Below are 109,175 nucleotides of genomic sequence, written 5' to 3'. Positions count from 1 at the left end.
CGTGGTCCCATCGTTCAGTTCACCTCGCTCAAACCTCTGGCCCGGCGGCACCGCCGGGCAGCGCCCGACCCGCCCCCCAGGGCGGGCGCTTCTCGCCCACCCTCGGGCCGGGCGCCGCCCTCAGTTCAGTTGTGCGCCCGTCGAGCATACTCCTACTTCCCGATCGCCTTCAGCACCGCTTCGCCGAGGCCCGCGGGGCTCTCGGCGATCACGAAACCGGCCGAGCGCATGGCCTCGATCTTGTCCTCGGCGCCGCCCTTGCCGCCGGCGATGATCGCACCCGCGTGGCCCATGCGGCGGCCCGGAGGGGCCGTGCGGCCGGCGATGAAGCCCGCGATGGGCTTGCCGCGGCCGGCCTTCACCTCGTTGGCGTAGAACTGGGCGGCTTCCTCCTCGGCCGACCCGCCGATCTCGCCGATCATGATGATGCTCTCGGTCTCCGGATCGCCCAGCAGCAGCTCGAGCGCGTCGATATGCTCCATCCCCTTGATCGGGTCGCCGCCGATGCCGATGCAGGTCGACTGACCAAGGCCCGCGGCCGAGGTCTGACCCACCGCCTCGTAGGTCAGCGTGCCGGAGCGGGAGACGACGCCGACCGAGCCGCGCTTGTGGATGTGACCCGGCATGATGCCGATCTTGCAGGCGTCCGGCGTGATGACGCCCGGACAGTTCGGGCCGATCAGTGTGGACTTCGAGCCCTCCAGCGCGCGCTTCACCTTCATCATGTCGAGCACCGGGATGCCTTCGGTGATGCAGACGATCAGCTCCATCTCCGCGTCGATCGCCTCGAGGATCGCGTCGGCGGCGAAGGGCGGGGGCACGTAGATCGCGGTCGCGTTCGCGTCCGTCGCGTGCTTCGCCTCGGCCACCGTGTCGAAGACCGGCAGGCCGATATGATCCGTCCCGCCCTTCCCGGGCGTGACGCCGCCGACCATCTTGGTGCCGTAGGCGATGGCCTGCTCGGAGTGGAAGGTCCCTTGCGAGCCGGTCAGGCCCTGGCAGATCACCTTTGTGTTTTCGTTGACGAGGACGGCCATGTGCGCTCTCCGCTCGGTTGGTGTTCGCTCAGGACGGGTCGGTAAACCCGCCGGGTTGTCTCGGTTCGATCGCCACGATCCCCGCGCCGCGCCAGGAGGTGGCGTAGCGCGTCGTCTCCAGCACGCCGATCAGGTATTCGCCCCGCACGTCGCGCAGGTACCAGGCGGATCCGATGGTGGGCGCATCGACCTCGACCGGTTCCTTGACGATGGCGTTGGAGGTCCGGACCGTGTCGAATGCAAGCAGCGTCGCCGCCTCCTCCGTCAGCCGGTTGGCGGTGACGACGCAGTAGCGGTCGCCGTTCTGGAAGTTGCCGAAATAGGCGATCACGTCGCCGCCGCGCGCGGTGTAGTAGCGCGCGAAGGCATCGGCGTAGGAAAAGTCGAAGCCCGCCCCGGTCATCCGCTCGTGCAGGCTGTCGAAATCGGTGATCCCCGCGACACAGACCTCCCGCGCGGCACTGTCGACGAAAGCGGTCGTGCGCTCGGGCAGAACGACGGCGCCCTCGTCGGCGGTACAGGCGGTGAGAGCGAGCACCCAGCAGGCAGCCAGTGAGAGGCGGGCAGGCATCTTAACGGTCATTGTTTACGGTCCAGGAAAAGCCGGTATTACGAACGCTGCCGGGCGACATCCTGGCAAACACATCCGCCATGCGGTGATCGGCAGCAGTCGGAAAACCCGGATCCTCCAGAACCACATCGACCTGCGTCAGCGTGATGCTCTTCGTGTCGAAGATGCAGGTGACCGTTCCTCGCGTGACACCTCCGTCGTCGAAGGAGAATGCGATGCCCGCATAGGTCGCCAAGGTGACCGACGACGCATCGACGTCGACAAAGCCCGGTGCGTCGTTGGTGAAACCTTCGACGGTCGGATAGCTCTGATCAAGCTTCGCATTCAGCTCAGCAAGGCAGGCTTCATCCATCGCGCTGAAGGCAGGCACGGTGAAGGAGTAGGGCTCGGCGACTGCCGGTGCGGCGAAACATGTAGCCAAGACTGCAGCGCGTGCCAAAGCAAGCGACGTCCGGGGCTCCGCCCGTTCGCGGCTTGAACGTTCCACCGGAACGTTCATCGGCCGTGCCGAACCGCCACGAACCCAGGGCTTTGCCCGTTCAGCCCTCGACCGCTCCACCGGAGCGGTCGCCGATGTCATCGTAGCGGTTTTCACCCCTTGACGGCCTTCACGATCTTCTCGGCCGCGTCGGCGAGGTTGTCGGCGGCGATCACATCGAGGCCGGAGGTCGCGATGATCTCCTTGCCCTTTTCCACGTTGGTGCCTTCGAGCCGGACGACGAGGGGGACCTGCAGGCCGACTTCCTTCACCGCGGCAATCACGCCCTCGGCGATGACGTCGCAGCGCATGATGCCGCCGAAGATGTTGACGAGGATGCCCTTCACGTTGTCGTCGGACGTGATGATCTTGAAGGCTTCCGTCACCTTCTCCTTCGTCGCACCGCCGCCCACGTCGAGGAAGTTGGCGGGCTCCGCTCCGTAGAGCTTGATGATGTCCATGGTCGCCATGGCGAGGCCCGCGCCGTTCACCATGCAGCCGATCTCACCGTCGAGCGCGATGTAGTTGAGGTCGAACTTGGAGGCGGCGAGCTCCTTCGGGTCCTCCTCCGTCTCGTCGCGCAGCGCCATGATGTCGGAGTGGCGGTAGAGCGCGTTGCCGTCGAAGCCCATCTTGCAGTCGAGGCACTTCAGATCGCCCTTGTCGGTGACGATCAGCGGGTTGATCTCGAGCATCTCGAGATCCTTCTCCACGAAAAGCTTGTAGAGCTGGTTGACCAGCTTCACGCACTGCTTGACCTGCGCACCCTCGAGCCCAAGGCCGAAGGCGACCTGGCGGCCGTGGAAACCGGAGAGGCCGGAGGCCGGGTCGACGTCGAAGCTCAGGATCTTCTCGGGCGTGGAGGCGGCGACCTCCTCGATATCCATCCCGCCCTCGGTCGAGCAGACGAAGGAGATGCGGGAGGTCTGGCGATCGACGAGCATGGACAGGTAGAGCTCACGCTCGATGTCGGAGCCGTCCTCGATATAGATGCGGTTGACCTGCTTGCCCGCGGGGCCGGTCTGGTGCGTGACGAGGGTGCGGCCGAGCATCTTCTGCGCTTCCTCGGCGGCTTCCTCCACAGACTTTGCGAGGCGGACACCGCCCTTCTCGCCGGCGGCTTCCTCCTGGAAGTGACCCTTGCCGCGGCCGCCCGCGTGGATCTGCGCCTTGACCACCCAGAGCGGACCGTCGAGCTCGCCGGCGGCGGTCTTCGCTTCCTCCGCCTTCAGGACGACGCGGCCGTCGGAGACGGGGGCGCCATAGGCCTTGAGGAGCTGCTTCGCCTGATACTCGTGGATGTTCATGGGAGCGGTCCTTTCGCGTCGGCGGCGGTGGGCGCCGTGGGTCGGATATGTGTGCCCGAGGCGGCACGGAATGAGCGCGCCGGAACATGGCGCGATTAGCCGCGACCCTATGCCGAGCCCCCTTGTTTTTCAATTGAATTGGTCCGCCGGAGAGACGGATGCGGGGAAATATCGCGGTTTGTGATCACAGTAAAATCGAGTGTGATCACGGATTAACCCATTGGAATGGCGGGGTGCGAATCGTTGGTGGTGTTTTCCGGGATATCGGGGCTGCGCGACGGTCTACGACTAAAGACCGATACCGGCGCTCCCGGATTGGTGAGGGCTGCGGCCGACGTGGAGGGCGCTATGCAGCCCTGCTCGATGAGGGCGGTGCCCGACACTGGGTGGGCGCGTGCGCAGCAGTGCTGCGGTGCGCCGTTCTCGCAAAACGTGCTGCCGTAGTGCCGATTGGTCCGTCGCAAAAGCGCCCTCCCGTGGGGAGGGCCGGGCGCCGCCCGGCGGTGCCGCCGGGCGTGACATTCGTTCGATTTGATACCGCCTCGGACCTGATCCGGGGTCTCTCGCTGCGGAGCGTTTCGTTTCGAGCGGTCCCGGCGCTGCGGCCGGGACGGTGGAGGGGGTGTCATGGTCGGCCTTGACCCGGCCATCTCATGTATTGGGGAGATCCTCGGGTCAGGGCCCGAGGATGACGGCATCGCGGTTAGCTCTTGGCCCCGCGCCTCAGGATCCCCGCGCCTGCCAGCGCCGTCAGCATCAGCAGCATGCCCGGCAGGTCGCCGGTCCGCGGATAGGCGGGTTCGGCGAGGGGAGCGGCCAGGACCTCCTCAACGAAGCCGGTTTCGCCGATGCCCAGCGAGGAGACCACGCGGCCGTAGGGATCGATCACCGCCGACACGCCCGTGTTGGCCGAGCGGGCCACCGGCAGCCCTTGCTCGATGGCGCGGAAGCGGGCTTGGGCGAGGTGCTGCCAAGGTCCCGCACTCGACCCGAACCAGGCGTCGTTCGTCACGTGGGCGATCCATTCGGAGCGTTCGCCGGGCGGACGCACCTGATGCGGAAAGATCGCCTCGTAGCAGATCAGCGGTGTGACCCGTGGCAGGTCGCCGAGCGCCATGGTCATCGGCCCCGGCCCGTGGCTCATCCCGCCGCCGAGGCTCATGATCGAGGACGCCACGCCGCGGATCCCCCAGCGGGCGACCGTGCGCTGGAAGGGCATGAACTCGCCGCCCGGCACGAGGTGGTGCTTGTCGTAGAAATCGAGGATCTCGCCCCCCGGCCCGATCAGCGCGAGGGAGTTGTGCCAGGAGCGCCAGCCGGGCTCCTCCACGATCCGATTGGCGCCGACCAGCGCAGGGCGGCCACCAGTGGCGAAGCTCACGTCCTCCCACGCATAGATCAGGTCGTGGAACTGGACGGCCGGGGTCTCGATGCGCTGGGGCACCGCGGCCTCGGGCCAGAGCACGATGTCGTAGTCGCCGCCGCGGGAGGCGTCGATGAGCCGGTTGTAGAAGACCGGCATCCCCTCGCGCGACCATTTCTCGCGCTGGGTGGCGTTGGGCTGGACGACGCGGACGGTGAAGCCGTCGTCGCGCAGGGCGGTCTCCTCCGGAATGCGGGTCTGGCCGATCATCCAGCCGCCGAGGAACAGCGCCATCGCCACGAGCGTCGGCCATTGGCCGCGCCCCCGCCACGCGGCGAAGCCCCCGATGGCCAGCGTCATCGCGCCCAGCAGATGCGGGCCGATATGGGCGGAAAGCTGGGCGAGCGGCGTCTCCAGCCAGCCATAGGCGACCAGCCCCCAGGGAAAGCCGGTGAGCACGTAGGTCCGTGCGTATTCCGCCAGCGTCAGCGCGCCGATCAGGGCCACCAGCCCCACGGGTCCGCGATTGCCGCCCAACCGGTGCGCCAGTGCGAAGGCAGCACCCCAGAACAGCGCGAGCCCCGCCGAGAGCCCACCGATGGCGAAGGGCATGATCCAGCCGTGGCGGGCGATGTCGACGAGGAATGCCTCCGCGATCCAGTAGAGGCCGCTGAGGAACATGCCGAACGCCACCGCCCAGCCGATCCAGAAGGAGGCGCGCACCCGCTCCGCCCCCGACCAGAGCCACAGGATCGGCGGCAGGGCGAGGAAGAAGATCGGCCAGAACGACACCGGCGCCTGTGCGAGCGTAAGCGTCGCGCCGAGGCCGGCGGCGACCGCGAGGCGCGCACGGCCGCTCAGCGCCGCAAGCCGGGCGGCGGGGCGGGGCAGGGTGGCGGCGATCACTCCGCGGCGGCCTGTTCGGCGACGGCCCCGCCGATGCGCACGCGCAGGCGTTTGATCCGGCGGGCATCGGCGTCGATCACCTCGAACTCGTGCCCGTCGGGGTGACAGATCACCTCCGCCCGCTCCGGCACCCGGCCCGAGAGCATGAAGACGAGGCCGCCCAGCGTGTCTACCTCCTCATCAAGGTCGTCGGCCAGCAGATCGACGCCCGCGGCCTGCTCGAAATCGGGGAGCTCGGCCCGGGCATTGGCGACATAGACGCCGGGCGCCTCGACCCGCCACATGCGGGCCTCCTCGATGTCGTGCTCGTCCTCGATCTCGCCGACGATCTCCTCCAGCAGGTCCTCAATCGTGACGAGGCCGTCGACCCCGCCATACTCGTCGATCACCAGCGCCATGTGGATGCGGGTGTTCTGCATCCGCTGCAGGAGCGCGCCGAGCGGCATGGACGGCGGCACGAAGAGAATGCGGCGGTGGAGGGAGGACAGATCCTCCGTCCCGTCCTCGGCCCCGAAGCCGTAGCGCAGCGCGATGTCCTTGAGATGGAGAAAGCCCAGCGGGTCGTCCAGCGTCTCGTTATAGACGGGCAGGCGCGTGAAGCCGCTCTCGCGGTAGGCGGCCATGATCTCGTCGAGCGGCGCGTCGGCGGGCAGGGCGACGATGTCCGCCCGCGGCACGGCGACGTCGGCGACCCGCAGGTCGCGCATCTTGCGCAGGTTGAGGAGCATCTCGCGCGCCCCGGCCTCGGAGGCCGCTTCCATCGCGCTTTGCTGTGCAGGTTCGGTGTCTGTCTCCGGCGCGGTGCGGCGGAACAGGCGGGTCAGGAACGGCAGACGCCGTTGCGGCTTCGTCCCGGTCGGCGCGCCCTGCGCTGCCGTAGAGGGGCCCTCGGGGCTGTCGGTCATCGTCTCCGTGCTCGATACGCGGCGCTTGGCGGCCGCAGAGCCCTAATATGGGTCCGGTATGCCGATGGAGGCAAGGGCCGCGGTCTCGATCCGTTCCATGAGTGCCGCGTCGGCGTCGGTTTCGTGATCGTAGCCGAGCAGATGGAGCGTCGCGTGGAGGATGAGGTGGATGGCGTGATGCTCCAGCGGCTTCTCCTGCTCGGTCGCCTCGCGGGTCAGCGTGTCGAGGGAGAGGGCAATGTCCCCAAGCGCATCGTCGAAGCCGTCGGGCGGCGGGGGCTTGGCCGGGGCCTCGCCGGGGACGAGGGGCGCGAGGTCGTGGGCGGGCCAGGAGAGCACGTTGGTGGGCTTGGCCTTGCCCCGGAACTCGGCATTGAGGGCGGCGATGCGCGGATCGTCGCAGGCCATGACGACGATCTCGTAGCCCTCGGGAACGCGCGCGGCATCGAGCGCCAACCGCGTCCCGGTCTCCGCCCAGCGGGTGAGGGGATGCGCCTGCCAGCGCTCATCCTCGATGACGATGTCGAGTTGGGTCATGCGCGCGCGCCGAATGTCTTCATCCAGTCGGAACCTCCGGCTGCGATCCGAAGAATCCTGACCTCCTGTGTGTCTTCATCGACTTGAAACACGACGACGGTCGATCCGCGGATCGGGATTGCGCGCAAGCCCGGCGCCAATTCATCGCGCACAGAACCACGATGAGGAGCAAGTGGGAGATCGAGAACGAAGCGTTCTATGTCTCGGAGATAGGCGCGCGCCCGTTCTTGAGCGAGAACGGAGCGGAGATAGAGAGCCAGTTCCTGAAGATCGTCTTCAGCCTGCGGGACGATAACGAGGCGGTAGTTCATTCAGGAAAGTGACGATCGATCGTGCGCTGAACGGCCGCCGAGAAGGCTTTTTCATCCAGCCATTGCTCCCGCGGCGTCTCCAGCCGCCGCCGGATCTCCTCTGCCATGGCGTCGAGGGCGATCTGGCGTTCCTCCTCGGCGCGGATCTGGTCCTCGATCGCAGCGGCGACGGCGGCGGACTGGCTTGCATAGATGCCGTCCTCCACCTGCTTTTTCAGAAAGGCGGCGTGGCGGTCGGTGAAGCTGAGCGTGGTCTTGACGGTCATGGTGGAACACTCCGGTATGACCAAGTCATATCGCCTTCGCCGCAATCCTTTCAAGATCGGACTGGCACGGCTCCCGATGCAGAGCAGCCCCTGTGCTCAGCGCGCGTGGTCTTCCTTAGGCTCCGGTGCCTGGTAATCGGCGTAGACGCTCTCGTCGTAGGGCGACTGGTTCTCCCGAAAGAACTGTCGGATCCGGCTGTGAAGGCTCTGCGGCGGCAGGCCGGCGAGCCCGCGGACGCCGTGCCATATCGCTCCGATCCCAAGCGGGGCAAGCAGGAGACCCATGGCAAACATGTCGCCGTCATCCCACGAGACGGCGACCAGTATGAGGAGCAGGATCAGCATAGGCCCCAGGACGAGAATGCCGAACACCCAGAGCATGATCCGCTCGGTGGGCCTGTCCCAGGGGCTTGGCCGTCGGCTCACGCCGCGGGATCCCGGTCGTAGGCCTCGATGATGCGTTGCACGAGCGGGTGGCGGACCACGTCCTCGGCCTTGAAGCGGGTGAAGCCGATGCCCTTGGTGTCGCGCAGCACGCGCTCGGCCTCCACCAGGCCGCTCGTCACGCCGCGGGGCAGGTCGATCTGGCTCATGTCGCCGGTGATCGCCATGCGGGAGTTCTCGCCCAGCCGGGTCAGGAACATCTTCATCTTCATCTGCATGGTCGTGGCGTTCTGCGCCTCGTCGAGGATGACGAAGGCATTGCTCAGCGTCCGCCCGCGCATGAAGGCGAGCGGCGCGATCTCGATCCGCTTGTCCTCCATCAGCTTCTGCACCTGCTTGCCGGGCAGGAAGTCGTTCAGCGCGTCGTAGAGCGGCTGCATGTAGGGATCGACCTTCTCCTTCATGTCGCCGGGCAGGAAGCCGAGGCGCTCACCCGCCTCCACCGCGGGGCGCGAGAGGATGATCTTGTCGACCTCACCGTCCAAGAAGTACTGCATCGCCGCCGCCACCGCGAGGTAGGTCTTGCCGGTGCCTGCGGGGCCGAGGCCGAAGACGAGTTCGTGCTCCATCAGCTGCGCCACATAGGAGCGCTGGGTCGCGGTGCGCGGCTCGATCACCTTCTTGCGGGTGCGGATCTCCAGCTTGTCGGCGGTGCCGGGGAACATCTCCACCTGATCGCCGAGCTGTGGTTCGGTGCCGGAGCCGGAGCGGCCCAGCCGAATGGCGGCGTCCACGTCGCCGGGCTCCACCGTGCGGCCCTGCTCGAGCCGCTCGTAGAGTGCGGTCAGCGCCTCCGCCGCGCGGGTGATGTCGGCCTCGTCACCGCCGGTGACGGTAAACTCGTTGCCGCGGTGGTGGATCTCCACGCCCAGCAATTGCTCGATCTTCGCGAGGTGGAGGCCGTTGGGGCCGCCCAGCTCTATCAGGAGCATGTTGTCGGGAAAGCTGAGGACCTGTTCGGGGCCGGAGGCGGCGGCGGGGGGCGGGCTGGTCACGGTATCGGTCGCCAAGACAATCCTTCCGAACTCGGGGGGCAGCGGGTCATCTGATGGTGACCATTCGACCGGGGCGGAGCAAGGGGATCGGCGAAATTTCGGGGGGTCGGGTTGAAAGCGCGACATTTGCGGGCATATACCCGTGTATGACGGACAAGACGATATGCCTGGCCACGAACCTCCGCCGCGCGGCCGGTGTGGCGACGGAGCTCTACAACCGCCACCTCGCGCCCTCGGGCCTGAACGTGGCGATGCTCCGGCTGATGGAGGTGGCCGAGACGCATCCGGAGGCCTCGATCACCGAGCTTGCGGGGCGCCTCGGCCTCGACCGCTCGACGCTGGGCCGCAACCTGCGGGTGCTGGAGCGGCAGGGCATGGTGTCCCTCGGCCACGGTCGCGACGACCGCTCGCGCGGGATCGAGCTGACCGAACCGGGTCGGCAGGCGCTGGAGATCGCGCGGCCGCTCTGGGCCAGGGCGCAAAACGACCTCTCCACCCGGCTGGGCGGGGAGGCGGCGGAGCTGATCCGTCTTTTGGAGAGTGTCCGCGGCGACTGAGGCGCGGATTTCATTTGGAGTGATGCGGGTATGTACCCGCAAATCAAGAGGAGAAGACAGATGACCACTGCAAGCTACGACCTGACCGGAAAGACCGCCCTCATCACCGGGGGCTCCACCGGCATCGGCCTCGCCACCGCGCGGCTCCTGACCGCCCGCGGCGCGCGGGTCCTTGTCACCGGGCGCAACCAGGGGCGGCTCGACGCGGCGATGGAGGCCGTTCCGGGGCTGGAGGCCGTCGCCTCCGACGCCGCCGATCCGGGCGACATCGCCACGCTGGCCGGGGATGTGAAGGCGCGCTTCGGCGGGCTCGACATCCTGGTGCTCAATGCCGGGATCACGCCCTTCACGCCGCTGGAGGAGTGGGAGGCCGGTGCTTTCACCGACCTCTACGACATCAACGTGCGCGGCCCGTGGCTGGGCGTGCAGGCGCTGCGGCCGCTGCTGCGCGAGGGGGGCTCCGTAGTGCTCATCAGCTCCGTGGTGGCCACGCGGGCGAGTGGGCCGACCACCGCCTACGGCTCCACAAAGGCGGCGCTGGCCGCGCTCGGCCGCGGCCTGGTGCGGGAACTCGGCGCCCAGGGCGTGCGGATCAACACCGTCTCACCCGGTATGATCGACACCCCGGCCTGGGACAAAACCGGACTGCCGGACGACGTGCTGTCGAACGTGAAGGACGCTGTCGTCGCCTCCATCCCGCTCGCCCGGAAGGGCACGGCGGAGGAGGTGGCGGAGGTGATCGGCTTCCTCGCCAGCCCCGCCGCCGCCTATGTCAGCGGCGCCGACCTGCTGGTCGATGGAGGGGCCGTGGCACCCTGAGGATCCGGTCCAACAGGCGTATTTGGGCAAAGAAGAAAACCTGATGCCCTTCTTCTTTGTTCAAATACGCGAAATCCCGACCTAGCCGTCCGCGCCGCCGAACCGGGCGGGGCGGACCACCTCGCAATCGGTCATCGAGACGATGCCGATATGCGGCTCGACCACCGCGAAGGCCCGGTCGAGCACCTGATCGGCGAGGGCCGCATCCAGCACTACCGTCACGCAGACCAGACCGCCGGCGCGGCTCACCTGCCCCTCCCGCGACCAGCGACCCGACTGCCCGTTGCCGCCGAGCACTGGCAGGATGGTGTAGCCTGGCGCCCCCCCGGCATCGAGCGCATCGGTCAGGCGGCGGGCGAGCGGGGCCTCGATCAGGATCTCGATCCGCTTCGCGGGGTGGGTCTGCATCTCAGCCTCCGATCATCTGCGCGGCCGCGAGGTAGATTGCGAGGCCGACGGTGAGGTTGAAGGGAAAGGTAACGCCCAGCGACATGGTGAGATAGATGCCGGGGTTCGCCTCGGGCATCGCCACGCGCATCGCCGCGGGCACCGCGATGTAGGAGGCCGACGCCGCGAGCGTCGCGAGCACCGCCGTCCCGCCGACGCTCAGCCCCAGCAGGGTCGCCGTGGCGATGCCCAGCGTCGCGCCGATCAGCGGCATCAGCACGCCGAAGGCGACGAGGCCTGCGTTGAGCTGCTTCGCCGCCCCGCGCAGCCCGCGCGCCGCGATCAGCCCCATGTCGAGCAGGAAGAAGCAGAGCACGCCCTGGAACGGTGCCTCGATGAAGGGCGCGATGCGTTCGAACCCCTCGGCCCCCGTGGCCCAGCCGATGAGGAACGCGCCCGTCAGCAGCACGATCGAGCCGTTGAGCGCGACCTCGCGCAGCAGCTCGCCGTCCACCGCCCGGCCCGACCCGGTGCGCGCGGCGATCAGCAGGGCGGAGAAGATGGCGGGCGCCTCCATCACCGCGGCGACGGCGACCATGTAGCCCTCGAACGGAATGCCGGAGCCGTCGAGCAGCGAGGTCATCGCCACGAAGGTCACGATCGAGATCGAGCCGTAATGCGCCGCCACCGCCGCTGCGTCCGTGACGCTGAGCCGGGTCATGGCCTTTAGCAGCGCGAACGCGATGAACGGGATCGCGAAGGACAGCACCGCGCCTGCCAGCAGCGTCAGCCCCAACCGCAGGTCGAGCCCGTTGGCCGCCACGCCCACCCCGCCCTTGAAGCCGATGGCGAGCAGCAGGTAGAGCGAGATCCCCTTCGCCACCGCCTCCGGCACCACGAGGTCCGAGCGGGCCATTGCCGCCGCGAAGCCGAGGGCGAAGAACAGCACCACCGGCGAGGTCAGGTTGGCGGCGGCAAGGGCGAGAAGATCCATGCAGGGCTCCGGTCGGGGTTGCTAGGGGCGGTGCTGTGGCGTTTGGTGACCCGACCCTGTGGGCCCATTCCCTTTGCAAAGCAAGACCCTTCGCCATGCCGACCTTCGATGATCCCGCGTTTCTCGCCCGCGTTGACGCCGCCGAGGAGGCCGCGATGGCCGATCCGGTCGCGCGCGTTCTGCTGACCCATGCGGTCTGTCCCACGGCGTCCGATCGGTGCGGTTGGCAGGGCTGGTTGCTGGAGGCGGCGTGGCGTCGGATCGCGCCGGGCGAGGATCCCTTTAGCCGGCGCGCGCCTGCGATCACCAACCAGATCTGCCCGAATTGCGGGGCGGAGGTGTTCCGGACCTACGTATCGCGAGAGCTGGTGGCGGAGGAGCCGGCGCCCCGGAACTGACTATCCCGTGCGTTCCACCCGGACCGCGCCGTCGTGGAGGAAGCAGGTGCGGGTGAAGAGCGTCAGATCCACCGGATTGGGCAGACGCACGTCGCCGAGCCCCGGCATCCCGTCCCCGGCCAGATCGAAGCGCCGGTCGATCTGGGAGATTGCGACGATCACAGCGCCGCTGGTGCGTGCATAGGCGCTCAGCGCCTCCACCTGCTGGCCGAGCGGCGGATGCCTGCGGTCCTGATCGAGAAGCTGGAGGTAGTCGATGACGGCCAGCGCGGGACCGTCCACCTGCGCCAGCCGCCCGATGACATGGTCGGCGCAGATCGCGTCCGAGGTGTCGAGGATCAGGCGATCCGCCGTCTTCGCGACGGGCCCCAGATCGACGAGGCGGCGGTGCACGTCCGCCTCCGTGTAGTCGAGTGTGAAGAACAGGCCGGCCCATCCCTCGCCAAGGGCCTCGCAGAGCAGTTCGAGCCCCAGCAGCGTCTTGCCGTGGCCCGGACGGGCGCCGAGCAGCACGAGATCGCCGGGGGTCAGCGCATCGAGGATGCGGCGCGCCGGGCGCGCCTCCGCCAGCTTTGTCGAGAGATGGCTCCAGCTACGAAAGCCTTCCTCGGCGGCGAGCCGGTCGAGGGCGGCGTGGAGCGGGATGCCCTCGGTGCGCGACAACAGCTTGGCGCGGCGCTTCAGGCGAAAGACGGGAGCGGACAGTCTCATGGCAACCTCCTCCGGGGCGAGCGGCGGCGCAGTCCCTCCTCATGCGTGGCTCGGCCGGATCGGGTCCGAATGGGATGATGCGCCCCGCATGTCAGATGCTTCCCCGGATGGAGGGGGGCGGCCCGGGCCGGGCACGGTGTCAGGGTAATGCGGCGGGGTGCGGGCGAGCAAGGCTGCCGTTCCGCGGGGGCGGCGGCCGGACGACAGGCGTATTTATCGCAAAGAAGAAGGCAGGCTTTCATCTTTCCCCAAATACGCAAAACCCGACCGAAGGGCCGGGTGGGCGGTTCGCGAAAGGGATGCGAGCCCCCAACCGGGCTGCCGCTCAGGTCTTGCGGAGGCGAATGACCACGTCGACCCTGGCGATCTCGGAACCCGCAGGGGGCTCGGGCAGGCGCTCGAACCGCACGCTGTCGCTGGGCGCGTCGGTGATCCGGCCGTCATCCTCCCAGAAGTAGTGGGGGTGATCGTCCGTGCGCGTGTCAAAATAAGACCGGGTGCCGTCCACCGTGATCTCGGTCATCAGCCCCGCTTCGCAGAAGGCGCGCAGCGTGTTGTAGACCGTGGCGAGCGACACCGACTGATCCGCCCTGTCCGCCGCCTGGTGCAGACTTTCCGCCGTCACGTGCCGGTCGTGCCCGTCGCCCACCAGCAGTTCGGCCAAACAGACCCTCTGCCGTGTCGGGCGCAGCGCCGCCTTGGCGAGCCAGGAGCGCGCGCGATCGGACGAGCCCGCCGACGGGACGGCGACCGGATCGATATGAGGAGGCGTGTGCGTCATCGCTTTCTACTATATGAATTCGGGGCAGAATTGCCAGTGCCGCACCGCCACGACCTCCCGCCACACGAGGACTTGAGACCGATGAGCGCCCCACGCCCGATCGACGCCTATATCCGCGCGGCCCTCGAACAGGGGCGCAGCCATGACGAGATCCGGGCGAGCCTCGCCGCCGCCGACTGGCCGAAGCGGGACGTGGAGGATGCGTTGTCGGCCTGGGCCGATACCGGCACGGTGCCGCCCGTGCCGCGCCCGCAGGCGCAGTTCTCGGTGCTCGATCTCTTTCTCTACCTGCTGCTGCTGGCCGCGCTGGCGGCGAGCGCCTTCTACACGATCGCGCTGGCCTGGGGCGTGGTGGACCTCGCCTTTCCCGATCCCCTGCGCTCGGGCCGCGGTCGGGCGGAGAGCCTGCGTTGGGCTATGGCGATCCTGATCGTCTCCGCGCCCGTCTACGGCGGGCTGGTCCGCTGGGCCGACCGCGACGTTCGGGCGCACCCCTACAAGCGGGGTGCTCCGGTCCGGCGTGGCGCGCTCGGGCTGATGCTGCTGATCGCGGCGGCGGTGTTCCTCGGTGACGCGGCGGTGCTCGTCTACCGCTTCCTCAACGGCGACCTCACGGTGCCCTTCCTGCTGAAAGCGCTGGCCGTGGCCCTCGTCGCGGGCGCGGTCATGGTCGTGGGTCGGCTGGACCTTGCGGAGGCCACCGCGGGTGGCGGGCCGCGCAAGCGTGCGATCCTCGCCTCCGCCGCAGCCGCGATCGTGGCGATGATCGGCGCGAGCCTGCTGCTTACGGAACTGCCGGCGGGCGCGCGGACGGCCCGGCTCGACGCGCAGCGCCTCACCGATCTCGCACAGGGCGCCGAGGCCCTGCGCTGCCCGAACGAGCAGGAGGTGCTGCCCGCCCGCCTCGACCGCACGGCCCTGCTCGACTACTGCCAGGGCCGTACGCTGTCGGCCTCGTTGCCTGAGGACGGCGACCCGGTCAGCGGCCTGCCCTACCGCTACGAGCGGCTCGACGACGCGCGCTTCCGCCTCTGCGCCGATTTCGCCGATCCCGTAGCGCTCGAACGGCGGGCGCGCGCGGGCGGATATCCCCGCACCACCGGGCGCAACTGGCTCTTCGAACCGGAAACCGGCTGTGTCCTCGGGCGGATACGCTGAGATCGGCGGTAAGCTGCCCATTGCAGCCGCGCGCCGCCCGGTGATAGGGGTGCGTGAGAATTATGACCGTCTGAAACAATTCGGAGAGCGCGGGAATGGGTGAGCGGCCGACAAGCATCGACTACGATGGGCTGATGGAATGCGCCCGGGGCGAGATGTTCGGCCCCGGCAACCCCCAGCTTCCCGCGCCGCCGATGCTGATGATGGACCGCATCACGGAGATCAGCGACGACGGCGGGGAGCACGGCAAGGGCCACGTCGTCGCCGAGTTCGACATCAATCCCGACCTCTGGTTCTTCCAGTGCCACTTCCTGGGCGATCCGGTGATGCCGGGCTGCCTCGGCCTCGACGCGCTCTGGCAGCTCACCGGCTTCAACCTCGGCTGGCGCGGCATGCAGGGCCGCGGCCGGGCGCTGGGCGTGGGCGAAGTGAAGTTCACCGGCATGGTGACGCCCAAGACCGAGCTCGTGACCTACCACGTCGAGTTCACCCGCGTCATCGACCGCAAGCTCAAGCTCGGCATGGCGGACGGCTGGATGAAGGCGGATGGCGAGACCATCTACACCACCACGGACATGAAGGTCGGGCTGTTCCAGGACGACTGACGCCACGCGAGCGGGGAGGCAAGTGATGCGCAGAGTAGTCGTGACCGGGCTGGGAGTCGTCTCCTCCATCGGAACGAATGCCGACGAGGTGATGGCGAGCCTGAAGGCCGGCCGCTCCGGCATCTCCCGCGATGAGGAGATGGTCGAGCGGGGCTTCCGCAGCCAGATCAGCGGCCAGATCGACCTCGACCTCGCCGAGCATATCGACAAGCGCACGCTGCGCTTCATGGGGCCAGGGGCGGGCTACGCCTACCTCGCCATGGAGCAGGCCATCGCCGATGCGGGGCTCGAGGAGAGCGACATCGTCAACCCGCGGACGGGCCTCATCGCAGGCTCCGGCGGGCCGTCCACCATGAACCTCTTCGCCGCCCACCAGATCGTACTTGAGAAGGGCTCGCCCAAGCGCATCGGCCCCCTGATGGTGCCGCGGGGGATGAGCTCCACCGTCTCCGCCAACCTCTCCACCGCCTACAAGATCAAGGGGATCAACTACTCGATCACCTCGGCCTGCTCGACCTCGCTGCACTGCATCGGCTCGGCCGTCGAGCAGATCCAGTGGGGCAAGCAGGACGTGATGTTCGCGGGCGGCGGCGAGGAGCTCGACTGGACGCTCTCCTGCCTCTTCGACGCGATGGGCGCGATGAGCTCCAAGTACAACGACGCGCCCGAGACCGCGTCCCGCGCCTTCGACGAGACCCGCGACGGCTTCGTGATCTCCGGCGGCGGCGGCATCGTCGTGCTGGAGGAGCTGGAGCGCGCCAAGGCGCGCGGCGCCAACATCCTGGCCGAGGTCACGGGCTTCGGCGCCACCTCCGACGGGGCCGACATGGTCGCGCCCTCGGGCGAGGGCGGCGAGCGCGCGATGCGCCTGGCGCTGGAGACGCTGCCCGAGGGCCGCACGGTCAGCTACATCAACGCCCACGGCACCTCGACGCCGGTGGGCGACGTTGGCGAGATCGAGGCCGTCCGCCGCGTCTTCGGCGACGGCCAGACCCCGCCCGTCAGCTCCACCAAGTCGATGACAGGCCACTCCCAGGGGGCCGCGGGCGCGCAGGAGGCGATCTACTGCCTCCTGATGATGAAGGACGACTTCATCGCCCCGTCGATCAACGTGGAAACGCTGGATCCGGCGCTGAAGCCCGAGGAGATCGCCACCGAGCGCGTGGACAATGCGGGCCTCGACACGGTGATGACCAACAGCTTCGGCTTCGGCGGCACCAACGGATCGATGCTGCTGAGCAAGTGGCGGGGTTAGGCTATGTCGTCGGCTCGTAGCTTGGCCTACGACGCTCCCGTTCAAGCCGAGCGCTGCTCAGACCGGAACAAGCCGAAGGCGCCGGTCTGATCGCCGAACCGACCCAGCGGGTCGGCGATTTGGCCACCCGCGCAAAACCGCTCGGATCGAGGATGTGCCTGGCCGCCATAAAGCGCGCCGCGGGAGAGGTCCGCCGCCAACCCTCGGTCCGGCGATCGGCCCGGCTCGCGTTGTGTCGGTCGCCAGATAAATTTTCTGCAAGCAAAGAAGATATTGATCGAGCGTGATCTTAAAAATTGCATAGTCGCATTCTTGACTAATTTTATCGTTACAATAGATGGCTGACGTTAATGTGTTGTTGGCTTGGGCGAAATTTCATGGAATTTATTGTTAGAGTTTCTCTAGGGCGCGGCGGTCATCAAGATCTGCTCCTTACGATCCCACAGCTTGATGTCGAGGTTCTTGCGGATACCTACTACTTTGCGCTTGCAATAGAGAAAAGAGGAGTTGCGCTAAATGAGCGGGCGGTGCGCAAAGGAGTCGTCGCCCTTCTGAATTATTGGATTGCAAAGGTATCCTCTTGCGAGGATGGTGAAGTAATTTATCTCCCATTCGATTTCAGCGACCAATATACAGGGTGCTTTCAGGTGACAGGCATGGGGTCAAATTTACGGCTGTCCTATGGTTTCAGTCTGCTCGAGGGGTATCGCGTTAACCCACTTGATCCTGGCGATTACTATAAGAAAGTTCGCGATTTTAAGACTACTTCTGATCGCTATATTGATTTAAGTCATGAAGAGTTTTTGGGTGCGCTTCGTGTTGCCGTCGCAAAGATCGAGGCTGAAGATAGTATCATTCAATGACTTCCGACGAATTACCTAGAGTGGTATTCGCCTTTGGCTCGCAGTCCCCCTCCACACCACCACATTGATCCCGCCCTCCATCCGTGGTCAAACCGAGGCCGGTAAAGGCTTCGAAAGGCTGACGGATGACCCAGTTGATGGCAGGCAGGCGCGGGCTCGTGATGGGGGTCGCCAATGACAAGTCCATTGCCTGGGGGATCGCGCGGACGCTCGCCGCACACGGCGCCGAGATGGCGTTCACCTACCAGGGGGAGGCGTTCGGCAAGCGGGTGCAGCCGTTGGCCGAGAGCCTGGGCTCCTCCATCCTGCTCGACTGCGACGTGACGGACGAGGGCTCGCTCGACGCCGTCTTCGCCCGGTTGCAGGAGGAGTGGGGCGGGCTCGATTTCCTCGTCCACGCCATCGCCTATTCCAACAAGGACGAGCTGACGGGGCGGTTCATCAACACGAGCCGCGCGAACTTCCTGAACTCGCTCGACATCTCGTGCTACTCGCTGATCGAGCTGAGCCGCAGGGCCGCGCCGCTGATGACGGAGGGGGGCTCGATCCTCACGCTCTCCTATCTGGGCGCGCAGCGGGTGACGCCGAACTACAACGTGATGGGCGTGGCGAAGGCGGCGCTGGAATCCACCGTGCGCTACCTCGCCAACGACCTCGGGCCGGACGGGATCCGGGTGAATGCCCTCTCGCCGGGGCCGATGCGGACGCTGGCGGGGGCGGCGATCGGCGGCGCGCGGAAGGTCTATCGAAACACCGAGGCCAATGCGCCGCTGCGTGCCAACGCGACGCTGGACCATGTAGGCGGCGCCGCGCTCTATATGCTGTCGGATCTGGGCGGTTCGACGACCGGGGAGTGCTTGTTCGTCGATGGCGGTTTCCATGTCACGGCGATGGCGCAGCCGGAGAACCTTTGAAGGGGCTTTGCCTCTGCATTCTTACGGACCGCTTCGCTATGCCGAACATCGGGCCGGGCAGAAGGCCCGGCCTGCGCCCGACCTCCCCCACGGGAGGGCGCATTCGCACCCACCCGAGGTCGGGCTTCGGCCTCGCTATGGCGCGCTGGATAGTGCTCAGGTTGAAGGGGCGCTGCTGGCCGCATCGTAACGCCCTGTCCACCCTGAGGAATCCCTGCAACGCCCCGCCGCTTTCGGCTGCGGCGGGTTGACGCAATGCCGCCCCGCATGGCCCATAGACGGGCCGGGCGCGTGGGGTGCGCGGTGCGTATCACGGAACCGTCTCCATGCTGTCTCTCCTCGCCGCCGCCGCGCTCAACGGTGGCATCTGGCGCGCCTTGCGCGGGGGCTGGATCAACCCGGCCCGCCACCTGTCCGAACCGCCGGGGCTGCAGACGCTGGTGCTGGCCCTCCTGTCGATCGCCTTCGCGATGTACCTCTTGGATCCCGTCGGCGGGCTGATGCTGATCGCCGTCGTGGTGATCCACGAATTCGGCCATGTCGCCGCCTACCGCGTGATCGGCCACAACGATGCACGGTTCCGGCTGATCCCGCTTTTCGGCGGGGTCGCGATCTCGGACCAGTTGCCGGCGAGCCAGCTCAAGAGCTTCTTCGTCTCGCTGATGGGGCCGGGGATCTGCATCGCGCCGCTGGTCGCCGCCGTGGCGATGAGCGAGATGCTGGTGGAGAGTGCACCCGTCACCGCCGACTACTTCTATTACTTCGCGATGCTCACCGGGGCGCTCAACTTCTTCAACCTGCTGCCGCTTTGGCCGCTCGATGGCGGGCGGTGTCTCTCCTACATCATGCAGGCGTTCAGCCCGCGCCTCGCACAAGGCGCCGTACTGCTGATGAGTGCGGCGCTCGCCGGTTACGGCCTGATGGTCCAGTCGATGCTCCTGCTCGGCTTCGCGCTGATGAGCGTGCCGAGCGCGATGCAGGCCGGGGTCGTCGCGAGCTATCAGCGGCCGATGACCCGGTGGCAGGCCGTGCTGGCCCTCGCCGCCTGGCTCGCCACCGCAGGAACCCATGCCATGGTCGGCTACTGGATCATTCTGCGGTTTCTGTGACGGGGGTGATGAGGCCGACCGCGGCTCCGCCCGGATCGGCGACGATGGCGCAGCGGCCGACCTGCGCGACGTCCCACGGGTTGCGCAGCACGCGCCCCGCGCCCGCCCGGGTGGCCGCGACGGCGGCATCCACGTCGTCCACCGCAATGTAAGTGGACCAGTGCGCCGGCAGCCCCGCCATTTGTGGTACGCCGGTCATGTCGAAGAGCCCGCAGATCGCCCGGTCGCCCTGCATCGCGATGGTGTAGGTCCCGCCATCGGCCGTTTTCATCTTGTCGAAGGTCCAGCCGCAGAGCGCGCCGAAATAGCGCTCCGCCCCCTCGATGTCGCGGGTGGCAAGCTCGGTCCAGTGGATGGTGCCATGGCGGTCGGACATGGGGGGGGTCTCCTGCAGTCGTGTCTTCCGGCGAGAGACTAGAGCCCGCCCGCGCGCCGGGTCTTGCGCGAAATCAAGGATGTGTCGGCCACAATCGCGCTGTTGAACCGCGCCGCGCGCTCGCGCAGGCTGCGGTTCGAACGAGGGAGCGCGCTCATGCCGATCACCACCTGCATCTTCGACGCCTACGGCACGCTCTTCGACGTCGCCGCCGCCGCGCGGGAGGCTGCCGACGAGCCGGGGCGGGAGAGCTTCGCCGAGCACTGGCCGAAGATCGCGGCGGATTGGCGGGCCAAGCAGCTCGAATACACCTGGCTGCGCGCGGTGGCGGGGCGGCACACGGATTTCTGGCAGGTCACGAAGGACGGGCTCGACTGGGCGCTGGAGGCCTCCGCCCTCGACGATCGGGACCTGCGGGAGCGGCTGCTACAACTCTACTGGGAGCTGTCGGCCTATCCGGAGGTGCCCGAGATGCTCCGCGCTCTCAAAGAGACGGGAAAGGCTACCGCGATCCTCTCCAACGGCACGCCGCAGATGCTGGAGGGCGCGGTGCGCTCGGCGGGTATCGAGGCGGTGCTCGACGACACGCTGAGCGTCGAGAGTGTCGGCATCTTCAAGCCCCATGACAGCGTCTACGACCTCGTCGGCGCCCGCTTCGGCTGCGCGCGCGACGAGGTGCTCTTCGTCTCTTCCAACGGTTGGGACGTGTGCGCAGCGGCCGGTTACGGCTTCCAAACGGCTTGGGTGAACCGCGCGGGCGCGCCGGTCGACCGGCTCTGGGGCGCGCCGGACCGGGTGCTGAGCGACCTCACCACGATCCCGGAGATCGCGGCATGACGCGCTTCACCACCGCCGACGGTCTCTCCATCGCCTATGACGATGCGGGCGAGGGTGCACCGGTGCTCTGCATCCCCGGCCTCACCCGCGACATGCGCGATTTCGAGCCCTTCATGGGCCAGGTCGGCGGCGAGGTCCGGCTGATCCGCATCTCCCTGCGCGGGCGCGGCGCCTCGGACCGCGACCCGAACCCGGCGGAGGGCTACACCGTTCCGGTCGAGGCGGGCGACGTGGTGGCCCTGCTCGACCATCTCGGCCTCGACAAGGTGACGGTCGTGGGCACCTCACGTGGCGGCATCATCGCCATGGTGCTCGCCGCGATGGTCAAGGACCGGCTGGCGGGCGTCCTCCTCAACGATATCGGGCCGGAGATCGCGACGAGCGGGATCGACGCCATCATGACCTATCTCGGCCGCCGCCCCGCGGCGCGAACGCTCGACCAGGCGGCCCAAGGCCTCGCGCGGTTCCACGCAAAGGCCTTCCCGGACGTGACGGTGGACGACTGGCGCATCTGGGCCGCCCGCTGGTTCGAGGAGGGCGAGGACGGCCTCGACCTGCGCTACGACCCCGCTTTGCGTGACGCCGTAGAGGCAGGCGGGGCCGCCCCCGACCTCTGGCCCGTCTTCGCCGCTCTGGAGGGCCTGCCGCTCGCCGCCCTCCGGGGCGAGAACTCCGACCTCCTGACCGCCGAGACCTTCACCAAGATGCAGACCGCCCGCCCCGACATGATCGCGGCCGCGGTGCCGAAGCGCGGCCACGTCCCATTCCTCGACGAGCCCGAGAGCCTCGCCACCTTCCGCGCGCTGATGGAGAAGACCGCATGAGACTTCTTCTTTGCTCAAATACGCAAGGGCGCGCGGGCAGCCACGTGCGCCTCCGGTGGGCATATTTCGAGACAGATGAAGGAGGGGCGCGATGAGCGATCCGGGACGCGTGCGGCAGGCGGCCGAGGTGCTGGAGGGTGTTGTGCGCCGCACGCCCATCCTCTCCTCCCCCTTCCTCGACGACATCGCCGGGCGGCGGGTGCTGGTGAAGGCGGAGTGCCTGCAGCACACCGGCTCCTTCAAGGCGCGCGGCTCGTGGTTCGCGATCTCGCAACTGTCCGAGGCGGAGCGGACGCGGGGCGTCATCGCCTTCTCCTCCGGCAACCACGCGCAGGGTGTCGCCCATGCCGCGCGGGCGGCGGGCATTCCGGCCGTGATCGTCATGCCCTCCGACGCCCCGGCGCTGAAGATCGCGAACACCAAGGCCTTGGGTGCCGAGGTTGTTGAATACGAGCGGGGCAGCGAGGATCGGGACGCGATCGGCGCGCGGCTGGCGGAGGAGCGCGGGCTCACCCTCGTCAAACCCTTCGACAACGCCGACGTGATCGCGGGGCAGGGCACCGTAGGGCTGGAGATAGCGCAGGACGCAGGTGTCGACGATGCCGATGTCCTCGTGTGCTGCGGCGGTGGCGGTCTCACCGCCGGGGTCTCGCTGGGGCTCGACGGCACGGCCCTGCGCGCGCGTCCGGTGGAGCCCGAGGGCTTCGACGACGTGGCCCGCTCCCTCCGCTCCGGCGGGATCGAGCGGAACAACCGCCTGTCCGGTTCGCTCTGCGATGCGATCATCACGCCGTCGCCCGGCAAGCTGACCTTCCCGATCATGCAGGAGCGCTGCGGCCCCGGCCTCGTCGTGACCGAGGAAGAGGCGTTGCGCGCTATGGCCCACGCCTTCCTCCGCCTCAAGGTCGTGCTGGAGCCGGGCGGCGCAGTCAGCCTTGCCGCCGCCCTCTTCCACCCCGAGGAGATCGAGGGCGACACCGTGATCTGCGTCGCCACCGGCGGCAATGTCGACGCCCCGGTCTTCCGCAAGGCGCTCGACACGCTGTGAGGGACGCGGACGTCCTGATCGTCGGCGCGGGCATCGCCGGCCTGTCCGCCGCCGCGGCCCTTGCGCCCGATCACCGCGTCATCGTGCTGGAGCGGGAGTTGCATCCCGGGATGCACGCCACCGGCCGTTCGGCCGCGCTCTTCGTCGAGAACTACGGCAACGCCGCCGTGCGCGAGATGAACCGGCAGAGCCGGGCGGCGCTAACCCCTTATCTCTCCCCCCGCGGCGTGCTGATCGTGGCCGGGCCGGGCGAGGAGGCGGCGCTGGAGGCGCAGCTCACCGGCTCCTCCATGCAGGAGATCGGCATAGATGACGCCGCCCGCCGCTTCCCGATCCTGAACCGGGACCGGGCGGTGCGCGCGGCCTACGAGGCCGACGCCTCCGATATCGATGTGGACCGGCTGATGGGCGACCACCGCAAGGCGCTGCGCGCGGCGGGCGGCGAGATCGTGACGCGGGCCGAGGTGACGGGCCTCGCGCCGGGCTGGACGGTGGAGACCACAGCCGGGATGTTCACTGCGCCGATCGTGGTAAACGCCGCCGGGGCCTGGGCTGATGTACTCGCCCAGATGGCCGGCGTCGCCCCGCTCGGCCTCACCCCCTGCCGCCGCTCCGCCGCGATCCTGCCCGCGCCCGGCGGCCACGACATCGACCGCTGGCCGATGCTGCTGTCGGCCGCCGAGACCTTCTATGCCAAGCCCGAGGCCGGCCGCCTCATGGTCTCCCCCGCCGACGAGGACCCCGTCGAGCCGATGGACGCCTGGCCCGACGACATGGTGCTGGCCGAGGGGCTCGACCGCTACGCGCAGGCGGTGACGGAGCCCGTAACGCGGGTCGAGCGTACCTGGGCGGGCCTCAGAACCTTCACCCCCGACCGCACGCCCCATGTGGGCTGGGGCGCCGATGGCTTCCTCTGGCTCGCGGGGCAGGGGGGCTACGGCGTGCAGACCTCACCCGCGATGGCGGCGCGCGCGGCAGGGCTCATCCGTGATAGGCTCGCCCATAGGTAGAGTCACTTGCGGGAGTTCGACATGTCCTCACTCACGGAGCTTTTGAAGGGTGCGACCGGCGGCCATGGTCTGGCGCAACTCGGCGCGCAGTTCGGCCTCGATGCCGCCCAGACCGAGCGGCTGACCGACCTCATCGCGCCGACGCTGGGCAAGGCGACCGCGATCCGCGCGCAGGGCGGCGCCGACGAGAGCGTGCTGAAGGCCGCCGAGGGCGAGGCGCAGGCCCGCCTCCTCGACGCGCCCGAGGCCGCCGCCCAGCCCGACGCGCGGGCCGAGGGCGAGCGCTTCCTGTCGGAGATCCTCGGCGGCGATGCGCAGCATGCGCTCGCGGCCCGGGCGGCGGAGCAGACCTCGGCACCCCCGGATGCCGTCAGCCAGTTCATGCCCGCGCTTGCCGCCCTGATGCAGGGCGCCATGCAGAAGCAGGTCCCCGATACGGAGATTGCGGCGCAGCGCGACAGCAGCGCGGGTCTGGCGAGCCTGCTCGGAGGTAGCGGAGGCGGCGGGATCCTCGGCGGCGTCATGTCGGCGCTCACCGGTGGAGGCGGCGGCCAGCAAGGCGGCCTCGGCGGGCTGATGTCGATGCTGGATGCCGACAAGGACGGCAACGCCCTCGACGACGTGCTGGAGATGGTGCGGCGGCGGTAGGCGATTGGTGTGCGGGGACGGTGCGGTAGCTCAACGCTGGCGTTTGCGGGAGATGCTCCGGTCAAACCGGAGCATGACGCCCCTTGTCGACCGTCCCGGCCCCAGAGCCGGGACCGCTCCCCACAGCCCCACGTCATCCTCGGGCCCGACCCGAGGATCTTCCGCCGCTGAGCCCAGCAGCAAAAGGTCCCGGATCAGGTCCGGGACGGCACCTCTTGCAACCGCCCCGGCCCCCGAGCCGGGGCGCTCACCTCTGAACCCGCACCCCGCCGCGATACTCTGCGACCACCTCGATCTCACCGACGATGGCGTCGTTGAACGCCTCCAGCTCTTCGGCCGGAACCCAGAGCTCCTTGTGCGCCTGCCCCCCGGCGATCTCCACCGGGTAGCGCGCGGCCATCTCCCCGTGATCTCGAACCGGGTCACGTAGCCGACATCGTTCGGAGCCGGACCCTTCGAGTTCCAGTCCCGCGCGATCTTCTCCGCATAGTCGAAGGTCAGCACAGGGTAGAAGATCGGCTGATCCGGCAGCCGCGGCGGCCAACGCCGCCAGTTGCTCGCCGCGACAAGGTCGAGCTCGGCCTGCCCGGTGGGTCGATAGAGGATCATTTCCTTGGGTTTCCTTTGAAGCTCTGTTCCGCCCGGCGGCATCGCCGGGCCGCGCCCGACCTCCCCCCGGAGGACGCGTTGGCGATGCCATACGCGGGAGACGCGACATCGATGCTTGAAGGCGCGGACATCTCAATCCCGTCCCGCCAGCGCCCTCCAGGTCGGGCGCGGCCCTCATCTCTCCGCAGATCAGCTCACAACATCCCCGGCACCACGAGGTCCGGGGGGCGGTGGCCGTCGGCGAAGGTCTTGATGTTGATGAGGACCTTCTCCCCCATCTCCAGCCGCCCCTCCTCGGTCGCGGAGCCCATGTGGGGCAGCAGGAGCACGTTGGGCAGGTCCTTCAGCCGCGGGTTCACGCTCGTCCCATGCTCGAAGACGTCGAGGCCCGCGCCCGCCAACTCCCCCGCCCGCAGCGCACGCGTCAGCGCGTTCTCGTCGATCACCTCGCCGCGCGACGTGTTCACGACGAAGGCCGTGGGCTTCATCAGCTTCAGTCGCCGCGCGTTGAGCAGGTGAAAGGTCGCGGGCGTATGCGGCACGTTCACGCTCAGCACGTCGATCCGCGCGAGCATCTGGTCGAGGCTCTCCCAGAAGCGCGCGCCCAGCTCCTCCTCCGTCTCCGGGCGCAGGCGGCGGCGGGTGTGGTAGTGGACGCTCATGCCGAAGGCCGTCGCCCGCCGCGCCACCGCACGCCCTGTCTGGCCCATGCCGAGGATGCCGAGGCGCATGCCACCCACCCGGTGGCCCATCAGCGCCATCGGGCTCCAGCCCTGCCAGGCGTCGGACTGCATCAGGGTCACGCCCTCCTTCAGCCGCCGGGTGACGCCCAGGATCAGGGCCATCGCCATGTCTGCCGTGTCCTCGGCCAGCACGCCGGGGGTGTTCGACACGGTGATCCCCCGCGTCCGCGCTGTGGCCACGTCGATATGGTCCACCCCGGCGCCGTAATTCGCGATCAGCCGCAGCCGCTCGCCCGCGCCCGACAGCAAAGCTGCGTCGATCCGGTCGCCCAGCGTCGGGACCAGCACGTCCGTGTCCGCCATCAGCGCGGCGAGATCGCTGCGCGCCAGCGGCACGTCGCTCTCGCTCAGCCGCACGTCGAAGAGCTCGGCAAGCCGTGTCTCCACCGGTTCGGGCAGGCGGCGCGTGACGGCAACGGTGAGCGGGGTTGCGGGCATGGAGGCCCCCTTTCGACGTGATTTCCGGCACATGCCAGCTTAGGATCGCGACGCTCCGACTGGAACCGGAAAACCGAATGCGCCTCACCCGCCGCCTGTTCATGCTCTCCACCCTTGCCGCGCTGCCGGTCGGGGCGCAGGACCGCGGGCAGGTGACGGGCCTGCCGCTGCCGCGCTTCGTTAGCCTCAAGGCGGGTAGCGCGAACGTGCGGCGCGGACCCGGCCTCGCCCATCGGATCGACTGGCGCTTCCTGCACCGCGGGATGCCGCTGCGCGTCGTCGCCGAATACGAGAACTGGCGGCAGGTGCGCGATCACGAAGGCATGGGCGGCTGGGTCCATTTCGCGCTCCTGTCCGGCGTGCGCACGGTGCTGGTGCGCGGCGAAACGGTGGAGCTGAAATCCGACCCTGCCGCCGACGCGCCCGTGGCCGCGATCGCGCAAGGTGGCGCCATCGCGCGGCTCGACCGGTGCGAGGCCGGCTGGTGCCGGATCGAGGCGAGCGGCCATGGCGGCTGGGTGCTCGACCGGGCGCTCTGGGGCACCGACTCCGATCTGGGCGCCTGACGCATCGCCCACGCAACATTGTTGCCACACGATCAACCTGCGGTAGTATTCTCCCCGTCATAATCTTGCGGGACTTCGGGGGGAGAACGCGGATGCAGAAGACGGCAGCCACCGTCGTGGGGCTTTTTTTATTAGGCGTGCCGGGGTTTGCTCAACATTTTAACGATTCGCAGTTGCCGCCGGATCTGTTCGTGAACGATCGGGCGTCATCGTCGAACATGTGGCCGGAATACATCGGTGAGCTGCAGATCGAGGGGAGCCCGGACCGGACTCGTCTTCGTCTCAAGCGCCCGCCGGAGGACGGGATCGGCTCGGTTCTCGGCAATGCGCTGGGCACCGGCACGAGCCTGTTCCTCGACTGGAGCCGGGACGAGGGGATGCAGGCGGGCGTCAGCCTCAGCTTCTGAGGCGACCGGCCAGCGAGTTCGGGTTCGACGCCACGATCTCGACATCCAGCACTCGGCCGATGCTGTCCGGGGCGTCGAGATGGACGGCGTGCAGGTAGGGCGACTTGCCCACCATCTGCCCCGGCTCGCGTCCCGGCTTCTCGATCAGCACCGGCAGGGTGCGGCCGACCTGCGCCTGCTGGAAGTCCCGCTGGTGCTCGGTCAGCAGCGCCTGGAGCCGCGCCAGCCGCTCCGACGCCACGTCGTCGCTCACGAAGTCGCGCCCGGCGGCGGGCGTACCTGGCCGCGGCGAGTACTTGAACGAGAAGGCGGAGGCGTAGCGGACCTCCCGGCACAGCTCCAGCGTCGCCTCGAAATCGGCATCGCTCTCGCCCGGGAACCCGACGATGAAGTCGCCTGACATGGCGATGTCGGGCCGCGCCGCCCGGATCCGCTCGATCAGGCGAAGATACTCCTCTGCCGTGTGCTTGCGGTTCATGCCCTTCAGCACCGCGTCCGAACCCGCCTGCACCGGCAGGTGGAGGTAGGGCATCAGCTTCGCCTCCTCACCATGGGCGGCGATGAGGTCGTCGGTCATGTCGTTGGGATGGCTGGTCGTGTAGCGGATCCGCTCCAGCCCGTCGATCTGCGCGAGCTCCCGCACCAGCCGGGCCAACGACCAGACGCCATCCGGCCCGTCGCCGTGATAGGCGTTCACGTTCTGACCGAGCAGAGTGATCTCCACCACGCCGCGTTCCACCAGATCCCGCGCCTCGGCCAGCAATCGCTCGGCGGGGCGGGACACCTCGGCGCCGCGGGTATAGGGCACCACGCAGAAGGCGCAGAACTTGTCGCAGCCCTCCTGCACGGTGAGGAAAGCGGCGGGCGCGCGCCGCATCTTCGGGCCGCGCGGAAGGTGGTCGAACTTGTCCTCTTCGGGGAAGTCGGTGTCGAGCGCCTTCTCCCCGTTGCGCACCTTCGCCTCCATTGCGGGCAGGCGGTGATAGGCTTGCGGGCCGACGACGAGGTCCACCAGCGGCTGGCGGCGCATGATCTCCTCACCCTCGGCCTGCGCGACGCAGCCCGCGACGCCGATCTTGAGGTCCGGGTTCGCGTCCTTCAGCGGGCGCAGGCGGCCGAGCTCGGAATAGACCTTCTCCGCCGCCTTTTCCCGGATGTGGCAGGTGTTGAGCAGGATCATGTCGGCCTCGGCCTGATCCTGCGTCTCCTCGTAGCCCGCGGCCCCCAGGGCGCCCGCCATCCGCTCGCTGTCATAGACGTTCATCTGACAGCCATAGGTCTTCACGAAGAGCTTCTTGGGCGCGGACATCACTCGAGGGCCTTTGTACGAAAGAAATCGGCGTGGCCCCGTCCCCCGGGGCCACGCCGTGATCTACCGGGCCGCGGGCGTCCCCGCAACCGGGCTTTACTTGCGAGGCTTGCGCCCCAGGCCGATCTTCTTGGCCAGCTCCTGACGCTTCTGCGCGTAGGCCGGTGCCACCATCGGATAGTCCGAGGGCAGGCCCCACTTCGCGCGGTACTCTTCGGGCGTCATGTCGTAGGCCGTCTTCAGATGCCGCTTGAGCATCTTCAGCTTCCGGCCGTCTTCAAGACAAACGATGTACTCGTTCGTCACCGACTTCTTGATCGGAACCGCCGGAACCAGCTCCTCGACCTGCTCGTCAGCCCCTGCCGACAGGTCATTGAGTTTTCCGTAAACGCTTTCGATCAGGTTCGGGAGGTCGCCCATGGCCACCGGATTGTTCGCCACATGGGACGACACGATCTCCGATGTCAGTGCCAGAAGCTCGCCCTTGTCGATATCCTGCATTTCACTCATCAGTGTCTCGCTTTCGTTGTTATGTTTGGCCCCCCGGTCTGCCAGGCGTGATGTTTTAGTTTGAGGCAGACGCGGTATCTCGTGATATAGCGACCAAACCCCAATGTGCAATGCAAAAGCGCCTTTCTATTACGGGCGCATCTTAGCAATTTTGTTAACGTGAAGTATTTCCGGCTAAAGATCGCCCATCGCGACCGGCGCAATCGGGGATTTTGCCCGGCGGTCCGATCGGCTAAGCATCGCACATGATCTACGCCGGCCTCGACGAATACCTCGATACTGCCCCGCGGCCGCGCAGCGCCGGTCCCGTCGCCATTCTGTTCTGCGAAGATGCTGTCGAGGTGCCCTCGACCCTCTCCCACCATGCCGCGCTGGGCTTCGAGGAGATCGTGACCGTCGGCCGCGCCCACGATGGCGGGGCGGAGATCGATGGCCAGGCGCTCAGCCGTATCGAGATGTCGGTGGCGAACCGGGCCGAGGCGGCAGAGGTCCTGAACCGCCTCATCGCGCGCTTCGCAGGCCGCTGGATCTATTGGAGCTTCAACGGCGAATACCTGTTCTATCCTTACATGAAGAGCCGCCGCATCGCCGATCTGACCGGGTTCATGGAGGAGGAGCGGCGCGATCACGTTTTCACCTACGTCGTCGATCTCTACGCCGCGGACCTCGACAAGGCGCCCAACGGCGTCTCGCGCGAGACGGCGCATCTCGACGGCTCCGGCTATTACGGCTTCCAGCGCTGGGAGGATGGCGAGCCGCTCGATCGGCAATACGACATCTTCGGCGGGCTCGCCTGGCGCTACGAGGAGTTCGTGCCGTGGGAGCGGCGGCGCATCGACCGCGTGGCGCTCTTCAAGGCGACCGAAGGCCTGCGGATCGGGGAGGACCTGCGGCTGAACGAGCCCGAGATGAACACGATCTCCTGCCCGTGGCACCACAACGTGACGGTGGCGATCGCCTCGTTCCGCGTGGCGAAAAGCCTGAAGCGCAATCCGGGCTCCACCTTCGAGATCCCCACCTTCATGTGGCGCCGCTCCGTGCCCTTCGAATGGACGGACACGCAGCTCATGGAACTCGGCTTCATGGAACCTGGGCAATGGTTCTGACCCCCTAACCACCGTCCCGGCCGCAGAGCCGGGACCGTCCTGAACCCGGCACCCCCGGAGCCAAAGACCCCGGATCAAGTCCGGGGTGGCACCGCACCTAAACGCCCCGCTCATCCCTCCGCACGTCCAACGAGACAACACGCCCGCTTGCCTCCGCCCCCTGCACCGCCATCTTCAAGTACACAGCAGAAGGCCCCATGACATGACCAATCCCATCCTCTCCGACTGGACCGGACCGCACGGTCTGCCCGACTTCGCCGCCGTTCGTTTCGAGCATTACGGCCCCGCGCTGGAGGAGGGCCTGGCCGAGGCGCGCGCCCGCACCACCGAGATCGCGGAGCAGGAGACGGTGCCGACCTTCGAGAACACCATCGCCGCCCTGGAACGCTCGGGCGAGGCGCTCGACAAGGCCGCCTCCCTCTTCTTCCACGAGGCCGCCACCCAGTCGACGCCCGAAACCGAGGCGCTGCAACGCGAGATGTCGCCGAAGCTCGCCGCCTTCTCCTCCGAGGTCTACCAGAACCAGCAGCTCTGGGCGCGGGTCGACGCACTCTACCAGGACAACGAGCTGACCGGGGAGGAGGCGCGGGTGCTGGAGCTCTACCACCGCTCCTTCGTCCGGTCGGGTGCCGCCCTCGACGCCGATGGGCGCCAGCGGCTGGCCGAGATCATGCAGCGGCTCGCCGAGCTTGGCACCGCCTTCACCCAGAACCTGCTCGCCGACGAGCGCGACTGGGAGCTGATGCTGGCCGAGGACGACCTCGCCGGGCTGCCCGACGACCTGAAACGCGCGATGGAGACGAAGGACGGCTACAAGCTCACCCTCAGCCGCTCCGTCGTCGTGCCGTTCCTCGAGACCTCGACCCGCCGCGACCTGCGCGAGACCGCGTGGACGGCCTGGACCGCCCGCGGTGCCAATGGCGGCGAGACCGACAACCGCCAGATCGCGGCCGAGATCCTCGCGCTGCGCCATGAGCGCGCGCAGCTCCTCGGCTTCGACGATTTCGCCTCCTTCAAGCTCGCGCCCGAGATGGCGAAGGAGCCCGGCGCCGTCCGCGACCTTCTGATGCAGGTCTGGGAGCCCGCGAAGGCGAAGGCCGAAGCAGATGCCGACCGCCTGCGCGCGCTGATCGCCGCGGACGGCCAGAACCACCCGCTCGAAGGCTGGGACTGGCGCTTCTACGAGGAGAAGTTGCGCGCCGCCGAGCATGATTTCGATGCGGCCGAGCTGAAGCCCTACTTCACCCTCGACCGCATGATCGAAGCGAGCTTCGAGGTCGCGAACCGCCTGTTCGACCTCACCGCCCACGAACTCGACGTACCCGGACCCCACCCCGACGCCCGCATCTGGCAGATCCGGCAGGGCGACCGTCACATGGGCGTCCTCGTCGGCGACTACTTCGCCCGGCCCGGCAAGCGCTCCGGCGCATGGTGCGGCAGCATGCAGTCGCAGGAGGGGGCGACCCGACCCATCGTCACCAATGTCTGCAACTTCGCGAAGGGCGACCCGGCGCTGCTAACCTACGACGACGCACGCACGCTGTTCCACGAGTTCGGCCACGCGCTCCACCACCTCCTGAGCGAGGCGACCTATGCCCGCGTTTCCGGCACCTCGGTCGCGCGCGATTTCGTGGAGCTGCCCTCCCAGCTCTACGAGCACTGGCTGAGCGTGCCCGACATCCTGCGCGGCTACGCCAGGCACTACGAGACCGGGGAGCCGATCCCGGAGGACCTGCTCGACAAGCTGCTCGCCGCCGAGACCTTCGGCCAGGGGTTCCAGACGGTGGAATACGTGGCGTCGGCGCTGGTCGATCTCGACTTCCACACCGGCGCGCCGCCCGCCGATCCGATGCAGGCCCAGGCCGAGACGCTGGCGCGCATCGGCATGCCCGACGCGATCCCGATGCGGCATGCCACGCCGCACTTCGCGCATATCTTCTCCGGCGACGGCTACTCCGCAGGCTACTACAGCTACATGTGGTCCGAGGTCATGGACGCCGACGCCTTCGAGGCGTTCGAGGAAACCGGCGACGTCTTCGACGCGGGCATGGCCGACAAGCTGGAGGAGTTCATCTACTCCGCCGGCGGCACCCGCCCGCCCGAGGATCTCTACACCGATTTCCGCGGCCGGATGCCGGGGCCTGAGGCGCTGTTGCGCGGACGCGGCCTCGCGGCGTGAGCGGGAAGGAGCGCGACCTCACCGAGGGCGCGATCCTCGGCCATATCCGCGCGGTCGCCGTCCCGGCCGCGCTCTCGCTCCTGTTCGTGACGCTCTACAACGTCATCGACACGTTCTACGCGGGCAAGATCTCGACCGAGGCTCAGGCCGGCCTCGGCATCGGCTCCCAATTCTACTTCCTGATCATCGCGACGGGCGTCGGTTTCCGCATCGGGGTCTCCGCCTTCGTCGGCAACGCGATCGGGGAGGGGGATGGAAAGGGCGCGTCCTGCGCCGCCGCGCAGGCGATCGGCGCCTCCATCGTGGCCTGCGCGGTGGCGATGGTGGCGGGCTATTGGGGCCTGCCCGCGCTCGCCCGCGCGGTAGCCGGTGGCAGCTCCTACGTGGACGACGCGGTCACCTACATGCGGATCATGCTGCTCGCCGCCCCCGGCTTCATCGTGACCTACGCGATGACAGGGACGCTGACCGCGCAGGGCGACACGGTCACGCAGGAGCGGGCGCAGCTCGTCGCCACGGTCGCGAATATCGGGCTCAACCCGCTCTTCATCTGGGGCATCCCGGGGATCTGGGACGGCTTCGGGCTGAACGGGATCGCGGTGGCGACCGTCGTCTCCCAGACCGGCGTGCTCGCCTTCATCGGCTGGAACGCCCTGCGCTCGGAGGTCATGCGCGGCTTCGACTGGTCCGACGTTCTGCCGCAGGTCGGACAGCAGAAGGACCTGATGGCCGAAGTGGTCCCGGCCGCAGGCACGATCTACGTCACGGTGCTGGGCGGCGTGATCTGTCAGTTCTTCCTGCGCAACCACGGCGCCGATGCAGTGGCGGCCTATGGCGTCGGCTTCCGACTGCAACAGCTCCTGCTGCTGCCGGTGATCGGGCTGACGACTGCGCTGTTGCCGATCACGGCGCAGAACATGGGCGCGGACCAGCCGGAGCGCGTGCGCCGCGCGGTGCGCGTGACCGGCGCCGTGGCGCTCGGTTTCGTGGCGCTGGGGGCGGTGGTGATCTGGACGCTGGCCCGACCCGCCGTGGCTCTCTTCAACGACGAACAAGCGGTGGTCGACCACGCGGTCGCCTACCTGCGGATCCTGTCTGGCGCGCTGCCCTTCTTCGTCGTGATCTTCGTGACGCAGAACCTGCTGCAGGGGCTGCAGCAACCCCGCTGGCCCCTCCTGATCGGGCTGTGGCGGCTCGGGCTGGGCCTCGCCCTCTTCGCCTGGCTCTTCACCGGGCCGCTGGACCTCGGGGCGGCGGGCGTCTGGTGGGCCCTGCTTGCCGCGGCGATCAGCGGCGCGGTGCTGGCGCTCATCGTGACGCTCTGGGTCACGCGGGCGGAGGGCGTGGAGATCGTGCAGCCCGAAAAGCAGGCCGCCTGAACCAAAGAGTGGAGGGCCGCGCCCGACCTGGAGGGCGCATGAGTGACAATTGTTCAGCGTCCGCGCCCTCAAGCATCAACGGCGCTCATACTGCGAATGACATCGCCAACGCGCCCTCCGGGGGGAGGTCGGGCGCGGCCCGGCCTGTCAGCCGGGCGGAAGAGTGGTTCTGCTTGATACAGCCCCGGACCTGATCCGGGGCCTTTTGTGACGGGGCGCATCGGCTCGGAAAGGTCCCGGCGCTGCGGCCGGGACGGTCACCACGGACCAACCGCCCCACATCCCCCGCACCACAGGTCGCATTCCACCCCCCAACCGTCGCCCGCCCGAACCGCGCCCGTCGCATGACCCGCTAGAACGATCCGAAACGCCAAGGAGATCGGGACATGAGAACGAGCGCACGGGCAGTGGTCGTCGGCGGCGGCGCGGTGGGGGCCTCCATCGCCTATCACCTGGCAAAGGCCGGGTGGGCCGACACGCTGCTCCTCGAACGCGACGAACTCACCTCCGGCTCCACCTGGCACGCGGCAGGCCTGCTCCCCTATTTCAACATGAGTTACGCCACGACTTGGATCCACGACTACTCCATCAAGTTCTACAAGACGCTGGAGGAGGAGACGGGCCTGAACGCCGGGTTCTCCGTCGTGGGCAACCTGCGCATGGCGCAGTCGAAGGAGCGCCTCGACGAATACATGCTCTACGCCAGCACGGCGGAAAGCGTCGGCGTCCCCTTCGAATGGCTGACCCCGCAGGACATCAAGGACCGCTACCCGCTGGTGCGCACCGACGACCTCGTCGGCGCGATCTACCACCCCACGGACGGCTACATTAACCCTGCCGACGTCACACAGGCGATGGCCAAGGGTGCGCGCCAGCGAGGCGTCGAGATCCAGCGCAAGGTGCAGGTCGACGGCTACACGCAGACCCCCGACGGCTGGCGCGTCCACTGCCGCCGCATGGTGGAGAAGGGCGGCAACCTCGTCCCCGGCGAGGAGACCTGGGACATCACCTGCGAGCATGTCGTGACCGCCACCGGCAACCACGCGCAGCGCACGGCGAAGCTCCTCGGCATCAAGATCCCTGCCATTCCCGTCGAGCACCAGTACATCGTCACCGAGCCCGACCCGGCCCTGCAGGAATGGCGCAAGACGAATGGCGAGCATCCGGTGCTCCGCGACGCCGACGCCAAGTGGTACGTGCGGGAGGAGCGCGGCGGCTGGATCCTCGGCCCCTATGAGCGCAATGCGCCGGCGCGCTTCGAGTACGGCGTGCCCGACAGCTTCCGCGCCGACCTCTTCCCCCTCGATCTCGACCGGATCGAGGAGGAGTACATGTCGATGATCCACCGCATTCCGAGCTCCGAGACCGCGGGGCTCAAGGACGATTTCAACGGCCCGATCTGCTACACCCCCGACGGCAACCCGCTGATCGGCCCAGCGCCCGGCATGCAGAACATGTGGCTGGCGGAGGGCTTCTCCTTCGGCATCACGGCTGCGGGCGGGGCGGGCCACTACCTCGCCCAGATGATGGTCGAGGGCGAGGCGGAGATCGACATGGCCTCCCTCGACCCCAAGCGCTACGGCGACTGGATGACGACGGAGTATGCCGCCCGCAAGAACGAGGAGGCCTACGAGCACGTCTACATCCTCCATCACCCCGACGAGGAGCGGCCCGCAGCCCGGCCCCTGCGCACCTCCCCCGCCTATGACCGGCAGAAGGCGGCGGGCGCCCAGTTCGGGCAGGTGAACGGCTGGGAGCGGCCGAATTACTACGCGCCCGAGGGCTTCGACGACCACGCCGCACGCTCCTTCCGCCGCGGCGGCTGGTGGCAATACGCGAAGGAGGAGGCCGAGGCGATCCGCAGCGGCGTCGGCCTGATCGACGCCACCGCCTTCGCCAAGCACCGGATCAGCGGGCCGGGCGCGACCGCCTTCCTCGACTGGTTCACGACGAACAGGCTGCCGAAGCCGGGGCGGATCAACCTCACCTACGCGCTGACCTCCGCCGGGACCGTGCGCACCGAGTACACCATCGTGCGGCTGGCCGAGAACGACTATTACCTCGTCTCCGCCGGTGCCTGGCACGCCTATGACGAGGATGTCCTCTACAAGGCGATCTGGGAAAAGGAGGAGGAGTTCGGCCGCATCAACGAGCAGGACGTGACCACCCAATGGGGCGTCTTCGCACTCGCTGGCCCGAAGTCCCGCGACGTGCTGAAGGCCCTGATCCGGGATGCGGAGCCGGACACGGCGCTCTCCAACAAGCGCTTCCCGTGGCTTTCGATGCGCAACATCGAGCTCGGCATGGTCCCGACCATGGCGATCCGGGTGGCCTATACGGGCGAACTCGGCTGGGAACTCCACCACCCGATCGAGATGCAGACCCACCTCTGGGACAAGCTGATTGAGGCGGGCGCGCCGCACGGGCTGAAACTCGTCGGCGCCCGCGCGCAGAACTGGCTGCGCCAGGAGAAGAGCTACCGCGCCTTCGGAACGGAGCTCGGCCGGGACGCGACGCCGCTGGAGGCCGGGCTCGACCGGTTCGTCGACCTCGACAAGGACTTCCACGGCAAGGACATGTTACAGAAAACCGGCATCCGCTGGAAATGTGTAACACTTCTGATCGACGGCCCGGCCGATGCCGACCCCTGGGGGCGGGAGGCGATCCTGCACAACGGCGAGAAGATCGGCCGCCTCACCTCCGGCGGCTACTCCACCGCCTTCGGCAAGTCGATCGGCATGGGCTATGTCCGCCCCGACCTCGCGGAACCGGGCACGAAGCTCACGGTCCGCATGTTCCGCGAACTGTGGGATGCCGAGGTCGCCGAGGACAGCCCCTACGACCCGAAGAACGAGACGATCCGCCGGGACGGCTGACGCCGTTTCCGCCTGCTGCGGTGCGTATTTGACGAGAGTGACGGGGCAGGGCGCCGCGCCCCTGCATCACTCTCCCGGAATACGCCCGCCGGAGGCGGTCTCGCCCTTGGTTGCCCGTGCCTCCGCCGCTATGTGGAAGCCGACAACCGACGGAGTGTTTTTGTCCGAGACCCGGCACAGCCGCTGAGGCCCCTGCGCTGACAGGCCTCATCCCAGCGTTCCGCCCCGCGGCGGGTGCTTTTCTGTGGCTGACGAACACTCCGGGAAACTCCCTTGAACATCTCGAAACCCGAACAGCGCGTGCTTCACGTGCTGGCACAGCGCGGCCTGATCCGGCATGAGCGCGACCACCGCGCCAAGGTCGTGGCCGTGACCTGTTTCACCCATGACGGCAACGTGCTGAGCGATTGCACGCTCGCCGTCTTCACCCGCCTGCGCGCCAAGCGGTTGATCCGCTCGCGGAACGGCGCGTCCTATCGCATCACCCGGCTGGGCCGCACCTCGGTGCGGGCGCAGGCCGACAATCGGAGCTGACCCATGACCTCGACCGATATCCGACCTGCCCGCGCGGAGGATGCCGTGCGGATCCGGGAAATCGCGGCCGGAACGGAGATGTTCCGGCCTGACGAGCTCGACTGGTTCGGCGCCATGATCGCCACCCAGCTCGCCGAGCCGGGCGAGGCGATCTGGCGCGTCGCGGGGCCCGGCCCTGATGGGGCGGCCTATGCCGAGCCCGAGCCGATGGCCGAGGGCATCTGGAACATGCGCTTCATCGGCGTCGCCCCGGCCGCGCGGCGCACAGGTCTCGCCCGTGCGCTGATCGGCGAGATCGAGGCGGCGGTGCGCGCCGCCGGGGCACGGATGCTCATCATCGAGACATCCTCCGAACCGGCCTTCGTCCCGGCGCGCACGCTCTACCTCTCCCTTGCTTACGAGGAAGAGGCGCGGCTGCGCGACTGGTACGGGCCGAACGATGCGAAGGTGGTGTTCCGCAAGCTCTTCTGACCTAGCCGCAGACCGGGCAGTCCGGTCTGCGGGCCACGCTGATCCGGCGGCTTTCGGCGTAGAGAGCGTCGTGGATGAGGAGGGCGCCGCGCAGCGTTTCGCCCGCGCCGGTGATGTGCTTCACCGCCTCCGCCGCCATCATCGAGCCCATGATCCCGGCGAGCGCGCCGACGATCCCGGCCTCGGCGCAGGTCGGCACGAGGCCCGGCGCGGGAGCCTCCGGGAAGACGCACTGATAGCAGGGGGCGCCCGCTGCCGGGTGATAGAGGCTGATCTGCCCCTCCCACTGGGTCATGGCCGCTGCGATCAGGGGCACGCCCGCCGCGACGCAGAGGTGGTTGACGAGGTAGCGCGTCTCAAAGTTATCGGAGCCGTCGAGGACAAGGTCGTAGGCGCCGATCAGTTCCGCCCCCGTCGCCGCATCCAGCCGGGTCTCGTGCCCCTCGACCGCCACATGCGGGTTGATCCGGGCGAGGCTGCGGGCGGCGCTCACGACCTTGGGCACGCCGACCGCTTCGGTATCATGGATGACCTGCCGCTGGAGGTTGGAGAGGCTGACCGCGTCGTCATCCACCACCCCCAGCGTACCGACGCCGGCTGCCGCCAGATACATCAGCGCCGGGGCACCCAGCCCGCCGGCGCCGACCACCAGTACGCGCGCGGCCTTCAGCTTGGCCTGACCCGGCCCGCCGACCTCGCGCAGGACGATGTGGCGGGCGTAGCGCTCCAGCTCTTCGGGGGTGAAGCTCACAGGGCCTTCTCGTATTCGATGCGGTGCGTGTCCGTGCCGGCGGGAAAACGGGCGACCTCGCGCCAGCCGAGTTTCTCGTAAAGCTCGGGCGCTTGCCAGCTATAGGTGCCGAGGCGGGCATGGCGGGCGCCGCGGGCGCGGGCCTCGTCCTCGGCACCCTGCAGGAGGTCGCGGGCAAGGCCCCGGCCGCGCCAGTCGGGATCGACGTGGAGGGTGCGGAACTCGGCGAGCTCCATGACGCGGATGACCTGCACCGCCCCGCGCACTGCACCTGTCTCGTCCTTCCAGGCAACGGAGAAGCTTTCGCGCTCGAAGCCGGGCTGGGCGGCACTCTCGGCCCGGATCGCGGCAAGGCTGTCGGCGGTCAGGGCGGCATCGTCCTCGATCAGGCGCAGGCCTGCGGGCTGCGGCGCCTCCTCCGGCTGGGCACGGCGGCGCAGGCGGCGCAGGAGGACGACGTAACCGAGGATCGGCACGGCGGCGAGGGCGAGCCAGAAGGCCGCGACCAGCGACTGGCCCATCTGTGCGCGGAAACCCGCATCGAGTGACAGCACCGCGGCCAGCACTGCCGCGATCATCAGGCCGATGCGCAGCGCCCGCCGCCGGTCCGCCCCGCCGACCATGGCGAAGGCGGCACTGAAGCCGCCCGCCAGCAGCAATGTCAGAAGCCCGCCGCCCGCGAGCGTGCCGAGAAGGGCGCTCACCGGTCCCGATCGCTCCGCCCGGTGGAGCCGAAGCCGCCGAAGCCGCGCTCGGTCTCACCCAGCTCCTTGGCCTCCACCCACTGCACATGGGTGACGGGGGCGAGGACCATCTGCGCGACCCGGTCGCCGTGGTTCACGTCGAAGGTCTCATGCCCCATGTTCAGCAGGATCACTGAGACCTGCCCGCGATAGTCGCTGTCGATCGTGCCCGGCGCGTTGGCGATGGTCACGCCGTGGCGCAGGGCGAGGCCGGAGCGGGGGCGGATCTGCACCTCGAACCCGCGGGGGATTTCCATGGCGAGACCCGTCGGGATCAGCGCCCGTCCACCGGGCATCAGGGTGATGCCGCGCGCCCGCTTGTCCGCCCCGAAATTGGCATAGAGGTCCATGCCCGCGGCCCCCGGCGTCGCATAGCTCGGCAGCGGAACCTCGACATCCGCGCCCTCGGCACGGGTGACGCGGATTTCCACGCCGGGCATAGAGAGTTTCAGGCCGTTCATGCCAGCGCCTCCGCGATGCGTTGGGCGAGGCGGCGCGCCGTCTCCACCTTGGTGAGGCGCGGCCAGTCCTCGGCCCCGTCTTCGGTGATGAGGGTGACGGCATTGTGGCCGCCACCCATGATGCCGGTTTCGGGGCTCACGTCGTTGGCCACGATCCAGTCGCAGCCCTTACGCGCGCGCTTCGCGGTGGCGTGGGCGACGACGTCATCGGTCTCGGCGGCGAAGCCCACGACGAGGCGAGGGCGGTTCTCGTTCCGCCGGGCGATGGTGGCGAGGATGTCGGGGTTCTCCGCAAAGTCTAGGGCGGGCAGGCCGCCCGCCTCCTTCTTCATCTTGGAGGGGCCGGCGTTGACGACGTGCCAGTCCGCGACGGCGGCGCAGAAGATCGCGGCGTCGGCGGGCAGGGCCGCCTCGACGGCGGTCAGCATCTCGCGGGCGGTTTCCACCTCGGTGATCCGCGGGCCGCGGGGGCGCGGGGCGGTGGCGGGGCCGGTCACGAAGCTTACATCAGCACCGAGCTTGCTCAGCGCCTCGGCAATCGCGGTGCCCTGCGCGCCGGAGGAGCGGTTGGCGATGTAGCGCACCGGGTCGATGGGCTCATGCGTGGGGCCGGAGGTGACGAGGACGTGCCGCCCGGTCAGCGGGCCGTCGGTGAAATGGGCGGTGACGGCGGCCAGGATCTCCGCCGGTTCGGCCATGCGGCCCGGCCCGTACTCGCCGCAGGCCATGTCGCCGGAATTGGGGCCGACGACCGCGATACCGTCGCCGCGCAGCGTCTCCAGATTGCGCTGGGTCGCCGGGTGGTCCCACATCCGCACGTTCATGGCGGGCGCGATCAGGACGGGCGTGTCGGTGGCGAGCAGCAGGGTGCTCGCCAGATCATCGGCGCGGCCCGTGGCCATCTTCGCCATCAGGTCGGCGGTGGCGGGGGCTGTCACGATCAGGTCGGCGGAGCGGGAAAGCTCGATATGCCCCATCTCCGCCTCCGCCGTGAGGTCGAAGAGCTCGGTATGCACCTTCTCCCGCGCCAGTGCCGCGACGGAGAGCGGCGTGACGAAATGCTGGGCGGCGGAGGTCAGGACCGGCGTCACCGCATGGCCCGCGCCGGTGAGCAGGCGGATGAGCTCGAGGCTCTTGTAGGCCGCGATGCCGCCGCCGACGATCAGAAGAATGCGCTTGGAGGTCATATGTCTGTCCCCTTGACGTAAGGGGTAGCCCTCGCACCCCTCGCGTTCAAGTCCCGCCCTCAGCGAAGGCTTCGCAGGGGTCGCCCTGGTCGGGCAGGTCCGCGACGCGCACGTCGTTGAAGGGCGTGGTGTCGCCCGGCCCCACCTGCCCGATGGAGAAGGTGGTGAGCTCCGGCGCGGCCGTCGCCAGTGCGGCCGGAACGCCCCAGTCGACGCGGGCGTGACCGTTGCCGGTGATCAGCACCACCTGCCCGCCATTCACCCGCTCGCGGGCCAGCAGCACCGCCTGTGCGAGGCGGGCGTCGCGGAAGCGCTGCGCCTCGACGAAGCCGGGCATGGCGCTGAGCGGGATCGCCTCGCAATGCACGGCGAACTGCTCCAGCTCCCGCGTCGCGCGCTGGGCCGGGGGCAGGGGCTCGTCGAGGCCGTAGAGTGCTGCATCCGCGCCGAACACCCCTTCGGCCCCCAGCACCGAGGCGCGGCGCACCAGATCCACCGGGGCGCCGCCACCGACGACCTGCGCGCCCGGCGCGGCGAGCATGACCTGGTGGTAGAGCCAGAAATCGGGCCAGCCGCTCTCCTCCCAATTCAGGCGCTCGGCGATTTCTTCCGTCGAGGCGCGCTGGCGCAGGAGGCCGTTGAGGCGGGCCGTATCCGCCCCCTGCACCTGTTCGAAGACGATGGCCGCGGGCTGCAGCCGCGCGACCTCGCTGGCCTGGAAGGCATGGTGATCGGCGACGCCGTGCACCTCCCCGATGACGACGACATCGGCCTCACCGGCGAAGTCGGGCGGCGGGGTGCAGGCGGCCAGGAGGGGGAGCAGCAGGGCAAGGGCGAGGCGCATGGGGGACCTTCGTTCGCGGATTTTCCCCAATCTTATTCGATGCGCCGGTGCAGAATGCAAAGGGTTCGTGCGCGGCTCAGTTGCCGGTGTAGACCACGTCGAAGCTTTCGGGCGTGTGGCCGACGATCTCCAGCATCAGCTTGCGGCGCACCGTCTCGGCAAAGGTTTCACGCCCGGTGGCGGTCACCATGAAGGCGCCGGGGCCGCCGATGATGCGGTCGGCGTAGAGCTGTTCGAGGTCGATATTGGCGCGCCGCCCATCCTCCGGCGTCAGGATCGGCAGGGCGTTGATCGTCATGCCAGCGGCCAGCACCTCGGCCCGCGCATCCTCGATCGACACGCCGGAGAAGTTGCGCACGCTGTCGCCGGAGAAGTCGATGACCGCACGCGGCGCGTAGATGTCGTTCTCCTCGATCAGGCGCTTGCCTTCGAGGAGGGCGGTGCCGATCGCGTTGCGGCCGAACGCGCCGCGGGGCGCGTCGATCAGCTCCGCGGCGAAGGCGGCGGCACTGTCCGGCCCGTCGATGATGGTCCAGTCGGCGATGACGGCGGTGTTGGCGGCCCATTCCACGTAAGTGACCGCGACGGTGCCGTAGATCGAGTTCTGGATTGCGTTGATCACGCTGGGATCGGTCATGGCGAGCGCGTAGCCCTGCCGCTGGAAGGCCAGCTCCTCCGCATCGATGGAGCCGGAGGCGTCGGCGAGGAGCACAAGCTCCAGCCCCGCTTCGCGTTGCTCCTGCGCGACGGCGGCTCCGGTCATCAGCACGAAGGGGAGGATGATCGCGAAACGCATACTTGCGAAGCTAGGCTTCACGCCACGTCACACAAGGGTGCAATGCGGCCAATTATAAAGATGTGAAGGGAGCGGGCGGGCCGCTCCCTGTCTCGTGTCAGGCCAGTGCCAGCATCTCGGCCGTGGCGCCGTTCGCCGCCTCCAGCCGCTTGCGGAGCTTCTTCAGCGCCTGCGCCTCGAGTTGGCGAATCCGCTCCTTGGACAGACCCAGCTCGTTGCCGAGGCTTTCCAGCGTGCGGGGGTCGTCGCGCATCTTGCGCTCGATCACGATCATCTTCTCGCGGGCGCTCAGCGCCTCCATCGCGTCGGCGATCCAGCCGCGGACGCGGATGAGGTCGACATCGTGGCTGACGGTCTCCTCGGCGCGGGGGCCCTCGTCCTCCAACGCCTCGACCCACTCGCGGCCTTCGTCACCGGCCTGCTGGGCGTTCAGCGAGAAGTCGGAGCCCGACAGCCGCGCCTCCATCATCTCCACGTCGCGCAGGGGCACGCCGACCTCGTCCGCGATCATCTCGCGCAGCTCGTGGCTGGAGATGTGAGCCTCGCCCTTCGCCTCCCGCTCCAGCTTCGCCTTCACGCGGCGCAGGTTGAAGAAGAGGGCCTTCTGCGAGGATGTCGAGCCAGTGCGTACCATCGACCAGTTGCGCATCACGTAATCCTGGATCGACGCCTTGATCCACCACACCGCGTAGGTGGAAAAGCGCACGCCGCGGTCGGGGTCGAACTTCTCGGCCGCCTTCATGAGGCCGACACCGGCCTCCTGAATGAGGTCGGGCATCGACGCGCCGTAGCGGCGATACTTGGACGCCATCGACACCGCGAGGCGCATGTAGGCGTTCACGAGGCGGTGCAGCGACTTCTCACACCCCTCGTCGCGCCAGGCCCGGGCGAGCATCAGCTCGGTCTCCGCATCCAGCATCTCTGCGCCCATAGCCTGTCGGGTGACGGACCGCGAAACGGAATCATCAAGTGCCATGCCAAACTCCCCTGTCGGCAGAGATTGCGGGTACGTCCCGCGTGAGGTTATGAGGTTCGAACGCCGCAGGAGCGGGCCGGACCGGGATGGACCGGCATGAGGTGTGCCGATCAGATGCTAACAAATGTGAAACTCGTGCTGGGCGGCGCCCGATCCGGCAAATCCGCCATTGCCGAACGGCTGGTGCGTGCGCATCCCGGCCCCTGGTGGTATGTGGCGACCGCTCAAGCATTCGATGACGAGATGCGGGCGCGGATCGCGCAGCATGTGAATGATCGCGGGGACGGCTGGGTCACGACGGAGGAACCGCTCGATCTGGTCGGGGTCCTGGAGGCAGTGTCGAAGACGAACATCGTTCTCATCGATTGTCTCACCCTCTGGCTGTCCAACGTTCTGCTGGGTGAGTACGACCTGGGCTCGGAAACGGATCGCTTGGTGAGTGCCATTTCGAGGACGAAGGCCGAACTCGTCATTGTCTCCAACGAGGTTGGTATGGGTTTGGTTCCCGACAATTCGCTCGGGCGGCAATTTCGTGATGCGCAGGGCCGGTTGAACCAGGCGGTGGCGGCCCAGGCGGGGACGGTGCTGTTCGTGGCCGCGGGCCTGCCGCTGGTCCTGAAGGGCGAGATGCCGAAAGTCCTGCAATGACAAGGTGGTGGTGGGTCCGTCATGGCCCGACGCATGCCCGCACGATGGTCGGCTGGACCGACCTTCCGGCGGATCTGAGCGACGGTTCCCCGCTGGCCCGGCTGCGCGACATCCTGCCGCGCGAGGCGCGCGTTTTGTCCTCCGATTTATCCCGCGCGCGGGACACCGCGCAGGCCCTGGGGCTGGCGCCGGAGGAGGATCCGGCGCTGCGCGAGCTCCATTACGGCGCGTGGGAAGGTCGCAGCTATGACGAGGTCGATCCCGCTCTCGCCCGCCGCTTCTGGGAGGCGCCGGGCGATGTCGCGCCGCCCGGGGGCGAGAGCTGGAACGACCTCACCGCCCGGCTCGCCCCCGTCATCGCGCGGCAGAATGCGCTGGGCGGCGACGTGATCGCGGTGGCGCATATGGGGGTGATCCTCGCGGCGCTCGCACTCGCCACCGGGATGGCGCCGGCCATGGCGCTCTCATTCCGCGTGGCACCCCTGTCGCTGACCCGGCTCGACTGGTTGGACGGCCCGTGGGCGGTGGACCGGATCAATCACCAGCCCTGACGGCCCACCCGCCAAATGCTGATTGGACGCGCCGTGCTCCGATCGCCCACCCTCGCGCGGAGGAGGACGCATCATGTGGGAACTGCTGATCGGAGATCGCATCTATTCGAGCTGGTCGCTGCGCGGCTGGCTGCTGTTCGAGGCGTTCGGCACGCCGGTCAAGGTCACCCAGGCGCCGATGTTCTCCGAGGCGCTGGCCGCTCACCTCGCCGATTTCGGCTCCGGCAGCGGGCTGGTGCCGCAGATGCGGCGCGACGGCGTGGTGATCTGGGACACGCTCGCGATGGCGGAGACGCTGGCCGAGGAGGTGCCCGGGATGTGGCCCGCGGCGGCGGCCGACCGGGCGCGCGCACGGGCCATGGTGGCCGAGATGCATTCGGGTTTCACCGCGCTGCGCTCCGCCTGTCCGATGAACATGCGCCACGTCTACGAGGGCTTCGAGCCGGACGATGCCGTGCGTCGCGACCTCGACCGGGTGGAGGCCCTGTGGTCCGGTGCGCCCGGCTGGCTCTTCGGCGACTACTCGATCGCCGACGTGTTCTACGCCCCGGTCGCGATGCGGATTGCGGGCTACGGGCTGGAGGTCGGGGCGGAGGCGCAGGCCTATGTCGAGCGCCATCTCGCCCATAAGGCCGTCCGTCGCTGGCGCGCCATGGGGATCGCCGAGCATTCCGTGCAACCCGGCTACGACCTCGATCTGCCGACGCACGACTGGCCTGGCACCCGCCGCCCGGCGCGGGTGGCCACGAACGGCCCGGCGGTCAACGAGACCTGTCCCTTCTCCGGCCGCCCGGTCGCGCCCGACGGTCTGGCGGAGGTGGATGGCCGCGTGATCGGCTTCTGCAACTCCTTCTGCCGCGACAAGGTGATCGCCGATGCGGAGGCGTGGTCGGCCGTGCGGCCTCTTCTCACGTGAGACCGGTGCTCAGCCGCGCATCAGCATCCGCGCTTCACGGCGGGTGAGCGAGGGGCGGACGAGGCCCGGGTCCGGCCGCGGGATCGGGCCGAAGAGTGCGTGGAACTCCGTCACCGCCGGATCCTGCGCGGCCGCCCCGTTGGGGTCGAGGCTCTCGCTCACCGCGCCGTCGCTCAGCACGAGCTGGTGCGCGTCGAAGATCAGGTGGTGATAGGTGACCGGCCCCGTGAGCGCCGCGCGCGTCACCTGGCGCCCGTCCACGAGCGACGTGGCGGCGGCCAGCACCTCCGCCTCGCCGAAGAGCAGCTCGGCCCGCGGCCCGCGCAGCAGCACGCGGTGCTGGGGCGACACCAGAAGCGGGCGCGCATTGCCGATCATGCCTGCCTCGAACCGGATCGGGCGCAGGTGCGGATGGGCGAGGAGCTCCGCCACGCTCAGCGTCCGCTGCGCGACCTCCCGCACCGCCATTGGACCGCTGTCGTAGGTCAGGACCGGATCGCCGGGGCGGATCTCCTCGATGGCGCGTGCGCCCGCGGGCGTGTCGATCGGCGTGCCGGAGACGAAGCAGGCGAGGTTGGCATAGGGCTCGTCCTCGCCATCGCTGGCACTGTCCACCGTGAAGCTCTGCCCGGCTTGGGGCAGCGTCGGCCCCGTGAGGCCCACATTCACCCCGTTGATCCGCACGACGTAGAAGACCTGCCCGTCGTCGGTGGTGAAGGCAAACTCGAGCTCGACCTGATCCTCCGGCGTGCCACCGGACGCCGCGGGCCCGTACTCGGTCCCGTTGATCGTCACCGGCTCCGCGACGAGCTGATTGTTGTTGTTCGTCGAATTGCCCGGCGGATCGATGAAACCATCGTCGAAGTCGCTGTCGTCGTCATCGATGAACAGCGTGATCGGCGAGGCGTTGCCATTGACCGTGAAGCTCTGGTTCGGGATCCCGCTGCCGGTCGTGTTCGTCGTCGAGAACGCCGGCGACAGATCGTCGAACTGGATGATACCGATCCGAAAAACGGCCATTGCGACCCCCCTGAACTCCTAACCCCGGTTCCGAGGCTACGGCAAATGGCCCGTCGCCTCAACAAAACGCCTCAACACGTCGCCGCGATGTCTTTCCCTGATTTGTGCGTATTCGTAGCACTTCGCCGAATGACAGGCCCGGTCATGCCGTTGTCTTGCCTCGGAGCTCGGCGCGGGTTTCTTCGTCTTGCAACCCCCGTCTGTGTCACGGTTCTCCGTCCCCGATAGAGACGATTTTCGTTTTTTATCAAGGGGTTTTGGATTTGACGGTGCCCGCACGCGGATTACCTTTCAGCGCGTCGCAGGGGCTGTGCACGATCCCCTGCCGACGGCCGGAGGTACCACCGGATGCGCCCGCCCCTTTCCCCCGGGGCGGGCGCCCTCGTTCCGGAAAGGCCTCAGCTGAGGCAGCGCCGATCCATCCGTATCTCCTTTGGAAACAGGTGTTTCGCACCCGCCCCCTATCCGCGGCGGGCCGCCTCCTGTAGAGCCCGTGGCATGACCGAAGCAGCGCTGCAGTCCCACACGCTGGGTGATCACATCCGGCGGACGATCATCCTCGCCTGGCCGGTGATGCTGGCGCGGCTGGGGCTGGTCGGCTTTGCGACGGCGGACGTGATTGTGCTGGGCCGCGCGGGGGCGGAGGAGCTTGCCGACTATACCCTCGGCCTCGCGATCTACGACAGCATGCTCGCCGCCCTTGCCGGCCTGACCATGGGTGTCGGCGTGCTGACGGCGCGCGTGACCGGCGCGGGCGACGACCTGGCGGCCGGGACCATCTGGCGCCGGGGGGTGATCTACGGCGCCGCGGTGGGCTGTGCGGCAGCACTCCTCCTGCAACTGGCCGAGCCGCTCTACGGCCTGCTCGGTCAGACGCCGGAGCGGGCGGAGAGTGCGGGCAACGTCACGCGCCTTGTCGCCCTCGCGCTGCCCTTCGTCGCGATCTACTTCTCCACGACCACGTTTCTGGAGGCGCTGCACCGCCCCCTCGTCGGCATGTGGGCGGTGGCCGCGGCCAACATTACCAATCTGGGGCTCAACATCGTGCTGGTCTTCGGCCTCGGCCCCGTTCCCGCGATGGGGGCGGAGGGGGCTGCACTCGCCACCGTGATCAATTCCGGTCTGCTGGCGCTCACCCTCTGGGCCTATACCCGCCACCGCCTGCCGGGGCGGGAGCGCTACGGGATCGGGCAGACCGCGCCTGCGCCCTCACCCGGCGAGCAGCGGCGGATCGGCTACGGGGCCGGGCTCTCCTATTCTTTCGAGGCCGGGGCCTTCGTCATGATGACCCTCTTCGTGGGCTGGCTCGGCACGCTGGCGCTCGCCTCCCACGCGGTGCTGTTCCAGTTCCTGGCGACCACATTCATGCTCGCCTTCGGGATCGCCGCGGCGACGCAGGTGCGGGTGGGCAATGCCTGGGGCCGGGGCGATCCGCGCGGCATGGCACTGGCGGGGTGGACGGGGCTGGGCCTCGCGACCCTCTCCTCCCTCGCCTTCGCGCTGCTCTACGTTACCCTGCCCGAGGGGATGCTGCGCCTCTTCACCGACGATCCCACGGTGCTCGCCGCCGCCGCCCCGGTCATGGTGTGGATGTCGCTGGCGCTCGTCTTTGACGGCAACCAGACCGTCATGAGCCATGCATGCCGAGGCCGGGGCGACACCTGGGTGCCGACGGCGCTGCACATGATGAGCTACTGGGTCGTCATGGTGCCCGCCGGCTGGTGGCTGGCGATCCGGAGTGAAGGCGGCCTCATGGGCATCTACCAAGGGATCCTGGTGGCGAGCGTGGTGAGCTTCACCGCCATGGCGCTGCGCTTTCACCGCCTGACGCGCCGGGTCTGAGCCCGCGACAAAGCGGTGCTGGCCCCCGCGCCCCGACGCATTAGGGTAGCGGCCATGCTGAATGTCGAGAACCTGCAGAAGAGCTTCGGCCCGGTGCCCGTCCTGCGCGGCGTGGACCTCGCGCTCGCCGCCGGAGAGACGCTGGCCCTGACCGGCGAGTCCGGCTCGGGCAAGTCCACGCTCCTGCACCTCATCGCCGGGCTCGACCGGTTCGAGGGGGGCGCGATCCGGCTCGACGGCACCGACCTCGCGCGCCTCTCGGACCCCGGGCGGGCGGAGCTGCGGCGCACCCGCGTGGGCCTCGTCTTCCAGCAGTTCAACCTGATCCCGTCGCTGAGCGTCGGGGACAATCTCGCCTTCCAGGCCCGTCTCGCCGATCGCCACGATCCCGACTGGCAGGCGCGGCTGACCGAGCGCCTTGGCCTCGCGGGGCTGGAGGCGCGCTGGCCCGAACAGCTCTCCGGCGGCCAGCAGCAGCGCGTTGCGGTCGGCCGGACGCTTGCCGCCCGCCCGCCGCTGGTGCTGGCCGACGAGCCCACCGGCAATCTCGACGAGGACACCGGCGACGCCGTGCTCGACCTGATGTTGGAGCTGGTGGCGGAAACGGGAGCGGCGCTCCTGATGGTCACCCATTCCGATCGCCTCGCCGCCCGCCTCGACCGCCGGATCCATCTCAGCCACGGCAAGGTCGCGGCATGACCCATCTCCTTCCCGCGCTATACGGCCGCGCTTTCATCTGTCCCGAAATATCCCCGCCGGAGGCGCACGGCCCAACCCGCGGTCCCGCCCGCCCATGATCCGCCCCACGCTCCACGCCCTGCTCAGCCACTGGCGCCGCCGTCCCTTCCAGATCGTGACGCTGCTCCTCGGCCTGACGGTCGCCACGGCGCTCTGGTCCGGGGTGCAGGCGATCAACATGGAGGCGCGGGCGAGCTACGACCAGGCCGCGGCCCTGATGGGCGGCGACCGGCTCGACACGCTTCGGCCCATCGGCGCCGAGCGCTTCGATCAGGACGTCTATGTCGCGCTGCGCCGCGCCGGCTGGCCGGTCTCCCCGATCCTGGAGGGCCGCACCCGGATCGGGGGCGAGCGCTACGCCATCCTCGGCATCGACCCCGTGACGCTGCCGCCCGGCGAGACGGCGGTGCCGCCCGTCGCGGGCGATGGCATCCTCGGTTTCATCACGCCGCCTGGCCGGGCCTTCGCCGCCCCACGCACCGCCCGCGCCCTCACCGACGCGCCCTTCGCTGTGGAGCCTGCCGAGGGCCTGCCCCCCGATACCCTCGTCCTCGATATCGGCATCGCGCAAACCCTGCTGGAGGCGGAGGGCGCGCTCACCCGCATGGTTCTGCCCCCCGGGGACGAGGGCGCCCCCGCGGGGTTCGAGCGCATCGCCGCCGCCGAAGAAGGTGAGGGCATCGGCGCCCTCACCGACAGCTTCCACCTCAACCTCACGGCCTTCGGGATGCTGTCCTTCGCGGTCGGGCTCTTCATCGTCTACTCCGCCATCGGCCTCGCCTTCGAACAGAGAAAGCCGATGCTGCGCACCCTGCGCGCGCTGGGCGTCCCCCTGCGGCTCCTGCTCGGCGTGATGCTGGCGGAGCTGCTGCTCCTCTCGCTCCTCGCCGGGGCGGTTGGCGTGGCGTTGGGCTATGTCATCGCCGCCGCCCTCCTGCCCGACGTGGCGTTGACGCTGGAGGGGCTCTACGGCGCGCAGGTGGCGGGATCGCTCGCCTTCCGCCCGGCGTGGTGGCTGGCGGGGCTCGGGATCTCGGTCGCCGGGGCGATGCTGGCCGCCGCCGACACGCTGTGGCGCACGGCACGGCTGCCGCTGCTGGCGCCGGCCCAACCGCAGGCCTGGGCTGCGGCACAGGCGCGGGGGCTCCGGATCCAGCTCGCCGTGGCGGGCGTGCTGCTCGCCTCCGCCGCCATCCTGACCGTGCAGGCCGCGTCCCTCACCGCAGGCTTCGCCCTGATGGGTGCGCTGCTGATCGGCGCGGCGCTGGCGCTGCCCGCGGTCCTCGCCCGCGTCCTCTCCTTCGCGGCGCAGCGGGCGCGGGGGCCGGTCGCGCTCTGGGCCTTCTCCGACGCGCGCCAGCAGATGTCGCGGCTCTCGCTGGCGCTGATGGCGCTGCTGCTCGCGCTCTCGGTGAATGTCGGCGTCGGCACGATGGTCTCCAGCTTCCGCGACACCTTCGTCGGCTGGCTCGACCAGCGCCTCGCCGCGGAACTCTACCTCAGCGCCAGCGACGCCGCGGAAGCCGAGCGGATCGAGGGTTTCGCCGCCAACCGTGCCGACGCGATCCTGCCGATCCGCTCCGTCGAGCTCCGCTGGCAGGGGCAGGAGGTCGAGATCTTCGGCATCGTCGATCACGCGACCTATCGCGACAACTGGCCCCTGATCGACCGGCTGAGCGACCCGTGGGACCGCGTCTTCGCGGGCGAGGGCGTGCTGGTCAACGAGCAGTTGTCCCTGCGCGAGGGCCTCGCCCCCGGCGACGTGATCGAGCTGCCGACGCCCGGCGGGCCGTGGCCGCTCGAGATCGCGGCGGTCTATTCCGACTACGGCAACCCGCGCCGCCAGCTCATTGCGCCGATCCCCGAGCTCACGGCCCGCTATGAGCGCATCGAAGGCCTCAGCTACGGCCTGCGCGTGGCGCCGGAGGAGGCCGACGCCCTGCGCACCGCCCTGATCGAGGAACTGGGCCTCTCCGAACGCCAGATCACCGATCAGTCCGCGCTGAAGGCGCTGTCCATCGAGGTCTTCGAGCGCACCTTCACTGTGACCGCCGCGCTGAACATCCTGACGCTCGGGGTGGCGGCGCTGGCGCTTTTTACCGCGCTCCTGACCCTGCAACTCATGCGCCTGCCGAGCGTCGCCCCCGTTTGGGCGATGGGGCTGACCCGAGGGCGGCTCGCGCGGCTGGAGGTCGCGCGTGTGCTCGGCCTGACGCTGCTGACTGCGCTCGTGGCGATCCCGCTAGGGCTGGCGGTGGCGTGGGTGCTGATGAACGTGGTGAACGTGCAGGCCTTCGGCTGGCGTCTGCCGGTCTTCCTCTACCCGCTCGACTGGTTGCGCCTGATCGCGCTGGCGCTGGTCGCGGCGCTGGCGGCCGCGGCGCTGCCCGCCATCCGCCTCGCGCGCACTCCGCCGGGCGCCCTGCTGAGGGTCTTCGCCGATGAACGCTGATCCTTGGAGGTGGTTGGGGGTGGTCGCATCACGGGCCGGGCGGCCCCGGATCAAGTCCGGGGTGGTTGCATTCGGGAGTGACCGTCCCGGCCGAAGCGCCGGGACCGCTGGCGGGGTGAGAGCCGCACGTTCGCGCCGTTCGGGACGGCGTCGGATCGGATCCACTGAAGAAGCACGACACCATCTCATTTCGAGAGCACCGATGCGTCCTGATCCACGTGATTCCAGACCGCTTTCGAACGCTGCGCTCAATGCTGGTTTCGCCCGGCGGCACCGCCGGGCGGCGCCCGAGCCTCCCCCCGGGAGGGCGCATTGCGACGTCTCTATCAGGAGCGCGGATCGTGAGGCTTGGGACCTGACAGGCAGCTCTGATGTCATGAGCGCCCACCCAGGCTCGGGCGCCGCCCTGTTCGCTTCGTCTTCGATGTCGGGGCAGCCATAATGAACGCGCACTGGAATGCCTTTCGCGACGGGCTGGTTGCCTTTCATCCTCGGCGTCCCGCCTCAGGGACAGACAAGAAGCTGTCCGCCCCCTGCTCTGACAGGTCGCGGATCAGGATCGCTGCTGCGCGAGCGCTCACCCTCCTCCTCGCCCTGCTGCTTGCCCACCCCACCCACTCACAAGGCTTCGCGGGGCTCGGGCAGACCGCCGAGGGCTTCGCAATCCCGCGGCCCGACCGCCCCTTCGCGTTCCCGATCGACCATGGCGCGCATCCCGACTACCGCATCGAGTGGTGGTACGTGACCGCGAACCTCGAGACCGCGTCCGGCGAGGCGCGGGGCATCCAGTGGACGCTGTTCCGCTCCGCCCTCGAGCCGCGGCGGGGCGAGGGCTGGGAAAGCCCGCAGATCTGGATGGGCCACGCCGCGCTCACCACGCCCGCCACGCACCGCTATGCCGAGCTCTTCGCCCGCGACGGCATCGGGCAGGCGGGGGTGGAGCCGCAACCCTTCGCCGCCTGGATCGACGATTGGGAGATGGCGGGGCCGACCCTCTCCGACGTTGCCCTGCGCGCGAATGGCGAGGATTTCTCCTACGACCTGCAGCTCTCGGCCACCGGTCCGTTCGTGCCGCAGGGCGAGCGTGGCTACTCGGTCAAGTCGCAGGACGGGCAGGCGAGCTACTACTACTCTCAACCGTTCTACGGGGTCACCGGCACCATCACCCTCGACGGCGTGACGGAGGAGGTGACGGGCACCGCCTGGCTCGACCGCGAATGGTCCTCGCAACTGCTGTCGGAGGATCAGACCGGGTGGGACTGGTTCTCGCTCAACCTCGATGACGGGACGCGGGTCATGGCCTTCCAGCTTCGCGGGGCGCGCGGTGCGTACAACTCCGGCACCTGGATCCGCTCCGACGGCACGCCTCGCCCACTGCCGCCGGAAGCGCTGCGCTTCACCCCGCTGGAGATGGCCGAGGTCGCCGGGCGGGAGGTCCCGGTGCGCTGGCGGGTGGAGATCCCCGAGGAGGGGCTCGACGTGGAGGTCGACGCCCTCAACCCGCAAAGCTGGATGGGCACGCTCTTCTCCTACTGGGAGGGGCCGGTGCGGATCGAGGGCTCCCACGCAGGGCGCGGCTATCTGGAGATGACGGGATATGAGTGAGGCGCCCGAGGATCTCGGCGCGTTCCTGGACGACGCCTGGCAACTGATCGGCCGCGGCACGGTGGACAGCAAGTCCGCCGCCAACCGCCCGGCGCTCGCGACCGTGGGGGCCGAGGGCCCGGCGGTGCGGACGGTGGTGCTGCGGGCGGCGGATCGCGAGGCGGGCACGCTCGACATCCACTCGCACCGGCTGGCCGGGAAAGTGGCGGAGCTGCGGGCCGAGCCGCGCGCGGCGCTGCATGTGTGGGATGCGAAGCGCAGCCTGCAGATGCGGCTCGCCGGGGCGGCGACGGTCCATGTGGAGGACGCCGCGGCGCGGGCGGCCTTCGACGCGCTGCCGGAGCATGGCCGGACGATCTATGCCGTGAGCCCGGAGCCCGCTGCGGAGATCGACGCACCCTCAGCGCCCGCCTTCGACGCCGACCCCTGGGCCGGTTTCGCGCTGATCCGACTGCGGCTGGAGCGGATCGAACTGCTGCATCTGGGGCGGGAGCGGCACAGCCGGGCGGTCTACGAACGGAGCTCCGGCTGGCGAGGGCGGTGGCTGGTGCCGTAGGGCGTCTTTCATCGGGATGATGTGAGAACGGTGTCGCGACACGGCTGGATGGTCCGAGGCTTTGCGCAGCGGCATAGTTCGGCGGACTGGGCACCATCTGCGCGCCACTTGAATGCCGCGCGCAGTGCCGCTTCGCTCGGACACGGCTGCCGCTGGAGCAGCTCGAGCAGATGCATTCAGGGTGGGAGTGGCATTGCCTTCTGCTGAGAAGGAGGCCAGGCCGATCGGGTGCTGGCCGTTGCCTCGGCGATACCTGTCATCGGAGTGACGGGCGCCGAGGGTCGAGCGGCCCGGGGGTACAGGCGTGCCAGATCACTTCAGCAACATTCGCCGATGTTCGAGAGGTCTTTGATGATCCAGGGTTGCGAAAGGTCCCGGATCAAGTCCGGGACGGTTTCGACCCCTATCAACCGCCCCGGCCGACGCGCCGGGGCCTCACCCCTACGACTGGCCGCAGAACCGCACCACCTGCATGAAGTCAATCAGCGCCTGTGTCTGGCGTCGCGCCGTCTCTGTCTGGCCCAGGATGTCCGTCCGCAGCCCCGGTGCCACGCCCGCCGCGATCAGGACGCCTGCCATGGACTGGCCCTGCTCCACCAGGTTCAACAGGGCCTCCGTCGCCGCGAGCTCCTGACAGTTCATGGCGAGGATGCGCTCCACGACCTCGGTCGCCACGGCCGAGGTGTCGGGGCGGGCGGGATCCTGGGGCGCGGCACAAGCCGCCAGCAGGACGAGCGGGAGCAGGAAACGCATCATTCCACGGCACATAGCGCGTCCGCCACCACGTCCAGACAGGCGCGCGGCAGGATGCCGAGGAGTGGCCCCGTTGCATCGACCTCCACTGGCCCTGTCGCGATGTTCGAGGTGCCGACCCGGCCCGCGGGCGTCAGCTCCAGCCCGTCGATGGGCCAGCGCAGGCCGGTGCTGCGCCCGGTCACACGCCCCATCGGGAACAGGGATACCCGGGTGCCCTCCACCACGTCGAGGCGCAGACCCGCCCGCCAGCGAAAGCAGATGTCCACCGGATCGACCACGATCACCCGCTCGTCGCGCGCCACCAACGTGCTCATCACCGCGAGCTGGTGGTCGATCCGCGCGCCGGTGAAGCCCGTAGCGAGCACCAGCGGAGCCACCATGCGCTCGAGGCACTTCTCGAAATCCGTACTGTCCTGATCGTCGATGCGGTGCACCGGCACGCCGCTCCACGCCGCCGGATCCTTCAGCGAGTCGAGATCGCCGATCACTGCGTCGGGCCGCAGCCCCAGTTCCGCGAGGCCGTCCGCCCCGCCATCCGCCGCCACCATGCCGGACGTGCGCGCGGCGAGCCCATGGACCAGCTCCGCGTCCAGCGGACCGCCGCCGACCAGTAGCACCGGTGCATCATATTCGAGGAGCGGCGTCATCCGCCCCACCTTTCGCCTCCCGCACGCGGCGTCAAGCGCTTGCATCGCCCCGCCGCCCGGCTAGGCTCGCCGAAAACGAGGGAGGGGACACATGAACCGACGGTCGCGCATTGCCCTGCGCTTCGGCGCGTTTTCCTGCGAGATGGAGGGCGTCGAGGATCCCGTGGCCACGCTCCAGCGCCTCGTGGCGTTCTGCGAGGAGGTGGAGCAGCGCAATCCCGAGTTCGGCCAGCGCGTCGCACCCCTGTCCGAGCTCAACGCGAGCCTCGTGACCGAGGGCTCCCTCCACGCCGAGGTGACCGACGGCCGCCTCGTCCTGCGCGACACCGGCGGGGCCGATGCGCTTGTCTTCGAGGGCGATGATGCGGAGGAGGACGACGACGAGGACGACAACTTCTTCGCGTCCGGCGCCCCGGCGGCCCGCGCGCCCGCCACGCCCGACAGCGACCTCGCCATGCCGAAGCCCGGTGCGGAAAAGGAGATCACCAGCATCGAGGAGCTGGAGAAGATGGCTCCCGCGCTGCCCGACGACGCGCTCGCCAGCGCGCTCGACCGCGCGATGACGCAGAGCGTGGCGGGGCCGGAGCCCGGTGCCAAGCGGGCCGCCCCGATGCTCAGCCTGCGCGACTACGCCGCCCCGCGCCGCCCGCGCCGGCCCGTCGACGCACTGGAGATTGCGGCGGCCTACAATCACCACCTGCGCGGCGAGACGGAGTTCCGCGGCGAGGCCGTGCTGGCCGAGATGACCCGCATCGACATCGGCCGTCCGCTGGAACCGGCGGAGCCGAAGGCCGCGTTCGGCACGCTGGTGGAGAAGGGCCATTTCGTCCCCGTAGAGGGCCGCCCCGACGTCTACCGCCTATCGGACGCCGTCGCGAACCGCTTCCGTTAACCGGCCGCATCCCACGGCCGGATGACGACGGCGGAGATCGCGTTCTTCGGGCTCCCCTCGATCAGCCGGTCCGAATAGGTGAGGTAGATCAGCGTGTTGCGCGCCTCGTCAAAGAAGCGCACGACCTGCACCCGCTTGAAGAGCAGGGAGGCGCGCTGGCCGAAAACCTCCTCCCCTTCGTCAAGCTCCTCGGGTTCGAAGGAGATCGGCCCGGTCTGGCGGCAGGCGATGGAGGCGTCGGACGTGTCCTCCGCGATGCCCAGCGAGCCCTGGATGCCGCCGGTTCGGGCGCGCGAGACGAAGCAGGACACGCCCTCCACCTTCGGATCATCGAACGCCTCCACGACGATGCGGTGATTGGCGCCGAGCAGCCGCCAGGCGGTGGTGACCTCGCCGATCTCTTCGGCGGGGGCGGCGGTAGGCAGGGCGATGAGGGCGCAAAGTGCGGCGATACGGATCATGGTGCGTCTCCTTTTGTGAAGAGAGATAGGCCCGTTCTCCGCGTTTTCGCCTGCGATCGCGACCGGGTGCGCGGCGCCTGAACACTATGGTGAATTGGACACGCGCCGCGGCTTTACTGAAACATATGTTCGTTTCTAATGCTTTTACATGTAGTGTCGTGGCTGTTTTGTGATCATCGCTAGGTGGATGCGTAATGCGTAATCAGTCTGTTCAGCTCCCGTCCTCCCTCACATCGGTGCGGCCCATGCAGGCCAACGCCGCCCCGTTCTCCGGCAACGTCACGCAGGACATCCTGCCGTGGACCTGGTGGCTGCGCTTCGCCGGCCAGTGGAGCCTGATCAACATCAATCTCGGCAAGAGCTCCGATGCGGATCGGGAGCGGCGCATCCTCGAACAGGCCGGCAGCTACGGCCGCCAGCTCGGCCGCATCTCCGAGGCGCTGGAGGCGGTGGTCGACGCGCTCCTGACGAAGGAGGACGGGAGCTTCGACCGCGACAAGCTGGGTGACAAGCAGATCGCGGCGCTGGTCGATTTCAAGGAACTGATGGAGGAGATCCGGAAGGTGGAGTGAGCAGGTGCGGGCCGGTCAGGTCAGCTCTCTTACGCCGGTCGGTGTCTCGATCCGGGCGGTCCATCGGGTTTCCGCGCCTTGGGTGATCTCCGGCGGGCGGTCGAGCGACAGGCCCGTGTAGAGCGCCGCGATCTCCTCCGGCCTTGGGTGGGTTAGGTGCAGCGATATCAGCTGCGCGCCCAGATCCGGGATCTCCGCCATCGCGGTCGGGTCGCCCCGGTGGTCGATCAGCGAGGGCAGAGCCCCGCCCATCGGCAGGGACCCATCGGCGGGGATGGCGAAGGCGAAGGACGGGTCCTCGGGCGGCAGCGGCACTTCCTCTCCGAACAGCGCTCCGTGGGCGGCGATGTTGGTGGTGCTCGCCACGCACCCCCGCAGTCGCCGCCCGGCGTCCCAGTCCCGCCGCACCGCGCCCTGATCGTCGAGCCCGAACCAGCGCGCGCGGCCGGGCGGCGTGCCCTCCGGATCCAGCGCCACGATCTCCAGATAGACCCGATCGCCGAGCTGCAGGCGGTGGTTGTGGGTGCCCATGTAGAGGTGCCGCGTCCCGAACGGCACGTCGAGGTCGAGGCAATCGCGCACATGCGCCACCCCCTCGCCGAGCGTCGGCGCGATGACCGTGAGATGGTCGAGGCGCAGCATCTAGCCGGCGCGCGCTGCATCGCGGCGAAACCGCTCCGCCCAGTCGGCATTGACCTCATCCGCCAGCCGCGCCGTCGGTACCTCCACGCCGGCCGCCGCCGGGTCGAGCCTCAGCGCACCCAGCAACCCTGCCAGCACACCACGCGGATCGGCAGCGAGCGCGTCGTAGTCGATGTGGACGGGCGAGATGCGCTCCCGCTCGAACCACTGCGCCCAGTCCGCCTCCAGTGCCGTAAGCTCCGCGATGTGCCGCGCGATCGTCTCCGCGTCGTAGTGGGGCTCCTGCGGCGGCGCGAGCCGTTCGAGCTCCGAGCCATCCGCATGCCGGTGCCACAGCCCGGTCTGCTCCGCCCGCGTGCGCGAGATCGCCTGCGCCAGCTTGTCCGCGCGGCTGAGGTGGACGAAGAGCGTCCGGCCGAAGGCCGCCTCGATCCGGGCCACGTCGCTCGGCAGTCCCGGATGCAGGATCTCGAGCTGCGCGCGGAAGAAGTCGAAGCTGCCTCCCTGCATTCGCAGCCCGAACACCCCGTTCGGCCCCGTACCACGTCGCCGCCCGGCGTCGAGCGCTGCCTGCGCCGCCGCCCGCTCCGACGCGAAGTCCGCCGCCTGCAGATCGTAGGCCGACAGCCACCCCTCCAGCGAAGGCCGGTGGAAGTGAGAACCCGGCTGCCCCGCCACGCCCGTGGCCGCGAGCAGGCGGCAGAGCAGTGTGCTCCCGCTGCGTGGCGCGGTACAGATGATGTAGGCGTCGAAGCCGGCCTCCGACGTCATGTGCTCACAGCGGCCGGCCCCGCATCAGGCGCGGCAGGTCGCCGGTCAGGCCCGCGGCCTCCCGCATGAAGCCGCGCCGCGCCGCCGGGATCGCGTTCACCGCGCCGAGACCGAGGTCGCGCAGGCCCCGCAGCACCGGGTTATCGTTGGAGAACAGCCGGTTGAGCCCGTCCGTCGCCAGCGCCAGACCGCCCGTGTCGAAGCGACGCCAGCGGGCGTAGCGCTCCAGCACGCTGGGCCGCGACCAGTCCTCGCCACGCCGCTTCGCATCCGCCAGCACTTCGGCGAGTGCTGCGACATCGCGCAGCCCGAGGTTCAGCCCCTGACCCGCCAGCGGATGGATCCCGTGCGCCGCATCGCCCGCGAGCGCCACCCGCTCCGCCGTCCAGGCCCGCGCGAGGCTCAGCCCCAGCGGGTAGGTGTAGCGCTTGCCCGCCAGCCGGATCTCCCCGAGGAAATCGCCGAAGCGCGGGCGCAGCGCGGCGAGGTAGCTCTCGTCATCGGCGGCCTGCACCGCCTCCGCCCGCTCCGTCTCCTCCGTCCACACGATGGAGGAGCGGTTGCCCGGCAGCGGCAGGATCGCGAGCGGGCCTTCGGGAAAGAACATCTGGTGGGCGACGCCCTCGTGCGGCTGTTCGTGCTCGACGGCGCACACGAGGCTGGTCTGCCCGTAGCCCCACGCCATGCGCTTGATCCCCGCACGCTCGGCCGTGCCTGAGCCGCGGCCGTCGCACCCGATGATGAGCCGGCAGGACAGGGTCTCGCCCCCCTCCAGCGCGAGCTCCGCATGGGTCGGGTGGATGGTCTGGCCGGTGACGCGGACAGGCGCACGCGTCTCGATCCCCGCGCGCGTCACGGCGTCGGCAAGGGCGCTGCGCAGCCAGCGATCCTCGATCAGCGCGCCGAAGGGCCCCTCCTCGATCTCGCGGTGGTCGAAATGGACGTGGAGGGGCGACCCGCCGAAGCCCACGCGCCCGTCGCTCACCACGATATCATTGATGGGCTGCGAGCGGTCGCGGACCGTCTCCCACACGCCGAGCCCCTGCAGAAGGCGCTGCGAGCCGAGCGCGATCGCGTAGGCGCGCCCGTCGAATTCCGGATCGGCGAAGGTCTCCGGCGGCAGCGCGTCGAGCAGCGTGACGCGAAAGCCCGCGGAGGCGAGCGCGAGGGCGAGAGCCGGGCCGTTCAGCCCGCCCCCGACGATGGCGATATCGGTGTCCGGCGTCATGCCCGTATCTATGGGGCTGCGGCGCGTCATGTCCATCGCGGCGCGGAGTCGCTGGGGTGGATTTTGGGGTTGGTTTATGGAGGTGGTTCCGCGCTGGACCTCGCATCGGCTCGATACACGGACGCTGCAGGCGTCCTGACGAGACTTAGCGACCTATAGGCTGTTGTGCGGAGGGCTGCGGCCGACCTGGAAGGCGCGCTTGAAACGCTTTTTTCTGAGCGCATGCTCTCAAGTATCCGTGTCGCGCCTTCTGCGAACTACATCGCCAACGCGCCCTCCGGGGGGAGGATGATCCGGCTTCCCGGAAACTGTTCAGTGAACAGTTTCACCGGATCGCGGGCGGAGCCCCGGACGGGCGCGGCCCGGCGTGGCCGCCGGGCGGGGCGCCCATTCTATGCGGTACCACCCCGGACCTGATCCGGGGTCTTCGGTTTTGGCGCGCACCGGAGCGCAACGGTCCCGGCGCATTGGCCGGGACGGTACCAAGTCGTCCAACCACCCCGGACTTGATCCGGGGTCTTTCGCCGCAGCAGAAAACGGTTGCTAAAGGTCCCGCCGCTGCGGTCGGGACGGCCCCGCCCCTAACACCCAACCACTCCGATTGCACCGCCCCCACCCGCCCGCTACCGTGCGCCGACCGCGAGAGGGAGCGCCCATGACCGACCATCTCACCCGCCCTGCCGCCGATCTGGGGCGGGAGATCGCCGCAGGCCGCCTCGACCCCGTCGCGCTGACCGAGAGCTACCTCGACGCCATCGCGGCCTCGGAGCACGGCGCGCGGATCTACGCCCGCACCACCCCCGAGCGCGCCCTGGCCGAGGCGCAGGCCGCGGCCCAGAGAGCGAAGAACGGCGTCCGCCGCGGCCCGCTCGACGGTGTGCCGATCTCTTGGAAGGACCTTTTCGACATCGCGGGCACGGCGACCGAGGCGGGCTCAGCCCTCCTCAAGGGCCGCGTCCCCACGGAAGACGCCGAAGTGCTCGCCCGCGCCACCCGCGCCGGACTCGTCTGCCTCGGCAAGACCCACATGACGGAGCTCGCCTTCGCGGGCCTCGGCTACAATCCCGTCACCGCCACGCCGCCCAACATCAACGATCCGGAGCTGCTGCCGGGGGGCTCCAGCTCGGGCGCGGCCACCTCGGTCGCCTTCGGGCTCGCGGCGGCGGGGATCGGGTCGGACACGGGCGGGTCGGTCCGCGTCCCCTCCGCCTGGAACGACCTCGTGGGGCTGAAGACGACCTCCGGTGCGCTGCCGCTCGATGGGGTCGTGCCGCTCTGCGCCTATTTCGACACGATCGGGCCGCTCTGCCGGACGGTGGAGGACGCGGCCCTCATCTTCGACGCCTTTGGTGGTGGTGCCGCACCCGACCTGAAGGGCGGCGACGCCTCCAACCTCCGCCTCGCCGTGCTGGAGACCGTGGCCCTCGACGATCTGCGCGAGGCGCCCGGCGCCGCCTTCGAAGACGCTGTCACCCGCCTCTCCAACGCAGGGGCCCGGATCGACCGGATCGCCGTACCCGAGGTGGCAGAGGGCATGGAGGCCGGCGCGCTCCTCTTTGCGCCCGAGGCCTACGCCACGCAAGGCGAGCTGATCGAGGCCAACCCCGACGTGATGTTCGCCGAGGTCCGCGACCGTTTCCTCGCCGGGGCGAAGGTGAGTGCGGCCGACTACCTGCGCGCCCGCGCCCGGTTGGAGGAGCTGCGCAAGGCCTACCGCGCCGCCACCGCGGCCTATGACGCGGTGCTCGTGCCCACCGCTCCGATCCTGGCGCCGAACGCTGCTCGGGTGGCCGAGGATGGCGCCTTCTACCGCTCCGAGAACCTGATGGCCCTGCGCAACACGCGCATCGGCAACCTGATGGGCCTGCCGGTGCTGACGCTGCCGACGGGCACCCCGATGTGCGGCCTCTCCGTCATGGGCTGCCCGATGGGCGAGGCCGCACTGCTGCGCATCGGTGCCGCGGTCGAGACGGCGCTGGGCGTGCGGTGAGGCCCGCGTTCCGGACGGCGCGGGCCGAGGACGCGGAGGCTCTGGCGGACCTTCGCGCCGCCGCGATGGAGCCCAGCTTGCGCGCCCTCGGCCGCTTCGACCCGGACCGGGCCCGCGCACGTCTGCTGGACGGGTTCGAGCCCGCGGCCTGCACGGTGGTCGAGGCCGAGGGCCGGATCGTCGGCTTCTACGTGCTGGAGGATCGCGGCGCGGACCTCTTCCTCTCCCACCTCTACATCGCGCATGAGGTGGCGGGGCAGGGCCTGGGAGCCACCGCGATGAAGCGGATCGTGTCGGAAGCAGGAGGGCGCCCGATCCGGCTCGGGGCGTTGAAGGGCAGTGCCGCGAACCGGTTCTACCAGCGCCATGGGTTCGTCGAGGAGCGTCGGACGGAGTTCGACGTGTACTACGTGCGAGACTAAAGAGCTGAGGGCCGCGCCCGACCTGGAGTGCGCTTGCGGAAGGGGGTTGATAAGTCCGCGCCCTAAAGCTTTCATGCCGCGCATTTTGCTTCCGGCATCGCCAACGCGCCCTCCGGGTGAGGGTGATCCGGCTTCCCGGAAACTGTCTTGTGGACAGTTTCGCCGGATCACGGGCGGAGCCCCGGCCAGGACTTGATTTCGGAGAAGTACCACCCCGGACTTGATCCGGGGTCTCTCGGAAAGGAAGCGGTCCCGGCGCTTTGGCCGGGATGGTGGCGTCCCTACTCAGCCAGAAACCACAGACTGCGCTGCGCTCTACTCCAGCGTATGCTCCATGTCCTGGTGCTCCAGCCCCGCCTCCATGTAGCGGTCACCCACCGGGCGGAAGCCGGCGCGGGAGTAGAGGGACATCGCCGCGATCTGGGAGCCGAGCTTGGCTTGGGTGATCTGCGGGTCCGCGCGCAGGTGGGTGAGGATGAAGCCGATGATCTCGCCGCCGATGCCGCGCCCGCGGCCCGGGGGCAGCACGCAGACCCGGCCGATCTTCGCGGTGCCACCCTGGATGTGGACCCGTGCGGCCCCGATCGGCGCGCCGCCCTCGCGGGCCAGCACGTGGAGGCAGGCGTCGTCGAGCCCGTCGACCTCGTCGCTCTCGCTCACGCCCTGCTCCTCGATGAAGACGGTCCGGCGCAGCGTGCGGCAGACCTCCAGGTCGGCCTCGGACGTGGCGAAGTCGATGGTGAGCGCGGCCATGGCATCCTCCGTAGCTTGTCCCGAAGATGCCGTTCGCGCGGCGCGTGCACAAGAGGGTCAGGCGTCGCCTTTCGCGAACATGCCGGACAGGGCGCGCTGCAGGATCGAGGTCACGGACGGTCGCTTGAGCGCCGCGAAGGGGAGGGGTCGGCAGACCTCCATCGCCGCGACGCCGACGCGGGCCGTGAGCGCACCGTTCACCACGCCCTCCCCGAACCGGCGGGAGACCTTGGCGAGCACGCCGCCACCCGCCACCGCCCCGATCAGATCGTCGCCCACGGCCACAGCCCCGGTCGCGATCATGTGCGCGGCCACCGCGCGGAACAGTCGCCAGGTGCCGACCACGCCCGCGCGCCCGTCATAGATCTCCGCGATCCGGCGGATCATGCGCATGTTCGCACTGAGGGCCGCGAGCACGTCTGCGAGCGCGATCGGCACCAGCGCCGTGACGCCCGCGACGGTGCGCGCCGCCGACTGGACCTCGGCCGCCGCCTGCCGGTCGAGGGCCGCGAAGTAGTGCCGCTCGGCGAGCTCCAGGAGGGCATCGGCGTCCACCGTCTCATCGCGCGCACGCTTCACGCTGGCCGCCGCATCGGCGAGGTCGTCGCGGCTCGCATAGAGGCCATGGAGCTTGTCGAGGACGCCCTTCGCTTCGTCTACCGAGCCGCTGGCGAGTGCCGCTGCGGCCTTCGTCTTGATCGTCTCGACATTGGAGAGGCGGGCGAGGGCGGCGAGTTCCTTGAGGACGCTTGCAAGCGCGATGATGACGACGATGGCAGCGAGGGCCATTGCCGCGCGGCCGAGCCAAAGGTTGCGCTCGGTCAGCGCCAGCACCGCCTCCCACGCCGCGTTGCCGATCAGGAGCGCGAGGAGCGAGGTGAGCGCGCCCCAGAAGAGCCTGCCCCGCCAAGAGCTCCGCCGCGCGGCCATGCGCGTCGCGCGCAGCATCGCGGGTGGCGGGCCGTCGGGAACGGGCGGCGCCTCGGTAACGGCGGGGGCGTCGGGCAGGGTCTCCACATCCTCGATCAGGACGGGACCGCGGCGGGGCGGATCGGTGGTCATGAGGGCACCTGCAATCGGGGGGACCGACGGGCGGAGGGCGTCGCCCGACGCTGGGTGTGCGTCTGATCGATCTGATCTCCTTGCGCCGCATGAACGTGGCTAGTTGCAGCGCCTTGCCCTGTCAGAGCGGAGATGCGCTGAGGGCCGCGCCCGACCTGGAGGGCGCTTGCGGGACGGTATTGATGGGTTTGCGCTCTCAAGCGTCGACCTTGCGTGTTCTGCGAATGACTTCGCCATCGCGCCCTCCTGGGCGAGGGTGATCCGGCTTCCCGGAAACTGTCCGGTGGACAGTTTCGCCGGATCGCGGGCGGAGCCCCGGGCGGGCGCGGCCCGGCCTGGCAGCCGGGCAGGACAGGTGAGCGACGTAGGTGCCCAGATGGCTTGCCGCCCTCAGCGCGCTTCCACCTGCTCAACGCAACTGCGGCCGAACCACCAAACGTCACGCTCTCCAGCACCCCCGTCACAGCAACCGATCCCCGATCAGGAACTCCGCCGCGCGGTCCAGCCGGATATGCGGCGGCCCCTCTCCGGGCGCACGGCTCAGCACCGGCGGCGCGAAGCGCATCACGGAGTAGCCCTCGTCGAGCCATTCCGCAGCGCCTTTGCGCGCCGGCACCAGCAGTGCGGAGGGATCGCTCGGCAGGTCGCCGGGATGGAGTGCGGCCTCCTTCCCGCTGTCCTCCAGCCGGCCGCGCACGACCGGCAGCTTGGCCCCCTGATGCGCCAGCTCCTGCTCCACCGTCGCCCTGATCGCGGCAATCGCCAGCGCCTGCGTCTGCGCGCCCTTGAAATCCGCGCGGCGCTTCGCGTCCGCCAGGAGAGCCTCCATGATCGCGGTCAGAGCGGCGTGCTGGCTATGGTGCAGGTGGTCCGCCTTGGTCGCGGCGAACAGGATCCGCTCCACCCGCTTGCCGAGGATCGCGGAGAGCCAGGAGTTCGGGCCGGGGCGGAACGCCTCCAGGATGTTGGTCATCGCCACCCGCAGATCCTCCACAGCCGGCGGCCCCGCATGGATCGCGCCGAGCGCGTCGACAAGCACCACCTGCCGGTCGATCCGGGCGAAGTGGTCGCGGAAGAAGGGTTTCACGACCAGCCGCTTGTAGGCCTCGAACCGCCGCGCGAACTCCTTCGCCAGCGAGCCCGAGGGCGTAGCCCCGGCGGGCAGCGGAGCGAAGGTAAGCGCCGGGCTCCCCGCCAGATCGCCGGGCATCAGGAAGCGCCCGGGGGCAAAGCCCGACAGCCCCGCCGCGCGCATCCGGCCGAGATAGTCGGTGAAGGCGGCGGCGAGCCGCTGCGCCTCCGGCTCGTCGAGCTTGCGGGCCGGATCGGCCTCCTCCAGTGCGGCGAGCCAGGGCGCGGCATGCTCCGCCCGCACCGGATCGCGCGCGGCGGCCAACACCTCGTCGGACCACTGGCGAAAGCTCTTCTCCATCAACGGCAGGTCCAGCAGCCACTCGCCGGGATAATCCACGATGTCGAGATGCACGGTCCGCGGCCCGCCGAGCCCCGTCACCCAGTTGCCCCGCCGCACCTTGAGCGAGAGCCGAAGCTGGGAGATCGCCCGCGTGCTCTCCGGCCAATGTGGCTCGGGTCCGGTGAGGGCGGTGAGGTGATCCTCGAAGGCAAAGCGCGGCACCGCGTCGTCGGGCTGGGGCTGGAGATAGGCGGTCGTGATCCGCTCGTCCGCGGCGGCGCGGAGTTGCGGCATCCGCCCCCGCTCCATCAGGTTGGCGACCAGCGAGGTGATGAAGACCGTCTTGCCCGATCGGCTGAGCCCCGTGACCCCGAGCCGGATCACCGGGTCGAACAGAGCCTCCCGCAGCCCGGCCTGCGCATCCTCGACCCCCCGCAGGAGCCCGTCGGCGATGTCGTTGATGATCAAGGGCGGCCTCGCGATCGGTGCGAAGGCCAATATGGGCGCGGCGGGCCCGGAATGCGAGCACGGCGTTCGGGGTGGTCTCAGTGGAGCCGTGGCGTTGGGGCCGTTGGCGGGAGGCCCCGGATCAAGTCCGGGGCGGCGCTTCAAGGGTCGATGCGGCGCTCTAGAACGCATGCCGTCCGGGCCACGGCCACGGTACCGCCTTCTGCGGTCTCCCAACGCGGGGTCATCCTCGGGCTCGACCCGAGGATCTCCCGTTCCTGAAGACCGCCGCGCCAAGCCCGACCATGACAACCCTCGCCACCGTCCCGGCCGAAGCGCCGGGACCTTTTGGAAGATCATGCGCTTCGATAGCAAAAGCCTGCGGATCAAGTCTGGGGCGGCGCCTCGCAGAATGGTTGTCTCGCCCGGCTGATAGGCCGGGCCGCGCCCGCTCGGGGCTCCGCCCGTGATCCGGCGAAACTGTCCACCGGATAGTTTCCGAGAAGCCGGATCACCCTCCCCCCGGAGGACGCGTTGTCGCTGTCATTCGCAGAAGGCACGACATCGATGCTTGAGGGCGCGGCCCCATCAACACCGTCCCGCAAGCGCCCTCCAGGTCGGGCGCGGCCCTCAGCGCTTCGAATGCCGCCAGTACCCCCACTTGCCTCCCTCACCCGCGCCCGCTAGGCCAAGGCGTCATGCCCCGTTACGCCCTCCGCATCGAGTATCACGGCGCGCCCTTTGCCGGGTGGCAGCGCCAGCGCGCGCACCCTTCCGTTCAGCAGGCGCTGGAGGAAGCGACAGCGAAGCTCGGTGAGAACACCACCGTCACCGGCGCCGGCCGGACCGACGCGGGCGTCCACGCCCGCGGGCAGGTCGCGCATCTCGACACGGAGCGCGATTGGGATCCCTTCCGCCTGTCGCAGGCGATCAACCACCACATGCGCCCGCTGCCCGTGGCCGTCACCGCAGCCGCGCAGGTCGCCCCCGACTGGCACGCCCGCTTCTCGGCCATCTCCCGCCGCTATCTCTACCGCATCCTGCCGCGTCGCGCGCCCGCGGCCCTCGATGCGGGTCTCGTCTGGCAGGTCCGGCAGGAGATGGACGTGGATGCGATGCAGGAGGCCGCGAACCGGCTTCTCGGCCGGCACGACTTCACCACCTTCCGCTCGACCATGTGCCAGGCGCTGAGCCCGGTGAAGACGCTCGATGCGCTCGACGTCCGGCGTGAGGGCGCCGAGGTCCACCTCTACGTCCGCGCCCGCTCGTTCCTCCACAACCAGGTCCGCAGCTTCGCCGGAACGCTGGAGCGGGTCGGCGCGGGCGCCTGGACCCCCAACGATGTCGAGGCCGCCCTGGACGCCCGCGACCGCGCCCGCTGCGGCCCCGTCGCCCCGCCGGACGGGCTCTACCTGATGGAGGTCGGCTACCCGGAGGATCCCTTCGCCTGAGCCGCCTTCACCCGGGCATCAGGAACAGATCGGTATCGCCCGGCCGCTCGCCCGCCGCCGTCAGCATCGCATTGACCTGCCCGCGATGATGCGTCTGGTGGTTGAAGAAATGCACCACGAGACCCGCGAGCGGCTTCGTCACTTCCCGCCCCGAGGCGCCGGAGAACCAGGTGAGATCGCCCTCTAGCGCGCCCGCCTCCAGCCCGCTGCCCAGTCGGAGATCACGCGGTCCATCGCCACCCGCTCCGCCGCGAGCGTCGCCCAGTCCGCCTCCTCCCCCACCGAGGCGGCGATGGAGCCCGTCTTCGGCTTCGGCGTCCCGGCAAAGCGGCTCATCCACATCCGGTCGGCCCACAGGAGGTGGTTCAGCGTCTTCTCGATCGAGCCGAAGAAGGCCCCGCGCTCCGCCTGCCGCGCCGCGGCCCCCACCCGCTCGGCACAGTCGTAGACGAGCCCGTTCTGCCAGGCATTGTAGCGCGCCATCATGCGGACCCAGTCGGGCGAGATCATCGCGACCCTCCATCTTGCGTGGCGCGAGCTTAGCGCTGAAGCTCCGCCGATGGAAAAGATCAACGACGTCCTGGGGCGGAGCGAAGATGCGGAAACCGTCGCTCGCTTCGCCGCCGCCCGCGCTACTGGCCCGCAGGGCCTGGTGCTCAACGTCGATGCGGCGTGGGGCATGGGCAAGACGACCTTCCTGCGCCTCCTGAAGAAGCGCCTCGGCGACGACGCGGTCATGGTGAACGCGTGGGAAAGCGACTTCGCCGACGATCCCCTGCTGCCGGTGCTCAAGGCGGTGACGGAGGCGCTGCGATCAGGGAGCGGCTCGGCCGAGACAGTGGCGAACTCCCTGCTCCAGAAGGGCTCGCGCATGGCCCTGACCATCGGAAAGGGCATGGCAAAACAGGTTGGGCGCAAGATGATCGGCGAGGCTGTGGAGGAAGTGGCCGAGCAGATCGGCGAGACCGGGGCCGAGATCACGGAAGCCGGCCTTTCGGCGGCGCTGGATGAGGCGAGCACCGCCCTCATAGCGCGGTTCGAGACGCAGCAGAAAACCGTGACCGACTTCAAGGAAGCTTTGGTCGAAGCCGTGAAGGACCGCGACACCCCACTCCACATCCTGATCGACGAGCTCGACCGCTGCCGTCCCACCTACGCCATCGAGATGCTGGAGCGCATCAAGCACCTCTTCGGCGTGAGGAACGTTGCCTTCGTGATCGCGACGGACACGGAGCAACTCCAGCACTCCATCCGCGCGGTCTACGGCGAGGGCTTCGACGCGAAGGCCTACCTGCGGCGGTTCTTTGACCGGACGTATCGGTTCGATGAGGGTAGCCTGCAAGGGATCATTTTAAACTCGCCAGAAGCAAGCATCATTCGGGATGCAGAACTTCCCATGCCACATGACGTCGATCCGCTCCATGTCTTGGAACAGATGCTGGAGGCGCAGAATGCTTCGCTGAGAGACGCGCGGCAGTGTCTCACCATCATCGCCGATACAATGCATGTCTGGGATAAACCCGTTCCTCTCAACCTAGCGGTACTCATCCCGCTGATCGTAATTCATCAGCAAGGCTTTCACACCGAATTCAATGATATTGAAAGAGAGGCTTGGAGAGGAGAAGAGGGCGTGCAACGTGCTCTTGATGCGCATGCCAAGATCTTCGCCAAGCCAATCCATCTCGGTGTTCCGCGATATACTCAAGGGGACGAAGAGTACCCTGTTGCTCTCACGCTCGAGACGTATTTCAGAAATGTCTGGTCGCTGAGGGGGCAACAGGAAAAGCTTGCGGAAACTGGCCTCCCGAAAGCGATGGTGGCTCTATTGGCGCAGGATATTGATGAAGCGTGGTTTCAGATTTCCTGGGGTCCAACCATAAACGATGAGCACGTTTGGGACTGCGCGTTCAATTACTACCCCGCATTGATCCGCAAGGCGGGACGCCTCAGCTGACCCCAGCCCCCTCCACTTCGTCCTTGAAGCGCTCGAAGAACTGGTCGGCCATCTTTTTCGCGAAACCGTCCACGATGCGGGAACCGAGCTGGGCGAGCTTGCCGCCGACCTTGGCGTCGACGGTGTAGGCGAGTTCCGTGCCCTCCGCCGTCTCGGTCAGCTTCACGTCCGCGGCCCCCTTGGCGAAGCCCGCGGCGCCGCCCTTGCCCTCGCCGACGAGGCGGTAGCTTTCGGGGGCTGTCACGTCCTCCAGCGTCACGCCGCCTCTGAAGGTCGCCTTCACGGGTCCGACCTTCTGGACGACGGTGGCCTCGAAGCCGTCCTCGGGCGAGCCGGTGAGCTCCTGGCAGCCGGGGATGCAGGCCTTGAGCACCTCGGGGTCGTTGAGCGCGGCCCAGACGGTGGCACGCGGGGCTGCGATCTCGCGGGTTCCGGACATTTCCATGGGGGCCTCCTTCGGTTTCGGCACAGGTAGGCACGGGGCAGGGCGGTTTGCAATCACCGGCGCAACGGGAGGCCGGCGCCCGAGCTTTCCGCCCGGCGGCACCGCCGGGCAGCGCCCGACCCTCCCCACGGGAGGGCGCTTTTGCGACGGGTCAATTCTGACTGAGGCTCGGAGGCTTGCGAAATTCGGCTGCTGTTCACGGGTCCCGAAGCGCCCACCCAGGGTCGGGCGCTGCCCTCCTAGCCCCGATCTCATTTTGGCATTCGCATAGATTAGTGATTCTCGGCGCAATCGCAGATCAGCAGATCAATAGTCCCGCCGGGGCGCCCAACCTCGCCCTCGGGATCGGACGCGATCCTCGGTTCAGATGGCCTACCGTAGGGCTTCACTCCAGCGCATACGGCAACGCCCCGCGGCGGTTTGCGTCGATGCGCACCGGGCGTTCCAGCGGGGGCAGGGCGCGCTGGTGGCAGCGGGTGCGCTCGCAGATGCGGCAGGACACGCCGATGGGCTCGAAGGCCGCGGCGTCGTCCACCCGCATCCCGTCGGCGTAGATCAGCTCCCCGGCATGCTCCACCTCGCACCCCAGCCCGATCGCGTGGCGCGGGACCTGCGCGCGATAGCTGCCGCCGGGCTTCGTGACTTCACGGGCGAGGCACACATAGCGCACCCCGTCCGGCGTCTGGGCGAGCTGGGTGAGGAACCGCCCCGGCGTCTCGAAGGCCCGATGCACGTTCCAGAGCGGACACGCCCCGCCGAACCGCGCGAATTGCAGCCGGGTGGCAGAGTGCCGCTTGGTGATCGTCCCCGCCGGATCCACGCGGACGAAGAAGAAGGGCACCCCCTTCTCCCCCGGCCTTTGCAGCGTCGACAGCCGGTGCGCCACCTGTTCGATCGAGGCGCCGAAGCGGCGGGCGAGCCGCTCCAGATCGTGCCGCATCTCCCGCGCCGCTCGGGCGAAGTCGCCGTAGGGCAGCAGCGCGGCCCCGGCAAAGTAGTTCGCGAGCCCCACCCGCGCGATGTCCCGCGCGTCCTGCGTCGAGAAGCGCGCGAGGTCCAGCGTCGCGTCGATCAGGTCGCCATGGGCGATCAGCCCGACCTGGTGGAGCACCTGGAAAAGCTGGGTCGCCCGCTCCGGCTCCGTCGAGATGGTGAGCGTATCGCCCTCGTACCGGCGCAGCGGTCCGCGCGGCAGGCGGATGAGCTGGGTGCCCTGCGCCTTGAGCCACGCGGCGCAATCCTCCAGCGCGTCCACGCCCGTCAGATGGCGCGCGGCGAAGCCCTCCGCCGCCCGGTCGATCGCGTCGATGTAGTTGTCGCAGTAGTGGAAGAAGTCGCGCACCTCCTCCCAGGGTTGCGGCGCGTGCCCCGTCCCCGCCATCCGGGCGTCCAGCGTGGCGAGGCGATCCCGCACCTCCCGATGCTGGCGGTGGAGGGCCAGAAACGCCCGCGCCAGCGCCGGGGCGTTGGATGCCACCAGCGACAGGTCAGGCACCGGCACCTCGCCCAGCCCCGGATCGGCCAGCGCCTCCTTCATGTCGGCGACCAGCCGCTCCGCCTCGCCCGCATCGAGGGTCGAGATGTCGTAGGCGAACTCCCGAGCCAGCGCGAGCAGCACGGAGGAGGCCACCGGGCGGTGGTTGTTCTCCATCTGGTTGAGGTAGGAGAGCGAGACGCCCAGCCGCGCGGCGAAGGCCTTCTGCGTGAGGTCATGCCGGCGCCGCAGCTCGCGGAGCTGGACGCCGGCATAGAGTTTGGTGCGGGTCATGGCGCCTCCGGTTTGCAAAGCCGACGCTAGGGCTTTGCAAACCCTTGGCGCAAGATCAGACCTTGGGGTCGGTCACGAACTCTTCGAGCAGCTTGTCGTCGCGCGCCGCCTCGAGCTGCCGGATCCGGTCCTCGCGGATGCGGTTATCGATCCGGTACTTCACGAGGTTCACGAGGCTCAGGGTCAGCAGAAACACCCCCATGCCCCAGAACCCCTTCGTCGACAGGTCCACCGGGGCGAGCCAGATCGAGAGCGCGAGCATCCCGTAGGCGACGGCCACGCCGGCGAAGTTGAAGGTCGTGTAGATCGAGTTTCCGTTGTCGTTGATCATGTTGAAGTTCCTCTCGTTGGTCTCTGGTTTCGGCAGGTCCCCGGGTCAGGCCCGAGGGTGACGGTTGAAAAGGGGCCGCGGGCAGCGGCCCGGGGTACGGTTGCAAGGGGCGTCATGGTCGGGCTCGACCCGGCCATCTCCCGGTTTCCTAGGAGATCCTCGGATCCGGTCCGAGGATGACGGCGGCAAGGGGGGTGTCATGGTCCGGCGTGACCGGGCCATCTCCCGCTTCGTGGGAGACCCCCGGATCACGTCCGAGGATGACAGCGGGTGTCAGTCGCCCTTCCTCAGTCTGTCGAGCACGTCGTCTGCGCTGACCCGGGAGCGCTTGCCGAAGCCCGCCTCGCCCAGCCGGTCGGCGACGTTGCTGTGGTCGAGCTCGGCATCGATCTCGCGCAGGATCTCGTCCTGTTCGAACGGGTCGTCGGCGCCCATGACGCGGGCGATCAGCTCCTCGGCCTCCTGCACATGCGGGGTCGAAGTGAATGTCCGGCCGAGGCCCGCCTGCGCGCGCCGCTCCCGCTCCACCGCCTTCGCGCCGATAGCTCCTTGCTTGAGGTCGATGATCCGCCGGTTCGCCCGGTCGAGGCTGTGGCGCAGGCGGGTCACCTTCGCCTCCAGCCGGTCGAGGGTCTGCTGGCGCACCGCGCGCTCGTTCTCCAGATCCGCGATGGCGAGCGCCCCCTCCTGGGCGAGATCCTCGCGCCCCGCCTCCAGCGCCTGGGCGGCGCGGTCCGTCAGGTCCGCGATGCGGATGTCGAGTTCCTCGACCGTCCGCTCCTCCACGCGCTGGCGCTGCATCAGCGTGGCCAGCGTCGTCTTGGCGGCGCGAAAGCTCGCCTGCGCGTCGCGGATCTTCTGCTCGATGAGCTCGATCGCATAGCGGTCGGTGACTGCATCCTCGGCCCGCGCACGCGCGCCCCGGATCAGCGTATCCATCAGTCTCAGCATCCTGTTTCCTCCATGAACGCTGTTCACGGGGAGAGAATTGGAGATTCCTGAACGCCGTTCAAGTCATTCGTGAACGTTGTTCAGTGTAACGTGGCGTCAGATGCTGCGGTGATGATGAAGGCGATCATCTCCTCCAGCCGCGCCCGCGGGACGCCGGAGATGCGGCTTTCCACGCCCAACAGTACGATGCCGTGGACCGAGGAGAAGAGCCCGCGCATCAGCATATCGATCCGCTCGGGCTCCGCGTCCGGGAACAGCTCGCGCAGGGGGGCGGCGATCAGTTCGAAAAGCTCGCCGAGGGCCTTCAGATACCATTCGGGCACGTCCGACTCGATGGACATCTGGAAATCGAACAGCGTCCGCCAGCGCCGCGGATGGGCCGAGGCGTAGTCGAGGTAGGCGTTCGCCATCACGATCATGCGCTGGGCCGGGGGCACGTCGCCGGCCTCGGCCATGGCCTGTCGGATCTCCGCCCCCATCTTGGCGAAGGTCCGCAGGTTCACCGCCAGGATCAGCGCGTCGAGATCGTCGAAGATGTTGTAGATCGCCCCGACCGAGCACCCGGCCTCCTTCGCGAGATCGCGCGCGCGGATGGAGGCGAGGCCGTCCGCCTCGACCCGCCGCTCGGCCGCGTCGATCAGGGTTTCGCGCAGGGCGGCGCGGCGATCTTCGACTGCACTCATGACGTCTCCTTTGAACTGTGTTCATATCGTGAGGTGCGGCGGTGGCAAGCGACTTCGCAATTTCGCAAATCGCAGAGGCTGCTGCTGTCAGAGTTTGCAAATTCGCAGAACAGCCGTTGCGCGGGCGGACCCCACCGCTAGTGTGCAGCGCAACAAGAGGGAGGAACCGGCGATGAAGGACATTCTCGACCAGCTCGAGGAGCGGCGCGCGCAGGCGCGGCTCGGCGGCGGACAGAAGCGGATCGACCGGCAGCACGAGAACGGCAAGCTCACCGCGCGCGAACGGCTGGAGGTGCTGCTCGATCCCGGTTCCTTCGAGGAATACGACATGTTCGTCGCCCATCGCGCGACCGATTTCGGGATGGGCGAGCACAAGCATCCCGGCGACGGGGTCGTGACCGGCTGGGGCACGATCAACGGGCGGCTGGTCTATGTCTTCAGCCAGGATTTCACGGTGCTCGGCGGCTCGGTGAGCGAGACCCACGCCCAGAAGATCTGCAAGATCATGGACATGGCCGTGCAGAACGGCGCGCCGGTGATCGGCCTCAACGACTCCGGTGGCGCGCGGATCCAGGAGGGCGTCGGCTCCCTCGCCGCCTATGGCGAGGTGTTCCAGCGGAATATCGAGGCGTCGGGCGTGATCCCCCAGATCTCCGTCATCATGGGGCCGTGCGCGGGCGGGGCGGTCTATTCGCCCGCGATGACCGACTTCATCTTCATGGTGCGCGACAGCTCCTACATGTTCGTCACCGGCCCCGACGTGGTGAAAACCGTGACGAACGAGACCGTGACGGCGGAGGAACTGGGCGGTGCCGCGACCCACACCTCGAAAAGCTCCGTCGCCGATGCGGCCTATGAGAACGACGTCGAGGCGCTGGGCGAGGTGCGCCGCCTCGTCGATCTGCTCCCCCTAAACAACCGCGAGAAGCCGCCGGTCCGGCCCAGCTTCGACGACGCGAACCGGATCGACGACAGCCTCGACACGCTGATCCCGGACAACCCCAACACGCCTTACGACATGAAGGAGCTGATCACGAAGATCGCCGACGAGGGCGACTTCTTCGAGATGCAGGGGGCGTATGCGAAGAACATCCTCACCGGCTTCATCCGGCTGGAGGGGCGCACGGTGGGCGTGGTGGCGAACCAGCCGATGGTGCTGGCCGGGTGCCTCGACATCGCGGCGTCGCGCAAGGCTGCGCGCTTCGTCCGGTTCTGCGACTGCTTCGAGATCCCGCTGCTGACGCTGGTGGACGTGCCGGGCTTCCTGCCGGGGACCTCGCAGGAGTGGAACGGGGTCATCAAGCACGGCGCCAAGCTGCTCTACGCCTATGGCGAGGCGACGGTGCCGATGGTCACGGTCATCACGCGCAAGGCCTATGGCGGGGCCTACGACGTGATGGCCTCCAAGCACATTCGCTCCGACATCAGCTACGCCTGGCCGACGGCGGAGATCGCGGTGATGGGCGCGAAGGGTGCGGTGGAGATCATCTACCGCTCCGAGCTCGGCGACGCGGACAAGATCGCGGAGCGCACGGCGGAGTACGAGGAGACCTTCGCCAACCCCTTCAAGGCGGCGGAGAAGGGCTTCATCGACGAGGTCATCATGCCCCACTCGACCCGGCGACGGGTCACGCGCGCCTTCGCGATGCTGCGCAACAAGCGCCAGGACCGCCCGTGGAAGAAGCACGACAACATTCCGTTGTGAGGGTGGCGATGCGTCCTGATCCAGGTGAGCCCGGACCGGTTTTGAGTGCTGCGCTCCATACCGGTATCGCCCGGCGGCACCGCCGGGCGGCGCCCGAGCCTCCCCCCGGGAGGGCGCATTGTGACGTGTCTGCCGGGAGCACCGGTTTTGAGGCTTGGGACGTATCAAGTGGCTCTGATGTCGTGAGCGCCCACCCAGGCTCGGGCGCCGCCCTCATCGCCTCGTTTCCTATGTCTGGACAGCCATGAGCGGTTCCCGCTGGCATACCCTTCGCGACGCCGAGGTGCTGACGCTCGCCCGGCGCCTGCCGCCGCGCTTCGATGTGGAGGCCACAGCGGAGTTTCCGCCGTTGCGGCGGGGGCGGCTGGCGCATCAGGTGCGGCAGGACCTGTGGCGTCGGCTCAAGCGGTTGCGCGGGTTCTCTCCGGTGGTGGAGGTACGCCGCCGTCCCTCCGGCTTGCGGGTGCGGGCGGGCGGACAGGTGGAGGGGCGGGTGCCGCCGGGCACCTCCGAGGCCATTGCCGAGTTGCTTCACGATCCCGCACTGCGGGCCCGCTGGCGGGTCCATGCGGCGCTTCGCGCTACCTCCCCCTCCATCACAGGAGGAGATGACATGACCAAGGATCACGGACCGTCCATCAAGGACGACGAGACCTACGAGGCGCTGCGCGACAAGGGCTACGACCAGCAGAAGGCCGCGGCCATCGCCAATGCGCAGGCCAATGACGACATGAACCCGTCTGAGAAGGGCGGGAAGGCGAAACCCTACGAGCAATGGACGAAGGACGAGCTCTACGACCGGGCGCAGGAGCTCGAGATCAAGGGGCGCTCGGACATGACGAAGGACGAACTGATCGAGGCTCTGCGTGACTGATGGGCGGAACTCCGCCGCCGCGTTGACGGTGCTGTTATGGAACCGTGACGAAATGTCGTGGTTCTCTCCGCACACGTCAAAGTGGAAAGGAGCACTGACATGTCCATCATCCGTATGTCCGCCTTCGCGGTCGCTCTCGCCGGTCTCGCAGCCTGCACGCAGAGCCAGCAGGCCGGTGCGGCACGGGGCGCGGCCATCGGCGCCGTGGGCGGCGCGGCCGCTGCGGCCATCACCGATCGCGACATCTCCGACGGGGCCATCGGCGGCGCAGCCGTGGGCGCGACCGTCGGCGCCGCGACCAACTGATCCTCCGTCCACGGTTTCACCCCGGCCGTGGGCATCACCCAGATGTACCCTACGGAGGGATCCATGGTTAAATCATACAGCCTGCCTGCGCTCGCGGGCCTCGGCATCCTGCTTCTGGCGGGCTGCAACGGCGTCCGGGGCGACGAGGTCGCAGCCGGGGCCGTGCTCGGCGGAGGGCTCGGCGCCCTCGCGGCCGAAGCGACCGACAACGAGAAGACCGAAGGTGCCGTCATCGGCGCTGCCGTCGGTGCGGCCGCTGTCGGCAGCGGGACGTTCCAACGCCGCTGATACAGCCGGGGGGCGCGGTCGCGCTGCGCCCCTCGCGCCATTGTTCCTGAACCAAATCGCGCATGGCCCGTTGTCCCTTCGCCAGGGACACAGCAACCGGAGGATGCGATGGTTCGGAACGTCTTCTTCTACCCCGCTGCGGGGCTTCTCCTCATTCTCGGCCTGTCGGGCTGCGCGGTCGCGACCGGCGCGGCGGTCGGTGCCGGGGCAGGGGCCATCGCGGCCGAGGCCACGGGCAACGATATCGAGGACGGTGCCGCGGTCGGCGGCCTCGTCGGTGCGGGCGTGGGTCTCGCCATCCAGTAATTGGCCCTCGCGGCCGGGCAGTAACGGGCCCTCGCGGCCGGGGGCGGTGCCATGCTGAAGCACCGCGGGTTCCCCGGCCGCCTGCGCGGCACCGACTACCAGTTCGTGCTGCGCCGCGCCTCGCCCAAGGGCGCGACCGAGCTCAAGGCGCGGGAGCGCTATCGCGACCGCCGCAAGGAGGACCGGGAGGCCGACGCGGCCTTCATGGCTGCCCTCTGGGAGCATTTCGGGGCCGAGCCCTTCGAGCGCGGCAACCTCGATGCCGGGCGCCTGTCGTGGCTCTTCGGGCGCGAGGTGGTGCCTGCCGAGGAGCCGTTCGACCCCACATCCTATGACGCCTTGCTGCGCATCGACGAGGATGTTGCACGCAGGTCATTCCCCGAGGTTTTCGAGCCGTGAGGGGGTTTGTCGCGCAATCTGCGGTTGTGCTAGGGTCCGCCACGGCCCGGCTGAGGCCGGACGAACGTGGGCAAGATACATGCGCATCCTTCTCTTCATCGCAGTGGCGGCGCTCGCCGCCTGCGGCAGTTCAACCGGCGATCGCGGCCTGTCCGGCGGTGCGATCGGGCTCGGCACCGGCGTGCTCGTCGGTGCGGCGGCAGCCCCGGCCATCGTGGTCGGCGCGGCGGCCGGGGCTCTCACCGACTCCAGCCAGATCAATCTGGGCCGCCCGGTCTGGAGATAATCCGACACTGAACACCAACGCGGCTCGCCCCGCCCGCCTCCGTCCCGGAGCGCGGGCCGTTCGTGCTGCCTGAAAAGGACGAGGGACATGTTCAAGAAGATCCTGATCGCCAACCGGGGGGAAATCGCCTGCCGCGTCATCAAGACGGCGCGCAAGATGGGGATCGCCACGGTCGCCGTCTATTCCGACGCGGACCGCGACGCGCTGCATGTGAGCATGGCGGACGAGGCGGTGCATATCGGCCCGCCGCCGGCCAACCAGTCCTACATCGTGATCGAGAAGATCCTCGACGCGATCCGCCAGACGGGGGCGGAGGCGGTGCATCCGGGCTACGGGTTCCTCTCCGAACGGGCCGAGTTCGCGGAGGCACTGGCCAAGGAGGGCGTCGCCTTCATCGGCCCGCCCCCCGGCGCGATCGAGGCGATGGGCGACAAGATCACGTCGAAGAAGCTGGCGGCGGAGGCGGGTGTCTCCACCGTGCCCGGCTTCATGGGCCTGATCGACGATGCGGAGCATGCCGTGAAGATCGCGACCGAGATCGGCTACCCGGTGATGATCAAGGCGTCCGCCGGCGGTGGCGGCAAGGGCATGCGCATTGCTTGGACCGACGACGAGGCGCGCGAGGGCTTCCAGCTTTCGAAGAGCGAGGCGGCGAGTTCCTTCGGCGACGACCGCATCTTCATCGAGAAGTTCGTGACCCAGCCGCGGCATATCGAGATCCAGGTGCTCGGCGACACGCACGGCAATTGCATCTACCTGGGCGAGCGGGAATGCTCGATCCAGCGACGGAACCAGAAGGTGATCGAGGAGGCGCCCTCGCCGTTTCTCGATGAGGAAACGCGCAAGGCGATGGGCGAGCAGGCGGTCGCGCTGGCGAAGGCCGTGGATTACTGCTCCGCGGGCACCGTCGAGTTCATCGTGGACGGGGAGCGCAACTTCTACTTCCTGGAGATGAACACACGCCTGCAGGTGGAGCATCCTGTGACGGAGCTGATCACCGGCGTGGACCTGGTGGAGCAGATGATCCGGGTGGCGGCGGGCGAAAAGCTGACGATGAGCCAGGACGACGTGAAGCTGGACGGCTGGGCGATGGAGAGCCGGCTTTATGCGGAGGATCCGTTCCGCAACTTCCTGCCCTCCATCGGGCGGCTGACGCGGTATCGCCCGCCGGAAGAGGTCGAGCGGCGCGTGCGCAACGACACCGGCGTCTACGAGGGCGGCGAGATCTCGATGTATTACGACCCGATGATCGCGAAGCTCTGCACCTGGGGCCAGACGCGGGAGACGGCGATCGACCGGATGCGGCAGGCGCTCGATCGGTTCGAGGTGGACGGGATCGGGCACAACCTGCCGTTCCTCTCGGCGGTGATGGACCATCCCCGCTTCGTCTCGGGCAACATCACCACGGCCTTCATCGCGGAGGAGTATCCCGACGGCTTCGAGGGGGCGGAGCTGTCGCAGGCCGACGCGGTGCGCATGAGTGCCGTGGCCGCGGCCACGCACCTCGTGCGTCAGCGGCGCGGGGCCCAGGTCTCCGGCGCGATGGAGGGGCGGGAGTACAAGCCCGGTTCCGACTGGGTCGTGCAGATGAACGGCGAGGCGCGCGAGGTCGAGGTGGTCGATTCGGGCGACTGGCTGTTCGACGTGACCGTGGCGGGGGTGAAGATGGCGGTGGACCTGACCGCCTGGCGCCCCGGCGACGTGCTGATCGACGCGGTGGTCGATGGCGCCGCGATGCGGATCAAGGCGGGACGGATCACCAATGGCTACGACATGGCGTGGCGCGGCGCGCGGCGGAAGGTCTTCGTCCGCAGCCCGCGCGTGGCCGAGCTCGCGGCGCTGATGCCGGAGAAGCTGCCGCCCGACACCTCGAAGATGCTGCTGTGCCCGATGCCGGGCCTCGTGGTTTCGCTGGCCGTGGAGGAGGGCGACGAGGTTCAGGAGGGTCAGGCGCTCTGCACCGTCGAGGCGATGAAGATGGAGAACGTCCTGCGCGCCGAACGGAAGGGCACGGTGGCAAAGATCAACGCGGCCCCCGGCGACAGCCTCGCCGTGGACGAGGTGATCATGGAGTTCGAGTGATGCCACCTTCCGGCCCACTGGCCTTCGCGACAGTGATCTACGATCTGGAGCTGCACCTGCTGCGGCTCCAGGCACACTCCTTCGCGCGGCATGTCGGGCCGGATCTGGTGGACGAGATTATCGTGGTGCTCAACGCTGTTGACGAGGGGCCGCTGCGGAGCGCAGTGGATGGCATCGTGCCTCTCTACGGCGCGCTGGCCCCCAAGGTCCGGATCGTTAGTGGAGACGAGTTGCTAAGTACCGCCCCGCGCGGCAGCAGCCCGCTGGCGCGTCTATCCCAGACGGTCTTCCCGCTGCGTCGCTGGCGAGATCGCAAGAGCCGGCTGGGCTGGGGCGGCTATCGCGGGTGGGTTACTCAGCAGATGATGAAGCTCGCGTTGGGTCGCGTTTGCCATGCGCGCCACGTGGTTATCCTGGACGGCAAGAACGTGTGGTGCGATGCGCCCTCCCTGGAGGATTTCTTCGAAGGCGACGGGAGGGTGCGCATTCCGATGATGTCCCGACGTGACGGGAACGCCGCATTCTGGCGGATGATCGATACCTGGCTGCCGCCTTCGTTACACGCCGTGGGGTCGAGCCAGACGGCTGCGGAATTCGATGAGCATACGACGTTCGCGACGCCGTTCCCGGTCGAGGCGGATGTGTTGCGGGTGACCGAGGCTTCTGTTGCGCGGACACGCGGCGGCTTGCCCCAGGCGTTTCTCCTGCGGCGAAAACGACCGACGGAGTTTTGTTGCGTGAACGCTCTGGTGCGGTTCCAGGACGGCACCCTGCGAAAGCGCTTCGCTCCCCGAGAACCGCTTTGCATTTCGTTCTTTGGTTCCATGAAGGACCAAGACATCGAAAGCCTGCTTCGGCGCATCGAGACTGAGCAGCCTCTCATGATCGGATTGCATCATAAGGTTGTACCGCGTCTGACGTCTGAACATAGGCAGCGACTGAAGTCGGCAACGGCGGTCGATCTTGATGCTGTTGAGGCGTCGTCTCCGCCGTTGGGGACGGATGAACTCGCCCGTCGATGCCATGGATGACCGCGTCACGGCCGCGATCATTGCTGCTGCGGTCTCGGCCGTGGTGGCGGTGCTCAGCTGGGTCTTCGCGTTCTTTCGGGATGAACGGCGGGAGCGGCGCAGGCGGCGGGAGCGGGTGATCGACGTGCAGAAGGCGATCCGGGCGGAGATCGAGACGCATGTCTACCAGCTCGAACGCGACGATCTGGACCGGGTGGCGGAGGTCGTGGCGACGCTCTTCGGGAGCGATCCGGGCTACGTGCCCTTCATCCCGCGGGAGCGGCACGACGTGATCTTCGCGGTGCTCGTGGGCGATATCCAGGTGCTGCCGACGGACACGATCCGGCCTGTGGTGGTCTATTACGACATCCTCGCCACCATCGACGCTATGACCGAGGACATGCGCAGCGAACGCTACGGCGCGCTCGATCCCGAGCGGCGAGCGCTGTTCTTTGCCGATTACATGGATACGAAGCGCAACCTGTTGCGCCGGGGGCAGAAGGCGATCGAGAGCCTGAGCGAGAGCATCGCCCTGCTGGAGCAGGGCGCCTCACCCATCAATAGACCGGTCGCGGACCAGTCCGGCCGGTGATGGGATCCTGAGATGTCTTCTTGTTATCAGCCATGTCCCACATCCTTCCAGCGCCGATCCGGCGGGATCGGACGCAACACGAATATGGGCACCGCGGCGCGGTGTGGCAAGCGGGTCCTGACGGGGGACTCGCCTTGGCTGACAATATGTTCTATTTTTGTTCCGATTTCAACCGGTGCCGAGTCGGATCATGGAACCGCAGGTCGACGTCCTGTTCTTCGACATGAACTCCTTCTTCGCCTCCGTCTGGCAGGCGGAGGAGCCGGAACTGTGCGGGCGTCCGGTGGGCGTGGCGACGGTGGATGCGCCCGGCGCGGCCCTGATCGCGGCGAGCAAGGAGGCCAAGCGCCTCGGCATCGGGATGGCGACGCGGGTGGGCGAGGCGCGCAGGCTCTGCCCCTCGATCGAGCTGCGCGAGGCGAAGCACGACCTCTTCGTCAGTTACCACCACCGCATCCGGGCCGCCGTCGACATGGTGATCCCGATCGAGCGGGCCTGGTCGGTGGACGAGTTCTCCTGCTGGCTGACCGGCTCGCAGCGGCGGCTTTCGAAGGCGCTGGAGATCGGGCGGCAGGTGCAGCAGGTGATCCTCGACGAGGTGAGCCCGGCGCTGAACTGCTCGGTGGGCGTCGCGCCCAACAAGATGCTGGCGAAGGTGGCGGCGGGCTTGCGCAAACCGGCGGTGGACTGGCTGCACCCGGACGTGCTGCCGGGCAAGATCGCGCATCTGAGGCTGAAGGACCTGCCGGGCGTGTCGCGGGGCATCCTGCCGCGGCTGGAGCGGGCAGGGATCCGCGACGTGGCCACGCTCCATGCGATGGATCCGAAGGCGGCGCGGCACCTGTGGCGCAACGTGGAGGGCGAGCGGTTCCTGCGGCAGTTGCACGGCGAAGCGGTGGTCTATCCGGCGACGGAGCGGCATTCGCTGGGCCACGGACAGATCCTGACGCCGCAGAACCGCTCCGCCGAGGGCGCGCGGCTGGTGGCGCGGCGGCTGCTGGTCAAGGCCGCGTCGCGGCTGCGGCGCGAGGGGCTGCTCGCCCGCTCGCTGCACGTGAGCGTGAAATGCGGCGTGCGGGGCCGGCGCGGCTCGGAGGGGGAGATCGCGGCGACGCAGGACAGCTTCACGCTCCTTCGCACCTTCGAGCGGTACTGGGCGCGGCTGCGCTTCGACGAACCGGTCTCGGTCAGCGTGATGCTGGGCGGGCTGCACGAGGTGGGCGCGGATACGGGCGACCTGCTGGGTGCGCGGGAGGAGCAGACGGGGCGCGAGGCGCTGTGCTCGGCCATCGATGGGCTCAACCGGAAGTTCGGGCAGGACACGATCCGCTTCGGCGAGCTGCCGCCGCACAAGGTGGCCTACACGGGCGCCAAGATCGCCTTCAACCGGATCCCCGACGCGGCGGAGTTCACCGAGTAGGGGCGCCGTGCGCCTCCGGCGGGGATACTTCGGGACAGATGAAGGGGCGGGCCTATTCGGTGAGCTCGCTGCTGTCGCTCGAGGGGGCGATGCCGCGCAGCGCGCGCTGGGCCCGCATCTCCTGCTGGCGCAGCGGGATGCGGTCGATCAGGCGGACGAGCTCGCGGATCGGGACCGGGTCGGGCTTGCGGTACTTCACCTCGCCATCCTTGCCGATCAGGACGAACTGGAAGTCGCGCGGGTGGAAGCGGTCGCGCAGCGCGCTGTCCTCCTCGGTGTCGAGGATGACGACGATGTCGCGCTCGTCGAGGTCGCGCTGTGCCGCCTCGAACTGGGCGAGCTGGGCGACGACGCGCGGGTCGCGCGGGCTGTCGGCGAAGATCAGGATCGGCCGCGCCTCCCAGAGGTATTCGGCGAGCGGGTCGTCCTGGGCCAGCGCCGGAGCGGCGGCGAGTGTGATGGCGGCAAGCAGTCTGAGCATGTCGGCTCCCTTCGCTGCCCAAGATAATCGGTTTTTTGACGGAGGGGAGAGGCAAGCGTGAGCGACATTCTGACAGTTCCGCGAACGAGGACCATCGGGCCGTTCGACGTGGGCGCGCTCGCCTATGGTTGCTGGCGCTTTGCGGGCACCAAACTGGAGGACGCGCGGGCCAAGGTGGGGGCCGCGCTGGAGGTCGGGGCGAACCTGCTCGACACGGCCGCGATCTACGGGTTTGGCGAGACCGGTTTCGGCGAGGCGGAGGAGCGGCTGGGCGATCTGTTCGCGGCCGATCCGGGCCTGCGCGAGCGGGTCGTGCTGGTGACGAAGGGCGGGATCGTACCGCCGGAGCCCTACGACAGCCGGGCGCCCGAACTGATCGCGAGTGCCGAGGCCTCATTGAAGCGGCTGAAGGTCGACGTGATCGACGTGTTCCTGGTCCACCGGCCGGACCTTCTGGTGAGCCATGAGGAGGTGGCCGGCGCGCTGACCGACCTGCGGGCGCGGGGCGTGGTGCAGGAGGTCGGGGTGTCGAACTTCACCCCGGCGCAGACGCGTGCTTTGCAGCGCTTCCTCGATTTTCCGATGGTCGTGACGCAGCCGGAGATCTCGGTGACCGAGACCTCGGCGCTGTTCGACGGCACGCTGGACCTCGCGCAGGAGGTGGGGCTGACCCCGATGGCGTGGAGCCCCCTCGGCGGTGGTGCTCTGATGACCGGGGACGGGCCGGTGGCGGTCGAGCTCGACCGGATCGGGGGCGGCGACCGGGCCGCGGCGGCGCTCGCCTGGCTGATGGCGCACCCGGCGCGGCCGATCCCGATCCTCGGCTCGCAGAACCCCGATCGTATTCGCGCCGCCGCGGCGGCTTACGACATCCAAATGACCCGCCGGGACTGGTATGCTGTCTTGGAAGCATCCCTCGGCCACCCGATGCCCTGAAGGAGATCCGACATGACCGACTGGAAAGCACTGGCGGAGAAGGAACTGCGGGGCCGTCCGCTCGACGACCTGACCTGGCACACGGCGGAGGGGATCGACGTGAAGCCGCTCTATAGCGAGGCGGACCTGGAGGGGCTGGAGCACCTGGGCACGGTGCCGGGCCACGCGCCCTTCGTCCGGGGACCGCGGGCGACGATGTATGCGGGGCGGCCCTGGACGATCCGGCAATATGCGGGGTTCTCGACGGCGGAGGAGTCGAATGCCTTCTACCGCAAGGCGCTGGAGGCGGGGCAGCAGGGGGTTTCGGTCGCCTTCGACCTCGCCACGCATCGCGGCTATGACAGCGACCACCCGCGCGTCGTCGGCGATGTGGGCAAGGCGGGCGTGGCCATCGACAGCGTGGAGGACATGAAGATCCTCTTCGACGGGATCCCGCTCAAGGACATCTCGGTCTCGATGACGATGAACGGGGCGGTGATCCCGGTGCTCGCGAGCTTCATCGTGGCGGGGGAGGAGCAGGGATGCTCCATCGCGGACCTGTCGGGGACCATCCAGAACGACATCCTCAAGGAGTTCATGGTCCGCAACACGTATATCTATCCGCCCGAGCCCAGCATGCGGATCGTGTCGGACATCATCGGGTACACCGCGCAGGAGATGCCGCGCTTCAACTCGATCTCCATCAGCGGCTACCACATGCAGGAGGCCGGGGCGAACCTGGTGCAGGAGCTGGCCTTCACACTCGCGGACGGGCGGGAATATGTGCGGGCGGCGCTGGCGTCCGGCATGGATGTGGACAAGTTCGCGGGACGGCTGAGCTTCTTTTTCGCCATCGGCATGAACTTCTTCATGGAGGCGGCGAAGCTGCGGGCGGCGCGGCTCCTGTGGCACCGGATCATGAGCGAGTTCGAGCCTAAAAAGCCGCAGAGCCTGATGCTGCGGACGCATTGCCAGACCTCCGGTGTGTCGTTGCAGGAGCAGGACCCCTACAACAACGTGGTGCGCACGGCCTATGAGGCGCTGGCGGCCGTGCTGGGTGGGACGCAGTCGCTGCACACCAACTCGTTTGATGAGGCGATCGGGCTGCCGACGGCGCATTCCAGCCGGATCGCGCGGAACACGCAGCTCATCTTGCAAGAGGAGACGGGGATCACCAACGTGATCGACCCATTGGCCGGCTCCTACTACGTCGAGAAGTTGACCGCCGATCTGGCGGAGGCCGCTTGGGCGCTGATCGAGGAGGTCGAGGGGCTCGGCGGTATGACCAAGGCCGTCGCCTCCGGCATGCCGAAGCTGCGGATCGAGGAGGCGGCCGCCCAGAAACAGGCCCGCATCGACCGGGGCGAGGAGGTCATCGTCGGCGTCAACAAGTACCGCCGCGACGAGGAGGAGCCGATCGACGTGCTCGACATCGACAATGTCGCGGTGCGCGAGGCGCAGGTGAAGCGGCTGGAGCAGATCCGCGCCAGCCGCGATCAGGCGAAATGCGAGGCGGCGCTGGCCGCACTGGAAGAGGCCGCGCGGGGCGACGGCAACCTGCTGGCCGCGGCGGTCGAGGCCGCGCGGGCGCGGGCGAGCGTGGGGGAGATTTCGGACGCGATGGAAAAGGTATTCGGACGGCACCGCGCCGAGGTGAAGACGCTCGCGGGCGTCTACGGCGCGGCTTACGAGGGTGACGAGGGCTTCGCCCAGATCCAGCGCGACGTGGAAGCGTTTGCGGAGGCCGAGGGGCGGCGGCCACGGATGCTGGTGGTCAAGATGGGGCAGGACGGGCACGACCGGGGCGCGAAGGTGATCGCCACGGCCTTCGCCGATATCGGCTTCGACGTCGATGTCGGCCCGCTGTTCCAGACGCCGGAGGAGGCCGCTCAGGACGCGGTGGACAACGACGTGCATGTGGTCGGGATCAGTTCGCAGGCGGCGGGGCACAAGACGCTGGCGCCGAAGCTCGTCGAGGCGCTGAAGGCGCAGAACGCCGAGGACATCATCGTGGTCTGCGGCGGCGTGATCCCGCAGCAGGACTACGACTTCCTGCGGGCGGCGGGGGTGAAGGCGATCTTCGGTCCCGGGACCAACATCCCCGAGGCGGCGGCAGGCATCCTGCGGCTGATCGAGGAAGCACGGCAGCCGAAGGCGGCGGAGTAGGCGCAAGGGTGCGGGAGATCGTCGGGTCAGGCCCGACGATGACCGCTTTGTCGTGTTTCGGGTGACGGGATCGGCGGGGTGGGCGCGAGAGTCGCCCTCGCGGCGGCGCCCTTGGGGTCACCGTCATGCTCGGGCTCGACCCGGGCATCTTCAGTGCGAGTCGCGGATCACGACCTCTCCGCAGTCACGAACTGCAACGAACAGCAACAGTTTCTGCGGCTTCTTTGCCACAGTGCCCGGGAACCGGTGCGTGAGCGGAGCCGTGCCGACGCCAACGCGACGATTTGATGAAAGCGTGATCGTGACGTCCTAGAAGACACGCAGCGCGAGCGTATCTTTGGTCGGAACGGATCGCGAGGGTGGGGAGCCTCGCAGTGCAACCCGTGGGGAAGCCATGCGCCTGCTGCGCCTCGCCCTTGCTGGACTCGTCGCCGCCCCGGCTCTCGCTCAGGGACCCCAGGCCGATGTGCCGCCTCTTCCGCCCTTTCCGCAGGCCTGCGAAGGACCCGATTGCGCGGAGCCGAAGATCCTGCCCTACAACCGCCGGACGCCGAACGAGATCGGCGATGCGGACGACCTGATCTCCGACCGGGCCGCGACGCTGCCCGATGCGGGCGTCGATTTCGACCCGGACGCGGTAGGAGCGCAGCGCAACCTCCTTCTCCAACGGATCGGCCGGGACCGGCCACGCAACCGGGTGGGCCACAACTGATGGCACATGCGACGGGCATCGGCGGACTGTTCTTCCGGGCCCGGGATCCGGAGGCGCTGTCGGCCTGGTACGCCGCGCGCTTCGGGATCGACGGCGTGCCGTGGATGCAGCAGGCGGGGCCGACGGTCTTTCAGCCATTCGACCAGAACACTCACTACTGGCCGGGCGATCGTCAGTGGATGGTGAACCTGCGTGTCGACGATATCGACACGCTCATCGAGACATTGCGGGGCGAGGGGCTCGCGGTGGAGACGCGCGACGAATGGGACGACCCGAAGGTCGGCCGGTTCGCGCGCGTTAACGACCCGGAAGGAAATCCGGTGGAAATGTGGGAACCAGCGGAGGAGCGGAGATGAAAGTCTTTGCCACAGACCCGACAACGCCAGAGGCCGAATGCGTCCTCGCCCATAGTTGCGCCTTTCTGGAGGCGCGCTTCCCGCCCGAGCGGCGGTTTCGCCTGGGGGTGAAGGACCTCGGCGCGCAGAACGTCACCTTCTTCCTCGCGGAGGAGGAGGGGATGGCGGTCGGTTGCGCGGCCTTCGTCCACCAGTGCGAGGAATGGGGCCAGCTCAAGTCCATGTATGTCGCCCCTGCCGCGCGCGGCTCCGGTGCTGCGCAGATGCTGCTTGACGCGGTCGAGGCGCAGGCGCGGCAGGCCGGTGTCGAGCGCCTGCGGGTCGAGACCTGCACGGGGCTGGAGGCGGCCGAGCGGTTCTACGCCAAGAATGGCTTCGGTCAGGTCGGCTCGGTCACGTCGCGGTCGGACGGCCAGCCCTGCACGGTCTATGAAAAGAATCTTGCGCCGGAATTGGTTGGCGCGGAGGTCGCCGCCCGCTAGTCAGGTCGAAAAGACCGGCTGGAGGGATGGATGACCGATCAGAAGCAGGCGAACCGGCAGGCGGCGCTCGACTATCATGAGCACCCCCGGCCCGGGAAGCTGGAGATCCGGGCGACCAAGCCGCTCGCCAACCAACGCGACCTCGCGCGGGCCTATTCGCCGGGCGTGGCGGAGGCCTGTCTCGACATCCAGGCGGACCCGGCGGCGGCGGCGCGCTTTACCGCACGGCAGAACCTTGTTGCGGTGGTCACCAACGGCTCGGCGGTGCTGGGCCTCGGCAATATCGGGGCGCTGGCCTCGAAGCCGGTGATGGAGGGCAAGGCGGTCCTCTTCAAGAAATTCGCCAATATCGACTGCTTCGACATCGAGGTGAACGAGAGCGATCCCGAGCGGCTGGCCGAGATCGTGACGGCGCTGGAGCCGACCTTCGGCGCGATCAACCTCGAAGACATCAAGGCGCCCGACTGCTTCATCGTGGAGAAGCTGTGCCGGGAGCGGATGAACATTCCCGTCTTCCATGACGATCAGCACGGCACCGCGATCGTGGTGGGGGCGGCGGCGACCAACGCGCTGCGGCTGACCGGCAAGCGGTTCGAGGAGATCAAGGTCGTCTCGACGGGCGGCGGTGCCGCGGGGATCGCCTGCCTCGACATGCTGCTGACGCTCGGCGTGAAGCGAGAGAACGTGTTCCTCTGCGATCTTGCGGGTCTGGTCCACGAGGGGCGGGAGGCGGAGATGACGCCGCAGAAGGCCGCCTATGCCCAGCCCGGTGGGCCGCGGGTGCTGGCCGACGTGATCGGTGGCGCGGACCTGTTCCTGGGGCTGTCGGGGCCGAACGTCCTGAAGCCCGAGATGGTGGCCGAGATGGCCGACGCGCCGATCATTCTGGCGCTCGCCAATCCGAACCCGGAGATCGATCCGGCGGAGGCGCGCGAGGTGAAGCCCGACGCGCTGATCGCCACGGGTCGGTCGGATTATCCCAACCAGGTCAACAACGTGCTGTGCTTCCCCTTCATCTTCCGCGGCGCGCTGGACGTGGGCGCGACGGAGATCAACGACGCCATGAAGGTGGCCTGCGTGGAGGGGATCGCGGAGCTGGCGCGTGCGGCCTCCAGCGCCGAGGCGGCGGCGGCCTATCATGGCGAGCGGCTCGTCTTCGGTCCCGACTACCTGATCCCGAAACCCTTCGACCCGCGTCTGCTCGCGGTGGTCGCCGGGGCGGTGGCCAAGGCGGCGATGGAGAGCGGGGTGGCCACGCGGCCCATCGCGGATCTCAAGGCCTACAAGGAGAAGCTCGACGGCTCCGTCTACCGCTCCGCCCTCATCATGAAGCCGGTCTTCGAGGCGTCGCGCAGCGGCCAGCGGCGTATCGTCTTCGCGGAAGGCGAGGACGAGCGCGTTCTGCGCGCCGCCCACGCGATGCTGGAGGAGACGGTGGACGCCCCGGTCCTGATCGGCCGGCCCGACGTGATCGCGAGCCGGGCGCAGCGCAACGGCATCCCGCTCGACCCCGGCGCGTTCGAGATCGTGAACCCGGAGAGCGATCCGCGCTATCGCGACTACTGGGAGACCTATCACGGGATCATGGCGCGCAAGGGCGTGACCCCGGACCTTGCCCGCGCGATCATGCGGACGAACACCACTGCGATCGGCGCCGTGATGGTCCATCGGGGCGAGGCGGACAGCCTGATCTGCGGGACGTTCGGGCAGTATCTCTGGCATCTCAACTATATCGAGCAGGTGCTCGGCAGTCGCGCGCTGTCGCCGGTCGGCGCGCTGAGCCTGATGATCCTGGAGAGCGGTGCGCTCTTCATCGCGGACACCCATGTGCATCCCGAGCCGACGGCGGAGGAGATCGCGGAGATCGCCGTGGGCGCGGCCCGGCACGTGCGGCGCTTCGGCCTCGTGCCCAAGGTTGCGCTCTGCTCGCATTCGCAGTTCGGCAACCTCGATACCGAGAGCGGGCGGCGGATGCGCGCGGCGCTGGAGATCCTCGACGCGCGGAGCTGCGGCTTCGAATACGAAGGCGAGATGCATTCGGACGCCGCACTCGATCCGGAGCTGCGGGCACGGATCTTCCCCGGCTCGCGGATGGAGGGGGCGGCGAACGTGCTGGTCTTCGCCAATGCCGACGCGGCCTCGGGCGTGCGAAACATTCTCAAGATGAAGGCGGGGGGCCTCGAAGTGGGGCCGATCCTGATGGGGATGGGCAACCGCGCGCATATCGTCACGAGTTCGATCACGGCGCGGGGGCTGCTGAACATCGCGGCGCTCGCCGGGACGCCGGTCGCCTCCTATGGCTGAGGGGCGGCTGCCTCCGGCGGGGACATTTGGCGAAGAGAGAGGGCGGGGCGCGTGTTCCTGATCCACGTGGCGTTCGCGCTCGTGCTGACGGCTGCGACGCAGGTCGGCGGGGTGGCGTGGCTCGCCGGGCTGATTGCGCGCGGGACGGGGCCGGCGCGGGTGCTGCGGCATGCGGCGTGGTTCCTCGGCTTCTACTTCGGGCTGTCGGTGCTGGCCTGGTCTGCGGCGGCGGGCTTCGGTCGGGTGCCGCTGCCGTGTGGCGACGGGCCGGTGGCGGTGCAGCCGCGGGCGCTCTGTGCGATGAACCGACATTACGCGGCGCCCGAAGTGCGGGATCTGCTGGTGGCGATGGCCGAGGGATCCGGGCAGCCGATCCGCGTGCTCGACGCCGGGTTTCCGCTGTTCGACGGCTTTCCCCTGCTGCCGCATCTGAGCCACCGCGACGGGCATTCGGTCGATCTGGCGCTCGCCTATGAGGGGGTGGAGGGGAGCCCCTCGCCCTTCGGCTACTGGGCCTTTGCTGGGCCGCGTCCGGGGGAGCCGCAGCCCTGTGCCGGAGGCGGCGGGGCGCTGCGCTGGGACATGGACTGGCTGCAGGGCGCGATCCCGGACCGGCCGCTTGATGAGGCAGCGCAGCGCGACATGCTGGCCTGGCTCGCGGAGGAGGGGCCAGAGCACGGCCTGCGGCGCGTGCTGGTCGAGCCCCATCTGCCGGTGCGTCTGGGGGTCGAGAGCCCGCTCTTCCGCTTCCAGGGCTGCGGGGCTGCGCGGCACGACGACCATCTGCATCTCGACATCCGCTGAGCGTCTGTCGCCCCCCGGTTTCGGTGTTAAGCTGGTGGCAGAGGAGGACTGTCATGAGCGAGACGACGGGACATTGCCTGTGCGGCCAGATCCGCTGGGCCTTCGACGGGCCGCGGCTCTGGCAGAAATACTGTCATTGCGAGAGCTGTCGGCGGAACTGCGCAGCGCCGGTGACGGCCTTCGTCGCGGTGCCGGTGAAGCAGTTCCGGTGGATCCGGCGGGAGCCTGCCTTCTACGAGTCCTCGCCCGGTGTCGTGCGGCGCTTCTGCCCCACCTGCGGGACGCCGGTGGCCTATAGCTGGGAGGGGCTGCCGGAGGAGATCCATGTCTACGCCACGGGCCTGACCGATCCGCATGATTTCGTGCCCGAGGCCCATGACTTCTGGAACGAGCGGCTGGCGTGGCTGCCGCTCGCCGACGACCTGCCGAAGGAGACGGCATGACGTTGGCCCAACTTCTGATCTTCATCCCCGCGGCGTTCCTGGTGGCGATGTCGCCGGGCGCGAACAACCTGCTCGCCTTCTCCAACGGCAGCCGGGCCGGGTTCGGGGCGGCGATCCGGGCACTGGCCGGGCGGCTGGTGGCCTTCGCGCTGATGATCGGGCTGGTGGCGGCGGGGCTCGGCGCGGTGCTGGCGACGTCGAAGCTTGCCTTCACGCTCATCAAATGGGCGGGTGCGGCGTACCTCCTGTGGCTCGCCGTGCGCATGTGGTCCGCGCCGGTGGAGCAGGGTGCGCCGCCGCCCGTGCGGATGATGCGGGCGGAGTTCCTGACGGCGATGTCGAACCCCAAGGCGGTGCTGCTCTTCACCGCGTTCCTGCCGCAATTCGTAGTCGGCGACACAGGCATTTCCGGGCAGCTCATGGCGCTGGGCGTGGTCTATATCGCGGTCGAGGGGGCGGCTGCGGCGCTCTGGGCCGGGGGCGGGGCCTGGCTCGGCGCACGAGCGCTGAGTGCGGCGCGCAGAAAAATCATCGACAGGGCCGCCGCGCTTGCCATGATCGGAGCCGCCGGGCTCATCCTGCGCAGCGAAAGACCATAATGAACGGGGAGATGACATGGGATACGCGGAGACCTACGCGGCGTGGAAGGCGGATCCGGACGGGTGGTGGCTGAAGCAGGCCGCCGCGCTCGACTGGTCCAAGGCGCCGACCCAGGGCTACGATGCTGCGACCAACACCTGGTTCGCCGACGCCATGGGCAACACCGCGTGGAACTGCGTCGACCGGCACGTGGCGGCGGGCCATGGCGAGCGGGTCGCGATCATCCATGATAGCCCCGTCACCGGCACGAAGACGAAGATCACCTATGCCGAGCTGCAGGACCGCGTGGCGCGGATGGCCGGGGTGCTGCACGCGCAGGGCGTGCTGAAGGGCGACCGGGTCGTCATCTACATGCCGATGGTGCCTGAGGCGCTGGTCGCGATGCTGGCCTGCGCGCGGATCGGGGCGGTGCATTCCGTCGTGTTCGGCGGCTTCGCGGCGCGCGAGCTCGCGGTGCGGATCGACGATTGCAAGCCGCGCGCGGTCATCGCGGGCTCCTGCGGGATCGAGCCGGGGCGGGTGGTGCACTACAAGCCGCTGCTCGACGAGGCGATCGTGCTGGCGGAGCACAAGCCGGAGGCCTGCCTGATCCTCCAGCGCGAGGCGGGCGAGGCCGACCTGGTGCCGGGGCGCGACTTCGATCTCGCGGACGAGATGAGCCGGGCGGTGCCTGCGGACTGCGTGCCGGTGAAGGGCTCGGACCCCGCCTATATCCTCTACACCTCCGGCACGACGGGGCAGCCCAAGGGGGTGGTGCGGCCGATGGCCGGGCACATGGTGGCGCTCCACTGGACGATGAAGAACATCTACGGCGTCGAGGCGGGCGACGTGTACTGGGCGGCCTCCGATGTCGGCTGGGTCGTGGGGCACTCCTATATCTGCTACGCGCCGCTGCTGGCCGGCTGCACGACGATCGTGTTCGAAGGCAAGCCCGTGGGCACGCCGGATGCGGGGACCTTCTGGCGCGTGATCTCCGAGCACAAGGTGAAGAGCTTCTTCACCGCACCCACCGCGTTCCGCGCGATCAAGCGGGAGGATCCGAAGGGTGAGGAGGCGAAGAAGTACTACCTCTCCGGCCTTCAGGCGCTGTTCTTCGCCGGGGAGCGGGCGGATCCGGACACGGTGAACTGGGCGGGCGACGTGCTGGGCGTGCCGGTGATCGACCACTGGTGGCAGACCGAGACGGGCTACGCCATCGCCGCCAACCCCTTCGGCATGGACGCGCTGCCGATCAAGGTGGGCTCGCCCTCCGTCGCGATGCCGGGCTATGACGTGCGCATCCTGAGCCCGGAGGGGGAGGAGATGCCGGCCGGAGAGCTTGGCGCCGTGGCGATCAAGCTGCCGCTGCCGCCGGGCACCCTGCCGACGCTGTGGGATGCGGATGCGCGGTTCCGCAAGAGCTACCTCGACACCTTCCCCGGCTACTACGAGACCGGGGATGCGGGGCTGATCGACGCAGATGGCTACCTCTTCATCATGGCGCGCACCGACGACGTCATCAACGTGGCCGGGCACCGCCTGTCCACCGGCGCGATGGAGGAGGTGCTGGCCGGTCATCCCGATGTGGCCGAGTGCGCGGTGATCGGCGCGGCCGACCCGCTGAAGGGTCAGCTTCCCGTCGGTTTTCTCTGCCTCTCCAAGGGCGTGAACCGTCCGGAGGAGGAGATCGTGGCCGAGTGCGTCGCCCGTGTCCGGCACGAGATCGGACCCGTCGCGGCCTTCAAGTCGGCGGTGGTCGTGGACCGTCTGCCGAAGACCCGGTCGGGCAAGATCCTGCGTGCGATCATGGCCCGGATCGCTGACGGGCAGGACTACAAGATGCCGGCGACCATTGACGATCCGGTGATTCTGGAGGAAATCGGCTCAGCGCTATCCCGTATTGGTTACCCGGCTGCGCGATGAGTGATGTCCAGCACCCCTGATCTGTCTCGCCTTCATGTCCTGCTGGCGGAGGACAACGAAACCAACCTTATGGTGGCCCGCGAGATGCTGGAGCGGCTGGGCGCACGTGTCTCCGTCGCCCGGGACGGCATCGTGGCGCTGGAACTGGCGGAGCGGGAGCAGCCGGACGTGATCCTGCTCGACGTGGAGATGCCGCGCCTCTCGGGCCTCGACGTGCTGCGGCGGCTGGCGGAGCGGGAGATCGCGATCCCCACCATCTGCCTCACGGCCCATGTCGGGACCGAGCATGTGGAGCGGGTTCTGGAACTGGGCGCGATCGGCGCGATCGGAAAACCGATCGGCAGCCTCGACAGCTTCGGCCGGCGGATCCTCGATCTGATGGAGACGGGCGCTGGCGGGACGAATGCGGAGCCGGGGCTCGCCGTGCTCGACCTCACCGTCTTCCGCCCGATGGCCGAGATGATGGGCGAGCCGATGGTGGGCACATTGCTCGAACAGGTGGAGACGGACCTCGCCGGGGCGCTGGAGACCCTTGACAGTGCCGTGAGAGGACGGGACGTCGCCGTGATCCGGGCGCAGAGCCACGTGCTGACGGGGGTTGCTGGGACGATCGGCGGCATGCGGTTGCGCTCGATCGCGCGCACGATGAACCGGGCTGCGCATGATGGCGATTTTGTCACCATCTCGAGCTGCTTTACTCAGCTTCCGGTGGAAATCTCGGCACTTATCCAGGCCATCGGTGTTGAGCGCCGGACCTGAATCCGCTTGGCGAGTTCACTTTTGGGTGGTGACGTTTGACCTTTTTTGTATGATCCGCGCATGACCAAGACTCTTCTTCTGGTTGAGGACACGCCGTCCCTCTCGTTGATGTACAAAACCGTGCTCGGAAAGGCCGGGTACGAGGTCGATTGTGCGTTCACGGCAGCCGAGGCGCGGCGGCGTTTCGACGCAGCCCGGCACCATATCGTGCTGCTCGACATGATGCTGCCGGACGGGAACGGCAGCGATATCCTCACCTGGATCAAGGCGCAGGCGCCCGAGACGCGGGTGATCGTCATCACGGCCAACGGCTCTATCAAGGTGGCGGTCGAGGCGATGCGGATGGGCGCGTCGGACTTCCTCGTCAAACCCTTCGACGAGCTGCGCCTGAAATCGGCCGTGGCCCACGCGCAGCCCGGCCCGATCCCGCTGGTCGGTCGCGAGGTGCCCGAGGAGGTGGACCGCTCCGCCCCGCCGGGCTTCATCGGCGACAGCCAGGAGATGCGGGACATCTACCAGACGATCCACCTGATCGGACGGTCGACCGCGACGGTGTTCATCACGGGTGAGAGTGGGACGGGCAAGGAGGTCTGCGCGCAGGCGATCCACGACCTGAGCACCCGCTCCGACAAACCCTTCGTCCCGCTGAACTGCGGTGCGATCCCGCAGCACCTTCTGGAATCGGAGGTCTTCGGCCATCTCAAGGGCTCCTTCACCGGGGCAATCGCGGACAAGGAGGGGGCTGCGGTTGCGGCGCATGGCGGCACGCTCTTCCTCGACGAGATCTGCGAGATGGACCTGAATCTGCAGACGAAGCTCTTGCGGTTCATCCAGAGCTCCACGGTGCAGCCGGTGGGCGCGACGCGCGCGCGCTCGGTCGATGTGCGGATCATCTGTGCGACGAACCGCGACCCGGCGGCGGAGGTCGCGGCGGGCCGCTTCCGCGAGGATCTGTTCTACCGCCTCCACGTCGTGCCGCTGCACTTGCCGCCCCTGCGCGACCGGGACAACGACGTGAACCTGATCGGGGAGGAGATGCTGCGCCGCTACGCCGCCGAGGAGGGCAAGCGCTTCGAGCGGCTCTCCGAGGAGGTGCAGGGCCTGTTCCGGCAAATGGTCTGGCGCGGCAATGTCCGCCAGCTCCTCAACGTGCTGCGCAACGTCGTCGTGCTGCATGACGGGCTGGAGGTCACGCCGGACATGCTGCCGCCCGATATCGGCGCGCGGAAGGTCGCCGCGGCCGAGCCCGATCTCGACCAACCGCTGGAGGGGCGCGCGGCGTTCTCCGGCATGGTCGGGCGCAGTTTGGCGGAGGTCGAGCGCGCCTTCATCGAGGCGACCATCGCGGAGTGCAACGGCTCCATCCCGCGCGCGGCGCGCATGCTGGAGATCTCGCCCTCCACCCTCTATCGCAAGCGCGAGGCGTGGGAACGGGCCGAACGCGCGGAGCGCAGCGAGGCGGTCTGAGGTCGTCCGCGACGCTGGGGGAGCCTGCTGTTTTGCCCTTGAAAGCGGTTCGGGAATGGGATGCACTACCCGGCGTTCCGGCGACGGAAACACAATTCCGGCGGCGTTTAGGCATGGCGCCGCCCCATATAACAGGAAGAGGTACACGATGAAGAAGTCCCTGATCGGCGCGGCGGTCGCGTCGCTCGTGGCGGCGGCTGCTGCACAGGCGCAGGACATCCGCCCGGCGGTGGTCTACGACCTGGGCGGCAAGTTCGACCAGTCCTTCAACCAGGCGGCCTTTACGGGCGCGGAGCGCTTCGCCGAGGAGACCGGCGTCGCCTATCGCGACTTCGAGATCCAGAACGACGCGCAGCGCGAGCAGGCCCTCCGCCGCTTCGCCCAGCAGGGCTACGAGCCGATCATCGCGATCGGCTTCTCCCACGGCTCCGCGGTCGAGAAGGTCGCGGCCGAGTTCCCCGACACCGACTTCGCCATCGTGGACATGGTCGTGGACCTGCCCAACGTGCGCTCCATCGTGTTCAAGGAGCATGAGGGCTCCTACCTCGCGGGGATCGCGGCGGCGCTGGCGTCCGAGTCCAACGCGGTCGGCTTCGTCGGCGGCATGGACATCCCGCTGATCCGCAAGTTCGAGTGCGGGTTCATCGGCGGCGCCCGCTCCGTGAACGCGGATATCGAGGTGTTCGGCAACATGACCGGCACCGACGGTTCCGCCTGGAACAACCCGACGCGCGGGGCGGAGCTTGCCCGCTCGCAGTTCGACCGTGGGGCTGACGTGGTCTACCACGCGGCCGGCGGCACCGGCGTGGGCGTCCTGCAGGCCGCCGCGGATGAGGGCATGCTGGGCATCGGCGTGGACTCCAACCAGAACGCGCTGCACCCGGGCTCGGTCCTGACCTCGATGCTCAAGCGCGTGGACAATGCGGTCTACGACACCTTCACCGACGCGATGAACGACGAATTCTCCTACGGGTTCGACGTGAACGGTCTGGCGGAGGCGGGCGTGGGCCTGGCCATCGACGAGAACAACGAGGCGCTCTACACCGACGAGATCGCGGCGGCCGTCGAGGCGGCGAGTGCGGCGATCGTGTCGGGTGAGGTCGTGGTCCACGACTACACCTCTGACGGCGCCTGCCCCTACTGAGACGACCTGGCAGGGGGCGCCGCGTGCGCCCCTTGCCCGACCTGAAGCGGAGACCCGGCCCGATGCGACACCTGCTCCTGAGCATTGCGGTCCTGATGACGGCGACGATGGCCGAGGCCACGCCCGCGGTCGTCTACTCCGTCGGCGGCAAGTTCGACGCCTCGTTCAACGAGGCGGCATGGCGCGGCGCGGAACGCTGGGCCGCCACGACCGGGGAGCGCTACGGCGAGTACGAGATCGAGCGGCCCGCGGAGTCCGAGCAGGCGTTGCGCTTCTTCGCCTCGCGCGGCTACAGCCCGGTCGTCGCCATCGGCTTTTTGCACGCCGATGCGCTGCGCAAGGTGGCGGAGGATTACCCCGACACCCGTTTCACCATCGTGGATATCGAGGTCGACGCGCCCAACGTGCAGTCGGTCGTGTTCCGCGAGCATGAGGGCAGCTTCATCACCGGCAAGATGGCGGCGATGACGTCGGAGAGCGGCGTGATCGGCTTCGTCGGCGGCATGGACATCCCGCTTATCCGCCGCTTCGAGTGCGGCTATCGTCAGGGCGCGGCCTCGGTCTCGGAGGAGACGCGGGTGCTCGCCACGATGACCGGCGACACGCCCGCGGCCTGGGCCGATCCGGTGGCGGGGGCGGAGATCGCGCGCGGCCAGATCGCCGAGGGCGCCGACATCATCATGCAGGCGGCCGGCGGCACCGGGATCGGCGTGCTGCAGGCAGCGGCGGATGCGGGGATCCTGGGGATTGGCACGGATTCCAACCAGAACGCCCTGCACCCGGGCCACGTGCTCACCTCGTTGATGAAGCGGGTGGACGTGGCGGTCGAGGAGGCCTTCGACCAGGAAAAATGGGCCGCCGGTGTCCTGTCGCTCGGCATTGCGGAGGGGGGGCTGTCCATCGCGATGGACGAGAACAATGCGGCCCTCGTGACCGAAGAGGTCAAGACCGCCGCCGACGAGGCCGCCCGTTCGATCGCCGCGGGCGAGACCGTGGTGCACGACACTTACGCCGACGGCGACTGCCCCTTCTGAATTTTTTGACCATCTGGTCATTTTTCGGCAACAGCCCTTGCGAGACCTTGCGTCGCGCGGGCCGGGGCAGGTTGCCGCAAGCGTCAATCCGGGGCATAGGCGCGGGCGAAACCGCCCTTCCCGGAGAATCAGACATGTTTCGCTTCGCTGCCGTTGCAGCCCTGAGTGCTGCCGTTTCCGTGCCCGCCCTGGCCCAGCAGGGTCCCGTCCTCTTCTATGATGGCGGTGACAAGATGGACGCCTCCTTCAACGAGAGCGCGTGGAACGGGGCGGAACTCTACCGGATGACCGAGGGCGGGACCTATTCCGAGGTCGTGCTGCCGGACGGTGCGGACCGGGTCGAGCTGATGCGGGACTACGCGCGGCAGGGCTACGAGCCCATCGTCGCCATCGGCTTTCTCTACGGTGAGGCGGTGAACCAGGTCGCGGCCGAGTTCCCTGAGACCGACTTCGCGATCGTGGACATGGTGGTGGACCAGCCCAACGTGCGCTCCGTCGTGTTCCGCGAGCATGAGGGCAGCTACCTGATGGGCGCGATGGCGGCCATGGCCTCCGAGTCCGATACCGTCGGCTTCGTCGGCGGCATGGATATCCCCGTGATCCGCAAGTTCGCCTGCGGCTATGTCGGCGGCGTGAAGGCGGTGAACCCGGACGCGACGGTGCTGGTGGAGATGACGGGCACCACGCCCGCCGCCTTCAACGACCCCGAGCGGGGCGAGGAGCTGGCCGAGGGGCAGATCGCCCAGGGTGCCGACGTGATCTACCACGCCTCTGGCGGCACCGGCGTCGGCGTGCTCGACGCCGTGGCGGATGCGGGCATCCTCGGCATCGGCGTCGACATGAACCAGAACGGGCTGGAGCCGGGCTCGGTGCTGACCTCCATGCTCAAGCAGGTCGACTACGCCGTCTACTTCGCGCTGAAGGACCACGCGGTGGGCGAATACACCTACGGCATCCAGTCGCTGGGCCTTGAGGATCGCGGCGTCGGCTATGCGGTGGACGAGAACAACCAGTTCCTCGTGGATCGCACCATGGTGGGCCTCGTGGAGGAGATCTCCTACCAGATCATCTCCGGCGATCTGGAGGTTCACGACTACATGGCGACGTCGGACTGCCCGTACTGATCGCGCATTAGCGCTTGCGAGTCTGGACCATCTGGTCAAAAACTCGACTATGACCGCTGAACTTCAGGGACAGCGCCCGCCCTTTACCGTGGGCGGGCTCGGCGAGATTGCGATCCGTTGCGCCGATCTGGACGCGATGGAGGCGTTCTACGCCGACGTGCTGGGCCTGACGCGGCTGGCCGAGCGGGCCGGCGGCATCGTCTTCTTCGACCTCGGGCCCGGTGTCGCGGGCCATACGCAGGTGCTGGCGTTGTTTGGCCCCGGCGCCGGAACACGGCCGGCCCTGCATCCCGAGGGCGTGCCGCAGACTGGCGGATCCTCCTCCCTGCACCATCTCGCGCTGGGTGTGACCCCGGCCGAGCAGGAGAAGGCCATCGCCTGGTATGCGGAGACCGGCCAGCCCCACCGGATCGAGGAGTTCGACTGGATCGGCTGGCGCGGGGTCTTCACGCAGGACCCCGAAGGCAATACCGTCGAGCTTGTCGCCCGCATCAAGGAGCCTGCCGCATGAGCGCACCCGCCATCGAGCTGAAGGGCATCTCCAAGAGCTTCGGCTCGGTCCACGCCAACCGCGACATCGACCTCGTCGTCGAGAAGGGCACGATCCACGGCATCATCGGGGAGAACGGGGCGGGCAAGTCGACGCTGATGTCGATCCTCTACGGCTTCTATCAGGCCGATCGCGGGACGATCGCGGTGGACGGCAACCAGGTGCAGATCCCAGACAGCGACGCGGCGATCTCGCTGGGCATCGGCATGGTCCACCAGCACTTCATGCTGGTCGAGCCGTTCACGGTACTGGAGAACGTGATGCTCGGCGCGGAAGGCGGCTCCTTGCTGAAGCGGGGTCGTGCGCAGGCCCGGGCAGAGCTGGAGCGGCTGGAGCGGGAATACGAGCTCAACGTCGATCCCGATGCGATCGTCGGCGACCTGCCGGTCGGCCTGCAGCAGCGGGTGGAGATCCTCAAGGCGCTCTACCGCGGGGCGGAGATCCTGATCCTCGACGAGCCCACGGGCGTGCTGACGCCGGACGAGGCCGATCACCTTTTCCGCATCCTCGGGCAGCTCCGCGCGCAGGGAAAGACGGTGCTGCTCATCACCCACAAGCTGCGCGAGATCATGGCGGCGACCGATGCGGTCAGCGTCATGCGGCAGGGCGAGATGGTCGCAAGCCGCCGGACGGCGGAGACCAGCGTCGAGGAACTGGCCGAGCTGATGGTCGGTCGCCGCGTCCTGCTGCGCGTCGACAAGGCGCCCGCGACACCCGGCGATGTGAAGCTCGACGTCCGCGGGCTGGAGGTCGTCGACGAGATCGGCGTGCGCCGGGTGAAGGACGCGAATTTCCAGGTCCGCGCGGGCGAGATCGTGGGCATCGCCGGCGTCTCCGGCAACGGCCAGTCGGAGCTTCTGGAAGCGATCGCCGGGATCGGCCCCATCTCCGCCGGTGAGGTGGAACTGGTGGGTGTGGTCGGCAATGACAGCGCCTGGCGCCCGCGCAACGGCCTCGGCCACGTGCCGGAGGACCGGCACCGCATGGGCCTCGTCACCAAGTTCACCGCGCGGGAGAACACGATCCTCGGTTACCAGCGGAACCAGGAGTTCGGCGAGGGGCTGATGCTCGACCGCGGCTCGGTGCTCGATACCTGCCAGAAGAACATGGAAGCCTTCGACGTCCGCCCGCCGGATCCGAACCTGAAGGCGGCCAACTTCTCCGGCGGCAACCAGCAGAAGATCGTGCTGGCGCGCGAGATCGAGCAGGACCCCGACGTCCTGATCGTCGGCCAGCCGACCCGCGGCGTGGACGTCGGCGCCATCGAGGCGATCCACCGCCGCCTCATCGAGCTGCGCGACGCGGGCAAGGCGATCCTGCTCGTCTCGGTCGAGCTCGACGAGATCCGGGCGCTCTCGGACCGCATCCTCGTGATGTTCGCCGGCGAGATCATGGGCGAGGTCGGCACGGACGCCACGGAGCGCGAGATCGGCCTCCTGATGTCCGGTGTGCGCGAAGGGGAGAAGGCGGCGTGAGCGGCGGGCGTCGAGCCGCCTCCGGCGGGGATATTTCCGGACAGATGAAGGCGGGGGCTCTGTTCAACTTTGATGTATCGAGTCTGGCCGGCGCCCAAGTCAACACACGCCATTTGCAGGAATGTAGTGATGTATATTTTATTGTTCTTGACGGGGAGATTGATTTAGTTCGTCAATCACTGAAGTGCGCGGTGCGAGTTGGGTCAGGGCTGCGCCCTTGCGCTTTTTATGCTCTTAAGAGTGGATATGATTTCTTTCACATTGGTAAGGGTGAGCTGCTCAAGAGGCTTGATACCCACAGAAGCCTAAGTCACTCTCTCAAGGGGAGTGATGTAAAGGTTCGTATGTGTAATGCGAAATCACCCGTTGCAATTTACTTTGAAACTTCGATGGCCTTTTCTAAGGGTCATATGCTTGAAATTGAGCAATTTGTAACTGATAGTCTCGTAAGCACACCTGCAGGCTGCCATCTTTTCGAGAACAATAAGCGTCCCAACGCATCTCCCGCCAGCGGTCTATCGGCGCGTGAGCAGCGCAAGGCTTTGGAGGTCGCCAAGATCATTTACAACGATGTTCTGCACAGGAGCACCGTTGGGGAGCGGCTTCGCAGCAAAATCCAGGATATGAAGCAATGAACAAGGAACTGCCCGGCTGGGTCGATTTCGGGCTGCTGCCGCTGCTCAACCTGCTGACCGCCTTCCTCGTTGCGGGGCTCGTGGTGCTGGCCATCGGGGAGAACCCGGTGGAGGCGGTGGGGCATATCCTGTTCGGGGCGTTCGGCTACGGGAACGGCGTGGGGTACACGCTGTTCTACACGACCAACTTCATCTTCACAGGGCTGGCCGTCGCGGTGGCCTTTCATGCTTCGCAGTTCAATATCGGGGGTGAGGGGCAGGCTTACCTCGGCGGTCTCGGGGTCGGGCTCGCGTGCCTGGGGCTCGACCAGTACCTGCCGTGGTGGGGGATCCTGCCGTTCGCGATCGCGATGGGTGCGCTCTTCGGGGCGATCTGGGCGGCGATCCCGGGATATCTCTTCGCTAAGCGCGGCGCGCATGTGGTGATTACCACCATCATGTTCAATTTTCTCAGCTATTCGCTGATGAACTATGTCATCAACAACTTCCTGCGGGTGCCGGGCAATGCCTCGGTGCAATCGCGGACCTTCGAGCAGACGGCGTGGATGCCGAAGCTCACCTGGTTGGAGAGGGTCTTTCCGGGCATCGGGACGAGCCCGGCGAACCTTTCCTTCGTCATCGCGCTGATCGCCTGTGTGTTCGTCTATATCCTGATCTGGCGCACGAAGTTCGGGTACGAGGTGAGGGTCTACGGCGCGAACCCCACGGCGGCGCGCTATGCCGGGATCTCGGTCACGCGGACGGTGGTGCTGACCATGGCGATCTCGGGCGGGCTGGCCGGGATGATGGCGCTCAACCCGGTGATGGGGGACCAGACGCGGGTCTTCCTCGACATTCCGCAGCAGGCGGGCTTCGTCGGGATTGCGGTCGCGCTGATGGGGCGGTCGCATCCCTTGTGGATCGTGTTCGCGGCGCTGCTCTTCGGCATTCTCTATCAGGGCGGGGCGGAGCTTGCCTTCGAGATGCCCACGATCACGCGCGACATGGTGGTGGTGATCCAGGGCCTCGTGATCCTGTTCGCGGGTGCCATGGAGTTCATGTTCCGGCCCTGGGTGGCGCGGGCCTTCTCGATGCGGGAGCGGGCGCATGCTTGATCTGATCGGTATCGCGAACCTCGATTCCACGCTGCGGCTGGCGACGCCGCTGCTGCTCGCCTGTCTAGCCGGGCTCTATTCGGAGCGGTCGGGTGTGTTCGACATCGGGCTCGAGGGCAAGATCCTGATCGCGGCCTTCGTGGGCGCGGCGGCGGGTGTCCAGACCGGGAGCGCGCTGCTCGCACTGGTGCTCGCGGTGACGGCATCGATGGCATTCGCGCTGATCCATGGGGTCGCCTGCATCACCTTCCGCGGCAACCAGATTGTGTCGGGGGTGGCAATCAACTTCCTCGCTGCGGGGCTGTCGGCGGTGATCGGGAACGCGATGTTCTCGATGGGCGGGCGGACGCCGCAACTGCCGCCGGAGGCGCGGCTCCAGGGGGGCGACCGCTGGTTCTTCGTCTGGATGGAGGATCTGGGCTTTCCGGGATGGGCGGTGCACAACCTCTTCTTCGACCAGTCGATCTTCGTCTATCTCGCCTTTGCGGCCGTGCCGTTCACCTGGTGGGTGCTGTTCCGTACACGGTTCGGGATGCGCTTGCGGGCCGTAGGGGAGAACCCGGCGGCGGTGGACACAGCGGGGATTTCGGTGACGAGCCTGCGTTACCGCGCGGTGCTGTGCTGCGGGCTGCTGTGCGGGTTGGCGGGCGCGACGCTCAGCATGGCGCTCAACTCCGGCTTCATCCCGAACATGAGCGCGGGGCGCGGCTTCATCGCGCTGGCAGCACTCATCTTCGCCAAGTGGCGGCCGGTGCAGGCGATGTTCGCCTGCCTGCTCTTCGCCTTCCTCGAAGCGTCGGAGAGCCGGTTGCAGGGGCAGGAGATCGGCGGTTTCGAGATCCCGGTACAACTGGTGCAGGCGCTGCCCTATCTGCTCGTCGTGATCCTTCTGGCCGGGTTCATCGGTCAGGCGCGCGCGCCGAAGGCGGGCGGCGTACCTTACGTGAAAGAACGCTGATGCAAGACCTGTTCGAGGCGGCGAAGGCGGCGCGGGAGAACGCCTACGCCCCCTATTCCAACTTCAAGGTGGGCGCGGCGATCCGCACGCCCGCGGGCATCTTCGCCGGCTGCAATGTGGAGAACGTGGCTTATCCCGAGGGCACCTGCGCCGAGGCGGGCGCGATCGCGGCGATGTGCGCGGCGGGCGTCCGAGAGGTTACGGAGGTTCTGGTGATCGCCGACAGCCCGGTGCCGATCACGCCGTGCGGCGGCTGCCGGCAGAAGCTGGTGGAGTTCGCAAAGCCCGACGTGGCCGTGATCCTCGCCGGGCCGGAGGGGGAGAAGACGCGGATGAAAGTGGGCGACCTTCTGCCCGGCACCTTCACGACGGAGCATCTGGAATGAACCTCGACGCGGTTCGCGCGCGCATCGGTGAGGCGCCGGTGGCGCTCGGCATGATCCTGGGCTCCGGCCTCGGGGCGATGGCGGACGAGATGGAGGAGGCGCAGCGGATCTCCTTCGACGAGATCGAGGGGATGCCGCAATCCGGCGTCTCGGGCCACGCGGGCGCGCTGGTCGTGGGTCAACTGGAAGGGGTGCGCTGCGCGATCCTGTCGGGCCGGGTGCATTACTACGAGCAAGGCCACGCGGCGGCGATGCGGCCTGCGCTCGAACTCTTGAAGGGGATCGGGGCGGCCTCGGTGCTGCTGACCAACTCCGCCGGGTCGACGCGGGAGGAGATGCCGCCGGGCTCCCTGATGGCGCTGTCCGACCACATCAATTTCTCGGGCCTCAACCCGCTGATCGGCGATACCGGGGATGAGCGCTTCGTGGGCATGGTCAACGCCTATGCGCCCGCCCTGCGCGACCGGCTGCATGCCGCCGCGCGGGCCGAGGAGATCACCCTTCACGATGGGGTCTATGCGTGGTTCTCCGGCCCCAGCTTCGAGACGCCGGCCGAGATCCGCATGATCCGCACGTTGGGCGCGGATGCGGTCGGCATGTCGACGGTGCCCGAGACGATCCTCGCTCGCCGGATCGGGCTGGAGGTTGCCGCGATCTCCTGCATCACGAATTTCGGGGCGGGCATGACCGACATCAACAATTCCCATGCCGAGACCCTGGAGGAATCGGCGAAGGCGCGTGCGGGCTTCATCCGCCTGGTCCGCGCCTATGTACGGAGCTTCGCATGAGCGATCTTAAGGATGCAGCGGCGCGCGCGCTCGCCTGCCTCGACCTGACCAACCTCAACGAGGACTGCACCGAGGAGGACGTTCTCGCCCTCTGCGACCGCGCCCAGACGAAGCACGGCCCGACGGCCGCCATCTGCATCTGGCCGCAATTCGTGGCGGCGGCGAAGCGGCGGCTCGCGGGCACCGGCATCCGCATCGCCACGGTCGTCAACTTCCCCTCCGGCATGGAGGAGGCCGACGACGTGATGGAGATGGCGGAGCAGGCGGTGGACGACGGCGCGGACGAGATCGACGTGGTCACGCCGTACCCCAAGCTCCTCGAAGGTCACCCGCAGGAGGTCGCCGCCATCGTCCGCCGCGTGCGGAAGGAGGCCGAGGGCGCGCAGGTCAAAGCGATCCTGGAGACCGGGATGCTGGGCTCGCCGGAGCTGATCCGCAGCGCCTCCGAACAGGCGATCGCGGGCGGGGCGCACTTCATCAAGACCTCCACCGGCAAGGTGCCGATCAACGCGACGCTGCAATCGGCCCGCATCATGCTGGAAGCGATCAAGGCGAGCGACGAGGAGGTCGGCTTCAAACCCGCGGGCGGGGTGAAGACGACGGAGGACGCGGCGGCGTATCTGGCGCTCTGCGACGAGATCATGGGGGAGGGTTGGGCGACGCCCGCCACCTTCCGCATCGGGGCGTCCGGCGTGCTCGACGCGCTGATCGCGACGCTCGACGGAGCCGACGCACCCCGCGCGGCGGAGGGCTACTGATGCTGCCGCAGGAGGTCATCGCCAAGAAACGCGACGGCGACCGGCTGAGCGAGGAAGAGATCCGCTTCTTCATCGAAGGGCTCCATGACGAGAGCATCACCGAGGGGCAGGTGGGCGCCATGGCCATGGCGATCCTGCTCAACGGCATGGCGATGGACGAGCGGGTGGCGCTCACACAGGCGATGCGGGACAGCGGCACGGTGGTCGGCTGGGACCTCGACGGCCCGGTGATCGACAAGCATTCGACGGGCGGGGTGGGGGACAACGTGTCCCTCATGCTCGCGCCCGCGCTGGCGGCCTGTGGGGCCTACGTCCCGATGATCTCCGGCCGCGGGCTGGGGCATACGGGCGGGACGCTCGACAAGTTCGACGCGATCCCCGGCTACCGCACGCAGCCCGATCTCGATGAGCTGCGGCGGGTCACGCAGAAGGTCGGCTGCGCCATCATCGGTCAGACGCCGGACATCGCGCCGGCGGACAAGCGGCTCTACGGCATCCGCGACGTGACGGGGACGGTGGAGAGCATCGACCTCATCACCTCCTCGATCCTGTCGAAGAAGCTCGCCGCAGGCCTCGATGCGCTGGTCCTCGACGTGAAGGTCGGCACGGGGGCCTTCATGGCGACGGCGGAGGATGCGGATGCGCTGGCGCGCTCTCTCGTGGAGGTCGCGAACGGCGCGGGCTGCAAGACGTCGGCCATCATCACCGACATGAACGAGCCGCTGGCGACCGCCGCGGGCAACGCGCTGGAGGTCATCAACGCCGTCCGCTTCCTGAAGATGGAGGAGGTGGACAGCCGCCTGTGGGACGTGACCGTCGCGCTCGGCGGGCAGGCATTGTTCCTCGCGGGGCTGGCGAAGGACGCGGGCGACGGTGAGGCGAAGATGCGCGCCGCCTTCGAGAGCGGGCAGGCGGCGGAGCGGTTCGCGCGGATGGTAAGCGAACTCGGCGGCCCTGCGGATTTCATGGAGAATTACGAGCGGCACCTGGCCTCGGCATCGGTGGTGCGGGAGATCGCGCCGGCGACGCCCGGTTTCGTCAGCCGCATCGACACGAAGGGCCTGGGCCTGACCGTGGTGGAACTCGGCGGCGGGCGGGTGCGCGCCGCCGATCCGATCGACTACGCCGTGGGCCTCGACATGCTCGCGGGCCGGGGGATGCGGGTGGACGAGGACCAGCCCATCGCGCGGATCCATGCCGCGAGCGAGGACGCCGCCGACCGGGCCGAGGCGCGGCTGCGCGCGGCCTACAGGATCAGCGACGACGCGCCCCGCGAGCTGCCGCTGGAAAAAGGGCGGATCGGCTGATGCCGCGTGCCTTCCTCCTGGTGCTCGACTCAGTGGGCTGCGGCGGCGCGCCCGACGCGGCGCAGTTCGGGGACGAGGGCTCCAACACGCTGGGCCATATCGCCGTCGCCTGCGCCGAGGGGCGGGCGGAGGAGGGGCGTTCCGGCCTGCTGCACATGCCCAATCTCGATGCGCTGGGGTTGGGGGCGGCGGTCAAGCTGGCCTCGGGCCTCGATGCGCCCGGTCTCGGCACCGCGCCCACCGGCGCGTGGGGGGCGGCGACCGAGGTGAGCCAGGGCAAGGACACGCCCTCGGGCCATTGGGAGCTGGCGGGCGTGCCGGTGCCGTGGGACTGGCATTACTTCCCGACGACGATCCCGGCCTTCCCGACTGAGGTCACAGACGCGCTCATCGCCCGCTCCGGTCTGCCCGGCATCCTCGGCGACCAGCACGCCTCCGGCGTTCCGATCATCGAGGAGCTGGGGGCGGAGCATGTCCGCTCCGGCAAGCCGATCTGTTACACCTCCGCCGACAGCGTCTTCCAGATCGCCGCGCATGAGGAGGCGTTCGGCCTAGACCGGCTCTACGAGGTCTGCGAGATCGCGGCCGAACTGGTCCACCCGATGAAGGTCGGCCGCGTCATCGCCCGGCCCTTCATCGGCACCGAAGGCGCGTTCGAGCGCACGTCGAACCGCCGCGACTACGCCATCGCGCCGCCGGAACCCACGATCTGCGACCGGGTGGTGGCGGGCGGCGGGCGCACGCTGGCTGTCGGCAAGATTGGCGACATCTTCGCCCATCGCGGGATCACGGAGCTGCACAAGGCGAAGGACGATATGGGCCTCGTGGACCATACCGTGCGGCTGCTCGCCGAAGCGCGGAACGGCGATTTCGTCTTTGCGAACTATGTCGAGTTCGACTCGAAGTACGGCCACCGCCGCGACGTGTCCGGCTATGCAAGCGCGCTGGAGGCATTCGACGCCCGCGTGCCGGAGCTGCTGGCAGGACTTCGCGACGGCGACCTGATGATCTTCACCGCCGATCACGGCAACGACCCGACCTGGCGCGGCACCGACCATACGCGGGAGCGGGTGCCGGTGCTGATGGCGGGGCTCGGCGCGCGCGAACTGGGCCTGCACGGCTTCGCCGATGTCGGTGAGACGGTGGCCGCGCATCTGGGCCTCGCACCCGGCAACCATGGAAAGAGCCTGATTTGACAGACATCCCCGTCGCGGACCTGCCCAAGACCGAACTTCACTTGCACCTGGAGGGCGCCGCCCCGCCGGAGTTCATGGCGGGCCTCGCGGCGGAGAAGGGGGTGGATCTCTCCGCGGTCATCGAGGACGGGATGTATGTCTATACCGACTTCCCGCACTTCCTGCAGACCTACGAGGCGGTCTCTACCGTCCTCCAGACCCCGGACGACTACCGCCGGCTGGTGGAGGCGGTGCTGCGTCACTCGAAATCCGAAGGGGTGATCTATACCGAGCTGTTCCTTGCCCCGACGCTCACCGGCACGTCGCTCGCCGACTGGCCCGCCTATCTCGACGCGATGGAGGCGGGGGCGGATGCGGTGCCGGAGGTCGAATGCCGCTTCATCTCCACCGCCGTCCGGCATCTGGGCGCCGACATGGCGCGGGAAACGGCGGAGGCGACCGTCGCCCACCTGACGCCGCGCCTCACCGGCTGGGGCATGGGCGGGAACGAGGCGCTGTTCTCGGCTGCCGAGTTCGCTCCAGCCTTCGACATCGCGCGGGAGGCGGGGCTGGGCATCACCACCCATGCCGGCGAGTTCGGTGGGCCCGAGAGCGTGCGCGAAAGCCTCGACCACCTGCGCCCCACGCGCCTCGGCCACGGGGTGCGGGCGATCGAGGATCCCGCCCTCGTCGACCGGATCGCGGCGGAGGGGATCGTGCTGGAAGTCAATCCGGGCTCCAACGTCATGCTCGGCGTGTACGCGAGCCTCGACGACCACCCGATCGACCGGCTGTTTCGCTCGGGCGTGCCCGTCACCGTC

General features: G+C 68.5%; 119 protein-coding genes and 1 pseudogene (2 of these 120 cut by a window edge). 73 read left to right on the top strand and 47 right to left on the bottom strand.

Annotated features, from left to right (window positions below; genetic code table 11):
• From I0K15_RS21255 to I0K15_RS05570, 12 genes are all read right to left on the bottom strand, one after another.
• Positions 1–11 carry the 5' end (the start) of a DUF805 domain-containing protein gene (locus I0K15_RS21255; RefSeq protein WP_196104419.1) on the bottom strand. Its footprint begins 547 nt before the window's first position, so 11 of the gene's 558 nt are visible here — the first part of the coding sequence; its start codon is at positions 9–11; the stop codon falls past the left edge of the window.
• 141 nt (positions 12–152) lie between these two features.
• Positions 153–1,037 (bottom strand): succinate--CoA ligase subunit alpha, encoded by an 885-nt coding sequence (gene sucD / locus I0K15_RS05620; protein ID WP_196104418.1) that lies wholly within the window; start codon positions 1,035–1,037, stop codon positions 153–155.
• Positions 1,038–1,065: 28 nt separating this feature from the next.
• Positions 1,066–1,620 (bottom strand): hypothetical protein, encoded by a 555-nt coding sequence (locus I0K15_RS05615; RefSeq protein ID WP_196104417.1) that lies wholly within the window; start codon positions 1,618–1,620, stop codon positions 1,066–1,068.
• Positions 1,610–2,188 (bottom strand): hypothetical protein, encoded by a 579-nt coding sequence (locus I0K15_RS05610; protein WP_196104416.1) that lies wholly within the window; start codon positions 2,186–2,188, stop codon positions 1,610–1,612. The genes I0K15_RS05615 and I0K15_RS05610 overlap by 11 nt, the downstream gene beginning before the upstream one ends.
• 11 nt (positions 2,189–2,199) lie before the next feature.
• Complete coding sequence (gene sucC / locus I0K15_RS05605) at positions 2,200–3,393, bottom strand: ADP-forming succinate--CoA ligase subunit beta (protein WP_196104415.1); 1,194 nt, start codon at positions 3,391–3,393, stop codon at positions 2,200–2,202.
• A gap of 703 nt (positions 3,394–4,096) precedes the next feature.
• The gene (gene lnt / locus I0K15_RS05600) at positions 4,097–5,662 is read right to left on the bottom strand and encodes an apolipoprotein N-acyltransferase (RefSeq protein WP_196104414.1); all 1,566 of its coding nucleotides are present in this window, start codon (positions 5,660–5,662) and stop codon (positions 4,097–4,099) included.
• Positions 5,659–6,567 carry a hemolysin family protein gene (locus tag I0K15_RS05595; protein WP_196104413.1) on the bottom strand — a complete coding sequence of 303 codons (909 nt, stop codon included), beginning with the start codon at positions 6,565–6,567 and terminating at the stop codon, positions 5,659–5,661. The genes lnt and I0K15_RS05595 overlap by 4 nt, the downstream gene beginning before the upstream one ends.
• Positions 6,568–6,609: 42 nt before the next feature.
• Complete coding sequence (ybeY, locus tag I0K15_RS05590) at positions 6,610–7,104, bottom strand: rRNA maturation RNase YbeY (protein WP_196104412.1); 495 nt, start codon at positions 7,102–7,104, stop codon at positions 6,610–6,612.
• Positions 7,101–7,415, bottom strand: a complete 315-nt coding sequence (locus tag I0K15_RS05585; protein WP_196104411.1) for a type II toxin-antitoxin system RelE/ParE family toxin — start codon at positions 7,413–7,415, stop codon at positions 7,101–7,103. The genes ybeY and I0K15_RS05585 overlap by 4 nt, the downstream gene beginning before the upstream one ends.
• A complete protein-coding gene (locus tag I0K15_RS05580) occupies positions 7,412–7,681 on the bottom strand; it encodes a hypothetical protein (protein WP_196104410.1) in 270 nt (89 codons plus the stop codon). The genes I0K15_RS05585 and I0K15_RS05580 overlap by 4 nt, the downstream gene beginning before the upstream one ends.
• A 96-nt stretch (positions 7,682–7,777) precedes the next feature.
• The gene (locus tag I0K15_RS05575; protein ID WP_196104409.1) at positions 7,778–8,107 is read right to left on the bottom strand and encodes a hypothetical protein; all 330 of its coding nucleotides are present in this window, start codon (positions 8,105–8,107) and stop codon (positions 7,778–7,780) included.
• Positions 8,104–9,135, bottom strand: coding sequence for a PhoH family protein (locus I0K15_RS05570; RefSeq protein WP_230374303.1), 1,032 nt, complete (start codon positions 9,133–9,135; stop codon positions 8,104–8,106). The genes I0K15_RS05575 and I0K15_RS05570 overlap by 4 nt, the downstream gene beginning before the upstream one ends.
• A 131-nt stretch (positions 9,136–9,266) precedes the next feature.
• Between I0K15_RS05570 and I0K15_RS05565 the strand changes: the two genes are divergently transcribed.
• Together I0K15_RS05565 and I0K15_RS05560 are read left to right on the top strand one after the other, a co-directional pair.
• Positions 9,267–9,677, top strand: coding sequence for a MarR family winged helix-turn-helix transcriptional regulator (locus I0K15_RS05565; protein ID WP_196104407.1), 411 nt, complete (start codon positions 9,267–9,269; stop codon positions 9,675–9,677).
• A 60-nt stretch (positions 9,678–9,737) separates the two neighbouring features.
• A complete protein-coding gene (locus tag I0K15_RS05560) occupies positions 9,738–10,496 on the top strand; it encodes an SDR family NAD(P)-dependent oxidoreductase (RefSeq protein ID WP_196104406.1) in 759 nt (252 codons plus the stop codon).
• 81 nt (positions 10,497–10,577) lie between these two features.
• Here the strand turns inward: I0K15_RS05560 and I0K15_RS05555 are convergent, their stop codons facing one another.
• Both I0K15_RS05555 and I0K15_RS05550 read right to left on the bottom strand, forming a co-directional pair.
• Positions 10,578–10,904, bottom strand: a complete 327-nt coding sequence (locus I0K15_RS05555) for a P-II family nitrogen regulator (RefSeq protein ID WP_196104405.1) — start codon at positions 10,902–10,904, stop codon at positions 10,578–10,580.
• 1 nt (position 10,905) lies between these two features.
• Positions 10,906–11,877, bottom strand: a complete 972-nt coding sequence (locus I0K15_RS05550) for a sodium-dependent bicarbonate transport family permease (protein ID WP_196104404.1) — start codon at positions 11,875–11,877, stop codon at positions 10,906–10,908.
• A gap of 95 nt (positions 11,878–11,972) precedes the next feature.
• Here I0K15_RS05550 and I0K15_RS05545 point away from each other — a divergent pair, with 95 nt between their 5' ends.
• Positions 11,973–12,275 (top strand): hypothetical protein, encoded by a 303-nt coding sequence (locus tag I0K15_RS05545; RefSeq protein WP_196104403.1) that lies wholly within the window; start codon positions 11,973–11,975, stop codon positions 12,273–12,275.
• Here the strand turns inward: I0K15_RS05545 and I0K15_RS05540 are convergent, their stop codons facing one another.
• Together I0K15_RS05540 and irr are read right to left on the bottom strand one after the other, a co-directional pair.
• Entirely contained in the window at positions 12,276–12,986 is a 711-nt protein-coding gene (locus tag I0K15_RS05540; RefSeq protein WP_196104402.1) for a DNA helicase, read from the bottom strand.
• Between the two features lie 325 nt (positions 12,987–13,311).
• Positions 13,312–13,767 (bottom strand): Fur family transcriptional regulator Irr, encoded by a 456-nt coding sequence (irr, locus tag I0K15_RS05535; protein ID WP_196104401.1) that lies wholly within the window; start codon positions 13,765–13,767, stop codon positions 13,312–13,314.
• A gap of 81 nt (positions 13,768–13,848) precedes the next feature.
• Here irr and I0K15_RS05530 point away from each other — a divergent pair, with 81 nt between their 5' ends.
• The 6 genes from I0K15_RS05530 (at position 13,849) to I0K15_RS05505 (ending at position 19,671) form a co-directional block, all read left to right on the top strand.
• Positions 13,849–14,925, top strand: coding sequence for a DUF5671 domain-containing protein (locus I0K15_RS05530; protein ID WP_196104400.1), 1,077 nt, complete (start codon positions 13,849–13,851; stop codon positions 14,923–14,925).
• A gap of 95 nt (positions 14,926–15,020) precedes the next feature.
• Entirely contained in the window at positions 15,021–15,530 is a 510-nt protein-coding gene (fabA, locus tag I0K15_RS05525) for a 3-hydroxyacyl-[acyl-carrier-protein] dehydratase FabA (RefSeq protein WP_196104399.1), read from the top strand.
• A gap of 25 nt (positions 15,531–15,555) precedes the next feature.
• Positions 15,556–16,785, top strand: coding sequence for a beta-ketoacyl-ACP synthase I (gene fabB, locus I0K15_RS05520; RefSeq protein ID WP_196104398.1), 1,230 nt, complete (start codon positions 15,556–15,558; stop codon positions 16,783–16,785).
• Positions 16,786–17,162: 377 nt separating this feature from the next.
• Positions 17,163–17,648 carry a hypothetical protein gene (locus I0K15_RS05515; protein WP_196104397.1) on the top strand — a complete coding sequence of 162 codons (486 nt, stop codon included), beginning with the start codon at positions 17,163–17,165 and terminating at the stop codon, positions 17,646–17,648.
• A gap of 125 nt (positions 17,649–17,773) precedes the next feature.
• On the top strand, positions 17,774–18,562 hold the full coding sequence (locus tag I0K15_RS05510) for an enoyl-ACP reductase FabI (protein ID WP_196104396.1): 789 nt from the start codon (positions 17,774–17,776) through the stop codon (positions 18,560–18,562).
• A 326-nt stretch (positions 18,563–18,888) separates the two neighbouring features.
• Positions 18,889–19,671: a metalloprotease gene (locus tag I0K15_RS05505; protein ID WP_196104395.1), complete on the top strand. Its 783-nt coding sequence runs from the start codon at positions 18,889–18,891 to the stop codon at positions 19,669–19,671.
• On the opposite strand, the gene I0K15_RS05500 is transcribed toward I0K15_RS05505, so the two are convergent.
• Positions 19,652–20,047, bottom strand: a complete 396-nt coding sequence (locus tag I0K15_RS05500; RefSeq protein ID WP_196104394.1) for a VOC family protein — start codon at positions 20,045–20,047, stop codon at positions 19,652–19,654. The genes I0K15_RS05505 and I0K15_RS05500 overlap by 20 nt on opposite strands.
• A gap of 38 nt (positions 20,048–20,085) precedes the next feature.
• The gene (locus I0K15_RS05495) at positions 20,086–20,223 is read right to left on the bottom strand and encodes a hypothetical protein (protein ID WP_196104393.1); all 138 of its coding nucleotides are present in this window, start codon (positions 20,221–20,223) and stop codon (positions 20,086–20,088) included.
• On the opposite strand from I0K15_RS05495, the gene I0K15_RS05490 reads away from it, so the two are divergent.
• The 5 genes from I0K15_RS05490 to I0K15_RS05470 all read left to right on the top strand — a co-directional run bounded on the left by I0K15_RS05490 (position 20,204) and on the right by I0K15_RS05470 (position 24,414).
• Complete coding sequence (locus I0K15_RS05490) at positions 20,204–20,884, top strand: haloacid dehalogenase type II (protein WP_196104392.1); 681 nt, start codon at positions 20,204–20,206, stop codon at positions 20,882–20,884. The genes I0K15_RS05495 and I0K15_RS05490 overlap by 20 nt on opposite strands.
• Positions 20,881–21,708: an alpha/beta fold hydrolase gene (locus I0K15_RS05485; RefSeq protein ID WP_196104391.1), complete on the top strand. Its 828-nt coding sequence runs from the start codon at positions 20,881–20,883 to the stop codon at positions 21,706–21,708. The genes I0K15_RS05490 and I0K15_RS05485 overlap by 4 nt, the downstream gene beginning before the upstream one ends.
• A 91-nt stretch (positions 21,709–21,799) precedes the next feature.
• Entirely contained in the window at positions 21,800–22,756 is a 957-nt protein-coding gene (locus I0K15_RS05480; protein ID WP_196104390.1) for a threonine ammonia-lyase, read from the top strand.
• Complete coding sequence (locus tag I0K15_RS05475) at positions 22,753–23,766, top strand: NAD(P)/FAD-dependent oxidoreductase (RefSeq protein WP_196104389.1); 1,014 nt, start codon at positions 22,753–22,755, stop codon at positions 23,764–23,766. The genes I0K15_RS05480 and I0K15_RS05475 overlap by 4 nt, the downstream gene beginning before the upstream one ends.
• A 21-nt stretch (positions 23,767–23,787) precedes the next feature.
• Positions 23,788–24,414, top strand: a complete 627-nt coding sequence (locus tag I0K15_RS05470; RefSeq protein WP_196104388.1) for a DUF937 domain-containing protein — start codon at positions 23,788–23,790, stop codon at positions 24,412–24,414.
• Between the two features lie 247 nt (positions 24,415–24,661).
• Here I0K15_RS05470 and I0K15_RS21010 read toward each other — a convergent pair whose 3' ends face one another.
• Positions 24,662–24,814 (bottom strand): hypothetical protein, encoded by a 153-nt coding sequence (locus tag I0K15_RS21010; protein WP_230374302.1) that lies wholly within the window; start codon positions 24,812–24,814, stop codon positions 24,662–24,664.
• Positions 24,815–25,217: 403 nt separating this feature from the next.
• Complete coding sequence (locus tag I0K15_RS05460) at positions 25,218–26,204, bottom strand: 2-hydroxyacid dehydrogenase (protein ID WP_196104387.1); 987 nt, start codon at positions 26,202–26,204, stop codon at positions 25,218–25,220.
• Positions 26,205–26,281: 77 nt separating this feature from the next.
• Here I0K15_RS05460 and I0K15_RS05455 point away from each other — a divergent pair, with 77 nt between their 5' ends.
• Together I0K15_RS05455 and I0K15_RS05450 are read left to right on the top strand one after the other, a co-directional pair.
• A complete protein-coding gene (locus I0K15_RS05455) occupies positions 26,282–26,770 on the top strand; it encodes an SH3 domain-containing protein (protein WP_196104386.1) in 489 nt (162 codons plus the stop codon).
• A gap of 92 nt (positions 26,771–26,862) precedes the next feature.
• The gene (locus I0K15_RS05450; RefSeq protein ID WP_196104385.1) at positions 26,863–27,177 is read left to right on the top strand and encodes a hypothetical protein; all 315 of its coding nucleotides are present in this window, start codon (positions 26,863–26,865) and stop codon (positions 27,175–27,177) included.
• On the opposite strand, the gene miaB is transcribed toward I0K15_RS05450, so the two are convergent.
• Positions 27,167–28,486, bottom strand: coding sequence for a tRNA (N6-isopentenyl adenosine(37)-C2)-methylthiotransferase MiaB (gene miaB, locus I0K15_RS05445; protein WP_196104384.1), 1,320 nt, complete (start codon positions 28,484–28,486; stop codon positions 27,167–27,169). The two genes, I0K15_RS05450 and miaB, sit on opposite strands and share 11 nt — an antisense overlap.
• Before the next feature lie 96 nt (positions 28,487–28,582).
• Positions 28,583–28,996 (bottom strand): Ros/MucR family transcriptional regulator, encoded by a 414-nt coding sequence (locus I0K15_RS05440; protein ID WP_196104383.1) that lies wholly within the window; start codon positions 28,994–28,996, stop codon positions 28,583–28,585.
• Between the two features lie 245 nt (positions 28,997–29,241).
• Here I0K15_RS05440 and I0K15_RS05435 point away from each other — a divergent pair, with 245 nt between their 5' ends.
• The 6 genes from I0K15_RS05435 (at position 29,242) to I0K15_RS05410 (ending at position 37,541) form a co-directional block, all read left to right on the top strand.
• Positions 29,242–30,102, top strand: a complete 861-nt coding sequence (locus I0K15_RS05435) for a hypothetical protein (protein WP_196104382.1) — start codon at positions 29,242–29,244, stop codon at positions 30,100–30,102.
• A 202-nt stretch (positions 30,103–30,304) separates the two neighbouring features.
• Positions 30,305–32,281 (top strand): M3 family metallopeptidase, encoded by a 1,977-nt coding sequence (locus tag I0K15_RS05430; protein WP_196104381.1) that lies wholly within the window; start codon positions 30,305–30,307, stop codon positions 32,279–32,281.
• Positions 32,278–33,660 carry an MATE family efflux transporter gene (locus tag I0K15_RS05425; protein ID WP_196104380.1) on the top strand — a complete coding sequence of 461 codons (1,383 nt, stop codon included), beginning with the start codon at positions 32,278–32,280 and terminating at the stop codon, positions 33,658–33,660. The genes I0K15_RS05430 and I0K15_RS05425 overlap by 4 nt, the downstream gene beginning before the upstream one ends.
• 386 nt (positions 33,661–34,046) lie before the next feature.
• Complete coding sequence (locus I0K15_RS05420; RefSeq protein WP_196104379.1) at positions 34,047–36,536, top strand: GcvT family protein; 2,490 nt, start codon at positions 34,047–34,049, stop codon at positions 36,534–36,536.
• A gap of 273 nt (positions 36,537–36,809) precedes the next feature.
• Positions 36,810–37,070 (top strand): YjhX family toxin, encoded by a 261-nt coding sequence (locus I0K15_RS05415; protein WP_196104378.1) that lies wholly within the window; start codon positions 36,810–36,812, stop codon positions 37,068–37,070.
• A 3-nt stretch (positions 37,071–37,073) separates the two neighbouring features.
• Complete coding sequence (locus I0K15_RS05410; RefSeq protein ID WP_196104377.1) at positions 37,074–37,541, top strand: GNAT family N-acetyltransferase; 468 nt, start codon at positions 37,074–37,076, stop codon at positions 37,539–37,541.
• A gap of 1 nt (position 37,542) precedes the next feature.
• Here the strand turns inward: I0K15_RS05410 and I0K15_RS05405 are convergent.
• The 7 genes and pseudogenes from I0K15_RS05405 to I0K15_RS05375 form a co-directional block, all read right to left on the bottom strand.
• A pseudogene (locus I0K15_RS05405) lies at positions 37,543–38,361 on the bottom strand (HesA/MoeB/ThiF family protein); the annotation flags it as partial.
• The gene (locus tag I0K15_RS05400; protein WP_196105381.1) at positions 38,289–38,813 is read right to left on the bottom strand and encodes a GNAT family N-acetyltransferase; all 525 of its coding nucleotides are present in this window, start codon (positions 38,811–38,813) and stop codon (positions 38,289–38,291) included. The gene I0K15_RS05400 and the pseudogene I0K15_RS05405, both read right to left, overlap by 73 nt.
• 179 nt (positions 38,814–38,992) lie before the next feature.
• Complete coding sequence (gene dut, locus I0K15_RS05395) at positions 38,993–39,496, bottom strand: dUTP diphosphatase (protein WP_422394005.1); 504 nt, start codon at positions 39,494–39,496, stop codon at positions 38,993–38,995.
• Positions 39,493–40,683, bottom strand: a complete 1,191-nt coding sequence (coaBC, locus tag I0K15_RS05390; protein WP_196104376.1) for a bifunctional phosphopantothenoylcysteine decarboxylase/phosphopantothenate--cysteine ligase CoaBC — start codon at positions 40,681–40,683, stop codon at positions 39,493–39,495. Before coaBC ends, dut begins: the two co-directional genes overlap by 4 nt.
• A gap of 46 nt (positions 40,684–40,729) precedes the next feature.
• Positions 40,730–41,527 carry a ChaN family lipoprotein gene (locus I0K15_RS05385; protein WP_196104375.1) on the bottom strand — a complete coding sequence of 266 codons (798 nt, stop codon included), beginning with the start codon at positions 41,525–41,527 and terminating at the stop codon, positions 40,730–40,732.
• Positions 41,528–41,603: 76 nt separating this feature from the next.
• Positions 41,604–42,323, bottom strand: coding sequence for a DUF1194 domain-containing protein (locus I0K15_RS05380; RefSeq protein ID WP_196104374.1), 720 nt, complete (start codon positions 42,321–42,323; stop codon positions 41,604–41,606).
• Positions 42,324–42,420: 97 nt separating this feature from the next.
• Entirely contained in the window at positions 42,421–43,299 is an 879-nt protein-coding gene (locus tag I0K15_RS05375) for an RNA polymerase factor sigma-32 (RefSeq protein WP_196104373.1), read from the bottom strand.
• A 126-nt stretch (positions 43,300–43,425) separates the two neighbouring features.
• Between I0K15_RS05375 and cobU the strand changes: the two genes are divergently transcribed.
• The 3 genes from cobU to I0K15_RS05360 all read left to right on the top strand — a co-directional run bounded on the left by cobU (position 43,426) and on the right by I0K15_RS05360 (position 45,414).
• A complete protein-coding gene (cobU, locus tag I0K15_RS05370) occupies positions 43,426–43,947 on the top strand; it encodes a bifunctional adenosylcobinamide kinase/adenosylcobinamide-phosphate guanylyltransferase (RefSeq protein WP_422394004.1) in 522 nt (173 codons plus the stop codon).
• Positions 43,944–44,498 carry a histidine phosphatase family protein gene (locus I0K15_RS05365; protein WP_196104372.1) on the top strand — a complete coding sequence of 185 codons (555 nt, stop codon included), beginning with the start codon at positions 43,944–43,946 and terminating at the stop codon, positions 44,496–44,498. The genes cobU and I0K15_RS05365 overlap by 4 nt, the downstream gene beginning before the upstream one ends.
• A 73-nt stretch (positions 44,499–44,571) precedes the next feature.
• Positions 44,572–45,414 carry a glutathione S-transferase gene (locus I0K15_RS05360; protein ID WP_338420760.1) on the top strand — a complete coding sequence of 281 codons (843 nt, stop codon included), beginning with the start codon at positions 44,572–44,574 and terminating at the stop codon, positions 45,412–45,414.
• A 9-nt stretch (positions 45,415–45,423) separates the two neighbouring features.
• Here the strand turns inward: I0K15_RS05360 and I0K15_RS05355 are convergent, their stop codons facing one another.
• Positions 45,424–46,434: a Hint domain-containing protein gene (locus tag I0K15_RS05355; protein ID WP_196104371.1), complete on the bottom strand. Its 1,011-nt coding sequence runs from the start codon at positions 46,432–46,434 to the stop codon at positions 45,424–45,426.
• 498 nt (positions 46,435–46,932) lie between these two features.
• Between I0K15_RS05355 and I0K15_RS05350 the strand changes: the two genes are divergently transcribed.
• The 5 genes from I0K15_RS05350 (at position 46,933) to I0K15_RS05330 (ending at position 53,627) form a co-directional block, all read left to right on the top strand.
• Positions 46,933–48,276, top strand: a complete 1,344-nt coding sequence (locus I0K15_RS05350; protein WP_196104370.1) for an MATE family efflux transporter — start codon at positions 46,933–46,935, stop codon at positions 48,274–48,276.
• A 54-nt stretch (positions 48,277–48,330) separates the two neighbouring features.
• Positions 48,331–48,975 carry an ABC transporter ATP-binding protein gene (locus I0K15_RS05345; RefSeq protein WP_196104369.1) on the top strand — a complete coding sequence of 215 codons (645 nt, stop codon included), beginning with the start codon at positions 48,331–48,333 and terminating at the stop codon, positions 48,973–48,975.
• A 94-nt stretch (positions 48,976–49,069) separates the two neighbouring features.
• Entirely contained in the window at positions 49,070–51,466 is a 2,397-nt protein-coding gene (locus tag I0K15_RS05340) for an ABC transporter permease (protein ID WP_230374300.1), read from the top strand.
• Positions 51,467–51,907: 441 nt separating this feature from the next.
• Positions 51,908–53,071 carry a lipocalin-like domain-containing protein gene (locus tag I0K15_RS05335; protein ID WP_196104368.1) on the top strand — a complete coding sequence of 388 codons (1,164 nt, stop codon included), beginning with the start codon at positions 51,908–51,910 and terminating at the stop codon, positions 53,069–53,071.
• Positions 53,064–53,627 carry a pyridoxamine 5'-phosphate oxidase family protein gene (locus tag I0K15_RS05330; RefSeq protein ID WP_196104367.1) on the top strand — a complete coding sequence of 188 codons (564 nt, stop codon included), beginning with the start codon at positions 53,064–53,066 and terminating at the stop codon, positions 53,625–53,627. Before I0K15_RS05335 ends, I0K15_RS05330 begins: the two co-directional genes overlap by 8 nt.
• A gap of 441 nt (positions 53,628–54,068) precedes the next feature.
• On the opposite strand, the gene I0K15_RS05325 is transcribed toward I0K15_RS05330, so the two are convergent.
• Both I0K15_RS05325 and I0K15_RS05320 read right to left on the bottom strand, forming a co-directional pair.
• On the bottom strand, positions 54,069–54,380 hold the full coding sequence (locus tag I0K15_RS05325) for a hypothetical protein (protein ID WP_196104366.1): 312 nt from the start codon (positions 54,378–54,380) through the stop codon (positions 54,069–54,071).
• Positions 54,380–55,030 carry a thiamine diphosphokinase gene (locus I0K15_RS05320; protein ID WP_196104365.1) on the bottom strand — a complete coding sequence of 217 codons (651 nt, stop codon included), beginning with the start codon at positions 55,028–55,030 and terminating at the stop codon, positions 54,380–54,382. The genes I0K15_RS05325 and I0K15_RS05320 overlap by 1 nt, the downstream gene beginning before the upstream one ends.
• 91 nt (positions 55,031–55,121) lie before the next feature.
• Here I0K15_RS05320 and I0K15_RS05315 point away from each other — a divergent pair, with 91 nt between their 5' ends.
• Positions 55,122–55,922 carry a hypothetical protein gene (locus tag I0K15_RS05315; protein ID WP_196104364.1) on the top strand — a complete coding sequence of 267 codons (801 nt, stop codon included), beginning with the start codon at positions 55,122–55,124 and terminating at the stop codon, positions 55,920–55,922.
• Here I0K15_RS05315 and I0K15_RS05310 read toward each other — a convergent pair.
• Positions 55,919–56,383 (bottom strand): CreA family protein, encoded by a 465-nt coding sequence (locus I0K15_RS05310; RefSeq protein WP_196104363.1) that lies wholly within the window; start codon positions 56,381–56,383, stop codon positions 55,919–55,921. The two genes, I0K15_RS05315 and I0K15_RS05310, sit on opposite strands and share 4 nt — an antisense overlap.
• Positions 56,384–56,628: 245 nt before the next feature.
• Between I0K15_RS05310 and I0K15_RS05305 the strand changes: the two genes are divergently transcribed.
• Positions 56,629–56,955, top strand: coding sequence for a hypothetical protein (locus I0K15_RS05305; RefSeq protein WP_196104362.1), 327 nt, complete (start codon positions 56,629–56,631; stop codon positions 56,953–56,955).
• Positions 56,956–56,970: 15 nt separating this feature from the next.
• Here the strand turns inward: I0K15_RS05305 and I0K15_RS05300 are convergent, their stop codons facing one another.
• From I0K15_RS05300 to I0K15_RS05290, 3 genes are read right to left on the bottom strand one after another with little or no spacing between them, the layout of a single operon-like run.
• Positions 56,971–57,597, bottom strand: a complete 627-nt coding sequence (locus tag I0K15_RS05300; protein ID WP_196104361.1) for a VOC family protein — start codon at positions 57,595–57,597, stop codon at positions 56,971–56,973.
• Positions 57,598–58,368, bottom strand: a complete 771-nt coding sequence (locus tag I0K15_RS05295; RefSeq protein WP_196104360.1) for a Stf0 family sulfotransferase — start codon at positions 58,366–58,368, stop codon at positions 57,598–57,600. It abuts the gene before it with no gap.
• A 4-nt stretch (positions 58,369–58,372) separates the two neighbouring features.
• Positions 58,373–59,596, bottom strand: coding sequence for an FAD-dependent monooxygenase (locus tag I0K15_RS05290; protein WP_196104359.1), 1,224 nt, complete (start codon positions 59,594–59,596; stop codon positions 58,373–58,375).
• 655 nt (positions 59,597–60,251) lie between these two features.
• On the opposite strand from I0K15_RS05290, the gene I0K15_RS05285 reads away from it, so the two are divergent.
• Positions 60,252–61,586 (top strand): amidase, encoded by a 1,335-nt coding sequence (locus I0K15_RS05285; RefSeq protein WP_196104358.1) that lies wholly within the window; start codon positions 60,252–60,254, stop codon positions 61,584–61,586.
• On the top strand, positions 61,583–62,008 hold the full coding sequence (locus tag I0K15_RS05280) for a GNAT family N-acetyltransferase (protein ID WP_230374299.1): 426 nt from the start codon (positions 61,583–61,585) through the stop codon (positions 62,006–62,008). Before I0K15_RS05285 ends, I0K15_RS05280 begins: the two co-directional genes overlap by 4 nt.
• Before the next feature lie 315 nt (positions 62,009–62,323).
• Here I0K15_RS05280 and I0K15_RS05275 read toward each other — a convergent pair whose 3' ends face one another.
• The 3 genes from I0K15_RS05275 to I0K15_RS05265 all read right to left on the bottom strand — a co-directional run bounded on the left by I0K15_RS05275 (position 62,324) and on the right by I0K15_RS05265 (position 65,705).
• Positions 62,324–62,761 carry a GNAT family N-acetyltransferase gene (locus tag I0K15_RS05275; protein ID WP_196104357.1) on the bottom strand — a complete coding sequence of 146 codons (438 nt, stop codon included), beginning with the start codon at positions 62,759–62,761 and terminating at the stop codon, positions 62,324–62,326.
• 57 nt (positions 62,762–62,818) lie between these two features.
• Positions 62,819–63,823, bottom strand: a complete 1,005-nt coding sequence (locus I0K15_RS05270; protein ID WP_196104356.1) for a YcjF family protein — start codon at positions 63,821–63,823, stop codon at positions 62,819–62,821.
• Positions 63,824–64,283: 460 nt separating this feature from the next.
• Positions 64,284–65,705 (bottom strand): YcjX family GTP-binding protein, encoded by a 1,422-nt coding sequence (locus tag I0K15_RS05265; protein WP_196104355.1) that lies wholly within the window; start codon positions 65,703–65,705, stop codon positions 64,284–64,286.
• A 677-nt stretch (positions 65,706–66,382) separates the two neighbouring features.
• Between I0K15_RS05265 and truA the strand changes: the two genes are divergently transcribed.
• Positions 66,383–67,135 (top strand): tRNA pseudouridine(38-40) synthase TruA, encoded by a 753-nt coding sequence (gene truA, locus I0K15_RS05260; RefSeq protein WP_196104354.1) that lies wholly within the window; start codon positions 66,383–66,385, stop codon positions 67,133–67,135.
• 7 nt (positions 67,136–67,142) lie between these two features.
• Here the strand turns inward: truA and I0K15_RS21215 are convergent, their stop codons facing one another.
• Entirely contained in the window at positions 67,143–67,277 is a 135-nt protein-coding gene (locus I0K15_RS21215) for a DinB family protein (protein WP_338420759.1), read from the bottom strand.
• Between the two features lie 41 nt (positions 67,278–67,318).
• A complete protein-coding gene (locus tag I0K15_RS21210; protein WP_338420758.1) occupies positions 67,319–67,645 on the bottom strand; it encodes a DinB family protein in 327 nt (108 codons plus the stop codon).
• 49 nt (positions 67,646–67,694) lie between these two features.
• Between I0K15_RS21210 and I0K15_RS05250 the strand changes: the two genes are divergently transcribed.
• Positions 67,695–69,089 carry a KAP family P-loop NTPase fold protein gene (locus tag I0K15_RS05250; RefSeq protein WP_196104353.1) on the top strand — a complete coding sequence of 465 codons (1,395 nt, stop codon included), beginning with the start codon at positions 67,695–67,697 and terminating at the stop codon, positions 69,087–69,089.
• On the opposite strand, the gene I0K15_RS05245 is transcribed toward I0K15_RS05250, so the two are convergent.
• The 5 genes from I0K15_RS05245 to I0K15_RS05225 form a co-directional block, all read right to left on the bottom strand.
• Entirely contained in the window at positions 69,082–69,534 is a 453-nt protein-coding gene (locus I0K15_RS05245) for an SRPBCC family protein (RefSeq protein WP_196104352.1), read from the bottom strand. The genes I0K15_RS05250 and I0K15_RS05245 overlap by 8 nt on opposite strands.
• Before the next feature lie 385 nt (positions 69,535–69,919).
• Positions 69,920–71,302 carry a helix-turn-helix domain-containing protein gene (locus I0K15_RS05240; RefSeq protein WP_196104351.1) on the bottom strand — a complete coding sequence of 461 codons (1,383 nt, stop codon included), beginning with the start codon at positions 71,300–71,302 and terminating at the stop codon, positions 69,920–69,922.
• 55 nt (positions 71,303–71,357) lie between these two features.
• A complete protein-coding gene (locus tag I0K15_RS05235) occupies positions 71,358–71,633 on the bottom strand; it encodes a YiaA/YiaB family inner membrane protein (RefSeq protein WP_196104350.1) in 276 nt (91 codons plus the stop codon).
• Positions 71,634–71,906: 273 nt separating this feature from the next.
• Entirely contained in the window at positions 71,907–72,584 is a 678-nt protein-coding gene (locus I0K15_RS05230) for a PspA/IM30 family protein (RefSeq protein ID WP_196104349.1), read from the bottom strand.
• Between the two features lie 80 nt (positions 72,585–72,664).
• Positions 72,665–73,267 carry a TetR/AcrR family transcriptional regulator gene (locus I0K15_RS05225; RefSeq protein WP_196104348.1) on the bottom strand — a complete coding sequence of 201 codons (603 nt, stop codon included), beginning with the start codon at positions 73,265–73,267 and terminating at the stop codon, positions 72,665–72,667.
• A 172-nt stretch (positions 73,268–73,439) separates the two neighbouring features.
• On the opposite strand from I0K15_RS05225, the gene I0K15_RS05220 reads away from it, so the two are divergent.
• The 11 genes from I0K15_RS05220 (at position 73,440) to I0K15_RS05165 (ending at position 82,535) form a co-directional block, all read left to right on the top strand.
• A complete protein-coding gene (locus I0K15_RS05220; RefSeq protein WP_196104347.1) occupies positions 73,440–74,972 on the top strand; it encodes an acyl-CoA carboxylase subunit beta in 1,533 nt (510 codons plus the stop codon).
• A gap of 613 nt (positions 74,973–75,585) precedes the next feature.
• Positions 75,586–75,846, top strand: a complete 261-nt coding sequence (locus tag I0K15_RS05210) for a DUF7218 family protein (RefSeq protein ID WP_196105375.1) — start codon at positions 75,586–75,588, stop codon at positions 75,844–75,846.
• A 99-nt stretch (positions 75,847–75,945) separates the two neighbouring features.
• Positions 75,946–76,152, top strand: a complete 207-nt coding sequence (locus I0K15_RS05205) for a hypothetical protein (protein WP_196104346.1) — start codon at positions 75,946–75,948, stop codon at positions 76,150–76,152.
• 63 nt (positions 76,153–76,215) lie between these two features.
• Complete coding sequence (locus I0K15_RS05200) at positions 76,216–76,440, top strand: hypothetical protein (protein WP_196104345.1); 225 nt, start codon at positions 76,216–76,218, stop codon at positions 76,438–76,440.
• Between the two features lie 108 nt (positions 76,441–76,548).
• Positions 76,549–76,746, top strand: a complete 198-nt coding sequence (locus I0K15_RS05195) for a hypothetical protein (protein ID WP_196104344.1) — start codon at positions 76,549–76,551, stop codon at positions 76,744–76,746.
• A gap of 51 nt (positions 76,747–76,797) precedes the next feature.
• On the top strand, positions 76,798–77,145 hold the full coding sequence (locus I0K15_RS05190) for a hypothetical protein (protein WP_196104343.1): 348 nt from the start codon (positions 76,798–76,800) through the stop codon (positions 77,143–77,145).
• A 79-nt stretch (positions 77,146–77,224) separates the two neighbouring features.
• The gene (locus I0K15_RS05185) at positions 77,225–77,431 is read left to right on the top strand and encodes a hypothetical protein (protein WP_196104342.1); all 207 of its coding nucleotides are present in this window, start codon (positions 77,225–77,227) and stop codon (positions 77,429–77,431) included.
• Positions 77,432–77,518: 87 nt separating this feature from the next.
• Positions 77,519–79,513: an acetyl-CoA carboxylase biotin carboxylase subunit gene (accC, locus tag I0K15_RS05180; protein ID WP_196104341.1), complete on the top strand. Its 1,995-nt coding sequence runs from the start codon at positions 77,519–77,521 to the stop codon at positions 79,511–79,513.
• A 32-nt stretch (positions 79,514–79,545) separates the two neighbouring features.
• Positions 79,546–80,544 carry a hypothetical protein gene (locus tag I0K15_RS05175; protein WP_196104340.1) on the top strand — a complete coding sequence of 333 codons (999 nt, stop codon included), beginning with the start codon at positions 79,546–79,548 and terminating at the stop codon, positions 80,542–80,544.
• Entirely contained in the window at positions 80,516–81,115 is a 600-nt protein-coding gene (locus I0K15_RS05170) for a hypothetical protein (protein WP_196104339.1), read from the top strand. Before I0K15_RS05175 ends, I0K15_RS05170 begins: the two co-directional genes overlap by 29 nt.
• 190 nt (positions 81,116–81,305) lie before the next feature.
• The gene (locus I0K15_RS05165) at positions 81,306–82,535 is read left to right on the top strand and encodes a Y-family DNA polymerase (RefSeq protein WP_196104338.1); all 1,230 of its coding nucleotides are present in this window, start codon (positions 81,306–81,308) and stop codon (positions 82,533–82,535) included.
• 52 nt (positions 82,536–82,587) lie between these two features.
• On the opposite strand, the gene I0K15_RS05160 is transcribed toward I0K15_RS05165, so the two are convergent.
• Positions 82,588–83,016 (bottom strand): DUF4174 domain-containing protein, encoded by a 429-nt coding sequence (locus I0K15_RS05160; protein ID WP_196104337.1) that lies wholly within the window; start codon positions 83,014–83,016, stop codon positions 82,588–82,590.
• 57 nt (positions 83,017–83,073) lie between these two features.
• Between I0K15_RS05160 and I0K15_RS05155 the strand changes: the two genes are divergently transcribed.
• The 26 genes from I0K15_RS05155 to add all read left to right on the top strand — a co-directional run.
• Entirely contained in the window at positions 83,074–83,952 is an 879-nt protein-coding gene (locus I0K15_RS05155) for an aldo/keto reductase (protein ID WP_196104336.1), read from the top strand.
• A 12-nt stretch (positions 83,953–83,964) separates the two neighbouring features.
• Entirely contained in the window at positions 83,965–86,097 is a 2,133-nt protein-coding gene (gene scpA, locus I0K15_RS05150) for a methylmalonyl-CoA mutase (RefSeq protein ID WP_196104335.1), read from the top strand.
• 394 nt (positions 86,098–86,491) lie between these two features.
• The gene (locus I0K15_RS05145; RefSeq protein ID WP_196104334.1) at positions 86,492–86,809 is read left to right on the top strand and encodes a hypothetical protein; all 318 of its coding nucleotides are present in this window, start codon (positions 86,492–86,494) and stop codon (positions 86,807–86,809) included.
• On the top strand, positions 86,809–87,165 hold the full coding sequence (locus I0K15_RS05140; protein ID WP_196104333.1) for a VOC family protein: 357 nt from the start codon (positions 86,809–86,811) through the stop codon (positions 87,163–87,165). Before I0K15_RS05145 ends, I0K15_RS05140 begins: the two co-directional genes overlap by 1 nt.
• Entirely contained in the window at positions 87,162–87,647 is a 486-nt protein-coding gene (locus I0K15_RS05135) for a GNAT family N-acetyltransferase (protein ID WP_196104332.1), read from the top strand. The genes I0K15_RS05140 and I0K15_RS05135 overlap by 4 nt, the downstream gene beginning before the upstream one ends.
• Before the next feature lie 30 nt (positions 87,648–87,677).
• A complete protein-coding gene (locus tag I0K15_RS05130; protein WP_196104331.1) occupies positions 87,678–89,951 on the top strand; it encodes an NADP-dependent malic enzyme in 2,274 nt (757 codons plus the stop codon).
• 51 nt (positions 89,952–90,002) lie between these two features.
• A complete protein-coding gene (locus tag I0K15_RS05125) occupies positions 90,003–90,755 on the top strand; it encodes a hypothetical protein (protein WP_196104330.1) in 753 nt (250 codons plus the stop codon).
• Positions 90,756–90,808: 53 nt separating this feature from the next.
• Positions 90,809–91,198, top strand: a complete 390-nt coding sequence (locus I0K15_RS05120; protein WP_196104329.1) for a GFA family protein — start codon at positions 90,809–90,811, stop codon at positions 91,196–91,198.
• On the top strand, positions 91,195–91,797 hold the full coding sequence (locus tag I0K15_RS05115) for a LysE family translocator (RefSeq protein WP_196104328.1): 603 nt from the start codon (positions 91,195–91,197) through the stop codon (positions 91,795–91,797). The genes I0K15_RS05120 and I0K15_RS05115 overlap by 4 nt, the downstream gene beginning before the upstream one ends.
• A 16-nt stretch (positions 91,798–91,813) precedes the next feature.
• Positions 91,814–93,700, top strand: coding sequence for an AMP-binding protein (locus tag I0K15_RS05110; RefSeq protein ID WP_196104327.1), 1,887 nt, complete (start codon positions 91,814–91,816; stop codon positions 93,698–93,700).
• Positions 93,701–93,703: 3 nt separating this feature from the next.
• Positions 93,704–94,459, top strand: a complete 756-nt coding sequence (locus tag I0K15_RS05105) for a response regulator (RefSeq protein ID WP_196104326.1) — start codon at positions 93,704–93,706, stop codon at positions 94,457–94,459.
• A 60-nt stretch (positions 94,460–94,519) separates the two neighbouring features.
• Positions 94,520–95,926, top strand: a complete 1,407-nt coding sequence (locus I0K15_RS05100; RefSeq protein WP_196104325.1) for a sigma-54-dependent transcriptional regulator — start codon at positions 94,520–94,522, stop codon at positions 95,924–95,926.
• A gap of 148 nt (positions 95,927–96,074) precedes the next feature.
• On the top strand, positions 96,075–97,070 hold the full coding sequence (locus I0K15_RS05095; RefSeq protein WP_196104324.1) for a BMP family lipoprotein: 996 nt from the start codon (positions 96,075–96,077) through the stop codon (positions 97,068–97,070).
• Between the two features lie 62 nt (positions 97,071–97,132).
• Positions 97,133–98,104: a BMP family lipoprotein gene (locus I0K15_RS05090; protein WP_196104323.1), complete on the top strand. Its 972-nt coding sequence runs from the start codon at positions 97,133–97,135 to the stop codon at positions 98,102–98,104.
• Positions 98,105–98,238: 134 nt separating this feature from the next.
• The gene (locus I0K15_RS05085) at positions 98,239–99,228 is read left to right on the top strand and encodes a BMP family lipoprotein (protein WP_196104322.1); all 990 of its coding nucleotides are present in this window, start codon (positions 98,239–98,241) and stop codon (positions 99,226–99,228) included.
• Between the two features lie 49 nt (positions 99,229–99,277).
• The gene (locus tag I0K15_RS05080; protein WP_196104321.1) at positions 99,278–99,739 is read left to right on the top strand and encodes a VOC family protein; all 462 of its coding nucleotides are present in this window, start codon (positions 99,278–99,280) and stop codon (positions 99,737–99,739) included.
• Positions 99,736–101,253, top strand: coding sequence for an ABC transporter ATP-binding protein (locus tag I0K15_RS05075; RefSeq protein WP_196104320.1), 1,518 nt, complete (start codon positions 99,736–99,738; stop codon positions 101,251–101,253). Before I0K15_RS05080 ends, I0K15_RS05075 begins: the two co-directional genes overlap by 4 nt.
• Entirely contained in the window at positions 101,250–101,888 is a 639-nt protein-coding gene (locus I0K15_RS05070; protein ID WP_196104319.1) for a hypothetical protein, read from the top strand. Before I0K15_RS05075 ends, I0K15_RS05070 begins: the two co-directional genes overlap by 4 nt.
• A complete protein-coding gene (locus tag I0K15_RS05065) occupies positions 101,885–102,982 on the top strand; it encodes an ABC transporter permease (protein WP_196104318.1) in 1,098 nt (365 codons plus the stop codon). The genes I0K15_RS05070 and I0K15_RS05065 overlap by 4 nt, the downstream gene beginning before the upstream one ends.
• The gene (locus I0K15_RS05060) at positions 102,975–103,940 is read left to right on the top strand and encodes an ABC transporter permease (protein ID WP_196104317.1); all 966 of its coding nucleotides are present in this window, start codon (positions 102,975–102,977) and stop codon (positions 103,938–103,940) included. Before I0K15_RS05065 ends, I0K15_RS05060 begins: the two co-directional genes overlap by 8 nt.
• Entirely contained in the window at positions 103,940–104,326 is a 387-nt protein-coding gene (locus I0K15_RS05055) for a cytidine deaminase (RefSeq protein ID WP_196104316.1), read from the top strand. The genes I0K15_RS05060 and I0K15_RS05055 overlap by 1 nt, the downstream gene beginning before the upstream one ends.
• Positions 104,323–105,114, top strand: coding sequence for a purine-nucleoside phosphorylase (locus I0K15_RS05050; RefSeq protein WP_196104315.1), 792 nt, complete (start codon positions 104,323–104,325; stop codon positions 105,112–105,114). Before I0K15_RS05055 ends, I0K15_RS05050 begins: the two co-directional genes overlap by 4 nt.
• On the top strand, positions 105,111–105,872 hold the full coding sequence (gene deoC / locus I0K15_RS05045) for a deoxyribose-phosphate aldolase (protein WP_196104314.1): 762 nt from the start codon (positions 105,111–105,113) through the stop codon (positions 105,870–105,872). The genes I0K15_RS05050 and deoC overlap by 4 nt, the downstream gene beginning before the upstream one ends.
• On the top strand, positions 105,872–107,179 hold the full coding sequence (gene deoA, locus I0K15_RS05040) for a thymidine phosphorylase (RefSeq protein WP_230374298.1): 1,308 nt from the start codon (positions 105,872–105,874) through the stop codon (positions 107,177–107,179). Before deoC ends, deoA begins: the two co-directional genes overlap by 1 nt.
• Complete coding sequence (locus I0K15_RS05035; RefSeq protein ID WP_196104313.1) at positions 107,179–108,375, top strand: phosphopentomutase; 1,197 nt, start codon at positions 107,179–107,181, stop codon at positions 108,373–108,375. The genes deoA and I0K15_RS05035 overlap by 1 nt, the downstream gene beginning before the upstream one ends.
• A 5-nt stretch (positions 108,376–108,380) precedes the next feature.
• Positions 108,381–109,175: the 5' portion of an adenosine deaminase gene (gene add, locus I0K15_RS05030; RefSeq protein WP_196105373.1), read on the top strand. Its footprint extends 183 nt past the window's final position; only the first 795 of its 978 coding nucleotides appear in the window; the start codon lies at positions 108,381–108,383; its stop codon lies off the right edge, out of view.

Origin of the sequence: Pontivivens ytuae (assembly GCF_015679265.1) — a bacterium.
GTDB classification, from domain to species: Bacteria; Pseudomonadota; Alphaproteobacteria; order Rhodobacterales; family Rhodobacteraceae; genus Pontivivens; species Pontivivens ytuae.
The sequence above is the reverse complement of the archived record's forward strand: the minus strand, read 5'-3'. Positions and strand labels throughout refer to the sequence as shown.

What these genes read in the sequence shown, in the direction of transcription:
- I0K15_RS05220 (WP_196104347.1), top strand. Translation starts at nt 73,440, where the DNA reads ATGAAGGACATTCTCGACCAGCTCGAGGAGCGGCGCGCGCAGGCGCGG.
- I0K15_RS05285 (WP_196104358.1), top strand. Translation starts at nt 60,252, where the DNA reads ATGACCGACCATCTCACCCGCCCTGCCGCCGATCTGGGGCGGGAGATC.
- I0K15_RS05460 (WP_196104387.1), bottom strand. Translation starts at nt 26,204, where the DNA reads ATGCCCGCAACCCCGCTCACCGTTGCCGTCACGCGCCGCCTGCCCGAA.
- I0K15_RS05095 (WP_196104324.1), top strand. Translation starts at nt 96,075, where the DNA reads ATGAAGAAGTCCCTGATCGGCGCGGCGGTCGCGTCGCTCGTGGCGGCG.
- deoC (WP_196104314.1), top strand. Translation starts at nt 105,111, where the DNA reads ATGAGCGATCTTAAGGATGCAGCGGCGCGCGCGCTCGCCTGCCTCGAC.
- I0K15_RS05495 (WP_196104393.1), bottom strand. Translation starts at nt 20,223, where the DNA reads ATGCAGGTGGTGATCGGCATGAGCGCGCTCCCTCGTTCGAACCGCAGC.
- I0K15_RS05480 (WP_196104390.1), top strand. Translation starts at nt 21,800, where the DNA reads ATGAGCGATCCGGGACGCGTGCGGCAGGCGGCCGAGGTGCTGGAGGGT.
- I0K15_RS05615 (WP_196104417.1), bottom strand. Translation starts at nt 1,620, where the DNA reads ATGACCGTTAAGATGCCTGCCCGCCTCTCACTGGCTGCCTGCTGGGTG.
- I0K15_RS05060 (WP_196104317.1), top strand. Translation starts at nt 102,975, where the DNA reads ATGCTTGATCTGATCGGTATCGCGAACCTCGATTCCACGCTGCGGCTG.
- I0K15_RS05550 (WP_196104404.1), bottom strand. Translation starts at nt 11,877, where the DNA reads ATGGATCTTCTCGCCCTTGCCGCCGCCAACCTGACCTCGCCGGTGGTG.
- I0K15_RS05400 (WP_196105381.1), bottom strand. Translation starts at nt 38,813, where the DNA reads ATGGGCCAGTCGCTGGTCGCGGCCTTCTGGCTCGCCCTCGCCGCCGTG.
- I0K15_RS05170 (WP_196104339.1), top strand. Translation starts at nt 80,516, where the DNA reads ATGAACTCGCCCGTCGATGCCATGGATGACCGCGTCACGGCCGCGATC.
- ybeY (WP_196104412.1), bottom strand. Translation starts at nt 7,104, where the DNA reads ATGACCCAACTCGACATCGTCATCGAGGATGAGCGCTGGCAGGCGCAT.
- I0K15_RS05300 (WP_196104361.1), bottom strand. Translation starts at nt 57,597, where the DNA reads ATGCTGCGCCTCGACCATCTCACGGTCATCGCGCCGACGCTCGGCGAG.
- scpA (WP_196104335.1), top strand. Translation starts at nt 83,965, where the DNA reads ATGACCGACTGGAAAGCACTGGCGGAGAAGGAACTGCGGGGCCGTCCG.
- I0K15_RS05195 (WP_196104344.1), top strand. Translation starts at nt 76,549, where the DNA reads ATGGTTCGGAACGTCTTCTTCTACCCCGCTGCGGGGCTTCTCCTCATT.
- I0K15_RS05565 (WP_196104407.1), top strand. Translation starts at nt 9,267, where the DNA reads ATGACGGACAAGACGATATGCCTGGCCACGAACCTCCGCCGCGCGGCC.
- I0K15_RS05375 (WP_196104373.1), bottom strand. Translation starts at nt 43,299, where the DNA reads ATGGCACTTGATGATTCCGTTTCGCGGTCCGTCACCCGACAGGCTATG.
- fabB (WP_196104398.1), top strand. Translation starts at nt 15,556, where the DNA reads ATGCGCAGAGTAGTCGTGACCGGGCTGGGAGTCGTCTCCTCCATCGGA.
- I0K15_RS05540 (WP_196104402.1), bottom strand. Translation starts at nt 12,986, where the DNA reads ATGAGACTGTCCGCTCCCGTCTTTCGCCTGAAGCGCCGCGCCAAGCTG.
- I0K15_RS21010 (WP_230374302.1), bottom strand. Translation starts at nt 24,814, where the DNA reads ATGGCCGCGCGCTACCCGGTGGAGATCGCCGGGGGGCAGGCGCACAAG.
- I0K15_RS05505 (WP_196104395.1), top strand. Translation starts at nt 18,889, where the DNA reads ATGCTGTCTCTCCTCGCCGCCGCCGCGCTCAACGGTGGCATCTGGCGC.
- I0K15_RS05065 (WP_196104318.1), top strand. Translation starts at nt 101,885, where the DNA reads ATGAACAAGGAACTGCCCGGCTGGGTCGATTTCGGGCTGCTGCCGCTG.
- I0K15_RS05410 (WP_196104377.1), top strand. Translation starts at nt 37,074, where the DNA reads ATGACCTCGACCGATATCCGACCTGCCCGCGCGGAGGATGCCGTGCGG.
- I0K15_RS05595 (WP_196104413.1), bottom strand. Translation starts at nt 6,567, where the DNA reads ATGACCGACAGCCCCGAGGGCCCCTCTACGGCAGCGCAGGGCGCGCCG.
- I0K15_RS05210 (WP_196105375.1), top strand. Translation starts at nt 75,586, where the DNA reads ATGACCAAGGATCACGGACCGTCCATCAAGGACGACGAGACCTACGAG.
- I0K15_RS05165 (WP_196104338.1), top strand. Translation starts at nt 81,306, where the DNA reads ATGGAACCGCAGGTCGACGTCCTGTTCTTCGACATGAACTCCTTCTTC.
- I0K15_RS05130 (WP_196104331.1), top strand. Translation starts at nt 87,678, where the DNA reads ATGACCGATCAGAAGCAGGCGAACCGGCAGGCGGCGCTCGACTATCAT.
- truA (WP_196104354.1), top strand. Translation starts at nt 66,383, where the DNA reads ATGCCCCGTTACGCCCTCCGCATCGAGTATCACGGCGCGCCCTTTGCC.
- I0K15_RS05100 (WP_196104325.1), top strand. Translation starts at nt 94,520, where the DNA reads ATGACCAAGACTCTTCTTCTGGTTGAGGACACGCCGTCCCTCTCGTTG.
- I0K15_RS05290 (WP_196104359.1), bottom strand. Translation starts at nt 59,596, where the DNA reads ATGACGCCGGACACCGATATCGCCATCGTCGGGGGCGGGCTGAACGGC.
- I0K15_RS05545 (WP_196104403.1), top strand. Translation starts at nt 11,973, where the DNA reads ATGCCGACCTTCGATGATCCCGCGTTTCTCGCCCGCGTTGACGCCGCC.
- I0K15_RS05135 (WP_196104332.1), top strand. Translation starts at nt 87,162, where the DNA reads ATGAAAGTCTTTGCCACAGACCCGACAACGCCAGAGGCCGAATGCGTC.
- I0K15_RS05380 (WP_196104374.1), bottom strand. Translation starts at nt 42,323, where the DNA reads ATGCGTTTCGCGATCATCCTCCCCTTCGTGCTGATGACCGGAGCCGCC.
- I0K15_RS05420 (WP_196104379.1), top strand. Translation starts at nt 34,047, where the DNA reads ATGAGAACGAGCGCACGGGCAGTGGTCGTCGGCGGCGGCGCGGTGGGG.
- sucD (WP_196104418.1), bottom strand. Translation starts at nt 1,037, where the DNA reads ATGGCCGTCCTCGTCAACGAAAACACAAAGGTGATCTGCCAGGGCCTG.
- I0K15_RS05435 (WP_196104382.1), top strand. Translation starts at nt 29,242, where the DNA reads ATGATCTACGCCGGCCTCGACGAATACCTCGATACTGCCCCGCGGCCG.
- irr (WP_196104401.1), bottom strand. Translation starts at nt 13,767, where the DNA reads ATGACGCACACGCCTCCTCATATCGATCCGGTCGCCGTCCCGTCGGCG.
- accC (WP_196104341.1), top strand. Translation starts at nt 77,519, where the DNA reads ATGTTCAAGAAGATCCTGATCGCCAACCGGGGGGAAATCGCCTGCCGC.
- I0K15_RS05430 (WP_196104381.1), top strand. Translation starts at nt 30,305, where the DNA reads ATGACCAATCCCATCCTCTCCGACTGGACCGGACCGCACGGTCTGCCC.
- I0K15_RS05055 (WP_196104316.1), top strand. Translation starts at nt 103,940, where the DNA reads ATGCAAGACCTGTTCGAGGCGGCGAAGGCGGCGCGGGAGAACGCCTAC.
- I0K15_RS05185 (WP_196104342.1), top strand. Translation starts at nt 77,225, where the DNA reads ATGCGCATCCTTCTCTTCATCGCAGTGGCGGCGCTCGCCGCCTGCGGC.
- I0K15_RS05105 (WP_196104326.1), top strand. Translation starts at nt 93,704, where the DNA reads ATGTCCAGCACCCCTGATCTGTCTCGCCTTCATGTCCTGCTGGCGGAG.
- I0K15_RS05470 (WP_196104388.1), top strand. Translation starts at nt 23,788, where the DNA reads ATGTCCTCACTCACGGAGCTTTTGAAGGGTGCGACCGGCGGCCATGGT.
- I0K15_RS05310 (WP_196104363.1), bottom strand. Translation starts at nt 56,383, where the DNA reads ATGATCCGTATCGCCGCACTTTGCGCCCTCATCGCCCTGCCTACCGCC.
- I0K15_RS05225 (WP_196104348.1), bottom strand. Translation starts at nt 73,267, where the DNA reads ATGAGTGCAGTCGAAGATCGCCGCGCCGCCCTGCGCGAAACCCTGATC.
- I0K15_RS05365 (WP_196104372.1), top strand. Translation starts at nt 43,944, where the DNA reads ATGACAAGGTGGTGGTGGGTCCGTCATGGCCCGACGCATGCCCGCACG.
- I0K15_RS05450 (WP_196104385.1), top strand. Translation starts at nt 26,863, where the DNA reads ATGCAGAAGACGGCAGCCACCGTCGTGGGGCTTTTTTTATTAGGCGTG.
- I0K15_RS05115 (WP_196104328.1), top strand. Translation starts at nt 91,195, where the DNA reads ATGACGTTGGCCCAACTTCTGATCTTCATCCCCGCGGCGTTCCTGGTG.
- I0K15_RS05305 (WP_196104362.1), top strand. Translation starts at nt 56,629, where the DNA reads ATGCAGGCCAACGCCGCCCCGTTCTCCGGCAACGTCACGCAGGACATC.
- I0K15_RS05330 (WP_196104367.1), top strand. Translation starts at nt 53,064, where the DNA reads ATGAGTGAGGCGCCCGAGGATCTCGGCGCGTTCCTGGACGACGCCTGG.
- I0K15_RS05500 (WP_196104394.1), bottom strand. Translation starts at nt 20,047, where the DNA reads ATGTCCGACCGCCATGGCACCATCCACTGGACCGAGCTTGCCACCCGC.
- I0K15_RS05485 (WP_196104391.1), top strand. Translation starts at nt 20,881, where the DNA reads ATGACGCGCTTCACCACCGCCGACGGTCTCTCCATCGCCTATGACGAT.
- I0K15_RS05455 (WP_196104386.1), top strand. Translation starts at nt 26,282, where the DNA reads ATGCGCCTCACCCGCCGCCTGTTCATGCTCTCCACCCTTGCCGCGCTG.
- I0K15_RS05110 (WP_196104327.1), top strand. Translation starts at nt 91,814, where the DNA reads ATGGGATACGCGGAGACCTACGCGGCGTGGAAGGCGGATCCGGACGGG.
- I0K15_RS05360 (WP_338420760.1), top strand. Translation starts at nt 44,572, where the DNA reads ATGTGGGAACTGCTGATCGGAGATCGCATCTATTCGAGCTGGTCGCTG.
- I0K15_RS05200 (WP_196104345.1), top strand. Translation starts at nt 76,216, where the DNA reads ATGGTTAAATCATACAGCCTGCCTGCGCTCGCGGGCCTCGGCATCCTG.
- I0K15_RS05510 (WP_196104396.1), top strand. Translation starts at nt 17,774, where the DNA reads ATGACCCAGTTGATGGCAGGCAGGCGCGGGCTCGTGATGGGGGTCGCC.
- I0K15_RS05190 (WP_196104343.1), top strand. Translation starts at nt 76,798, where the DNA reads ATGCTGAAGCACCGCGGGTTCCCCGGCCGCCTGCGCGGCACCGACTAC.
- I0K15_RS05385 (WP_196104375.1), bottom strand. Translation starts at nt 41,527, where the DNA reads ATGCGCCTCGCCCTTGCCCTGCTGCTCCCCCTCCTGGCCGCCTGCACC.
- fabA (WP_196104399.1), top strand. Translation starts at nt 15,021, where the DNA reads ATGGGTGAGCGGCCGACAAGCATCGACTACGATGGGCTGATGGAATGC.
- I0K15_RS05355 (WP_196104371.1), bottom strand. Translation starts at nt 46,434, where the DNA reads ATGGCCGTTTTTCGGATCGGTATCATCCAGTTCGACGATCTGTCGCCG.
- I0K15_RS05440 (WP_196104383.1), bottom strand. Translation starts at nt 28,996, where the DNA reads ATGAGTGAAATGCAGGATATCGACAAGGGCGAGCTTCTGGCACTGACA.
- I0K15_RS05580 (WP_196104410.1), bottom strand. Translation starts at nt 7,681, where the DNA reads ATGACCGTCAAGACCACGCTCAGCTTCACCGACCGCCACGCCGCCTTT.
- I0K15_RS05145 (WP_196104334.1), top strand. Translation starts at nt 86,492, where the DNA reads ATGCGCCTGCTGCGCCTCGCCCTTGCTGGACTCGTCGCCGCCCCGGCT.
- I0K15_RS05515 (WP_196104397.1), top strand. Translation starts at nt 17,163, where the DNA reads ATGGAATTTATTGTTAGAGTTTCTCTAGGGCGCGGCGGTCATCAAGAT.
- I0K15_RS05205 (WP_196104346.1), top strand. Translation starts at nt 75,946, where the DNA reads ATGTCCATCATCCGTATGTCCGCCTTCGCGGTCGCTCTCGCCGGTCTC.
- I0K15_RS05490 (WP_196104392.1), top strand. Translation starts at nt 20,204, where the DNA reads ATGCCGATCACCACCTGCATCTTCGACGCCTACGGCACGCTCTTCGAC.
- I0K15_RS05320 (WP_196104365.1), bottom strand. Translation starts at nt 55,030, where the DNA reads ATGACGCCGCTCCTCGAATATGATGCACCGGTGCTACTGGTCGGCGGC.
- I0K15_RS05075 (WP_196104320.1), top strand. Translation starts at nt 99,736, where the DNA reads ATGAGCGCACCCGCCATCGAGCTGAAGGGCATCTCCAAGAGCTTCGGC.
- coaBC (WP_196104376.1), bottom strand. Translation starts at nt 40,683, where the DNA reads ATGACCTCCAAGCGCATTCTTCTGATCGTCGGCGGCGGCATCGCGGCC.
- I0K15_RS05530 (WP_196104400.1), top strand. Translation starts at nt 13,849, where the DNA reads ATGAGCGCCCCACGCCCGATCGACGCCTATATCCGCGCGGCCCTCGAA.
- I0K15_RS05560 (WP_196104406.1), top strand. Translation starts at nt 9,738, where the DNA reads ATGACCACTGCAAGCTACGACCTGACCGGAAAGACCGCCCTCATCACC.
- I0K15_RS05080 (WP_196104321.1), top strand. Translation starts at nt 99,278, where the DNA reads ATGACCGCTGAACTTCAGGGACAGCGCCCGCCCTTTACCGTGGGCGGG.
- I0K15_RS05250 (WP_196104353.1), top strand. Translation starts at nt 67,695, where the DNA reads ATGGAAAAGATCAACGACGTCCTGGGGCGGAGCGAAGATGCGGAAACC.
- I0K15_RS05555 (WP_196104405.1), bottom strand. Translation starts at nt 10,904, where the DNA reads ATGCAGACCCACCCCGCGAAGCGGATCGAGATCCTGATCGAGGCCCCG.
- I0K15_RS05585 (WP_196104411.1), bottom strand. Translation starts at nt 7,415, where the DNA reads ATGAACTACCGCCTCGTTATCGTCCCGCAGGCTGAAGACGATCTTCAG.
- I0K15_RS05160 (WP_196104337.1), bottom strand. Translation starts at nt 83,016, where the DNA reads ATGCTCAGACTGCTTGCCGCCATCACACTCGCCGCCGCTCCGGCGCTG.
- I0K15_RS05120 (WP_196104329.1), top strand. Translation starts at nt 90,809, where the DNA reads ATGAGCGAGACGACGGGACATTGCCTGTGCGGCCAGATCCGCTGGGCC.
- I0K15_RS05315 (WP_196104364.1), top strand. Translation starts at nt 55,122, where the DNA reads ATGAACCGACGGTCGCGCATTGCCCTGCGCTTCGGCGCGTTTTCCTGC.
- I0K15_RS05335 (WP_196104368.1), top strand. Translation starts at nt 51,908, where the DNA reads ATGAACGCGCACTGGAATGCCTTTCGCGACGGGCTGGTTGCCTTTCAT.
- I0K15_RS05270 (WP_196104356.1), bottom strand. Translation starts at nt 63,823, where the DNA reads ATGACCACCGATCCGCCCCGCCGCGGTCCCGTCCTGATCGAGGATGTG.
- I0K15_RS21210 (WP_338420758.1), bottom strand. Translation starts at nt 67,645, where the DNA reads ATGATCTCGCCCGACTGGGTCCGCATGATGGCGCGCTACAATGCCTGG.
- I0K15_RS05140 (WP_196104333.1), top strand. Translation starts at nt 86,809, where the DNA reads ATGGCACATGCGACGGGCATCGGCGGACTGTTCTTCCGGGCCCGGGAT.
- I0K15_RS05050 (WP_196104315.1), top strand. Translation starts at nt 104,323, where the DNA reads ATGAACCTCGACGCGGTTCGCGCGCGCATCGGTGAGGCGCCGGTGGCG.
- I0K15_RS05090 (WP_196104323.1), top strand. Translation starts at nt 97,133, where the DNA reads ATGCGACACCTGCTCCTGAGCATTGCGGTCCTGATGACGGCGACGATG.
- I0K15_RS05235 (WP_196104350.1), bottom strand. Translation starts at nt 71,633, where the DNA reads ATGATCAACGACAACGGAAACTCGATCTACACGACCTTCAACTTCGCC.
- miaB (WP_196104384.1), bottom strand. Translation starts at nt 28,486, where the DNA reads ATGTCCGCGCCCAAGAAGCTCTTCGTGAAGACCTATGGCTGTCAGATG.
- I0K15_RS05230 (WP_196104349.1), bottom strand. Translation starts at nt 72,584, where the DNA reads ATGCTGAGACTGATGGATACGCTGATCCGGGGCGCGCGTGCGCGGGCC.
- sucC (WP_196104415.1), bottom strand. Translation starts at nt 3,393, where the DNA reads ATGAACATCCACGAGTATCAGGCGAAGCAGCTCCTCAAGGCCTATGGC.
- I0K15_RS05245 (WP_196104352.1), bottom strand. Translation starts at nt 69,534, where the DNA reads ATGGAAATGTCCGGAACCCGCGAGATCGCAGCCCCGCGTGCCACCGTC.
- I0K15_RS05345 (WP_196104369.1), top strand. Translation starts at nt 48,331, where the DNA reads ATGCTGAATGTCGAGAACCTGCAGAAGAGCTTCGGCCCGGTGCCCGTC.
- I0K15_RS05240 (WP_196104351.1), bottom strand. Translation starts at nt 71,302, where the DNA reads ATGACCCGCACCAAACTCTATGCCGGCGTCCAGCTCCGCGAGCTGCGG.
- deoA (WP_230374298.1), top strand. Translation starts at nt 105,872, where the DNA reads ATGCTGCCGCAGGAGGTCATCGCCAAGAAACGCGACGGCGACCGGCTG.
- I0K15_RS05340 (WP_230374300.1), top strand. Translation starts at nt 49,070, where the DNA reads ATGATCCGCCCCACGCTCCACGCCCTGCTCAGCCACTGGCGCCGCCGT.
- I0K15_RS05035 (WP_196104313.1), top strand. Translation starts at nt 107,179, where the DNA reads ATGCCGCGTGCCTTCCTCCTGGTGCTCGACTCAGTGGGCTGCGGCGGC.
- I0K15_RS05085 (WP_196104322.1), top strand. Translation starts at nt 98,239, where the DNA reads ATGTTTCGCTTCGCTGCCGTTGCAGCCCTGAGTGCTGCCGTTTCCGTG.
- I0K15_RS05295 (WP_196104360.1), bottom strand. Translation starts at nt 58,368, where the DNA reads ATGACGTCGGAGGCCGGCTTCGACGCCTACATCATCTGTACCGCGCCA.
- I0K15_RS05610 (WP_196104416.1), bottom strand. Translation starts at nt 2,188, where the DNA reads ATGACATCGGCGACCGCTCCGGTGGAGCGGTCGAGGGCTGAACGGGCA.
- I0K15_RS05275 (WP_196104357.1), bottom strand. Translation starts at nt 62,761, where the DNA reads ATGGCCGCGCTCACCATCGACTTCGCCACGTCCGAGGCCGACCTGGAG.
- I0K15_RS05325 (WP_196104366.1), bottom strand. Translation starts at nt 54,380, where the DNA reads ATGCGTTTCCTGCTCCCGCTCGTCCTGCTGGCGGCTTGTGCCGCGCCC.
- I0K15_RS05350 (WP_196104370.1), top strand. Translation starts at nt 46,933, where the DNA reads ATGACCGAAGCAGCGCTGCAGTCCCACACGCTGGGTGATCACATCCGG.
- dut (WP_422394005.1), bottom strand. Translation starts at nt 39,496, where the DNA reads ATGAACGGCCTGAAACTCTCTATGCCCGGCGTGGAAATCCGCGTCACC.